General features: G+C 61.6%; 104 protein-coding genes, 1 tRNA gene and 1 pseudogene (2 of these 106 only partly in view). 67 read left to right on the forward strand and 39 right to left on the reverse strand.

The window, feature by feature from the left end:
* Positions 1 to 95, forward strand: the 3' portion of a protein-coding gene (locus BLW25_RS06475) for a hypothetical protein (protein WP_092897453.1). It extends 88 nt beyond the left edge of the window; only the last 95 of its 183 coding nucleotides appear in the window; its start codon lies beyond the left edge, outside the window; its stop codon occupies positions 93 to 95.
* Here the strand turns inward: BLW25_RS06475 and BLW25_RS06480 are convergent.
* On the reverse strand, positions 83 to 541 hold the full coding sequence (locus BLW25_RS06480) for a hypothetical protein (RefSeq protein WP_092897455.1): 459 nt from the start codon (positions 539 to 541) through the stop codon (positions 83 to 85). The two genes, BLW25_RS06475 and BLW25_RS06480, sit on opposite strands and share 13 nt — an antisense overlap.
* 1 nt (position 542) lies before the next feature.
* On the opposite strand from BLW25_RS06480, the gene BLW25_RS06485 reads away from it, so the two are divergent.
* From BLW25_RS06485 to BLW25_RS06560, 17 genes are all read left to right on the forward strand, one after another.
* Entirely contained in the window at positions 543 to 995 is a 453-nt protein-coding gene (locus BLW25_RS06485; protein WP_092897456.1) for a hypothetical protein, read from the forward strand.
* Positions 996 to 997: 2 nt separating this feature from the next.
* Positions 998 to 1387 carry a GTA-gp10 family protein gene (locus BLW25_RS06490; protein WP_092897458.1) on the forward strand — a complete coding sequence of 130 codons (390 nt, stop codon included), beginning with the start codon at positions 998 to 1000 and terminating at the stop codon, positions 1385 to 1387.
* 62 nt (positions 1388 to 1449) lie between these two features.
* On the forward strand, positions 1450 to 1572 hold the full coding sequence (locus BLW25_RS25205; protein ID WP_290438665.1) for a hypothetical protein: 123 nt from the start codon (positions 1450 to 1452) through the stop codon (positions 1570 to 1572).
* The gene (locus BLW25_RS06495; protein WP_092897460.1) at positions 1572 to 4550 is read left to right on the forward strand and encodes a tape measure protein; all 2979 of its coding nucleotides are present in this window, start codon (positions 1572 to 1574) and stop codon (positions 4548 to 4550) included. The genes BLW25_RS25205 and BLW25_RS06495 overlap by 1 nt, the downstream gene beginning before the upstream one ends.
* Complete coding sequence (locus BLW25_RS06500; RefSeq protein ID WP_143040456.1) at positions 4550 to 5350, forward strand: hypothetical protein; 801 nt, start codon at positions 4550 to 4552, stop codon at positions 5348 to 5350. The genes BLW25_RS06495 and BLW25_RS06500 overlap by 1 nt, the downstream gene beginning before the upstream one ends.
* Entirely contained in the window at positions 5347 to 7110 is a 1764-nt protein-coding gene (locus tag BLW25_RS06505; RefSeq protein ID WP_092897464.1) for a hypothetical protein, read from the forward strand. The genes BLW25_RS06500 and BLW25_RS06505 overlap by 4 nt, the downstream gene beginning before the upstream one ends.
* Before the next feature lie 7 nt (positions 7111 to 7117).
* Entirely contained in the window at positions 7118 to 7675 is a 558-nt protein-coding gene (locus BLW25_RS06510; RefSeq protein ID WP_092897466.1) for a hypothetical protein, read from the forward strand.
* A 10-nt stretch (positions 7676 to 7685) separates the two neighbouring features.
* A complete protein-coding gene (locus tag BLW25_RS06515) occupies positions 7686 to 8018 on the forward strand; it encodes a tail fiber assembly protein (RefSeq protein WP_253188252.1) in 333 nt (110 codons plus the stop codon).
* A gap of 63 nt (positions 8019 to 8081) precedes the next feature.
* Positions 8082 to 10196 (forward strand): SGNH/GDSL hydrolase family protein, encoded by a 2115-nt coding sequence (locus BLW25_RS06520; RefSeq protein WP_092897468.1) that lies wholly within the window; start codon positions 8082 to 8084, stop codon positions 10194 to 10196.
* A 62-nt stretch (positions 10197 to 10258) separates the two neighbouring features.
* Positions 10259 to 10525, forward strand: a complete 267-nt coding sequence (locus tag BLW25_RS06525; RefSeq protein WP_092901643.1) for a spike base protein, RCAP_Rcc01079 family — start codon at positions 10259 to 10261, stop codon at positions 10523 to 10525.
* A complete protein-coding gene (locus BLW25_RS06530; protein WP_143040457.1) occupies positions 10525 to 11580 on the forward strand; it encodes a hypothetical protein in 1056 nt (351 codons plus the stop codon). The genes BLW25_RS06525 and BLW25_RS06530 overlap by 1 nt, the downstream gene beginning before the upstream one ends.
* Positions 11573 to 11968, forward strand: a complete 396-nt coding sequence (locus tag BLW25_RS06535; protein WP_092897472.1) for a hypothetical protein — start codon at positions 11573 to 11575, stop codon at positions 11966 to 11968. Before BLW25_RS06530 ends, BLW25_RS06535 begins: the two co-directional genes overlap by 8 nt.
* 18 nt (positions 11969 to 11986) lie before the next feature.
* Positions 11987 to 12295 (forward strand): hypothetical protein, encoded by a 309-nt coding sequence (locus BLW25_RS06540; protein ID WP_092897474.1) that lies wholly within the window; start codon positions 11987 to 11989, stop codon positions 12293 to 12295.
* Between the two features lie 251 nt (positions 12296 to 12546).
* The gene (locus BLW25_RS06545; protein ID WP_092897476.1) at positions 12547 to 13965 is read left to right on the forward strand and encodes an AAA family ATPase; all 1419 of its coding nucleotides are present in this window, start codon (positions 12547 to 12549) and stop codon (positions 13963 to 13965) included.
* A gap of 59 nt (positions 13966 to 14024) precedes the next feature.
* Positions 14025 to 14552, forward strand: a complete 528-nt coding sequence (locus tag BLW25_RS06550) for a hypothetical protein (protein ID WP_143040458.1) — start codon at positions 14025 to 14027, stop codon at positions 14550 to 14552.
* A gap of 277 nt (positions 14553 to 14829) precedes the next feature.
* The gene (locus tag BLW25_RS06555) at positions 14830 to 15369 is read left to right on the forward strand and encodes an N-acetylmuramoyl-L-alanine amidase (RefSeq protein WP_171909495.1); all 540 of its coding nucleotides are present in this window, start codon (positions 14830 to 14832) and stop codon (positions 15367 to 15369) included.
* A 3-nt stretch (positions 15370 to 15372) separates the two neighbouring features.
* A complete protein-coding gene (locus BLW25_RS06560; RefSeq protein WP_092897482.1) occupies positions 15373 to 15573 on the forward strand; it encodes a hypothetical protein in 201 nt (66 codons plus the stop codon).
* A gap of 547 nt (positions 15574 to 16120) precedes the next feature.
* On the opposite strand, the gene BLW25_RS24290 is transcribed toward BLW25_RS06560, so the two are convergent.
* The 5 genes from BLW25_RS24290 to BLW25_RS06575 all read right to left on the reverse strand — a co-directional run bounded on the left by BLW25_RS24290 (position 16121) and on the right by BLW25_RS06575 (position 19613).
* Positions 16121 to 16288, reverse strand: coding sequence for a hypothetical protein (locus tag BLW25_RS24290; RefSeq protein ID WP_171909496.1), 168 nt, complete (start codon positions 16286 to 16288; stop codon positions 16121 to 16123).
* Positions 16289 to 16708: 420 nt separating this feature from the next.
* Positions 16709 to 17788 (reverse strand): XRE family transcriptional regulator, encoded by a 1080-nt coding sequence (locus BLW25_RS06565; RefSeq protein ID WP_171909497.1) that lies wholly within the window; start codon positions 17786 to 17788, stop codon positions 16709 to 16711.
* A gap of 1 nt (position 17789) precedes the next feature.
* Positions 17790 to 18470 carry a hypothetical protein gene (locus BLW25_RS23910; RefSeq protein WP_143040459.1) on the reverse strand — a complete coding sequence of 227 codons (681 nt, stop codon included), beginning with the start codon at positions 18468 to 18470 and terminating at the stop codon, positions 17790 to 17792.
* A gap of 205 nt (positions 18471 to 18675) precedes the next feature.
* Positions 18676 to 19320, reverse strand: coding sequence for an SOS response-associated peptidase (locus BLW25_RS06570; RefSeq protein WP_253188253.1), 645 nt, complete (start codon positions 19318 to 19320; stop codon positions 18676 to 18678).
* Positions 19299 to 19613 (reverse strand): hypothetical protein, encoded by a 315-nt coding sequence (locus tag BLW25_RS06575; RefSeq protein ID WP_143040460.1) that lies wholly within the window; start codon positions 19611 to 19613, stop codon positions 19299 to 19301. Before BLW25_RS06575 ends, BLW25_RS06570 begins: the two co-directional genes overlap by 22 nt.
* A 316-nt stretch (positions 19614 to 19929) precedes the next feature.
* On the opposite strand from BLW25_RS06575, the gene BLW25_RS06580 reads away from it, so the two are divergent.
* Positions 19930 to 20163 (forward strand): glutaredoxin family protein, encoded by a 234-nt coding sequence (locus tag BLW25_RS06580; RefSeq protein WP_092897490.1) that lies wholly within the window; start codon positions 19930 to 19932, stop codon positions 20161 to 20163.
* A 1864-nt stretch (positions 20164 to 22027) separates the two neighbouring features.
* On the opposite strand, the gene BLW25_RS25210 is transcribed toward BLW25_RS06580, so the two are convergent.
* The gene (locus BLW25_RS25210; RefSeq protein WP_290438666.1) at positions 22028 to 22159 is read right to left on the reverse strand and encodes a hypothetical protein; all 132 of its coding nucleotides are present in this window, start codon (positions 22157 to 22159) and stop codon (positions 22028 to 22030) included.
* 502 nt (positions 22160 to 22661) lie between these two features.
* Positions 22662 to 23585, reverse strand: coding sequence for an arginase (gene rocF, locus BLW25_RS06590; RefSeq protein WP_092897494.1), 924 nt, complete (start codon positions 23583 to 23585; stop codon positions 22662 to 22664).
* A 149-nt stretch (positions 23586 to 23734) separates the two neighbouring features.
* On the opposite strand from rocF, the gene BLW25_RS06595 reads away from it, so the two are divergent.
* The 3 genes from BLW25_RS06595 to ndk all read left to right on the forward strand — a co-directional run bounded on the left by BLW25_RS06595 (position 23735) and on the right by ndk (position 27000).
* A complete protein-coding gene (locus BLW25_RS06595; RefSeq protein ID WP_092897496.1) occupies positions 23735 to 25858 on the forward strand; it encodes a heme lyase CcmF/NrfE family subunit in 2124 nt (707 codons plus the stop codon).
* Positions 25855 to 26316: a cytochrome c-type biogenesis protein gene (locus BLW25_RS06600; protein ID WP_092897498.1), complete on the forward strand. Its 462-nt coding sequence runs from the start codon at positions 25855 to 25857 to the stop codon at positions 26314 to 26316. The genes BLW25_RS06595 and BLW25_RS06600 overlap by 4 nt, the downstream gene beginning before the upstream one ends.
* Before the next feature lie 261 nt (positions 26317 to 26577).
* Complete coding sequence (gene ndk, locus BLW25_RS06605; RefSeq protein WP_092897500.1) at positions 26578 to 27000, forward strand: nucleoside-diphosphate kinase; 423 nt, start codon at positions 26578 to 26580, stop codon at positions 26998 to 27000.
* A 101-nt stretch (positions 27001 to 27101) separates the two neighbouring features.
* Here ndk and cueR read toward each other — a convergent pair whose 3' ends face one another.
* On the reverse strand, positions 27102 to 27515 hold the full coding sequence (gene cueR / locus BLW25_RS06610; RefSeq protein WP_092897502.1) for a Cu(I)-responsive transcriptional regulator: 414 nt from the start codon (positions 27513 to 27515) through the stop codon (positions 27102 to 27104).
* Positions 27512 to 29923: a heavy metal translocating P-type ATPase gene (locus BLW25_RS06615; RefSeq protein WP_092897504.1), complete on the reverse strand. Its 2412-nt coding sequence runs from the start codon at positions 29921 to 29923 to the stop codon at positions 27512 to 27514. The genes cueR and BLW25_RS06615 overlap by 4 nt, the downstream gene beginning before the upstream one ends.
* 169 nt (positions 29924 to 30092) lie before the next feature.
* Between BLW25_RS06615 and BLW25_RS06620 the strand changes: the two genes are divergently transcribed.
* The 3 genes from BLW25_RS06620 to BLW25_RS06625 all read left to right on the forward strand — a co-directional run bounded on the left by BLW25_RS06620 (position 30093) and on the right by BLW25_RS06625 (position 31224).
* Positions 30093 to 30284 (forward strand): heavy-metal-associated domain-containing protein, encoded by a 192-nt coding sequence (locus tag BLW25_RS06620; RefSeq protein ID WP_171909498.1) that lies wholly within the window; start codon positions 30093 to 30095, stop codon positions 30282 to 30284.
* Between the two features lie 214 nt (positions 30285 to 30498).
* Positions 30499 to 30630: a hypothetical protein gene (locus tag BLW25_RS25215; RefSeq protein ID WP_283258266.1), complete on the forward strand. Its 132-nt coding sequence runs from the start codon at positions 30499 to 30501 to the stop codon at positions 30628 to 30630.
* 219 nt (positions 30631 to 30849) lie between these two features.
* Entirely contained in the window at positions 30850 to 31224 is a 375-nt protein-coding gene (locus tag BLW25_RS06625; protein WP_092897506.1) for a TfoX/Sxy family DNA transformation protein, read from the forward strand.
* 25 nt (positions 31225 to 31249) lie between these two features.
* Here the strand turns inward: BLW25_RS06625 and BLW25_RS06630 are convergent, their stop codons facing one another.
* Positions 31250 to 31684, reverse strand: a complete 435-nt coding sequence (locus BLW25_RS06630) for an RrF2 family transcriptional regulator (RefSeq protein WP_092897508.1) — start codon at positions 31682 to 31684, stop codon at positions 31250 to 31252.
* 207 nt (positions 31685 to 31891) lie between these two features.
* On the opposite strand from BLW25_RS06630, the gene BLW25_RS06635 reads away from it, so the two are divergent.
* The 7 genes from BLW25_RS06635 to BLW25_RS06665 all read left to right on the forward strand — a co-directional run bounded on the left by BLW25_RS06635 (position 31892) and on the right by BLW25_RS06665 (position 44616).
* Positions 31892 to 34297, forward strand: coding sequence for a glycogen/starch/alpha-glucan phosphorylase (locus BLW25_RS06635; protein ID WP_253188254.1), 2406 nt, complete (start codon positions 31892 to 31894; stop codon positions 34295 to 34297).
* A gap of 24 nt (positions 34298 to 34321) precedes the next feature.
* Positions 34322 to 36505: a 1,4-alpha-glucan branching protein GlgB gene (gene glgB, locus BLW25_RS06640; protein WP_253188255.1), complete on the forward strand. Its 2184-nt coding sequence runs from the start codon at positions 34322 to 34324 to the stop codon at positions 36503 to 36505.
* A gap of 40 nt (positions 36506 to 36545) precedes the next feature.
* The gene (gene glgC / locus BLW25_RS06645) at positions 36546 to 37814 is read left to right on the forward strand and encodes a glucose-1-phosphate adenylyltransferase (RefSeq protein WP_092897510.1); all 1269 of its coding nucleotides are present in this window, start codon (positions 36546 to 36548) and stop codon (positions 37812 to 37814) included.
* A gap of 55 nt (positions 37815 to 37869) precedes the next feature.
* A complete protein-coding gene (gene glgA, locus BLW25_RS06650; RefSeq protein WP_092897511.1) occupies positions 37870 to 39339 on the forward strand; it encodes a glycogen synthase GlgA in 1470 nt (489 codons plus the stop codon).
* Positions 39336 to 41399: a glycogen debranching protein GlgX gene (gene glgX, locus BLW25_RS06655; RefSeq protein ID WP_290438667.1), complete on the forward strand. Its 2064-nt coding sequence runs from the start codon at positions 39336 to 39338 to the stop codon at positions 41397 to 41399. The genes glgA and glgX overlap by 4 nt, the downstream gene beginning before the upstream one ends.
* 30 nt (positions 41400 to 41429) lie before the next feature.
* Entirely contained in the window at positions 41430 to 43055 is a 1626-nt protein-coding gene (locus tag BLW25_RS06660) for an alpha-D-glucose phosphate-specific phosphoglucomutase (protein WP_092897515.1), read from the forward strand.
* 190 nt (positions 43056 to 43245) lie between these two features.
* Positions 43246 to 44616, forward strand: coding sequence for a class II 3-deoxy-7-phosphoheptulonate synthase (locus tag BLW25_RS06665; protein ID WP_092901656.1), 1371 nt, complete (start codon positions 43246 to 43248; stop codon positions 44614 to 44616).
* A gap of 54 nt (positions 44617 to 44670) precedes the next feature.
* Here the strand turns inward: BLW25_RS06665 and BLW25_RS06670 are convergent, their stop codons facing one another.
* The 5 genes from BLW25_RS06670 to bcp all read right to left on the reverse strand — a co-directional run bounded on the left by BLW25_RS06670 (position 44671) and on the right by bcp (position 49402).
* Positions 44671 to 45633 (reverse strand): OmpA family protein, encoded by a 963-nt coding sequence (locus tag BLW25_RS06670; protein WP_171909499.1) that lies wholly within the window; start codon positions 45631 to 45633, stop codon positions 44671 to 44673.
* 184 nt (positions 45634 to 45817) lie between these two features.
* Entirely contained in the window at positions 45818 to 46333 is a 516-nt protein-coding gene (locus BLW25_RS06675; RefSeq protein ID WP_092897519.1) for a bactofilin family protein, read from the reverse strand.
* Positions 46323 to 47663 (reverse strand): M23 family metallopeptidase, encoded by a 1341-nt coding sequence (locus BLW25_RS06680; protein ID WP_092901659.1) that lies wholly within the window; start codon positions 47661 to 47663, stop codon positions 46323 to 46325. The genes BLW25_RS06675 and BLW25_RS06680 overlap by 11 nt, the downstream gene beginning before the upstream one ends.
* 415 nt (positions 47664 to 48078) lie before the next feature.
* Positions 48079 to 48918: a ferritin-like domain-containing protein gene (locus BLW25_RS06685; RefSeq protein WP_092897521.1), complete on the reverse strand. Its 840-nt coding sequence runs from the start codon at positions 48916 to 48918 to the stop codon at positions 48079 to 48081.
* Between the two features lie 7 nt (positions 48919 to 48925).
* Positions 48926 to 49402: a thioredoxin-dependent thiol peroxidase gene (bcp, locus tag BLW25_RS06690; RefSeq protein WP_092897523.1), complete on the reverse strand. Its 477-nt coding sequence runs from the start codon at positions 49400 to 49402 to the stop codon at positions 48926 to 48928.
* A 336-nt stretch (positions 49403 to 49738) separates the two neighbouring features.
* On the opposite strand from bcp, the gene BLW25_RS06695 reads away from it, so the two are divergent.
* The 7 genes from BLW25_RS06695 (at position 49739) to tsf (ending at position 60378) form a co-directional block, all read left to right on the forward strand.
* Positions 49739 to 53491 (forward strand): YhdP family protein, encoded by a 3753-nt coding sequence (locus BLW25_RS06695; RefSeq protein ID WP_143040461.1) that lies wholly within the window; start codon positions 49739 to 49741, stop codon positions 53489 to 53491.
* Between the two features lie 12 nt (positions 53492 to 53503).
* Positions 53504 to 54541 (forward strand): tRNA preQ1(34) S-adenosylmethionine ribosyltransferase-isomerase QueA, encoded by a 1038-nt coding sequence (queA, locus tag BLW25_RS06700; protein WP_092897527.1) that lies wholly within the window; start codon positions 53504 to 53506, stop codon positions 54539 to 54541.
* Positions 54542 to 54606: 65 nt separating this feature from the next.
* Positions 54607 to 55998, forward strand: coding sequence for an MFS transporter (locus BLW25_RS06705; RefSeq protein ID WP_092897529.1), 1392 nt, complete (start codon positions 54607 to 54609; stop codon positions 55996 to 55998).
* A 63-nt stretch (positions 55999 to 56061) separates the two neighbouring features.
* On the forward strand, positions 56062 to 56649 hold the full coding sequence (locus tag BLW25_RS06710; protein WP_092897531.1) for a DUF924 family protein: 588 nt from the start codon (positions 56062 to 56064) through the stop codon (positions 56647 to 56649).
* 105 nt (positions 56650 to 56754) lie between these two features.
* The gene (gene lpdA, locus BLW25_RS06715) at positions 56755 to 58152 is read left to right on the forward strand and encodes a dihydrolipoyl dehydrogenase (RefSeq protein WP_092897533.1); all 1398 of its coding nucleotides are present in this window, start codon (positions 56755 to 56757) and stop codon (positions 58150 to 58152) included.
* A gap of 448 nt (positions 58153 to 58600) precedes the next feature.
* Positions 58601 to 59362, forward strand: coding sequence for a 30S ribosomal protein S2 (gene rpsB / locus BLW25_RS06720; protein WP_171909500.1), 762 nt, complete (start codon positions 58601 to 58603; stop codon positions 59360 to 59362).
* A gap of 104 nt (positions 59363 to 59466) precedes the next feature.
* Positions 59467 to 60378, forward strand: coding sequence for a translation elongation factor Ts (gene tsf, locus BLW25_RS06725; protein ID WP_092897537.1), 912 nt, complete (start codon positions 59467 to 59469; stop codon positions 60376 to 60378).
* 160 nt (positions 60379 to 60538) lie between these two features.
* Here the strand turns inward: tsf and BLW25_RS06730 are convergent, their stop codons facing one another.
* Positions 60539 to 61327, reverse strand: coding sequence for a helix-turn-helix transcriptional regulator (locus BLW25_RS06730; protein WP_092897539.1), 789 nt, complete (start codon positions 61325 to 61327; stop codon positions 60539 to 60541).
* Positions 61328 to 61919: 592 nt separating this feature from the next.
* Between BLW25_RS06730 and BLW25_RS06735 the strand changes: the two genes are divergently transcribed.
* Together BLW25_RS06735 and BLW25_RS06740 are read left to right on the forward strand one after the other, a co-directional pair.
* Complete coding sequence (locus BLW25_RS06735) at positions 61920 to 62135, forward strand: glycoside hydrolase family protein (RefSeq protein ID WP_253188257.1); 216 nt, start codon at positions 61920 to 61922, stop codon at positions 62133 to 62135.
* Positions 62117 to 62389, forward strand: a complete 273-nt coding sequence (locus BLW25_RS06740; protein WP_092897543.1) for a hypothetical protein — start codon at positions 62117 to 62119, stop codon at positions 62387 to 62389. Before BLW25_RS06735 ends, BLW25_RS06740 begins: the two co-directional genes overlap by 19 nt.
* Before the next feature lie 1213 nt (positions 62390 to 63602).
* On the opposite strand, the gene BLW25_RS06745 is transcribed toward BLW25_RS06740, so the two are convergent.
* Positions 63603 to 63676: transfer RNA gene (locus BLW25_RS06745), tRNA-Gly, on the reverse strand.
* A 72-nt stretch (positions 63677 to 63748) separates the two neighbouring features.
* Entirely contained in the window at positions 63749 to 65785 is a 2037-nt protein-coding gene (locus tag BLW25_RS06750) for an ASKHA domain-containing protein (protein WP_092897545.1), read from the reverse strand.
* A 240-nt stretch (positions 65786 to 66025) separates the two neighbouring features.
* On the opposite strand from BLW25_RS06750, the gene BLW25_RS06755 reads away from it, so the two are divergent.
* The 5 genes from BLW25_RS06755 to BLW25_RS06775 all read left to right on the forward strand — a co-directional run bounded on the left by BLW25_RS06755 (position 66026) and on the right by BLW25_RS06775 (position 72936).
* Positions 66026 to 67846 carry an ABC transporter ATP-binding protein gene (locus BLW25_RS06755; RefSeq protein WP_092897547.1) on the forward strand — a complete coding sequence of 607 codons (1821 nt, stop codon included), beginning with the start codon at positions 66026 to 66028 and terminating at the stop codon, positions 67844 to 67846.
* 342 nt (positions 67847 to 68188) lie between these two features.
* The gene (locus BLW25_RS06760; protein ID WP_092897549.1) at positions 68189 to 68797 is read left to right on the forward strand and encodes an outer membrane protein; all 609 of its coding nucleotides are present in this window, start codon (positions 68189 to 68191) and stop codon (positions 68795 to 68797) included.
* Between the two features lie 314 nt (positions 68798 to 69111).
* A complete protein-coding gene (cysS, locus tag BLW25_RS06765; protein WP_092897551.1) occupies positions 69112 to 70473 on the forward strand; it encodes a cysteine--tRNA ligase in 1362 nt (453 codons plus the stop codon).
* 79 nt (positions 70474 to 70552) lie between these two features.
* The gene (gene cimA, locus BLW25_RS06770; protein WP_092897553.1) at positions 70553 to 72172 is read left to right on the forward strand and encodes a citramalate synthase; all 1620 of its coding nucleotides are present in this window, start codon (positions 70553 to 70555) and stop codon (positions 72170 to 72172) included.
* Positions 72169 to 72936, forward strand: coding sequence for a phytoene/squalene synthase family protein (locus tag BLW25_RS06775; protein ID WP_092897554.1), 768 nt, complete (start codon positions 72169 to 72171; stop codon positions 72934 to 72936). Before cimA ends, BLW25_RS06775 begins: the two co-directional genes overlap by 4 nt.
* On the opposite strand, the gene BLW25_RS06780 is transcribed toward BLW25_RS06775, so the two are convergent.
* Positions 72937 to 74154: an MFS transporter gene (locus BLW25_RS06780; RefSeq protein WP_092897555.1), complete on the reverse strand. Its 1218-nt coding sequence runs from the start codon at positions 74152 to 74154 to the stop codon at positions 72937 to 72939. It abuts the gene before it with no gap.
* A gap of 103 nt (positions 74155 to 74257) precedes the next feature.
* Between BLW25_RS06780 and BLW25_RS06785 the strand changes: the two genes are divergently transcribed.
* Positions 74258 to 74893 (forward strand): DNA-3-methyladenine glycosylase family protein, encoded by a 636-nt coding sequence (locus BLW25_RS06785; protein WP_092901662.1) that lies wholly within the window; start codon positions 74258 to 74260, stop codon positions 74891 to 74893.
* Positions 74890 to 75549 (forward strand): alpha/beta hydrolase, encoded by a 660-nt coding sequence (locus BLW25_RS06790; RefSeq protein WP_092897557.1) that lies wholly within the window; start codon positions 74890 to 74892, stop codon positions 75547 to 75549. The genes BLW25_RS06785 and BLW25_RS06790 overlap by 4 nt, the downstream gene beginning before the upstream one ends.
* A 149-nt stretch (positions 75550 to 75698) precedes the next feature.
* Here the strand turns inward: BLW25_RS06790 and BLW25_RS06795 are convergent, their stop codons facing one another.
* Positions 75699 to 76679, reverse strand: a complete 981-nt coding sequence (locus tag BLW25_RS06795) for a glucokinase (protein WP_092897559.1) — start codon at positions 76677 to 76679, stop codon at positions 75699 to 75701.
* 98 nt (positions 76680 to 76777) lie between these two features.
* Positions 76778 to 77740, reverse strand: coding sequence for an agmatinase (gene speB / locus BLW25_RS06800; RefSeq protein ID WP_092897561.1), 963 nt, complete (start codon positions 77738 to 77740; stop codon positions 76778 to 76780).
* 123 nt (positions 77741 to 77863) lie between these two features.
* On the opposite strand from speB, the gene BLW25_RS06805 reads away from it, so the two are divergent.
* A complete protein-coding gene (locus BLW25_RS06805) occupies positions 77864 to 78874 on the forward strand; it encodes a TDT family transporter (RefSeq protein WP_092897563.1) in 1011 nt (336 codons plus the stop codon).
* A 4-nt stretch (positions 78875 to 78878) separates the two neighbouring features.
* Here BLW25_RS06805 and BLW25_RS06810 read toward each other — a convergent pair whose 3' ends face one another.
* Positions 78879 to 79574: a type 1 glutamine amidotransferase gene (locus BLW25_RS06810; RefSeq protein ID WP_092897565.1), complete on the reverse strand. Its 696-nt coding sequence runs from the start codon at positions 79572 to 79574 to the stop codon at positions 78879 to 78881.
* Between the two features lie 187 nt (positions 79575 to 79761).
* Here BLW25_RS06810 and guaB point away from each other — a divergent pair, with 187 nt between their 5' ends.
* From guaB to BLW25_RS06825, 3 genes are all read left to right on the forward strand, one after another.
* Positions 79762 to 81210, forward strand: a complete 1449-nt coding sequence (guaB, locus tag BLW25_RS06815; RefSeq protein WP_092897567.1) for an IMP dehydrogenase — start codon at positions 79762 to 79764, stop codon at positions 81208 to 81210.
* A gap of 288 nt (positions 81211 to 81498) precedes the next feature.
* Positions 81499 to 82680, forward strand: a complete 1182-nt coding sequence (locus BLW25_RS06820; protein WP_092897569.1) for an RsmB/NOP family class I SAM-dependent RNA methyltransferase — start codon at positions 81499 to 81501, stop codon at positions 82678 to 82680.
* A 152-nt stretch (positions 82681 to 82832) separates the two neighbouring features.
* On the forward strand, positions 82833 to 85163 hold the full coding sequence (locus tag BLW25_RS06825) for a hybrid sensor histidine kinase/response regulator (protein ID WP_253188259.1): 2331 nt from the start codon (positions 82833 to 82835) through the stop codon (positions 85161 to 85163).
* Between the two features lie 36 nt (positions 85164 to 85199).
* Here BLW25_RS06825 and BLW25_RS06830 read toward each other — a convergent pair whose 3' ends face one another.
* Positions 85200 to 85805 carry a hypothetical protein gene (locus BLW25_RS06830; protein ID WP_092897571.1) on the reverse strand — a complete coding sequence of 202 codons (606 nt, stop codon included), beginning with the start codon at positions 85803 to 85805 and terminating at the stop codon, positions 85200 to 85202.
* A gap of 247 nt (positions 85806 to 86052) precedes the next feature.
* Between BLW25_RS06830 and recA the strand changes: the two genes are divergently transcribed.
* From recA to BLW25_RS06850, 4 genes are all read left to right on the forward strand, one after another.
* Complete coding sequence (gene recA / locus BLW25_RS06835; RefSeq protein WP_092897573.1) at positions 86053 to 87123, forward strand: recombinase RecA; 1071 nt, start codon at positions 86053 to 86055, stop codon at positions 87121 to 87123.
* Positions 87124 to 88207: 1084 nt separating this feature from the next.
* A complete protein-coding gene (gene alaS, locus BLW25_RS06840) occupies positions 88208 to 90865 on the forward strand; it encodes an alanine--tRNA ligase (RefSeq protein ID WP_092897575.1) in 2658 nt (885 codons plus the stop codon).
* A gap of 3 nt (positions 90866 to 90868) precedes the next feature.
* Positions 90869 to 91159 carry a DUF1330 domain-containing protein gene (locus BLW25_RS06845; protein WP_092897577.1) on the forward strand — a complete coding sequence of 97 codons (291 nt, stop codon included), beginning with the start codon at positions 90869 to 90871 and terminating at the stop codon, positions 91157 to 91159.
* 142 nt (positions 91160 to 91301) lie between these two features.
* Positions 91302 to 92096 (forward strand): class II glutamine amidotransferase, encoded by a 795-nt coding sequence (locus tag BLW25_RS06850; protein WP_092897579.1) that lies wholly within the window; start codon positions 91302 to 91304, stop codon positions 92094 to 92096.
* 96 nt (positions 92097 to 92192) lie between these two features.
* Here the strand turns inward: BLW25_RS06850 and BLW25_RS06855 are convergent, their stop codons facing one another.
* Positions 92193 to 93695, reverse strand: a complete 1503-nt coding sequence (locus BLW25_RS06855) for a CoA-acylating methylmalonate-semialdehyde dehydrogenase (protein WP_092901667.1) — start codon at positions 93693 to 93695, stop codon at positions 92193 to 92195.
* 123 nt (positions 93696 to 93818) lie between these two features.
* Between BLW25_RS06855 and BLW25_RS06860 the strand changes: the two genes are divergently transcribed.
* From BLW25_RS06860 to coaD, 3 genes are all read left to right on the forward strand, one after another.
* Positions 93819 to 94742 (forward strand): LysR family transcriptional regulator, encoded by a 924-nt coding sequence (locus BLW25_RS06860; protein WP_092897581.1) that lies wholly within the window; start codon positions 93819 to 93821, stop codon positions 94740 to 94742.
* A gap of 60 nt (positions 94743 to 94802) precedes the next feature.
* Complete coding sequence (locus BLW25_RS06865) at positions 94803 to 95234, forward strand: CBS domain-containing protein (RefSeq protein ID WP_092897583.1); 432 nt, start codon at positions 94803 to 94805, stop codon at positions 95232 to 95234.
* Between the two features lie 113 nt (positions 95235 to 95347).
* Positions 95348 to 95839, forward strand: coding sequence for a pantetheine-phosphate adenylyltransferase (coaD, locus tag BLW25_RS06870; RefSeq protein WP_092897585.1), 492 nt, complete (start codon positions 95348 to 95350; stop codon positions 95837 to 95839).
* An 86-nt stretch (positions 95840 to 95925) separates the two neighbouring features.
* On the opposite strand, the gene gap (BLW25_RS06875) is transcribed toward coaD, so the two are convergent.
* From gap (BLW25_RS06875) to gap (BLW25_RS06885), 3 genes are all read right to left on the reverse strand, one after another.
* A complete protein-coding gene (gap, locus tag BLW25_RS06875) occupies positions 95926 to 96927 on the reverse strand; it encodes a type I glyceraldehyde-3-phosphate dehydrogenase (protein ID WP_092897587.1) in 1002 nt (333 codons plus the stop codon).
* 132 nt (positions 96928 to 97059) lie between these two features.
* The gene (locus tag BLW25_RS24295) at positions 97060 to 97203 is read right to left on the reverse strand and encodes a hypothetical protein (protein WP_092897589.1); all 144 of its coding nucleotides are present in this window, start codon (positions 97201 to 97203) and stop codon (positions 97060 to 97062) included.
* A gap of 38 nt (positions 97204 to 97241) precedes the next feature.
* Positions 97242 to 98243 (reverse strand): type I glyceraldehyde-3-phosphate dehydrogenase, encoded by a 1002-nt coding sequence (gene gap, locus BLW25_RS06885; RefSeq protein ID WP_092897591.1) that lies wholly within the window; start codon positions 98241 to 98243, stop codon positions 97242 to 97244.
* A gap of 249 nt (positions 98244 to 98492) precedes the next feature.
* Here gap (BLW25_RS06885) and BLW25_RS06890 point away from each other — a divergent pair, with 249 nt between their 5' ends.
* Positions 98493 to 99464 (forward strand): DUF808 domain-containing protein, encoded by a 972-nt coding sequence (locus BLW25_RS06890; RefSeq protein WP_092897593.1) that lies wholly within the window; start codon positions 98493 to 98495, stop codon positions 99462 to 99464.
* Between the two features lie 77 nt (positions 99465 to 99541).
* Here the strand turns inward: BLW25_RS06890 and rarD are convergent, their stop codons facing one another.
* The 4 genes from rarD to BLW25_RS06910 all read right to left on the reverse strand — a co-directional run bounded on the left by rarD (position 99542) and on the right by BLW25_RS06910 (position 102127).
* Complete coding sequence (rarD, locus tag BLW25_RS06895; protein ID WP_092897595.1) at positions 99542 to 100474, reverse strand: EamA family transporter RarD; 933 nt, start codon at positions 100472 to 100474, stop codon at positions 99542 to 99544.
* 91 nt (positions 100475 to 100565) lie between these two features.
* Entirely contained in the window at positions 100566 to 101006 is a 441-nt protein-coding gene (locus BLW25_RS06900; protein WP_092897597.1) for a cupin domain-containing protein, read from the reverse strand.
* Positions 101007 to 101016: 10 nt separating this feature from the next.
* Positions 101017 to 101562 (reverse strand): pseudouridine synthase, encoded by a 546-nt coding sequence (locus BLW25_RS06905; protein ID WP_092901670.1) that lies wholly within the window; start codon positions 101560 to 101562, stop codon positions 101017 to 101019.
* A gap of 202 nt (positions 101563 to 101764) precedes the next feature.
* Positions 101765 to 102127 carry a HesB/IscA family protein gene (locus BLW25_RS06910; RefSeq protein ID WP_092897599.1) on the reverse strand — a complete coding sequence of 121 codons (363 nt, stop codon included), beginning with the start codon at positions 102125 to 102127 and terminating at the stop codon, positions 101765 to 101767.
* A 92-nt stretch (positions 102128 to 102219) separates the two neighbouring features.
* Between BLW25_RS06910 and BLW25_RS06915 the strand changes: the two genes are divergently transcribed.
* On the forward strand, positions 102220 to 103419 hold the full coding sequence (locus BLW25_RS06915; protein ID WP_092897601.1) for a deoxyguanosinetriphosphate triphosphohydrolase: 1200 nt from the start codon (positions 102220 to 102222) through the stop codon (positions 103417 to 103419).
* 67 nt (positions 103420 to 103486) lie between these two features.
* On the opposite strand, the gene BLW25_RS06920 is transcribed toward BLW25_RS06915, so the two are convergent.
* Entirely contained in the window at positions 103487 to 103954 is a 468-nt protein-coding gene (locus BLW25_RS06920; protein ID WP_092897603.1) for a disulfide bond formation protein B, read from the reverse strand.
* Between the two features lie 227 nt (positions 103955 to 104181).
* Here BLW25_RS06920 and BLW25_RS06925 point away from each other — a divergent pair, with 227 nt between their 5' ends.
* The 3 genes from BLW25_RS06925 (at position 104182) to BLW25_RS06935 (ending at position 107469) form a co-directional block, all read left to right on the forward strand.
* On the forward strand, positions 104182 to 105051 hold the full coding sequence (locus BLW25_RS06925) for a KPN_02809 family neutral zinc metallopeptidase (RefSeq protein WP_092897605.1): 870 nt from the start codon (positions 104182 to 104184) through the stop codon (positions 105049 to 105051).
* Positions 105052 to 105635: 584 nt separating this feature from the next.
* On the forward strand, positions 105636 to 105839 hold the full coding sequence (locus BLW25_RS06930) for a DUF1127 domain-containing protein (protein ID WP_092897607.1): 204 nt from the start codon (positions 105636 to 105638) through the stop codon (positions 105837 to 105839).
* Between the two features lie 295 nt (positions 105840 to 106134).
* The gene (locus BLW25_RS06935) at positions 106135 to 107469 is read left to right on the forward strand and encodes an anti-phage deoxyguanosine triphosphatase (RefSeq protein WP_092897609.1); all 1335 of its coding nucleotides are present in this window, start codon (positions 106135 to 106137) and stop codon (positions 107467 to 107469) included.
* A 149-nt stretch (positions 107470 to 107618) separates the two neighbouring features.
* On the opposite strand, the gene BLW25_RS06940 is transcribed toward BLW25_RS06935, so the two are convergent.
* A complete protein-coding gene (locus BLW25_RS06940; protein ID WP_092897611.1) occupies positions 107619 to 108530 on the reverse strand; it encodes a LysR family transcriptional regulator in 912 nt (303 codons plus the stop codon).
* Positions 108531 to 108637: 107 nt separating this feature from the next.
* Between BLW25_RS06940 and BLW25_RS06945 the strand changes: the two genes are divergently transcribed.
* Together BLW25_RS06945 and BLW25_RS06950 are read left to right on the forward strand one after the other, a co-directional pair.
* Positions 108638 to 108988: an antibiotic biosynthesis monooxygenase gene (locus tag BLW25_RS06945; RefSeq protein WP_092897613.1), complete on the forward strand. Its 351-nt coding sequence runs from the start codon at positions 108638 to 108640 to the stop codon at positions 108986 to 108988.
* Between the two features lie 92 nt (positions 108989 to 109080).
* Positions 109081 to 110265, forward strand: a complete 1185-nt coding sequence (locus BLW25_RS06950; RefSeq protein ID WP_092897615.1) for an MFS transporter — start codon at positions 109081 to 109083, stop codon at positions 110263 to 110265.
* 134 nt (positions 110266 to 110399) lie between these two features.
* Here the strand turns inward: BLW25_RS06950 and BLW25_RS06955 are convergent, their stop codons facing one another.
* Complete coding sequence (locus tag BLW25_RS06955) at positions 110400 to 111146, reverse strand: SDR family oxidoreductase (RefSeq protein WP_092897617.1); 747 nt, start codon at positions 111144 to 111146, stop codon at positions 110400 to 110402.
* A 152-nt stretch (positions 111147 to 111298) separates the two neighbouring features.
* Between BLW25_RS06955 and BLW25_RS06960 the strand changes: the two are divergent.
* Positions 111299 to 111491 (forward strand): annotated as a pseudogene (locus BLW25_RS06960) (IS5/IS1182 family transposase); the annotation flags it as partial.
* 111 nt (positions 111492 to 111602) lie between these two features.
* Here BLW25_RS06960 and BLW25_RS06965 read toward each other — a convergent pair.
* The 4 genes in view from BLW25_RS06965 to BLW25_RS06980 are tightly spaced (at most 33 nt apart) and all read right to left on the reverse strand, a layout consistent with a single transcriptional unit that may run on beyond the window.
* Positions 111603 to 112019 carry a Rieske (2Fe-2S) protein gene (locus tag BLW25_RS06965; protein ID WP_092897619.1) on the reverse strand — a complete coding sequence of 139 codons (417 nt, stop codon included), beginning with the start codon at positions 112017 to 112019 and terminating at the stop codon, positions 111603 to 111605.
* Entirely contained in the window at positions 112016 to 113119 is a 1104-nt protein-coding gene (locus BLW25_RS06970) for an amidohydrolase family protein (RefSeq protein ID WP_092897621.1), read from the reverse strand. Before BLW25_RS06970 ends, BLW25_RS06965 begins: the two co-directional genes overlap by 4 nt.
* The gene (locus BLW25_RS06975; RefSeq protein WP_092897623.1) at positions 113116 to 114207 is read right to left on the reverse strand and encodes an amidohydrolase family protein; all 1092 of its coding nucleotides are present in this window, start codon (positions 114205 to 114207) and stop codon (positions 113116 to 113118) included. The genes BLW25_RS06970 and BLW25_RS06975 overlap by 4 nt, the downstream gene beginning before the upstream one ends.
* Before the next feature lie 33 nt (positions 114208 to 114240).
* Positions 114241 to 115052: the 3' portion of an NAD(P)/FAD-dependent oxidoreductase gene (locus tag BLW25_RS06980; protein WP_092897625.1), read on the reverse strand. 445 nt of this gene lie beyond the right edge of the window; 812 of the gene's 1257 nt are visible here — the last part of the coding sequence; the start codon falls outside the window, past its right edge — the gene reads right to left on this strand; the stop codon is at positions 114241 to 114243.

Genomic DNA, 115052 nt, shown 5'->3' on the forward strand with positions numbered 1-115052 from the left:
AGACATTTCCGCGCGAGTTGATCGACGGGGCGGTGGTGGCAGGGGTGGCTAAAGAGGTTCTGCCGAAAAGGTCAGTGGGCGATCAGTTGGAATAGGATTCTGCCAGCTTCGCGGCGGCAACGTCAGTAGCGTGCTTCATTTGATCAAGTGCTGAAATGCAAAAGCCGACATCATCATACGGCTCCCTGTCTATACCTTTTGCGGCCTTAAATACCTCATCGTACCTGATGAGAGCTTTGTCTCGGCTGTTGTACATATCTGTGTAGGTGGCGATGCCAAAGTCACGATGCATTGACCATAGTGTGCGCGCCTCGCCCTCCATTGCTTTCTCACAGTGGGCCTGAAAGGCTACGTATACGACTGCCTCATCATCAAGTGCGCGTATTGCGCTGGTCACAGCATCTAGACGCTCATCGGCCAAGGCCACAGCCGATGAGGCGCACAATGCCAGAAGTGCAACAGTACCAATCGCCTTCAAATCTTTCCCTCCATCCGCCGCCCGATCCGGGCGGCTTTCTTCAATCCAGCCATAGGAGATCAAAATGGCAGCACCTGTCCATGAGGAATATGAAGAGCTCGTTGTAGAGTTCTCCGAAGATGACGGCACCACCTGGGCGCGAAACTGCGTCCTCATGGGGGTCGAAGTTTCGCGCACCACGGCCAGCTCAGAGGTAGAAACTGTCGCTGATTGCGCCGACGAGAGTAAACCGAACAACATGAGCCGCCGGGTTCAGTCTGTTTCGGTCAGCGTCTCCGGCACCGGCAACTGGACGCAGGGCGGCTATGATAAATTCCTGAAGAAGTTTTATGCCGGTGACAGCTCTCCGATGCTCGCCCGGATCGGCAACCTTGCTGCTGCCGTGGGCGATATCGAATACGAGCAGGGGCCGATCATCATCGGCTCGCTTGGTCAGGCGCGGGTCAAAGGTTCGGTGGTCACCGCCTCGGTCGAGATCCAGTTCGCCACCACGCCGACCACCAAGATCAAGGCCTGACCATGGCAGAGCCGAAAATCATCAACTGGGCATGTGGGGAACATCCCTTCATGCTCAGGATCGGCGAGGCTGAGGCTCTGGATGACCTGACCGAAAACGGTGTGGCCGATTTCCGCTTCCGTTGCCGGGATGGTGTGGCGCGCGGCTCGCTTGGCTATTCGCCTGTGCGCACCCGCGAGGTGATCGATTGCCTGCGCCTCGGCCTCATTGGTGGCGGCATGGAGCCGGAGGCTGCCCGTAAGCTCTCCCTTCGTGGCATGGAAGAGGGCGAGTTCTCGGAGCTGGTGATGATCTGCTTTGAGGTCGTCAGCGATTTCCATCGCGGCAAGGCCTATGACCAGCCGGAAAAGCCGGCGGCGGTGGAGGCAACGGAGACGGGCGAGAGCGCATAAAGTTCTCGGCCATCTACGGCAATGGCGCCCTGATGGGCTTCACGCCGCAGCAGGTAAAGCAAATGTCCCTCTGGGAATACACCTGCGCTTTCACCGCCTGGGCCAAATTCCACGGGGCCACCGGCGGCAAATCCGACATGAGCATGAGCATTGAGCGCCTGCGCGAGCTGGGGGTTGAAGAATAATGGCAGCAGAAGATGGCCTCGAACTCCCGGTAGGGCTCACCGAAAAGCAGTTCCTGCAACAGGTGGCCCGGCTCGAAAACCGTCTGGCAAAGATGGAAGGGGAGACGATTACCCGGTTCAAAAAGGTAAATTCGGGGATCTCGAAGACCTTTGACGATCTGGAAAACCGGGTCAGCAAGAATTTCCGTGGCATCGCCGCCGCGCCGTTGGCGGCGATCACTGCCGCCCTGGGCGCGGGGCAGATCATCAAGCTGACCGGCCAGTGGACCGATCTGACCAGCCGCGTGAACCTTGCGGCTGGCAGCATGGAAAAGGGCGCTGACGTCATGCAGCGCGTCAGTGAGATGGCCCGGCGCACCTATTCGGATCTGACCCTGACGGCGGAGGGCTATATGGCATTCTCGACCGTGCTGACTGATCTCGGCGTGGCGACGAACAAGCAGCTCGACTTCGTGGAAAGCCTGAACAATGCGCTGGTCGTCTCCGGTGCAAAGGGCGAGACGGCGGCCCGCGTCATGGACGCGCTGTCTAAGGCCATGGCACTCGGCAAGCTGTCGGGTGACAACCTCAATACGGTGATCGCCTCAGGAGGCCGGGTGGCCCAGGCGCTGGCTCAATCCATGGGTGTCACCACGCTGGAACTGCGCAAGCTGGGCACGGATGGCAAGATCGGGCGCGCAGAGCTTCTGAACATCACAAGCCAGATGGAGAAGCTGCGCACCGAAGCGGCGGAAATGCCAGCGACCATTCAGGATGGCTTCATGCTCCTGAACAATGCGCTGCTGGAATATATCGGGCGCGGCGATGAGGCGGTCGGGATCTCGGCTATGATTGCCGATGCGCTGATCATCATCGCGGACAATTTCGAAGAGGTCGCGGATACGGCGCTGAAAGCTGCCGCCGTGATTGCGGCTGCGTTCATGGGCAGGTCGATTGCCGGTATGATTGTCGGCCTCGGCTCGGCAACCGGCGCAGTGACAAAGCTGCTCGCGGCTCTGCGGGGCGCGTCCACGGTTTCCGGGTTCGCCGGCGCACTGACCAGTCTTGGCGCGGCGGCCGGTCCGCTTGGCATGATCCTGGGCGGTGTTCTGGCCGGAGGGCTGATCTATTTCGGCGGGCGCGCGCGGGAGGCAGAGCGCACCTCCGAGGACTTCCGGAAGGAGCTTGAGCGCCTTGGCCTCTATGCACCGAAGGTGGTTGAAGCCAATGAGGCGGTTGCGAAGTCCATCGATGAAATGACCAGCCAGGAGAAGCTGCGTCAGATCCGTTTGCTTCAGGAGGGTCTCGACGCCCTGCGGGGCGGCGGTATCTTTGACAATAGCGAGCTGGACAAGATCCTTGCAGAGGCCCGCAAAGGGGTCGGCATTGAAGCCGGCTGGATCGGATGGAGCGCGTTTGAAAGCGGAGATAAGGAAGCGCTGAAGCGAATTCGCGAGATTGGCTTCGCTTACCAGGCCTCTGAGGTATCCGCGCAGGAATTCCACGCAGAGGCGGCCAAAATACTCGACATGGATATGAGCAGCCAGGCTCGTAAGCTTGCGGAGGAGCTGGTCGATGTCGCAGCACGGGCAGATGCAGGAGCGACGGCCTTGGGCGCGTTGGGTCGCACCCCAGGCTTGAGGGAGGCGGAAGATCAGCTTCAGGCACTTAAGGAAGAATTGATTCGTATTCGCGATGTAAGTGGTTTTGACGCAGAGATCACAGACGCCATGACGCGCATCATCGGTCAACTTGAGCGCGCAGAAATCACCGCCGAGCAGGCTGAGGCCGCCATGAGGGAGCTTGGTGCTGTTGAGGATATTTCCACGAGCATCGTCGCGGCGACGATTAAAATTATCGAAGAGTTTCAGGCGAGCGAGAGGTCAGCCGAGAGTGCTCGGTCTGCGATTGAGGCAATTGCTGATGCATACCCTGATGTCACTGGTCTCCTTGATACGGTCGCGCCAATTTTCGCGATGCTGGCCAGTCTGAGACTTGAGGCGCTTGCTACGGCGGAAGCTGTTGCAGCTGCGGTGCGCGCAAAGGTTGCCGAGGAAGGCTATGCCTCTATGGGGGGTGGCACGGATCGCGGGGCTGAAGAGCGCCGCAAAGCTTACCTTGCCCGGCAGGAGGAACAGGCAGCACTCAAGGCCTATACCGCAGAACAGGACCGCCAGAACAATCTGACGCGGGATCAAATCGCACTTGAGAAAGAGGCCGCTCAAGTCAGAAAAGAAATGATCGAAGCGGGTATTGCCCGCCCTGATCAGGACACCGTCAACCAGATCGCTGAAGGTCGCCTCGCTGCCGATGAGGCTCGTCGTGATGCTGGAAAAAAAGGCAAGGGCGGCGGCAAGGGCAAGAAAGACAAAGACGACAAGAAGCTCGAAGGCCTGATCGAGGATCTGAAGACCGAACGCGAGATCCTCGATGAATGGTATAAAGAAAATCTCAGGCTCCTCGAGGAGGCCAGCGAGAAAGAGCTTGAGATCCTCGGTGGCCGGGACGCTGCCAAAGAACGCCTCGAGGAAGAGCATCAGGAACGGATGAAGCGGATCAAGGATGCCGCGAACCAGTTCAACCTTCAGCAGGCCCTCGGTGCCGGTGCCGATGTGCTTGGCGCCATGGGGGCGTTTAACAAGAAAGCGCTCAAAATGTCCCAGTCATTCGCTGCGGCGGAGGCTTTGGTCAGCGCTTATCAGGGTGCCGCCGAAGAGCTCAAGAAGGGTGTGCTGGGTATCAAAACCGGTGCCCTGGTTCTCGCGAAAGGCTTTGCCTTCGCAGCTGCGATCCGTGGTGTCAGTGAGGGCGGCGGTGGTGGTGGCCGAGGCGGCGGGGCCAGTTCGGCCCCTGAGGCCCCCGCCCAGTCTGCCAGCAAGGTCGCGAATTACCAGATCAGCGGCGATGTACTGGGCAAGCAAAGCACCGACGCGCTCTTCCGACAGATCAATGAAGGCGTGAAGGATGGCTATACGATCCACAATGTGGAGTGGGTCTGATGATTTACATGACCGAGGAATATGCGGCTGACAGCGTGCTGTTTGGCTGGCCACTGACCCATGCCCGGATCCTGTGGGATAAACTGCCAGGCACCATAAGCGCCAGCAGTTCGGCAGACGGGCGACCTGCTGAGCGTGCAGGGCAAATCGACACGGCCAGCTGGTGGCAGCCTGTCACCGCGCCGGGCTGGTGGCAGATCACCTATCCGTCCCCGAAGCTGGTGGATTCTGTCGGGATCGCCGCACATGACCTCGAGGGCGTTACGGTAACTGTTTCGGGCCGCATTGCGGGTGTCTGGTCCGCTCTGATCACGATGACGCCTGAGGATCGCTCGGCGCTTTTGCTGATGTTCCGGGCGGTCGAGGTCGAAGCTGTCCGGATCACGATCAGCGCGCCCCAGCGTGTCGGGGTGATCTACACTGGCAAGGCACTCACCATGCCGGTGGATGGCTATGTCAACATGGGCGCCCTGGATCTCGGTCGCACCGCGACACTCACAAGCTATGTCAGCGAGGGTGGTCAGCTTCTGAAGCGCTACCTGCAACGCACCGGGCTGTCCGGCTCGGTCGCATGGGAGCAGATCCGGGAGCCATGGTATCGCGAGCATTTCGACCCGTTTGTTTTACGCGCCATGACAGAGCCCTTCTTCCTGGCCTTCCGCCCCCGGCGCGGCCTGAAGGATTGTGTCTATGCCTGGGTGGATGACGTGATTTCGCCCGCGCGCATGGGTGTCCAGAACTTCATGTCGGTGAGCTTCGACATTCAGGCCCATGCACCGATGCCGGGAGGTCAGCAGTGAACGAACCGGTTCAGATCGTAGAAATCTGGCAGCCACGTTGCAGCCTGCGGTGGGGTGTGGGCGCTTGCCCGGCGACGCTGGCAGACGGGCCGCGCTGCTATAACTGCCATGGCACCTGTCCGGTGAAAGCGGCCTATCGCGGTGATGGCTCGATCACATGGCGCTTTGTGAAAGAGGGACAATACCTGCCGCCGCTCTATGAGCGTGACGGCGAGCATATAAAGACCGACCCGTTGCCGCTGCTGGTTGGTGCAAACGCCAGATCATCGCGGGTAAACATCGGCTCGCTGCGGGATGGAGAGAAGCCGCTGGGGATCACCGGCCGGGCCTCGGTCCAGTTTCTGGATGCGCCGTTTGATGACTATGTCGGCGACTGGTATGTGGCCGAACGCGCCGCGCGCCGGGGGAATTTCTGGCCGAAGTTCGTGGCCCGCAATCCGTTCCAGGCGAATATGCGGCTGACGATTTACGAGGGTCTGGCCGGCCAGCCATTGGCCGATATGGAAAAGCGGCTTTATCTGGTCGAGGGTATCGACGGACCTTCCTCGGATGGCAGGGTGTCGGTATCGGCAGTCGACCCGCTGCGGCTGGCGGATGACAAGCGGGCCAAGTTTCCGCGCGAGACCGAGATCGAGGTCTTTCAGGATTTCGACGACAGCACCGCCACGGTGCGCGTGGTTGCGAGCCTCGCCGCCGATATGACTGACCCTTTCGGCAATACCGCGACCCGCTATCTGACCATCGGATCCGAAATTGTCGGCTATACTGGCCAGACCGATGAGGGAGACGGGCGGTACTTGCTGACCGGCGTCACGCGCGGCACCCTCGGCACCGCGGCGGCCGGCCACAGGGCAGGGGATAAGGCGCAGCGCGCCGGGCATTTCGAGCTGATGGACGCTTGGGATATCGCCTTTGATCTGGTGACAAATCACACGCCGATCCCGAATGAGTTTGTCGACAAGGCGCAATGGGATGCCGAGGCTGGGGTCTACCTTCAGGGCTACCAGTTCAGCCGCACGGTTCCCGCGCCCCTGCCGGTCAACAAGCTGCTGGGCGAACTGATGCGGGATGGCACCTTCTATGTCTGGTGGGATGAGCGCGCCCAGACGATCCCGCTCAAGGCCGTGCGCCCCGAGATTGCGACCCGGACCATATCGGATGCCGGGGATTTCGTCGCGGGATCGATCGATATCGAACGCAGGCCTGATGAGCGGATCAGCCGGGCCGTGGTCCACTTCGGGGTGATTGACCCGACCAAAGGCGACAGCGGAGAGAATTACCGTCACAAGCGGGGACGCATTGAGGCCGATGCCGAGAATGAGGATGGCGGCGCCGAGATCATGGAGAAGGTGATTTTCTCGCGCTGGATCATCTCTGACACCCATGCGCGGGAAATGCTCCAGCGCCTGCTGGCGCGCTTTGCCTATACCCCGGTCTATCTCCCGGTGACGATGGTCGATGACAGTCTCCTGATTGGCGATGTCGCGCAGGTCAGAACCCGGCTGATCACCGACACCGAGGGGGCGGAGGAAGTGCTTCGCTGGCAGGTGATCGAGGCGCAGCGCGTGAAGCCGGCGGAAACCACGCGCTACCTGCTCCAGCAGTTCATTTACCAGTCCAGCCGCTATGCGGTCTGGATGGCGGATGACGCCCCCGATTTCCCCGAGGCGGACGAGACGTTGCGCGATATGGGCGGCGCCTGGTGGGCCGACGAAAACGGGAAGATGCCTGACGGCTCTCCCGGCTATCTTTGGCAATGAGGAACTGATGGCTTTCTGGACCAATCTGCTCAACAGCATCTTCGAGACGGGCAAGCCGATCCGGGCGGTCGATGGTCGGGCGCTCCGGGATAACCCCATCGCTATCGCCGAAGGCGCTCCGGACGCCCCTGGCCTGCAACACCGCGCGCTGGCTATTGTCGCGGCGGGGGACATTGCCAAGTTGCAGCGGCTGCCAATTGTGGCCAGCGGCGAGGGCTTTGTTGATGTTGTGTCTGCGGTTCTCCTGAATTCAGGCACATTGCGCGCGCGGGGCACCTTCTGGGTCGGTTCCCAATATGAGGGCGCGCGTGCCCGGTTTTTCCGGAGACGGAACGGGGTTGAAACCATGGTTGCCGATCTTGCGGGCATCACCAATGCGGGCATCGTTCTGACGGCGGATATTCCATTTCAGCCGCTGGATCGCATCACAATGCGCGTGGGTCGCGTCGGTACCGGCGTGGCGGTTCAGGCGTCAAATTCGACATTCAGCACGTCAGGCGGGGATTTGTGGTTGCTGGAAAAGACCGACGCCGCAGATGTCGTCAACAGTTCGCGCGGATCGTGAGGGCGCCACTATGCAGTACAAATGGATGAACCCGGAACAAACGCTCGGCAACATCACCGAGGGCAATCATGTGACCGTGGTCGAGCCCGACCACCCCCGATGGGGTGAATTTGTCGCCTCTGATCCTGCGCCGCATGTGGCGTCAGACGCCTGGGCTGATCTTCGCGCTGAGCGTGACCGGCTGCTGCGGATGTCTGATCTCGATCCTCGCAATCTCGCGGATTTCCCCCAGACGCTGGCCGCGCGCGATGCATGGCTGGCTTACCGCCAGGCGCTCCGCGATCTGCCTGACGTGACGAGTGACCCACTGGCCGCTGTCTGGCCCGAGCCCCCGCAGGGCTGACCTCTCCGCAAAACTTGATCTGACACACCCCGCCGCGTGCGGGCTTTTTTACGTGGATATGCCATGGCTTTGACCACCATCATCACGGGCCGCGTGCCGATCACGACTGACCGCCCTTTCAAGGCGGCAGAGCTGGTATTCACGTTGTCGGACTGGGATAAGGCCGGCGCTGATATCTTCCCGCCGGCTGCTGTGCGATCCGTGTTGCTGACGGCTGACGGGACGATCCCGGTTGGTTTCGCTCTATGGCGAAACTCTGCAGGGGCACGCAGCACCACATATCTCGTCACGGCTCGCTGGACCGAAGATGACAGGCAACGCCAGGCGATACCGCGTGAAGTGCTGCTTGGTAAGATCTACCTGACCGGACCCGGTCCTGTCGCTCTGGCCGACCTTCTGGCAATCCCGGCCCCTGTACCGACCGTGCCGGATGCGCTGGCGCAGGCGCTTGGGGCTGCGGCCTCGGCTGGCGTGGATGCTGGCCGTGCGGAAGAGGCCCGGTCTGGCGTCGAGGTGATCCGGGATGAGGTTGTTGACCTCGCGCAGTTCCCGCTGGCCAAAGGCTACATGACGCGCGCTGCGGCTGTGTCGGCGGCCGATGATCTTGGCCTCTACGGCGCCATGCAGACCACGGGTTACGCAGTTGCGGGGGATGGGGGTGGCGCGTCCTACCTGCGGCACGGCTCCATCACTCCGGGCGGGATCACCACGGGCGGGGGCTTTTGGCGGCTGCTGACTGAGCAGGGCATTGTTCCGGCTCAGGTCGGGGCCAAAGGGGATGGGGTCGCGAATGACAGCGCGGCCTTTGCGACGCTTGAGGCCCTTGTCAGCGGTCAGGTGATCAATCTGATGGGGCGGACGCATGTGGTCACCGCGATCCCCGCCGGCAACAAATATATCAACGGCTTCTTCTCGGTCGGTGGTCTGACCCGCTCAACTCTGGTGCTGGGTGAGCTGGATGACGCCCCTGCGGCAGTCTGGCGCTTCGGCGGGCAGATCGCACAGCTGGCCCGCGCGCTTGGTGACCCCTTCCGCCAGTACCTGAAAATCAGCCAGCTGGGCGACAGCATCACCCATGGACAATCTCTGCCCGAGAACGCGCCTACTGAGCCGCGCGACGGGACAGGCTCGGACCCGAGGAACTATTACAACACGGCCTCCTGGGCCAATGAGCTTAAGCGCTGGATCGGGCAGCAGTATGCGAACGGGGCCGCGCCGGTTCTGTCGAATTGGCCCGCCAGCCCATCGGGCGAAAGCATCGCGACCTTCTCCCGCACGGATGGGGTATTCCCGGCCGGGCCGAAATTCACTGTCACCATCACCGGGGGCAGCTTTACGCAGCAGACCCTTTACAACGCCGCCTATCCCTATGGCGCACAGCATAGGTTTACTGACGGATCTGGCGGCACAAGCTCTGGCAAGTATGCCTTCAAAATGACGGGCAAAGAGTTCACGTTCTTCTTTGATGCACTGGCCTCCGGCTGTCTTGATTATACGGTCTGGGTCAATGGGGTGCAGCTTGGCGGCGTCTATTCGACCACGCTGGGCGAGGATGGTAATACCGCGCGCACCCGCCGCCACCACGCCTTGCCCGCCTATACCGTCGATGCCGAAATTGAAATACGCACGGTGAACAATGCCGGGGCCGGGGCGACACAGTCGCTTTACGTCTATGCCATCGAGTTCCGCCGCCAGATCGTGATTTCCAATCAGGGGATCAACGGCACGTCCTTCATGACCTATCGCAACAATATGCTGACCTCGGGCGGCCATGGCGATGGTCTGGCGGTTGATGCCGAGGACGGGTTTATCTTCATCCAGCTTGGCACCAATGACCGGGGCAAGCGCCCGGACCTGTCCTATACTCTGTCCGAGGCGCGCGGACATGCGCAGGCGCTGATCGACACGGTGAAAACCCTCTCGCCCACTGCCAAACTGATCATGATGTGCGCCAATCGCCCGACGCTGGACGGGCCGCCGGACTTCAAATGCACGATGGGGGATATCCGGCAGATGTTGCTGGAGACGGCGCAGGATAACACGCTGGATCTGATCGACAACTTCGCTCCCTTCGTGCGCGCGGATGCCGGCAAGTTTCTCGCGGATGGCCTGCATCCCAACCGCCCCGGCCATGGGCTGATGGCGCGCAATATCATCAACGCCATCCGGGGCATGTGATCCTTCCGACAATCCGACCTGACGCAAACCCGCCTCGCGCGGGCCTTTTTATGGAGTCCACCATGCCAGACCCCTTCGCCTTCCACGCGCGCGGCCTTGAAAGCCCTGCACGGTTTCACCGCACGATCACACCCAGCGATACTATTGATCTCGCGGTATCTGGCGAGCGCCCGCGCGTGATCGTCTGCATGACCGCCGGCAATGTCGCCGTGGTCGATGATGGCGGTACAGTGGTCACCTATGCGATGACCGCCGGGCAGCCCCTGCTGTTCTCACCGCGCAGGATCAATGCGACCGGCACCACGGCCACTGTCGTGGGGTGGTGGTGATGCTGGGCCTCGGGCTTTCGCTGTGGTCCGTTGCTCTTGGGGCGTCCTGGACCCCCGCCGCACTCTTCGGTGCCGGGCAAGCCGGGCATTGGGCTGAATACAATCCTGCGGTTGGGCGGCTGTTTCAGGACGCCGCCGGCACCATTCCGGCAACCCTTGCCGACCAGCCCGTGGGGCTTGCAAAGCGCCTCGCCGGATCGGTCGATGCCGCACAGGCCACCGCGCTGTCGCGCCCGACGCTGGCGCGCCATCCGAAAGGCGGGCGGCGGAACTTGCAGCTGCGCTCTGATGGCATTCAGGGGTGGAGTATGTCTGGGGCCTCCAATGTGGGTAACCGCAAGATTATGGTCTCAACCGCGAACGTGGCTCACTTTGGGTTTGGGTCTCCGGTTGCTTTTTCTGCCGGCGTTGCAACGCAGAGGCTGAAAGTAAAAAAGGACGGAATTTACTCATACGCATTTGTTGCGCTTTTGCAGGCCGGAGACGGTAGCAGCGCGATGGCCGGAGTGAGCATCAACCTTGATACGGGTGAGCTTAACTCGCCCGGAAGCCTGTTGACGAACTATTACGCGTCCCCAACCCCTGACGCGGATGGCTACTGGTCCGTAACCATCTCCCGATCAGTCGGAGACACGACATCTGCGGCCCGCGTTATCGTCAATAATACCCCGGGGTCTAGCTTTGTGTTCACCGGAGACGGCACTTCGGGCGTTCTTGTCAAGGATGTGCAAATCGAAGCTGGGGCCGTATCGACACCATACCAGAACGTCATAACTCCAAACGACATTACCGAAGCCGGTAAGCCCGATATCTGGCACCTCTGGAATGACGGCGGCGACAGCCTGAACGCGGCACCGCTTCCGGCCGGCACCTATGGCCTCGCTTATGTCGATGTGCTGGGCGGTGTGACCATCACCACCGCAGCTTCAGACGGAACCACGCCGATCAACCTGCTGCGCGCCGAGCGTCAGGCCCAGGTGATCCTGCGCCAGGGGGCGTTTACCGCCGCCGAAGAAGCACAGATCCGCAGCTATTGGGGAGGGCTCTATGTCTGAGATCCGCATCACCATCGCTTGCCCGGTCGCGCATCTCGCCGACGCCGCGCAGTTCAGCCGCGCCACCGGCTATGGGCCTGAGGATGAACATACCTTCACCATCGCACCCGAATACCAGGACATGGCCGGCAACCGCTACCGCGTGGCCTCTGGCCTCGTGGCCGGCGTCTATCTGACGAATGCGGTCTCGCCGCTGATCGCACCCGCCTGGGGCGCCGACGTGGCCGCAGCCGACCGCGCGCAGGCGCTGATCGCGGTCTGGCAGCCGCCGGAAGATCCGGAAGCCCTCCCGGAACCCTTTGCCGCACCTGACCGCATCGCGGCGGTGATTGGGGATGATCCGCAGGCCGCGCTGGCGGTGCTGGGATTGACCGCCGCAATCCTCTGACGCGCAGGAGACGCATAAATGGCCTTGAAATATGATGGCACGATCAATGCGGGGGCAATCCTCCAGGCGGTGGTTGTGTTTGCTGGCGCACTCTCTGCGGTGATCTGGACGCAGGCCGGGATCTGGCGGCTTGAAGCTGATCAACGGCGCATGGAAACGACGCTGGCGGCAGACCTCGCTTCGATCCGCTCGGATGCCAGCGCCCGGGAAGTGCGGATCCGTGCGGCAGAGCTGGCGCTGGCTGGTCAGCAATCCGACCTGCGCAGCATTCAGAGCGGGATCAGCCGGATCGAGGCGCAGCTCGAGAAGCTTCAGCTGCGCCCCTGACCGTACTGGCCCCGTGATCTATGGGATGCTCAGGGGGCCGAGGAAGGGGTAAGGGAGAGAGAATCTTACTCCCAAAACGACCATTTATCTTGCGGGGATCTGACATCGATGTGCTATGCAGGGCACTATCAACTGCGATGGACCATAATACAACTATCTGATTTTGATAGAATGTTTACTGGTGGCGTGCTTTGGACGTAGCTGCTAGGAGTAGGTAGCCGTGCCGTCAGAGCATAGATAAGGAAGTGGCGATGAGGATTGAGATTGAAAAAGTTGGCCGTATTGCCAAAGGACAGATTTCGACCAATGGCCTAACGCTTTTTATCGGTCAAAATGATAGTGGCAAAACTTACACTGCTGCCACCCTGTGGGCTTTCTTAAAGCATGTGGATGATGCTGCAAAGAAAGCGAGTGGTAGTTTGATTGAGAGGCTAAAGGAATTTATTCTGAGGCTTCAATCGGGAAAAGAGCCTAATTTTACATTTAATATATCTCCAGAGGAAAGCGCGCAGATAAAGGCGCAAGTTGATGGGGCTTTCAGTAATGACATTGGCGAAATACTCAAGGGCGCAATCGGGTACGATGGATTTTCCGAAAGCAAGGTGAATGTTTTTGTTGAGCATGAGGCAGTGGAGTTTCATTTCGACGTCAAGAAATATGAAGACGTTAGAGAGATCCCTGTAGATCCTGATGATGAAGATGATGATGGTGCCGTAGAGGCTTACGAAGTCGTTGAGTACTATGATATTAAGTGTACGATCCGGATCGGCGAGTTTGTGGATGATGCGTTCTCAGTTGAAAGCTGGGAAACATCCTACGGTTTTGATGCAATAGAGAATATAATTAGCAGGATTATTTATGGCGTCGCTACTTGTGGCCGGGATTGGCTCGATATGCGTAATGTCATCTACCTTCCTGCTGCTCGGACCGGTATAATGCTGGCGCTCGACTACTTTGTCAGCGGTGTCTTGGATAGATCAAGGCTAAGAGGTAAAGATTTAGATGAAACCGGGTCATTGCCTGCGCCTATTCAGGAGTTTGCTAGGGCTCTTTCTCGCCCCACTTTCGCAATCCGAGCTTCGACATCGGGCGGTGGAATTCTAAAAAACTTAATTCAGGGAAAGTTTAGTCGCAAAAGACGGCTGAACGGGGCTGATCTTTTGTATTCTGTCGATGGCACTGACACGGAAATACCATTGGCCTCCACCTCATCTCTGGTTACTGAGCTTTCGGCACTCTCATTTCTATCCCATAGGGTCTCTAAAAGAAGCTTGCTCATCTTTGAGGAGCCGGAAGCGCACTTGCATCTTGGGGCTCAGAGGGAGATGGCAAGAGCACTCACTAAGCTTGTTAACTCTGGCGTTCGAATACTGGTTACGACACACAGTGATACTTTCGTACAGCAGATTAACAACCTAGTATCGCTACATTTTCTCAAGGATGACGCCGAACTTCTCACTAGAATATCGGCAGATCCAGATTGCGCAATCGATCCGGAGAAGATTTCGGCTTTCGATTTCGAATGCGTAGATGGAAGAACCAAAATCAACCAAGTGAATGTTTCTAATCGTGGGATTGTCGCGCGTTCTTTAAATAAGGTGTTGATTGATCTGGCAACGGAAACGTTAGAGATTGGCGATGCGCTTGATAGCATGGAAGATAATATTTGAGATTGGCATAAATCATGTTTTTGAATTTAGATTTGGTAAATTCTGACTATGTGTACAGTGTGGACAGGAATAAAAAGTTCTATGTTGTCGAGAAGTCAGCTCAAGGCGCAGGAAAATGCTGCTTTGAGTCTGATTTGCCGGTTCTATTTATTAAAGCAATGGACAAGTCAACGGTACTTTGGTCGTTGAAAGACAAAAAATGCGCGGAAGCAGCTTTTTGCACAGTGGATGCTGGAGGGCATTCCTGCTTGCACATCGTTGAAATGAAAAGCGGGCTCACCTTGAGTAAATTCAATCACGTCATCGAGCAGTTCAAGGGCATGCTTTTGGCGGCATTGGCAACCCTTTCGGTTACGAGGAATGTCGAGCCAACTTCTGTAATTGTTTATCTTGCTTATACTGATGACAAGATATCATATCCGCCAGAGGAATACGGCATCCTGAGGAAAACTCTGGTCGGTGGTGAGGAAATTGCTGGAAAAAGGGAGTGGAGAAGGAAAGAGGTTATGTTGCACCACTCGATTAAGGCGAAGCTAATAACTGGTCAACGTGTTAACGGTGATGTGGATTTTGGTAAGATCGCATAACGCAAATATCTAGTTATCAGTGTCAGCAATGATCGTGAGTTTTTCTGTATTTTCGCCGATAGATGGGATGGGGCGATTCGCAGAAAAATTTCTCGAATATTCTCTAAATGTTATATTTGTGGATTTCATCTGACTTGCAATCTGTACACTCGACTATGTTGATGCCCATTTTGAGTAATGTTTGTTGGTTGATTAGATAAGACTAATCCATACGAGTGTTCGTTCACCCCGCCCCGCCATCCAGCGGGGCTTTTTCACATTCATCATGGAGAACATCATGAGCAAGATCGCTCTGGTGATCGGGCATAATGCCCGGTCGCAGGGGGCTGTCCGCGTGACGGACAAGCGCACCGAATATGACATCAACTCTGACCTCGCCGTGGCGATCCGGGATCTGGATCCGGCGCGATATGTGATCGTGCGCCGCACGCATGGCGCCGGCGAGATCGGTCGCGCCTATGCCGAGGTTGACCGGCTTGGCGTCGCGGCCTCGGTCGAGCTGCATTTCAACAGCGCAGAGGCCGCCAGCGCCACCGGGACCGAAACCCTGACCAGCGGCACCACCAACAGCGCCCGCCTCGCGCGCGGCGTGCAGGCGGGCATGGTCCGCGCCCTCGGGCTGCGGGATCGGGGTGTGAAGGTCATCGCCCGCGACGGCCGGGGCGGGGCCTCGCTCTGGACCGGCAAGCCGCCGGCCGTGTTGATCGAGCCGTACTTCGGCAGCAACCCGACCGACTGCGCCGCGGCTGATCGCAACTTCTCGGCGCTCGCCCGCGCCATTCATGAGGCCTGCACGGCCTATCTCAAAGGAGCCTGAACCATGCACAACATCATTGTCCGGATGGTGATCTATATCCTGTCCCCAATCCTCACCGCCGCTGTAGCGCTGATCTCTGGCTGGGGCGTCAGCTATGACGCAACGTCGCATGTCCTGTCATTAGATCTGCCGGCGCTGATCGGCGCGGTCATGGCGGCTGTGGGCCTTTCTGGCGCGGTGTTTGCTCGATGGGGCGTCAGGTAAGAACAGGCAGGAGTGTGCCGGAACCGTGGTTCGGAGCCGGCACGTTCTCGCGAGGACTCAGTTTCGCCATGGTTTCGCCGCGGCTCTGACTCAGGTCACCCCCAGATCAAAGGAATGATCAATCGACGTGTAAACCTGTTCCTTGCCGAAATAGCCTCAATGCAGAGAAGGGCCCGGAGAATGAGAATTCAAGGGATCATCCTGCTTCTGTCAGCTGTCGTTCTTGGCGGCGGCATTATTGCGAGCAGCTGGAACCTCTGACACTTTGCTCGGCTAAGCCGTACTTTTGCTGTCACTCTGGCTGGTCGAGGAAGGCCCATATAAAAGGCCCCACATGGTGACGATCTCACTCTTACGCTGACACTTTCAACCAGCTCCAACCCACCACAAGCAAAGCGGCCACCATGTACAGATCCATCACACACTCCGTGGTTGCATGGCGCCTTTATGCTGTTTGGCAAGTGACGCGTCCATTCGCATGATTGCCTAGGCAGAACTGCCCCTTGGGTGGCGTGCCCAAGCCCGCCTGAGCGGGCCTGCTCTGAGTTTACGCTTTCCGTCTGGCAGCTTCTCGCGCGCGATCCGCTTCCAGCCCGGCCATGAAGTCACGGTGCTTTTTGCGAGCCGTTGCTGCGCGCTGAATATCCGCTGGTGTCGCCGGGCGGCTAAGGTATTCGGCAAGATTGAAGGGGGTCTTCTGCGAGAAGTTCGTCAAGGAAGTCTCCTTGCGGCGCTGTGCCACCTCTGGGGCTTAGCACAACTGGTTCCGGAAGGCCCGAGGAAAGGGCAGGGCGCATGAAGAGGCCCACCGGTGGCGGGAATGCGCCCGCGCCAGAGAATATCGTTCTACATCCATTCAGGCGCGCTATCGTTGTGGTGTCGGCGTCGGAAGTGACAGCCTCCAGGTCGACAGGCCCGAGGGCAACCCAATAGACTCCAGTCCTGCTCTCGGGCCATCTATGAAGAAGCTCGCCGGATGACCGGGCCGTGGTCAGCGGGGCGCGGCTGATCGCGCGCATTTATGCCTGCGCGGGCGATGGTTGGCGCACGTAGCAATTTTCCCTTTGGCCAAGAGCGACAAAGCGAGTGCTCTTTGTGCTGCTCGTAAGTCGCCATCCTCCCTGAGCCTGTACCCCTAGGTAACAACTCGCAGGCTAGCGCGCCTCTCAGCAGGTGTTGCAATCTCATGCTTGGATATCTCAACGACAGCGAGACCCTGAAGCAGCCCGACAACCTCGGACATGGGCAAATGAATTTCACTTGCAACATGTCTCAAGGTTATTCCCCTTTCGCGAAGAGCTTTTAGGACCAGATCCAAGACATATGATTGCTCACATGGTATGGCATTTGGCTCTCGAACGTGGAAATCTCGGCGACGCATTTCGATCACTATCGACTTGTAGTGCCAGTCGGACAGGTATTTTAGCTTGTTTAGTCTGTATGCCAGTGCTGCTGCTGAAACTCCCCAGATCTTTTTTGAATTTATTATTGATTCCAGGGTGATAGACTTGGGTATATTCCTGTGAATACTCTGGATGGTTATCAAAAAGCTGGACGCGAACGAATTAGCGTCCTTCTCTGCTTCTTGGCCTGTGGGAGCTCCGTGCCTATGCATCACTAGGTGGCCTAATTCGTGTGCAATATTGAACCTCATTCTTTCAGAGGATCTGCTCGTGTCGATTAGAATGTACGGCTTGTCATCCATCCAAAACGAGCAAGCGTCAATTTCACGGCAGTTCTCTGGGAGGGCGAAAAGTCTAACACCTTTTGCTTCCAATAGGTTAATCAGATGCTTTATTGGTTGGTGGCCAAGTCCCCATTCTCGCCTCAAAAGATCTGCCGCAAGGTCAGGAGCTTCGTCGGAGAGATCCGGCAGGCTGACCTTGTCACGCCCAAATCTTGGATCCAGCCACGCAGCAAGTTCGATGGACAAATCGCACATGGCAAGCGCAGCATCACGCTGTGCTGCGGTCTTTCTGCTGAGGGATCGGAAGCTTACAGCGCCAGTTTGCACGCTGGCGCTGTCTTTTAGCTTGAAGAAGCTATCAGGAAATCCCAACTCGCGCGCAATTTCACTTTCTCGATCCTTTGGGATAACTATTGACCCCGTCTCCCATCCACCAACTGCCCTCGCTGTGACGCCGAGAATTTCTGCTAGCTCTGGTCTGCTAAGCCCTCTCCGCTGCCTTGCGATTGTGATGCGATTGCCATTCATCTCAGATCCTGATCGTAACATTTGGAAGGATTTCTGGGCCGCTATCGTCGGCAGTATCGTCATCGTGAATTGAATCGGGCAGTGTAGTGTTGAGGATAATTCGCTGAGACCATGTTGTAATCAATCCAGCTTCGGCGACAGACGGCTTCGAGAGTTCCGCCCGAAATATCTCTTCTCCGGCAAATTCTGAGTGATAGTGAAGAAGAAGCCAAACTTTCGAGCTTTCCGACATTACTTTGCGCTTCGCAGGTATTGGGTTTCCGAAGAGATCCAGAGATGCAACGTCACTCACATCGAGAAAAATCTCACCTTTAGGTCTCTTCGTCTTGGGATCACTGCCGATGATCATTCCAGTTTGATGATCTCCGGCGCATACTATTATAGTAGTCCCATCCTCTGGGTTTCGAACTGTCGCGATGTTTGCGATGTTTCGTACTTCCCATCCGCGTTCAAACAATCCAGTCCGCACATGGCGCGTGGTGTAGCGGAACAAGTCGTAGCCGCCTGCTGTCGGTGGATCCGCGAACATAGCGGTTCGCTTTTCGGCGACGCCTCTCTGCAACGATGCTATTAGCAGATCTTCAGGAACGCCCATTTCTTTCAAGATGGCCCTGCGGTCGGCTGGCATGCTTATCACGTTACTCTTGCCGCTGCGCGGCGACATTCTGGTTTGATCGGTCATGTATCGCCTCGCTTCCGATTTTATACCTACAAGTATGTTGAAAATCGGAAGCTACTGCAAGAGCATTGTTTCCAAGCAGGGCATTTTCAGGAGAGTGGTTCTAGCTCTCAGCCTGCGTGATAGAAGTCCATGTTGCGCCCGCTGTAGTAATCCAGCGGGCCGCAGCCCGAGAGGGCGATGAAGAACGCGAGGGCGGTGGTCCGGATCATTCAATGACCTCCAGAGACCCGGCTGGTAGTGGTCCCTGCAAGGATTTGGCGTCCGTCCACGGCTCCATCAGCCATTCTTCCCAGTCGTCCGGCTCCGTCAGGATCACCGGCATGGCCTTGGGATGAATCTCCGCTACTTCTGCGTTTGGATCGCAGGTCAGAAAGGCGAAGAGGTCATCCGTGGTCTCGCCGTCCTTCAGCTTGCGGATGCTGGTCCAGTCCGGCACCCAGATTCCGGCAAAGAACGCCGGGCGATCCTCTTTCAGGGTAAACCACGCATTGCCTGCGCCTTTGCCCTGGCGCGGTTCCGCGAACTTATCGACCGGCACCAGGCATCGAAACGCAGGGCCGAGCCAGCGCCGCCAGTGAGGCGAGTTGGTGTTACGCACGTTGGTGACGCCGCGGTCGATGCCGCTCTTGCTGTGGAACTGAGGCGGGGAGGGCAGGCCCCACCGGGCGCTGCGCAGAACATGCCCTCCATCTCCGGCAGTGATGAGCGGCGCCATGCGATCGGGGTAGATATCGCCGGGCTCGATGTTGCCGGCGGCGTTCGTCAGCCCGGCAAAGATCTGGCGCATCGCCTCGGGTGAGGTCGTCTGGCTGTAAAGGTTGCACATCGTCAGGCCTTCTCGTTGCGCCATAGCCATTTCACAACCTGCCTGACCGGACGGCGGATGGTCAATCCATTCAGGAAGTCGGGTGAAGGAACTCGCCAGGAAACACTGATCGACTCGGTGCTTTTGCACCGCGCGCATGGCCACGGTGCCAGATGCAGCTGGTGATCATTGCCGACCACTTTCACCAGATCGGATGCCCAGAAGTGAACGATCCGCCTGCAGCCATTGCACCGCATGGTGATGATCATGCCGTCCTGCGCGGCGTGGATCATCCGCCGGTTCTGGAAGGGGTTGGCTGAAGGGTGGGCAGATGGCATAGGGCCGGTTCCGGGCTTCTCGAATCGTTAACTGTTCCTTATATGTTCTCACCATGAAGCGGATCTTTCACCTCAAATGTTCTTGCGGGCAATCGCGCCATCTGGCGGCCGACGATATGCCGCCGCAATGGCTTGAACCTGGCGGCCGGGGCATACGTGCCGAGGCCCTCACCATCATGAAGTGCCTGCATTGCGGGAGGCGCGGCGCTCCCGCGCTTGTCGAAATGCTGGTGTCTGAAGCTGCGCCGCCCGCGCCAATCATGACGCCTGCTGGCTACACAGGCCTCTGATCCACCTTCACAGACGGACCATCACCATGATCATCATCTACACCTCGCCGGGCTGTGGCCCGTGCGTTGCGACGAAACGTGCGCTGGATCGGGCGGGGCTCGCATATGAAGAGCGGGCAGGGGCTGACTGGCCGGAAGAGGTCGAGCGATTCCGCGCGGAAGGGCATGCGCAAGCTCCGATAGTGGTGCTTGGCAGCCACATCTGGAGCGGCTTTCAGCCAGGCATGGTGGGGGCAATTCTCGCAAAGAGTTCCGCATAAATTACGCACATACTCAAAATATTACACAAAATCAGTCTGGTTCGCTTCCTTTCATCCGCACCAGATCAGTTTGAAAACCCCCGGTTTCCCGTCGTTTATGGGAAATACGGGGGTTTTTTCTTTCTCGGGTTCCTGAAACTATACCATTTCGCCGCGTTTTTCGGATGCACCCGCGTATTTCAAGTGCCTGCGCTGAAACAGCCTGCTTCAAAAAGCGACCTTCAGGAACCGAGAGGGGCGAAGTGGCCCTGTGGGCAGGCGACCTGTCCACAGTTTTTCCGACTGGGATAGGCTGCGATGCTGCGGGCCGCGCGCAATACATTGTTGAATCGCCAAGAACTCCGGACGCGGCCTGACCATGGCAATCTGTGGGATTCTTGCTGGGTTCTGTCGCGTCGGAAATCCGCCTTGGGCGCGCGGCGAATGCCACAACCCTGAAGGAACCCGGGTATTTAGCTCAACATGTTCTGGAATAGACCGAGGCGCTGAACCACGCGCTCATCTTCACCGCGATGAAGGTCGAGACTGCGGCGGTGGTGCAAACTGCGCCTGACCGCGCCCTTGCCACCGGGGTGCTGCACGCTGCTGAAGACGTTGTCATCCTGTCGTGCAGCCCGCGCGTTCACAAGGCCCGCGAAGGAGGTGAGCATAACGGTTGCGTCCCTCCGCCAGCCTCGATCTGAAAGCAATAACGGCGGAGGGATCATCGGACGGGCATTGACCGGCGGCCTGCTGAACCTTCGCGAGGAGGACCGTGCTTGAGTTGGCGGCAACGCGGATCCGGGAATTCCTGACCGCTGCAGACATGGCCATCGCACCCGTAAGCTATTGGTTCCTTTACCGGTTTGTCGAGTGAGGTCACATTCGGGTTGAGCGTCGTCCCATTTTTTACCGCTATATGTGGTGCCGAAACAATGGTGGAGAAATGGGGCAGCCGAAGGGGCGCCGCGCAGCCGGGCAGGCTCCGACTGATATCCGGAAATCTCACCCCCGCTCTGGGGAGGGCGGGGGTGAGCCTTGCCGCTGTTAGGGCTTTGACAGCGGGCAGTAGGAATCACTGATTCTCTGAGGAATCTGGCTAATTTAAGGAAGTTTCGTCCGGATTATGTGGTGACGCAGATGTGTTGTCTGTCCGGTCTCAACCTGGCCAGCCTGGCTGCGGGGCAATAGTGGAGCGGTGGACCAGCCGGAAGTCGGGAGGTAAAGAGCCGAACCTGTGTGGAAAGTCTGCTTTACGGTAGCTTGCGGTGTGGCTGCGGGGGATCGCCATGTCGGGTTCTATCGAAGGCATTGCGCTTGGGCACGCGGTCCTTGTTCCGGATCGGCCTGAAGACCGTATCGATGAGGACCACCTTGTTTGGATGGTTGACCTCTTTATTGACGACATTAACGAACCTGATCTGGTGGGTCCCGGGTTTGTGCGGTCGGCACCTGCACAGAGGGGCGGCCGGCAACCATACTGCCACACTGCTTTAGCTGATCATCTATGGCAGGCTGAAATGGATTGCGTCCGGCCGCGGGCTTGAGGCGAGGTCAGCCAAAATGTGGATTTGATGTGGTTGACGCGCCGGCTATAAGGGCCTCGCCGACTTTCGCCGCGCCAACGGCCCCGACATCCGCCGCGTCTGCGCCCGTTGCGTGCAGCTGATCTCGACAGCCCTTTTAGGCCTTCGTCGGCCTGCTTGTATTGGGTTTCCAGGCGAGATCGGCATAGGCCCAGGGAAGCGCCTAAGCCGGCATATCCGGCTCTCGTTGACGAGCTGGCCATCGTTGCGCATGTACCGGGTCGTTCGGCGAACCCGGAAAATCGGATCTCCAGGAATTGCCCGCCGATCTGGCGTGTCTGTTTTAGGTTCTGCCCGGTCTAATCCTGGGCGAGGAGCAAAAAGATGCGCGCGCGACGGGTCGCGGATTCGGTCGCAGTCTCCTCGCCATTGACAGCGGCCAGCGCGACTTTCGCCCTGAACTCAGAGGCCTGCTGCCCGCGTTCAGACAACCCTGTTCTCCTTCTTGTCGGAGATCGGCAAACCGCAGATCAGAGCCTGTGTCAGCCTTCGGCTTACGGGGGGGCGTTCAAAAACCGTTCTGACACTTCGCCGACCCGATAGCCGGGTTATCAACGCGACCGCATCATTCCTGAACGCGTCAGTGAAACTGCGTGTGCTCCTCATGGCTACCTTGCCTGAACTCAGAGAAGATGACGTCAAGGAAACAGGTGGCTATTCACATCGCAGCGTAGTGATCCTTGTATCACCCCCGCACGCCCCCTCGTTCGTCTCTGAAGTCATGTCTTTCACCTGACGCATAAAGCTGTCGCACCTTAAGTGGCGTGCCCGGAGAAGATGGTAAGTTTTTCAAGTCATTAGATGCGATCTTCTGCTCTTTCTATCGGGGATATTTACCAACAGAAACCAAGCTGATCCATTATCTGCCCATCGATATCCCGGGCGAGCCCTCGTAATGCGAGAACGGGGGCAGAGCATCCCTTCCGCCTTAAGTCACTTGTTGCGCGTAGGTCTGTCGAACACCTTCCTGCCCATGAGCGATCCGACCAGATCCACCATCAGGCGCGTGGTCATGCCACGGTCATCGAGGAAAGGGTTCAGTTCCACCAGATCGAGCGAGGTCACCAGCGCCGATTCATGCAACAATTCCATCACCAGATGCGCCTCGCGGAAGGTGGTGCCGCCGGGCACGGTCGTGCCGACAGCCGGTGCGATGGCGGGGTCGAGGAAGTCGACATCAAGACTGACATGCAGCATCCCGTTCACCGCGCGCACATGATCGAGAAATTCCCGCAGGGGCGCCACGATGCCACGCTCATCAATCACCCGCATATCATTGATCTGAATGGCGCGTTCCTGCATCGCGGCCTGTTCGGCCTGATCGACCGAGCGGATGCCGAACATGCAGATCCGCTCGGCAGGAACCGGCGCGGGGAAGGGTGGAAAGCCATCAAAGCCATCGCGGCCGTTGATATAAGCCAGCGGTGTGCCATGCAGATTGCCGCTGGTTGTGGTCAGTGGCGTGTGGAAATCCGAATGCGCATCCAGCCAGAGGAGGAAGAGCGGTCGCGCCTGCGCTGCGGCCCAGGCGGCCGCTCCGGCGACCGAGCCAAGCGCCAGGGAATGATCGCCCCCCATGATCACTGGAAGGCCGCCATCCTTCAGCGCGTCTTCCACGGCCACTTTCAGCGCCATGGTCCAGCCGACGGTTTCGGTCATCTGATCCACGGCAGGGTTGGCGCAGGGCACCGCCGCCAGGGGCGTCGCCGTGACATCGCCGCGATCTTCGACCTCATGGCCTTCGGAGGCAATCGCGCGCGCGAGCCCCGCGACGCGGTAAGCCGAAGGGCCCATCAGACAGCCTGGCCGGCGCTGACCCGAATCGACCGGGGCTCCGATAAGAATGATGCGGGTCATGTAGCCTCCGGTGAGATTTGCGCCATCCTGGCACCTCCTGCGGCCTCTTGCCAGCGGGGCGCGACCGATAAGCGCAGTAAGGTGATGCAACCAGGCATTGGAGCCGCGCGCCGGGACAGCTAAGATAGCCGCGATAGGGAGACAGCCAGATGTTGATCGAGCTGGGGCATTTTGCCCTGATCCTGGCGCTGATGGTGGCGCTGATACAGACGATTCTGCCGCTTTGGGGCGCGCATCGGGGCAATCATATGCTTATGGCGCTGGCCGGACCTGCGGCGGTGGTGCAATTCGCGCTGGTCGGCTTTGCCTTTGCGGTGTTGATCCATGCCTTTGTCACCTCGGATTTCTCGGTGGCGCTGGTGGTGTCGAATTCGCATTCTCTGAAGCCGATGCTTTACAAGGTTTCAGGCACCTGGGGGAACCATGAGGGCTCGCTCCTTTTGTGGACGCTGATCCTCGCGCTGTTCGGGGCCTCGGCTGCCTGGTTCGGCGCCGGCCTGCCCGAGCGGCTGCGCGCCCGCGTCATCGGGGTCCAGGGCTCGATCGGGGTGGCGTTTCTTGCCTTCATGATCCTGACCTCGAACCCGTTTATCAGGATGGTCGAGGCGCCGATGGACGGGCGTGATCTGAACCCGTTGCTTCAGGATCCCGGTCTCGCCTTCCATCCGCCGTTTCTGTATCTCGGCTATGTCGGGCTTTCGATGTCTTTCAGCTTTGCCATCGCGGCGCTGATCGGGGGCAGGGTCGATGCGGCCTGGGCGCGGTGGGTGCGGCCCTGGACGCTGGCCGCCTGGGTTTTCCTGACCATTGGCATCGCGCTCGGGTCCTGGTGGGCCTATTACGAGCTTGGCTGGGGCGGGTTCTGGTTCTGGGATCCGGTCGAAAATGCCAGTTTCATGCCCTGGCTCCTCGCCGCCGCACTGTTGCATTCCGCCATCGTGGTGGAAAAGCGCGAAAGCCTGAAAGCCTGGACCATCCTTCTTGCGATCCTCGCCTTCGGGTTTTCGCTGATCGGTACCTTCATCGTGCGTTCGGGGGTGATCACCAGCGTACACAGCTTTGCCTCGGACCCCGAGCGCGGCGTGTTCATCCTGGCCATCCTTGGCTTTTTCACCGGCGGTGGTCTGGTGCTGTTCGCCGCCCGCGCCGGCGCGATGGAGGCGAAGGGCGTCTTCGGCATCGTCTCGCGTGAAAGCGCGCTGGTGGCGAATAATATCCTGCTCGCGGTGGCGGCTTTCGTGGTCTTTGTCGGCACCATGTGGCCACTGTTCGCCGAACTGGTGCTCGGCCGTGTGATGTCGGTGGGCGAGCCATTCTTCAATGCCGCTTTCACGCCGTTCTTTGTGGCGCTGGCGCTGATCCTGCCCTTTGGCGCCATGCTGGCCTGGAAGCGCGGCGATTCCGGCCGGGTTACGACTGATCTCGGGCCGGCAGCGCTGGCGGCAGCCGGGGTTGCAGTTCTGTCGCTTGCGCTGCTGGCGGGCCATGGGATGATCGCGGCTGTGGCGCTGGTGGGGGCGGGCGCAGGGCTTGCCACCGTCTGGAAACAGATCCCCGCGCGGTTCCGGGCGCGACTCCCGCTTCTGATGCTGGCGCTTGCAGTGCTGGGGCTTATCTGGGCGGTGCAGACCGGGCGCTCGGCGCTCGGGCCTTTGGGCGTGATGCTTGGCTCCTGGGTGGTCTTTGGCGCATTGACCGATCTTTGGGGGCGCAGCGGGCGTGGGGGGGACCGGCTTGGGCGTCTGATGCGACTGCCGCGCTCGGAATGGGGCAAGGTCGTGGCCCATGCCGGGATGGGCGTTACGGTTTTCGCCGTCTCGGCCCTCTTGGCCTGGAAGGTTGAGGAGATCAGTGTCGTCCGGGAGGGCGAGAGTTTCCGCCTTGGCCCTTATGATGTGCAGCTGGCCAATGTGCGCGAGGTGCGTGGCCCGAATTACATCTCGACCATGGCCGAAATGGTGGTGACGAGGGGCGGCGCGCGGGTTGTGGTGCTTTACCCGGAAAAACGGACCTATCCGGTGCAGGGGATGCCGACGACCGAGGCCGGGATTGATTACGGCTGGTTGCGCGACATCTACCTGGTGATCGGCGATCCGCAGGAGGGCGGCGGCTGGGCGGTACGTGCCTATATCGAACCCTTTGCCAACTGGCTTTGGGGCGGATGCCTGATGATGGCGCTTGGCGGGCTGATCAGCCTGACCGACCGGCGTTACCGGGTGGCTGCGAGCGGGGCGAAGGCCGCGCCCAAAGGTGCAAAGGTGCCGGCGGAATGAGGCTTAAGGCGTTTTTCATCGCGGCGCTGATGCTGCTTGCGGGCCCCGTTCTGGCGGTACAGCCCGATGAGATCCTGGCGGATCCCGGCCTTGAAACCCGGGCCCGCATGATCAGCCGCGAGATCCGCTGTCCGGTCTGCCAGGGCGAGACCATTGACGATTCCACTGCGCCGATCAGCCGGGATCTGCGGCTGATCATTCGCGAGCGGCTGGTGGCGGGCGACAGCAATGACGAGGTCATCGACTTTGTGGTGGCGCGCTATGGCGAATTCGTGCTGTTCAACCCGCGCGCATCGGGATGGAACTGGATTTTGTGGCTCTCGGGGCCGGTGGCGCTGCTGGCTGCGGGGGGCGGGATATGGCTGGCGCGCCGCAAGCGCCAGGCTGCGGTGCCCGCTCCACCAGTGCCGCTGAGCGCCGAAGAAGAGGCGCGCCTGGCCGAGATTTTGAAGGACTGACGCGGCGTCCCGCCCGCTTTTGCTGAGCCCCGGCTTCAGCTTGTACGCCTCACCGGTGGTAAATGCCGAGAGCGACAAGGCGCAGTCCGGGCCGATCCGGGCTCTGGCCGGGATTTCGGCGAAGATGTCGCGGCGTTTCCTGAAAATCGTCCGGCGCGCCTTGCCACTGCGCAAGCCCCACTTTCCTTTGATACATTCCCATGCTAGCAGCGCGCCCACACACGGGCCGCATCTGTGGCCCCCCAGAATTTGGAGAGCCCCATGGCCCTTGAGCGCACCTTCTCGATCATCAAACCCGATGCCACCAAACGCAACCTGACCGGCAAGATCGTCGCGAAATTCGAAGAGGCCGGCCTGCGCGTCGTCGCATCGAAGCGCGTGCAGCTGACCGCCGCTCAGGCTGGTGAGTTCTACGGCGAGCACCGTGACCGCCCCTTCTATGGCGAACTCGTCTCCTTCATGATCTCGGAGCCGGTGGTTCTGCAGGTGCTGGAAGGTGAAGGCGCGATCGCGAAAAACCGCGAAGTCATGGGCGCGACCGATCCGGCTGCGGCTGCAGAGGGCACCATCCGCAAGGAATTCGCGCTGTCGAAAGGCGAAAACTCGGTTCACGGCTCGGACAGCCCGGAATCGGCTGCCCGCGAGATCGCCTTCTTCTTCTCGGGTCTTGAACTGGTCGGCTGAGCCGCCGGTTGAACAGGAGCCGAAATCTGAATTCAGATTTCGGCACAAATTCCTGCTCAGGAATTTGAGCGCGCCTCTGGTTCAGGGGCGCGCTTTTTTGCTCAGGCGCAGCAGTCTTTGCCGGATGGACTGTCTGAAGCCAGCCCCGCGAGGATCGGGCAATCGGGCCGATGATCACCGGCGCAGGCGCTGACAAGGTCTGTAAGCGTTGCCTGCATCGCCTTCAGCTCTTTGATTTTCGCCGCAATCTGGGTGAGATGGCTTTGCGCCAGCGCTTTGACATCGGCGCTCGCCCGCGACTGATCCTCATAAAGGGCCATCAGCGCCCGGCATTCCCCGATGGTAAAGCCAAGCGAGCGCGCGCGGCCGAGAAAGGCGAGTTTGTGCAGGTCGCTCTCGCGAAATGCGCGGTAGCCATTGGCGGCGCGCAAGGGGCGGATCAGGCCGATCTCCTCGTAATAGCGGATGGTTTTTGCGGGCAGGCCGGCGCGCGCGGCCACGTCTTTGATGTTCATTGCACAGCCCTCACAAAGCGCAATCTCAGCGCATTGGTCAGCACGAAGATCGAGGATAAAGCCATCGCCCCCGCCGCCAGCATCGGCGACAGCTGCGGGCCGCCAAAGGGCACCAGTACGCCCGCGGCCACCGGGATCAGCGCGGTATTATAGCCGAAAGCCCAGATCAGGTTCTCGCGGATATTCTTCATCACCGCGCGGCTGAGCCGCAGCGCCGAAGCCACTGCCAGCGGATCACCCCGCATCAGCACGACATCGCCCGCCTCGATCGCCACATCGCTGCCCGATCCCATCGAGATCCCGACCCCGGCCGCCGCCAGCGCCGGTGCGTCATTGATGCCATCGCCGACAAATGCGCCGCCGATCCGGCTGACGATCTCTTGCTTGCCTTCCGGCAACACGCCGGCATGGACCTCTTCGATGCCAAGCCGGGCGGCGACATGGCGCGCGGCTGCTTCGGTATCGCCCGAGATCATCGCCGGCGTCACGCCCATCTCTTTCAGCGCCGCAATGGCGCGGGCCGAGCCGGGTTTCAGCTGATCCGCCACCCGGATCAACCCGGCCACCTCGCCGTCTTTTGCGACAAAGACCAGGCTTTCGCCACGTGCAGCGGCTGCCTCGGCACTGGCCACCAGTGCCTCGGGGATATGGTCAAACATCCGTGCGGCACCGACGGCGATGCGGCTTTCCCCGACAAGGGCCTCGGCGCCGTAGCCGGGGCGGGTGGAGAAGTCGCGCGCGTCCGGGATGTCACCTCCGGCGGCGGCGAGGATCGCATTGGCCAGCGGATGTTCCGAGCCACGCTCGACCGCCGCCGCAAGGGGCAGGAGGGTCGCGTCCCCCTCGATCCCGACCACATGCGGGCGGCCCTCGGTCAGGGTTCCGGTTTTATCAAAGCTGATACGCCTCTGATCGGAAAGCCGTTGCAGCGCCTCGCCGCGCCGGAACAACACACCCATCTGCGCCGCACGACCCGTGCCGACCAGGATCGAAACCGGGGTGGCGAGACCCATCGCACAGGGGCAGGCGATGATCAGGACAGAGACTCCGGCGACCAGCGCCCGGGCCACATCGCCGGTCAGCGCAAGCCAAAGCCCAACGGTCACTGCCGCCACACCCAGAACCGCCGGCACAAACCACATGGTCACGCGGTCGATCAGCGCCTCGACCGGCAGTTTCGAGCCCTGGGCTTCTTCGACCATGGCGGTGATACGGGCCAGAACCGTATCTGCCCCCACCGCCGAGACCTCGATCACCAATGCCCCATTGCCGTTGACGGTGCCGCCGGTCACGCGGTCGTCAGCCGTTTTGGCCACCGGCAACGGCTCGCCGGTGAGCATGCTTTCATCCACCGCAGACATGCCCGAGATCACCCGCCCGTCGACCGGCACCCGTTCTCCGGCGCGCAGCGCAACCCGCATTCCGGGGGTGAGATCCGCGACCGCGATATCGGTCCCGTCTTCAAGCCGCGCAGTTTTCGGCTGCAGGCCGATCAGGCCGGCAATGGCGGCACCGGCACGACCACGTGCCCGCGCCTCCATCGCACGACCGGCAAGGATCAGCGCCACGATCACGGCGGCGGCCTCGAAATAGACGGCGCGGGCGCTTTCGGGAAACAGCCCGGGCAGGGCCAGAACCAGCGCCGAGTAGGACCAGGCCGCCAGTGTGCCAAGCGCCACGAGACTGTTCATATCGGGGGCGGCCCGCAACAGCGCCGGGATGCCTTTGACGAAGAACCGCCTGCCGGGGAATGCCAGAACCAGGCTCGCCAGCACGAATTGCATCAGCCAGATCTGGGTGGTGCCAAAAGCCATATGCAGCCAATGGTGGAAGGACGGGATCAGATGGCCGCCCATCTCGGTCACAAAGACGGGCAGGGTGAGCACCGCCGCGATCAGCGTATCGCGCCACAGGATCCGTTCATCACGTCCCGGATCCGCAGGGGGCGCGGTCGCCAGCGGCACCGTCTTATAGCCCGCTTTGGTGACCGCATTGGCAAGGGCGGCCGGATCCGATGTTTGCCACAGTTCGACTGTCGCGCGCCGTGTCGCCAGATTGGCTGTGGCCGAGATCACGCCCGGCTGCGCCTTCAGCACCCGCTCCACCCGTCCGGTACAGGAGGCGCAGGTCATGCCCTCGACCGAAAGCTCGACCGTCACGGGCTTGACCGGATAGCCGATTTTCGCGACGCTGGCGGCAAGCGCTTGCGGATCGGCCGGGGCGTGATAGCGCACCTGCGCCTCGCCAGTGGCGAAATTGGCGCTGGCCTCCTCGACGCCAGGCACGGCTTTCAGCGCGCGCTCCACGCGACCGGTGCAGGAGGCGCAGGTCATGCCCTCCAGCTGAAGTCGGGCGAGGCTGGCCTGGTCTGCTGCAGTATGGTGCGGGGGTGTCAGAGTACTGGTCATGGAATGATCCCTTTCGGGTAAGACATATGAGGCTTCCGGTCACAGGAAGGTCAAGACCCCTGGCCGGGAAAATGTCATGCGGCTTTTGCATGGCTGGTTTGTGCCATCGCAGGGCTTGACCTTACCCCTGCGGGAAGGCGCATATCACGGTGAAAGACAGGAGATCACGATGATCAGACTTTCGGTTCCCGATATGAATTGCGGCCATTGCAAAGCCTCGGTGGAGGCGGCGCTGAAGCCGATTGCGCAAAGCGTTGCGGTCGATCTGGCCCAGCGCGAGGTGACGGTTGAGGGCGCGGATGCCGGTGCGGCTGTGGCGGCGCTGGATGAGGCAGGCTTTCCGGCGACGGTGCTTGCCTGAGCCGGTGCTGACCTGGCTGGCGCCGTTTAGGGGGCGTCAGCCGCGCAGTTTCTCGTCATTTTGCCCTTCTGAGCGGCACGGACTGTGGCGAATGCCGCACATGTGAACATTCACGACGGATTGGTGCCGAATCACCCACTTGTATAGTGTTTCGCGAAAGCGCAAATGAGGTTTCAGAGCAGCATCGCTGCTTTTTACCTCGTGGAGCAGTAAAATGGCGACGAAACAACAACCTCAGCAGGGTGGAAGCCAATCCCCCGCACCCCAGCAGCAACAGCAGCAGGGCAGCACCCCGCAGCAGCAGCAGGGCGGAAAAACGATTTTCACGGACTGGGCTTCGATCTGAGCCCATACGGCTGACCGGTGGGATGACCCCTGGTCGGAGCGTCGGAACAAAGAACAGGGTCGGCCCCGGAGGCCGGCCCTTTTGCGTTTCACTGATGCGCTGCCAACGCGTGCATTCCGGGCGTGTATTCCGGGCGCGCGGGTCGGGCAGAGCGGTTTGCCCAGGCCGGGATCAGAGGCGGGGCTTGCAGCCCGCCGTCGGGGCTGCGAAACTTGCACCATGACACAGCCACAGCCTGATCAGTCCGGTCCTCAGGAGGACGCCGTCTCGTCGATTCCAAATCTTGGGCCGGCGACCGAGGCCGCCTTCGCGCGTGCCGGGATCCTCAGCGCCGGCGAGCTGCGGGCACTGGGGGCTGATGAGGGCTATCGCCGGCTGCTGCTTTCAGGCAGCAGACCGCATTTCATCGGCTATTATGTCATCGTGATGGGCCTGCAGGGGCGGCCCTGGAATGATTGTAAGGGCGAAGAGAAAAAGGCCCTGCGCAAACGGTTTGATGCAATCTGCAAAGAGACGCGCAATTCCGACAGCGGCCGCAATCTGGCGCTGGATCAGGCGCTGCGCGATATCGGCGTGGTCGCAAAAGCCAGCTGAGCGACGGCGCCCGCACCGTGATGCCTCAGGCGACACGCAGCTGGCGGGCGAGGGCGTCATTGCCATCCACAAGGTCAGACAGCCGCGTGGCGTCAAGCCTTGCGTAAAACGCATCCAGCGCCCCGTTGAGCACACAGGTCAGCCGGCAGTTTCCGGCCAGCGGGCAGTCGCCCTTTTCCGGGCCGATGCAATCGCTGAAGGCCAGCACGCGTTCGAATTTGCGAAACACCTCGCCGACCGTCACCTCTTCGGGCGGGCGCGCCAGTGTCAGCCCGCCGGAACGTCCGCGAATGGTTTTCAGGAAACCCTGCTGCGCCAGCAGATAAATGACCTGGGCGAGATGGTTCTCCGAGGCATTGCAGGCCTGGGCAATCTCGGTCCGCCGGACGATCCGGCCGGGATTCACGGCACAAAACATCAGGGTCTTCATGGCGAGGCTCGTGCGCGTGGTCAGATGCATTCCCGGGTCTCCTGGATGATGAATACCCATGTTTTCCGGGCCCGGGACCGGGTCGCGCCATGACATAGATCAGATATGCCTTTTTCCGTGGCGCTTTTTCAGGCCAGGGAGGGGCGGATATGGCGCAATATGCAGATGCAGCATTGCGCTTGATCCGCGCCGCCTGTTCATATGGGTCGTAACCGTTAGCGAGACAGGTGTTCCCAGGTGACCGACTCCAGCCATTCCTTCAGCGAACTCCTGCCCGGTGACCTCTCGACCGACATCTTGCGGCATCTGACATTCACCCTGGGCAAAGATGGCGCCAATGCGAGCCTCTATGACTGGCGGATGGCCCTGTCTTACGCCGTCAGGGACCGGATTGTTGAGCCCTGGTTCAAATCGACCAGAAAGACCTGGGCCACAGGGCATAAGCGTGTCTGCTACCTGTCGATGGAGTTTCTGATCGGGCGGCTCCTGGAAGATGCGATCACCAATCTCGGGCTTTATGACAAGGCCGATCAGGCGATGTCGGCGGTGGGGATGGATCTGCGCGCGCTGATCGGGAACGAGCCGGATGCCGCGCTCGGGAATGGCGGGCTCGGGCGGCTTGCGGCATGTTTCATGGAATCGATGGCAACGGTGGGGTGCCCGGCTTACGGCTATGGAATCCGCTATGAGCATGGTCTTTTCCGCCAGATCTTCGAGGGCGGACGCCAGGTCGAGACGCCGGAAGACTGGCTGAGCCAGGCCCACCCCTGGGAATTCCCACGCCCCGAAAGCGCCTATCTGATCGGCTTCAAGGGCGAGGTCGCCAGGAAAGACGGCAGACAGATATGGACCCCGGGCGAGACCGTACTGGCCGAGGCATATGATACGCCGGTGATCGGCTGGCAGGGCAAATGGGCCAATACGCTGCGGCTTTGGGCGGCGAAACCGACAACGCAATTCGATCTCGAACGTTTCAATCGCGGCGATTACGCGGCCGCCGCCGAACCCGAGGCGCTGGCGCGCACGCTGTCCCGCGTCCTTTATCCCGATGACACCACCTATCAGGGCAAAGAACTCAGGCTGAAACAGGAGTTCCTGCTGACCTCTGCCGCGCTTCAGGACATCATCCGCCGTTTTCTCACCGCCAACAGCAATCTGCGAGATCTGCCGAAACATGTGGCGATCCAGATGAATGACACCCATCCTGCGATTGCGGGGCCAGAGCTCATCCGGCTTTTGACCGACGAACACGGGATGGATTTCGCCGATGCGCTGGAAACGGCGCAGGGCTGTCTGGGCTATACGAACCACACGCTGCTTCCCGAAGCGCTGGAGCGTTGGGCGACATTCACCTTTGGGAATGTGCTGCCGCGCCATATGCAGATTGTCGAGCGCATCGATGCCTGGCACCGCGAGACCTATAATCCGCCGCATTATGTTGGCATCGTGAAGCATCACGAGGTCCGGATGGGCGAGCTGGCCTTTATCACGTCGCATAAAGTGAACGGGGTTTCGGCGCTGCATTCGGACCTGGTGAAGAAGAACCTCTTCTCAGAGCTGAACATCTTGCATCCGGGGCGGATCATCAATGAAACCAATGGTGTAACCCCGCGTCGCTGGCTGAAAATGTGCAATCGCCCGCTGGCGGCACTGATCACAGAAACCATTGGCGAGGGCTGGGAGGATGATCTCGACCGGCTGAAGGGGCTTGAGCCGCATGTCGGGGATGCCGGGTTTTGCGAGGCCTTCCACGAGGCCAAGCGTATCAATAAGATCCGCGTCTCGAACCGGATCGGCGAGGCCTACGGGATCAAGGTCTCACCGGATGCGATGTTCGACGTCCAGGTCAAGCGGATCCATGAATATAAGCGCCAGCTTCTGAACATTCTGGAAACCATCGCGCATTGGAACAAGCTCAGGAACGGGCAGATCGCCAATCCCGTGCCGCGGGTCAAGATATTCGGTGGCAAGGCCGCGCCCGGCTACGCGGTGGCGAAAGAGATCATCCGGCTTATCAATGACACCGCAGAAGTCATTAATAATGATCCGAAAACCGGTGATCTCCTGAAAGTGGTTTACCCGGCGAATTACAATGTCTCGATGGCGGAATGGCTGGTTCCGGCTGCCGATCTTTCGGAACAGATTTCGACGGCCGGCAAAGAGGCCTCTGGCACCGGCAATATGAAATTCATGATGAATGGCGCGCCGACCATCGGCACGCTTGACGGCGCGAATGTCGAGATATTGCAGGAGGTGGGCGCGGAGAACTTCTTCCTCTTCGGGCTGACCGCCGAAGAGGTGATCGAACGGCGCAAAGAGGCCGAACATGAGCGCCGCGCCATCGAGGCAAGCCAGGAATTGCAGGACGCGCTGCAGATGATCGCAGAGGGGCGTTTTTCACCCGATCAGCCCGACCGCTATCACGGCATCGTCCATGGCGTCTGGCACCATGACTATTTCCTCGTCTCGTCCGATTTCGCCTCTTACCACGCGGTGCAATCTCAGGTGGATGCCGCTTTCGCAGATCGCGGACGCTGGACCCGGATGGCCGCATTAAACACCGCGCGCAGTGGATTTTTCTCGTCAGACCGGACAATCCGTGGCTACATGAAAGATGTGTGGAATGTGACTTCGGCATTGTAAGCCGGTTGAAGGGAAGGCCCATAAGTGGGAACAGCGGCTGGACTGCCCGATGATGTGGATGTCCGTGCGATAGCCGAGGGCCGTCACGGCGATCCTTTTTCCGTTCTCGGGCTGCATGACTATGCAGGCCGCTGGGTTCTGACCGCATTCATGCCCGATGCCGCGCGTCTGATCGTGGTAACACCGGGCGGCGAGTATCGGGCCAGAGCCTGGCCCGGCATTCCTGGGGTCTTCACCTGCGACTTGCCGGGCTGGTCGGGTTATCGCCTGCGGGCCGAGGGTGCTGGCTGGGCCTGGGAATACGACGACCCCTACGCGTTCGGGCCGGTTCTGGGCGAGATTGACGAATATCTCCTGGGCGAAGGCAGCCATCAGCGGCTCTGGCAGGCGCTTGGCGGTCATCTGATCACCCATGAGAGCGTTGAGGGCGCGCATTTCGCGGTCTGGGCACCCTCGGCCGAGCGCGTCTCGGTTGTGGGAGCCTTCAACACCTGGGATGGACGCCGGCATGTGATGCGCCAGCGTGGTCAGACCGGCATCTGGGAGATTTTCATCCCCGGGCTGAAGGAACGCGAAAGCTATAAATACGAGATCCGGGGCCAGGGCGGCCAGATCCTGCCGCTGAAATCCGATCCGGTCGGTTTTGGCTCGGAACATCCGCCGGCGAATGCCAGCGTCCTGCGCCGTCTGCCGGGCGCGCATGAAGAGGGCGCCTGGCCCGAGATCAGGGCAAGGCGGAATTCCGTCGATGCGCCGATCTCGATCTATGAGGTTCATGCGGCGTCATGGCGACGGGCAGAGGGCGGGCGGATCCTGTCCTGGGCTGAGCTTTCCGAACAGTTGCTTGGTTATGTCGAGTGGATGGGCTATACCCATATCGAGCTTTTGCCGGTTTCCGAATACCCGTTCGACGGATCCTGGGGCTATCAGCCGATCGGGCTTTTCGCCCCAACCGTGCGCCATGGTACGCCCGACGAATTCCGCGCTTTCATCGCCGCCGCGCATCGGCGCGGCATTGGCGTGATCCTGGACTGGGTGCCCGGCCATTTCCCGACCGATCCGCATGGGCTGGGCCATTTCGACGGCACCGCGCTTTATGAACACCAGGACCCGAAGGAAGGCTTCCATCAGGACTGGAACACGCTGATCTATAATTACGGCCGGGCCGAGGTTTCTAACTATCTGATCTCGAACGCGCTTTACTGGCTGGAAGTTTACGGCGCCGACGGGCTGCGGGTGGATGCCGTGGCCTCGATGCTCTATCGCGACTATTCGCGCGCGCCGGGGCAGTGGGTGCCGAACAAGGATGGCGGGCGCGAGAATTACGAGGCCATCGCCATGCTGCGCGCGATGAACACCGCCGTTTATGCCCATTGCCCCTGGGCGATGACATCGGCCGAGGAATCCACCAGCTTTCCCGGCGTGTCGCGTGCTGTGGATCAGGGCGGTCTGGGGTTCGGGTTCAAATGGAACATGGGCTGGATGAATGACAGCCTGGATTACATGAAGCTTGATCCGGTTTACCGGCAATTTGACCACAATAAGATGACCTTTGCGTCATCCTATGCCTTCAGCGAAAACTTCGTGCTGCCGATCAGCCATGACGAGGTGGTGCATGGCAAAGGTTCGATGATTGGCAAGATGCCGGGGGAAGGTGAACAACAATTCGCCAACCTGCGGGCGTTTTACGGGTTCATGTGGGGCCATCCGGGCAAGAAACTGTTGTTCATGGGCCAGGATTTCGCGCAGGGACGCGAATGGAACCATGATCGTGGCCTCGACTGGGATCAGGAGGCGATCCCGGCCCATCGCGGCGTGCAGCTCTGGCTGCGGGATCTGAACTTTCTCTATCGCGACACGCCGGCGCTTTACCGCCATGACACGCGGCCCGAGGGGTTCCGCTGGCTTTTGGCCGATGAGGCGGAGGCATCGGTCTTTGCCTGGGCCCGCTTTGGCGATGCCGGGGACGCGCCGGTCGTGGTTGCCTGCAACATGACCCCGGTCGCGCGCCAGGTCAGGCTTGGCCTGCCAGGAAATGGCTTCTGGCGCGAAAGGCTCAACAGTGATGCGGCCGTCTATGGTGGCCAGGATCGCGGCAATCTCGGCAGTGTGGTCACTGAGGAAATCGCAGCGCAGGGCGAGCCGGTTTCGGCCATGGTGACGCTGCCACCGCTGTCATCTGTATTTTTGGAACGAGTGATCGAGTAGCGGCCCGGTCTGACAAACCGCCATATCCGGGGAGGGGAATATGAAGGCAAGAGTGAACAAGAGACTGTCGGCCCAGGCCATGGCTTTCGTGCTGGCAGGAGGGCGGGGATCGCGGCTGAAAGAGCTGACCGACCGGCGCGCGAAACCGGCGGTTTATTTTGGCGGCAAGCAGCGGATCATCGATTTCGCGCTTTCGAATGCGCTGAATTCCGGCATCCGCAAAATGGCGATCGCGACGCAATACAAGGCCCATAGCCTGATCCGCCATGTCCAGCGCGGCTGGAGCTTTTTCCGCGCCGAGCGCAATGAATATCTCGATGTTCTGCCCGCCAGCCAGCGGATGGATGAGGTGAACTGGTATCGCGGCACCGCCGATGCGGTGGCGCAGAATATCGACATCATCGACAGCTATAATGTCCGGTATGTGGTGATCCTTGCCGGGGATCACATTTACAAAATGGATTACGAGATCATGCTGCAACAGCATGTCGATACCGGGGCCGATGTGACCATAGGCTGTCTGACCGTCCCGCGGGCGGAGGCCTCGGCCTTTGGTGTGATGGCGGTCGATGGCCAGATGCGGATCACCGATTTCCTTGAGAAGCCCGCCGATCCACCGGGGATCCCCGGGGATGAGGCACATGCGCTCGCCTCGATGGGGATCTATGTTTTTGACTGGGCGTTTTTGCGCGATCTGCTGCTTCGCGATGTGGTTGACAGCAATTCCAGCCATGATTTCGGCAATGACCTTATCCCGGCCATTGTCAGGGGCGGCAAAGCTATCGCGCATCGCTTTGCCGACAGCTGCGTGACGACCGGCATCGAAGATGAGCCTTACTGGCGCGACGTGGGCACGCTGGATGCTTATTGGCAGGCCAATATCGACCTGACCGAATTCGTGCCCAAGCTGGATCTTTATGACCGGGACTGGCCGATCTGGACCTATGCCGAGATCGTGCCGCCGGCGAAATTCATCCATGACGAGGATGGGCGGCGCGGTCAGGCGATCTCTTCTCTGGTTTCAGGGGATTGCATCGTCTCGGGGTCTGAGATCAGGAATTCTCTGCTGTTCACCGGCTGCCGGGCGCATAGTTTTTCGGTGCTGGAACATGTGGTTGCGCTTCCACGGGTGGATATTGGCAGGAATGCGGAACTCAGAAATTGCGTGATTGATTCCGGGGTGATGATCCCGGAGGGGTTGATCGTGGGGCATGATCCCGAGGAGGACGCGCGCTGGTTCCGCCGCAGTGAAGGCGGTGTGGTGCTGGTAACGCAGGAGATGCTTGACCGGCGCGCGCGCGGGATGTGAGCGGTGGAGCCGGGGGTTTCACACCCCCGGACCCCCGTGGGATATTTAAGGACAGATGAAAAGGAAAGCACAGATGGGCGGTCGGGTTTTGTCAGTGGCGTCGGAGGCGGTGCCTCTGGTCAAAACCGGCGGGCTTGCCGATGTGGTGGGGGCGCTGCCGGAGGCGCTTGCCCCTGCGGGTTGGGAAATGCGGGTGATGCTGCCCGCCTATCGGGCGTTGCGCGCGCTGCTGGCCAAAGGCGGCGGCTTTCGCGAGGTGATGCGCGAAGAGGCGCTTTTTGGCGGCGAGGCCCGGGTTTTTGCCGGTGAGACTGGCGGGCTTTCACTGTTCTTGCTGGATGCGCCGCATCTCTTTGACCGCGAAGGCGGGCCTTATCATGGTCCGGGCGGTGACTGGGGCGATAATCCGCAGCGCTTTGCGGCTTTGTCCTGGATGGCGGCGCGGGTGGCGCGCGAGGGGGTCCAGCTGACCCGTGGCAAGGCCTGGAAGCCGGATGTTTTGCACGCGCATGACTGGCAGACCGGGCTTGCGCCGGCCTATCTGGCCTATCACGGGTCTGGCGGCTGTGCCTCGGTGATCACGGTGCATAATATTGCCTTTCAGGGCCATGCGCCGGCACGTCTTCTGGGCGAATTGCGGCTGCCTGCGGCGGAATTCCATGCCGATGCGCTGGAATATTATGGCGGCTTATCTTTGCTGAAGGCCGGGCTGATCACGGCGGACAGGATCACCACGGTCTCGCCGAATTACGCGGCAGAACTGATGCGGCCGGAATTCGGGCTGGGGTTGCAGGGCGTGCTGGCGGCCCGGAGCGCCGTGGTCTCGGGGATTGTGAACGGGATCGATACCAGGGTCTGGTCGCCGGAGGCAGAGATTGTGAACGCTTATTCGGCGACATCCATGTCCGGCAAAGCCGAGGCGCGGGCGGCGTTGCAGGCCGAATTCGGGCTCTCGGTGCCGGGGCCGCTTGCGGTGCTGGTCTCGCGGCTGACCGATCAGAAGGGGGTGGATCTGCTGCCGGCCGCCTTGCCGGATTTCATCGAAGGCGGGGGCGGGCTTGCAGTGCTTGGCTCGGGCGATGCCGGAGCGGAGGCACAGATGCTGTCGCTTGCGGCGCGCTGGCCGGGTCGGGTTTCGGTCAGGATCGGCTATGATGAGGGCCTGTCGCACCGGCTGTTTCAGGGCGGCGACGCGGTCCTGGTGCCCTCCCGGTTCGAGCCATGCGGGCTGACGCAGATGTATGGGCTGCGCTATGGCACGATCCCGGTCGTGGCCGCAGTGGGCGGGCTGGCCGATACCGTGATCCCCGCCTCTCCGGCGGCGCTGAATGCGGGCGTGGCGACCGGCATCACCTTCTGGCCGACCGATGTGCTGGCGCTGACCCAGGCCCTCCGGCGGCTGAACGCGCTATATGCGGATCAGAAAACCTGGGCCCGGCTGCGCCGCAACGCGATGGAACAGGAAAACGGCTGGGCCGGATCTGCTCGCGCTTATGCCGCGCTTTATGAAGGGTTGCTGCGGTGACGGACTTCGTCACCGGTGCCGGGCAGCCTTTTCCTATGGGGGCAAGCCTGACCGCAACCGGAGTCAATTTCGCCACCTTTTCCGCCAATGCAACGGCGATCGAGCTTTGTTTGTTCTCACCCGATGGGAGCCGCGAAATCGCGCGTCTGCCCTTTGTCGAACGCAATGGTGATATCTGGCATCTGCATGTCGGGGGCCTAGGCGAGGGCGCGCTTTATGGCTTTCGCGCCCATGGCCCCTGGGCGCCGGAAGAAGGGCATCGCTTTAACCCGAACAAACTGCTGATCGACCCCTGGGCACGGGGCTTGCATGGTCGGTTTCTCTGGGATGATGCGGTTTTCGGCTATGTGACCGGCGATCCGGCGGGGGATCTCAGTTTTGACAGCCGCGACAGCGCGGCGTTCATCCCGAAATCGGTGGTGACCGCGCCGCTGCCGGTGCCGGATCATCCCCGGCCCGGTCACAGCCTTGCCGACAGCGTCATCTGCGAGGCGCATCTGCGAGGCGCGACCATGCTGCATCCGGGAGTGGACGAGGCGCTGCGCGGCACCTGCGCCGGCTTTGCATCGGATATGGTGATCGGCCATCTGACCCGTGCGGGCGTGACAGATGTCGAATTCCTGCCGGTCCATGCCATCGCCGATGAACGGTTCCTCGTCGCGAAAGGGCTGAGAAATTACTGGGGCTATAACACGCTGAACTGGTTCGTGCCCGAGCCGCGTTATACCGGCCCGGGGGGGATGGTGGCCTGGCGCGAGATGGTCACCCATTTGCACCGCGCCGGGATCGGGGTGATCCTGGACGTTGTCTACAACCATTCGGCGGAAAGCGACGAGCATGGCCCGCATCTCTCGCTGCGTGGTCTCGACAATGCGAGTTTTTACCGGCTCGCGGGCGGGCGCCATTATGACAATGACGCGGGCACCGGGAACACGCTCGATCTGACGCATCCGATGGTGTTGCGGCTGGTGATGGATTCCTTGCGCTACTGGGTCGAGACCGGGCTGGTCGACGGCTTCCGCTTTGACCTTGCAACGGTGCTGGCGCGTGAACCGGGCGGCTTTGACCCGGGCGCGGGATTTCTGGATGCGCTGCGCCAGGATCCGGTTTTGGCCAGGGTCAGGCTGATCGCGGAGCCCTGGGATATCGGACCCGGAGGCTACCAGCTGGGGGGCTTTCCGCCGCCCTTCAGCGAATGGAATGACCGTTACCGCGACGGCGTGCGTCGCTTCTGGCGCGGCGAGCCCCGGCGGGCGGCTGACCTGGCCGGGGTGCTGCTGGGATCGGCGGGGTTGTTTGACCATTCAGGAAGGCAGGCAACGGCTTCGGTGAATTTCCTCACAAGCCATGACGGCTTCACGCTGCAAGACCTTGTCAGTTATAGTGAAAAACATAATGAGGCCAATGGCGAGGGCAATCGCGACGGCCATTCCGACAACCATTCCGATAATATGGGCGTCGAGGGGCCGAGTGCAGACCCGGTGATCCAGGCCGCGCGGGATTTGCGCAAACGCAACCTTCTGGCGACGCTGTTCCTGTCGCAAGGCGTGCCCATGTGGCTGATGGGCGACGAGATCGGTCATAGCCAGGGCGGCAATAACAACACCTATGCCCAGGACAATGCCATTACCTGGGCCGACTGGCGCAAGGCGGATCAGGCGCTGACCGCCTTTGTAGGTCGCCTCGCCGCATTGCGCCGCGCGCATCCCGAACTGCGCCAGCATCGCTTCCTTCATGGCAAGATCCGCGCCGATGGGTTTCGCGACGTGATCTGGCGCCGTGCCGATGGGAAGGAGCCGTCGGCGGGGGATTGGCAGGATACCGAATTTCTCTGTCTTTGCCTTGAGTTGCGCATGGCAGCGGAGGGTGGAGAGCCGGGTTCCGGGCCGCTATTTCTGGTCTTCAACCCTGGCGGGGACTTGCCGCTCAGATTGCCCGAAACGCAGCAGGGCTGGCAGCTGGTGCTTGACACCACGCGCCCGGATCTTACAGCTGGTGCGGCACCGGATACGGTGCCGGCGAATGCGGTTCTGGTAATGATTCCAGCCTCTTCCGTCTGAAAGCGCCCGTATTCCCCGAGGAGAGAGCGGATGAAACTGACCGTTGCGACCACGCCCATTGCGGGCCAGAAGCCCGGCACCAGCGGGTTGCGCAAAAAGACCCGTGTTTTCATGGGCCCGCATTACCTGGAGAATTTCATTCAGGCGCTGTTCGACGTGGTTGGTGCCGAGGGCAAGACCTTTGTCCTGGGCGGTGACGGGCGCTACTTCAACGACCGCGCGGCTCAGGTCATCTTGCGGATGGCCGCCGCCAATGGCGCGGCGAAAGTGATCATCGGGCAGGGTGCACTTTTGTCAACTCCGGCTGCCAGTCATTTGATCCGGCTTAGAAAAACCGATGGCGGCATCATCATGTCCGCCAGCCATAATCCTGGCGGCCCCGATGAGGATTTCGGCGTCAAATTCAACATGCCCAATGGTGGCCCCGCGCCGGAATCGGTGACCGAGGCCATGTTCGCGCGCAGTGGTGCCCTCAGCGCCTACCATATTTTCGAAACAACCGATGTCGACCTGTCTTCGCCCGGCCTCCGGCAGCTTGGCGAGATGGTCGTCGAGGTCGTTGATCCGGTCGCCGATTATGCCGATCTGATGGAGACCCTGTTTGATTTCAACGCGATCCGGGCGCTGTTTGGTGCCGGTTTCCGGATGCGGATGGATTCCATGTCTGCGATCACCGGTCCCTATGCCGTTGAGATCATTGAAAAACGGCTCGGAGCTGCTGCCGGAACCGTGGTCAATGCAACGCCTTTGCCGGATTTTGGCGGCATGCATCCTGACCCGAACCCGACCTGGGCCTCGGATCTGATGGATGAAATGATGGGCGAGAATGCGCCCGATTTCGGCGCAGCCTCGGATGGCGATGGCGACCGCAATATGGTGGTCGGTCGCGGGATCTATGTCTCGCCCTCGGACAGTCTGGCGGTGCTGGCGGCAAATGCGCATCTGGCAAAGGGCTATAAGGCGGGTCTGAAGGGCGTTGCGCGCTCGATGCCGACCTCGGGCGCAGTGGACCGGGTGGCGAAACATCTGGGCATAGAAGCCTATGAGACCCCCACAGGCTGGAAATTCTTTGGAAATCTGCTGGATGCGGGCCGTGTTACACTTTGCGGCGAAGAGAGTTTCGGCACCGGATCCGACCATGTACGCGAGAAAGACGGGCTTTGGGCTGTGCTTATGTGGCTGAATATCCTTGCCGTTCGCAAGGAAAGCGTGGCCGGGATCCTGGAGGCGCATTTCGCGCAGTTCGGCCGCAACTACTATTCCCGCCATGATTTCGAAGCGGTGGATTCCTCGCGTGCCGATCAGATGTTCCTGACGCTGCGTGAAAATCTGAAAACCATGCCTGGTCAAGTGGTTGCCGGCCTGTCTGTAACCGCCGCCGATGATTTCGCCTATCATGATCCGGTTGATGGCTCGATGTCGCAAAAGCAGGGCATCCGGGTGCAGTTCGGCGATGGGACCAGGGCGGTCTACCGGCTTTCGGGCACCGGTACTGAGGGGGCAACGCTGCGGCTTTACCTTGAAGCCTTTGCGCCCGGGCCCGAGGGGCTTGACAGGGATCCGCAGGAAGCGCTGGAAAACGTTATTAGCGCCGCACATGAAATTGCCAATATTCAGGGCTTTACCGGGCGAAGCTCGCCTGATGTGATCACCTGAACGCGACACCCGCCCGGCATTTCTGCCCGGGCGGGCCGTTATTGTCGGATGGTGTTGACGACGGCCTGATCCTGGCCGGCTGCGGCGCGGGCTTTGCATCCGGCGCCCGGAGGGCCTATATGCGGTCCTTGTTACCGCTGTCAGCACGGGTTGAGCCGTTCGGAGGAATGTTATGGGCGAGGCGAGGAAGATGCAGGGAAGCTGGACGAAAACCGACTGGCGCGCTTTGCCCAGGATCCAGATGCCCGATTATCCGGATCAGACCGCGCTGAATGCCGCCGAGGCGCAGCTGTCGAAATACCCGCCGCTGGTTTTCGCGGGCGAGGCGCGGCGCCTGAAAAAGCAACTGGCGCTGGCGGCAGAGGGCAAGGCGTTCCTCCTGCAAGGCGGCGACTGCGCCGAAAGCTTTGCAGAATTCAGCGCCGATAACATCCGCGACACTTTCCGCGTCATGCTGCAAATGGCGGTTGTGCTGACCTGGGGCGCGAAAGTACCGGTGATCAAGGTGGGCCGGATGGCCGGGCAATTTGCCAAGCCGCGTTCGGCTCCGACTGAGGTGATCAACGGGGTCGAACTGCCATCTTATAAGGGTGACATCATCAACGGCTTTGACGCGACGGTTGATGCCAGGACGCCCGATCCGAACCGCATGCTGCAGGCCTATACCCAGGCGGCGGCGTCTTTGAACCTGCTTCGGGCGTTTTCGACCGGCGGTTTTGCCGATATCCACCGCGTGCATTCCTGGACGTTGGGCTTTGCCGAACATGACAAGGCCGAGCAGTATCGCGCCATGGCCGCGCGCATTTCCGACGCGCTTGATTTCATGAACGCCGCGGGGGTCAATTCGGAAACTGCACATCAGCTGTCGGCGGTGGATTTCTACACCAGCCACGAGGCGCTGCTGCTGGAATATGAAGAGGCGCTTTGCCGCATCGATTCCATCTCGGGCCAGCCTGTGGCGGGGTCGGGCCATATGATCTGGATCGGCGATCGCACCCGGCAGCCCGATGGCGCGCATGTCGAATTCTGCCGCGGCGTGCTGAATCCGATCGGGCTGAAATGCGGGCCTTCGACCACGGCCGAAGACCTCAGGGTTCTGATGGCAAAGCTGAACCCGGAGAATGAGCCGGGCCGCCTGACTTTGATCGCGCGCTTTGGGGCGGGCAAGGTGGGCGACCACCTGCCGCGCCTGATCAAAGCCGTGCAGGAGGAAGGTGCCAATGTCGTCTGGTCTTGCGACCCGATGCATGGCAATACGATCAAGGCGGCCTCGGGCTATAAAACGCGGCCCTTTGACTCGGTCCTGCGCGAGGTGCGGGAGTTCTTCTCGATCCATAAGGCCGAGGGTACTGTGCCCGCAGGCGTCCATTTCGAGATGACCGGTCAGGATGTCACGGAATGCACCGGCGGTCTGCGCGCAGTCTCGGATGAGAACCTGGCGGATCGCTACCATACCGCCTGCGATCCCCGCCTCAATGCCTCGCAATCGCTGGAACTTGCCTTCCTCGTCGCTGAAGAGCTGACGCGTCAGCGCGAAGAGACCCGGCGTATCGCGCTCTGACAGCTGACGTGAAAAAGGCCCGCTCACTTAGCGGGCCTTTTACTTTGTCAGAGATCAGTTCCGGACCAGTTCGACGATCTCAACCCGGCGGTTTTTCGCGCGCCCCTCATCGCTGCGATTGGTGGCGACAGGGGCGACCATTCCGGCGCCTGCCGGGGTGAGGCGGTCCTTCGCAATGCCTAGCGCAACCAGCGCATCAACCACAGACTGCGCCCGGCGTTGCGACAGCGAGAGGTTATAGTCAAATGCTCCCTGGCCGTCGGTATGGCCGACAATCAGCACCGAGAGCGCAGGTTCCGCCGCGAGCATGGCCGCAAGCTGGTCGATCTGATCTTTCGATTCCGGCAGGATACTGGCCTGATCAAAGTCGAACAGAATGCCATAAATCGCGATCCTGCCATCCCGCGCCATGGTTTCCTGAATTTCAGAGGCCTCTACCACCACCATCTTCTCATCCATCGGGGCGATTTCGGTGATGGCGAGGTAGATATAGGGGCGGTTCTCAGGCTCGAAGCTGGTGATATAGAGCGCGAGATAGGCGTCCCCTTCAGGACGGCTTATTTTGGCGGCGATATAGCGGCGCTCGTCATCGTAGATCAGCCCGTCGAACCGCGCACCGGGATTGATCAGCTGCCGGAACCGCGGGCCACAGTCTTTCTTGCTGCAGGTGTAAAGGGTCTCGAACCCGGCTTTGGCAAGCGCGGCCTCATAGTTGCGAAACACCTCAAGCGCAGAACGTTGTTCGGGGCCACGATACAGGATCTCGGTGAATTTCCCTTCCAGGTCCAGGGTCTTTTCCGGTGCCGGTTCGCCATCCGGGGCAAGACCAACCGGGCCCAGCGGCAAGGCATAGGCGTCATAGGCGCTGGTTTCCCAGAATTTGATCACCGCCCCCTCATAGCGCGGGATCAGCGGGAAATCAGAGGATCCGGGCGCATCTGTGTCCTGCGCCTGGGCAGAGAGGGCAAAGAGGGGCGCGAGGATCAGCCCGGCAATGAGGGATCGGAGAGAATACAAAGCAGTTACTCCCGGCTGTGGCATACCAAATCGGCGTGAAACGGCAATGAATGCGGTTTTCAGGCTAAAACCGGGGTGAGACAGCCGTCAAGATGTGGCTGAGGGACGGGCAAAGCAAAACGGCCACCCAATTGCGGGTGGCCGTTGCGATTCGTTCAGCGCGGTGATCGAGACCGGGCGAGTCTCAGGGCGCTTCGACAGCGGCAGCCGGCGCGGTGACCGGGGCCGCAGGCGCAGCGGCCGCAGCGGCGCGGCCGGTTGCCAGCGGGTCTTCCTGACGCTGAACTGAGCCCTCGAAATGGGCGCCCGATTCGATGGCGATGGTCTTATGGATGATGTCGCCTTCGACCCGCGCGGTCGAGGTCAGGCGGACCTTGAGGCCGCGCACACGACCGATCACACGGCCATTGACGACGATATCATCAGCCACGATTTCGCCGCGGATGGTGGCGCTTTCGCCGACCGTCAGCAGATGGGCGCGGATATCGCCTTCAACGGTACCTTCGACCTGAATGTCGCCCGAAGTGCGCAGATTGCCCACAACGGTAAGGTCGGAGGAAAGGACCGAGGCCACAGCCTTGCCCTTGGGGGCGGAAGGGGTGAAATCCATGGAAGGTTTCGACACGGGGGCCTCCGGCGCCTTGGGTTTATCTGCTTCGGGCTTCGCGCCCGTCTCGTTGATGCGGCTCTTAGAAAACATTTCTCGCTGCCCTTATGAAGGTCATCGGGTTCACGGCTGTGCCCCCAATGCGAACTTCGTAGTGAAGATGAGTGCCGGTCGACCGGCCTGAATTGCCCATATCACCGATCCGGTCGCCGCGCGACACCTTTTGTCCGACCTGCACACGGATCTGTGACAAATGGGCGTAGCGGGTTTCGATGCCAAAGGCATGTCGGATCTTGATCAGACGGCCATAACCGTTCTGCCAGCCGGCATGGATGACGGTGCCTTCGGCGGTGGCAAAGATCGGCGTGCCATAGGGGCCGGCGATATCGGTGCCTTCATGCATCCGCCCGCCGCGCCCGAACGGATCTTCGCGCCGACCAAAGCTTGAGGTCCAGCGCACATTTCCTGCGGTGATCGGGGTGGCAAAGGGGGCTTTCCAGGCTGCAAGACGGTAGAGATCCATCTCTTCCATATCTTTCAGGATCGCATTTGCGCGTTTCTCGCCATCGCTCAGCGGTCCGCCCATGGTTGAGGCGCTGATCGGCGAGAGCGGCCCGCCCTGGCCGGAATAGCCCTTTCTGACCGTGGCGATCATGTCAGCGGGGTTCATGCCGGCGGCCCGGAACATCTTTTCCAGCGGCTCGACCGAGACCGTCACCGCGTCTTCCAGTTTGGTAAAGATCGCGTCATGGCGCAGCTCAAGCGCGCGGCGGTCTTCCAGGGCCAGCGCCAGGTCTTCGCGCGCTGTCTCTGCCTCGGCCAGGCGGGTATCGCGTTCGCGGGCGGTGGCCTCCAGCTTGGTGGTCAGGAAATCAAGCGTCTCGCCGGTATCGCGGATGCGGCCGATTTCGGTGGTGGCGCCACTCTGTTCCCCCAGCATCCCGGTCAGTTTCAAAACCTCGGCCCGCGCCTCGTCACGTTCGCGGATCACGCCGCGCAGGCTGTTCTGCACGACATCAATGCCGGTCTCGAGCTCGCGGCGGCGGTCTTCAGAGGCGAGGAGCATTTCCTGCATCCTGGAAACCTGCTCCAGAGCCGAATTGAACCGCTCCTGCGCCTGGGCGGCATCGGTCACCCGCAGATCGCGGTCTGCCGAGAGGATGGCAAGCCGTTCCTCGAAGATCATCCCCTGGCGCTGGCTTTGTTCGCGTGAAGAACCGGCACCGATCGATTGCATCATGAAAATCGAGGTCGCGACGATGGTCCAGGCAATGGCGAGGGCGCCGAAGACCACCACAAAGGCCTGGGTGGCGGGTCTGAGCCGCAGGTAATGGGTGCCGTGATCAGATTTCAGATAGAGCCGCTGCTCGGGAAACACCGATTCAAGCGCCGTATTGATCCGGATGGCCAGTCTTGCGAGCACGCGGCATTCCATCTTTAAGAGCGCCCGTTCCGCCTTTTGCCCCGACTTTACAAGGCGGGGCCCGGAGGGGCTGGTGTCAGTCTGCCCCGATTTCCGCATTGCTGGCGCGAAAGACGGGCGAGGTGTGGTCATGCGGGCCGGAAGCCTGGCTCCGCCCTGGAACAGGGCCGGAGGGTCCGGAGAAAACAACACCATCCGAAAAAGAACATCCGGGCACGCCTGAGTGTGAGTCGCACCCGCGCCCCTGGGTCAGACGTGATTAGCGGCGCAAGGCCCGGCTCGCAATATTTCCGCAATGTGTCCGCGCCGCAGCGGCTGAGCCTTGCCTGATCCCGGCGGAAACTTGCCGATCTGAGCCGGACAGACAACGGCGTCAGGGCTGTGCAGGGGCTGTTTCAGGGCGGTACAAGCTGCCTCAGCCCCTGTCTGCCACATCATCCTCGGTCAGCGGCCAGTAGAAATCCGGCGGCAGCCCGGCTTCGGCCCGTTTTTCCTCGTTGAAGGGAGGCTTCAGCTGGCCGTGGAAATAGCGCCGGACCAGGGCGTGGAACACGTCTTTCGGATCGGCCCCGTCGCGACCGCAGAGCCAGTTGAACCATTTCGAGCCATAGGCGACATGGCCGACCTCTTCGGCATAGATCACCTCAAGCGCTTCCAGCGCGCCGGTTTTCTCGCCCTGATCCCGGGCGCGCTGAAACACCGCGATCATGCCGGGCGTCACATCCAGACCTCGCGCCTCCAGCACCATCGGCACCACGGCAAGACGCCCGAGGAAATCATCGGCGGTGTCTTCGGCGGCACGCCACATGCCGGCATGTGCGGCCATAGCGCCGTAAAAGCTGCCCATTTCCTCAAGCACATCCGACAAAAGCGTGAAATGTTTCGCTTCCTCATCTGCGGCCTTCACCCAGTCATCATAGAAGCCGGGCGGCATCGGATGGGCAGCAAAGCGGGCGATGATATCCCAGTGCAGATCGACCGCATTCAGCTCGATATGGGCCAGCGCATGAAGCAGCGCGGCGCGGCCTTCGGGGCTGCCCGTGCGGCGGCGCGGCACATCGCGCGGGGCCAGCAGATCGGGCTTTTCCGGCCGGGCCGGTCGCAATGGCGGCTCGGCCCGGCCAATATCCGGCGCCTGGCCCGCCGCGCGCGCGGCAAACCAGGTCGCGGCATGGCGACGGCTGATCGCCGCTTTCGCACGCCCCTCTGCCGTGGTCAGAACCTCGACCGCCATCTCTGACAGTGTCAGCGCCATCGCGGGCTCAGCCCTGCAGGGCGCGGGCGGCGGCCAGCACCTCTTCGGCATGGCCCTTGACCGAGACTTTCGGCCAGACCCTGGCGATCCGGCCGTCGGCGCCGATCAGAAAGGTCGTGCGGGTGATGCCCATATAGGTCTTGCCGTAATTCTTTTTCTCTCCCCAGGTGCCATAATCTTCGCAGGTATGACCCTCTGCATCCGAGGCCAGGATGATCCCCAGCCCGTGTTTGCGGCAGAATTTCTCATGCGCGGCGACGCTGTCTTTCGAGATCCCGATCACCGTGGTGCCAGCGGCTGCGAATTCGGCGGCAAGGCGGGTGAAATCCTGCGCTTCAAGCGTGCAGCCGGGCGTGTCATCCTTCGGGTAGAAATAAAGCACCACTTTGCCCGGTGCGAATTGCGACAGCGTAACCGTGGCGCCGCCATCGCGGGGCAGGGTGAAATCCGGGGCCTTGTCGCCTTCAGTCAGGGTCGTGGTCATTTCGGTCCTTTCCGGCATCTGCCCGGCTCTGAGGTCAGGCCCGGCGCGCGACCAGCCAATATGACCAGGCAACTCCCCGCGCGGGCGGTGGCCGGTGGACTCACAAGGCTTTGTGTTTCCCCGGGCTTCGCGCCAGGATAGGGCTAAGCGGCTGCCGGTTCCAGAGGGGTAACCAGGTTGCAGGCGGTGAGGTGCCGGGGAAGACACGGACCTCTGGAAGAAGCCGCAGGAATGAAGGGCGAAGAGTCGGTGACCGTGGAAAGCAGGACGGAGCGGGACAGCACCGGAGAAAGTGCTGCGAACCGGGCATCCCCGGACCAAAACTCTGAGACTGCTGTGCCTGTCGCTCCCGATGAGACCGGGGATGGGGCTGGCGCCCTTTCGGCGGTTTCTCACACGTCTGAAGCATCTGAGGGCAGCGAGCGCCCGGGCGATACGTCGCCCCATATGGCTGATCCCGGCGCCTGGCCCCCCAATCCGACACTGTGGGCGGAATACGGCCAGACAGCGGTGCCGCCGGCGCAGCCGCTGGTTGCGGGGCGGCTTGCCACAGCCATGAATGGCGGGCGGCCAGAACATCTTTTGCAGCCGGAACCCGAGGCCGGGCCCGCGCCTGAAACCCCTGGCCGAAAGGGCTTTCTGGCCCGCAGGGCCGAGGCAAGGAGGGCAGGCTACAGGAAACCCCGCGCCAGGATCGGATTGCGCCTTGGCATCGTCCTTCTCGGGCTTGTCGCCTTTGTCGGGCTTGCGGGATTTGTTCTGCTCGGGCGCAGCCTGGCGCTGCCGGTCTGGGCGGTGGCCTCGATCGAACAGCGGCTGAACGATCATCTGGGCCAGAGCCATTTGCCAGAAGGCAGCGCGATCTCGCTGGGAGAAGTTACGGTAATGGTCGCCCGCGACCTGTCGCCAAGCTTTTTCCTGCACGATCTGCGGCTGATCGACAGCAAGGGCGCATCCGTGCTGACGCTGCCGGAGCTCAGGATCGAACTGGCACCCGCGCCGCTGCTGACCGGCCAGATCCGGCCCCGCCTTGTGCGGATGACGGGGGCACAGATTGCCGTAGCCCGCGATGCCGATGGCCGGATCGCGCTCAGCTTCGCCGGGCTTTCGGGCAGCCCTGAAATGGGAACGCCCGCCGAGGTGCTGGATGCCCTGGACCGCATGTTCTCGACCGGCACGCTGAGCGATCTGGCGCTGGTCGAGATCGACGGGCTGGCGCTCACGCTGGATGATGCGCGGGCGCGGCGGAAATGGGAGCTGGGTGACGGCAGGCTGGTGATTGCCAATAAGGCGGAAAGCCTTTCGGGGGAATTGTCCCTGACGCTTTTGACCGGCGCGGATCCCGCACGGGCGATGCTGACGGTCGAAACCTCGAAAGCTGACAGCTCGGCGCGGTTTTCCGCGACCGTGGACCATGTGGCCGCGCGCGATCTTGCGGTTCAGGCGGCACCGCTCGCGGCTTTTGCGGTGCTGGATGCGCCGATTTCCGGGCGGCTGAGCGGCACGCTGGATGCCGAAGGCAAGCCCGGATTGCTGGCGGGGCGGCTTGCGCTCGGGCCAGGGGCGCTGGATCCGGGCGTCCTGCGCCCGGCTGGCGCAGAGGGTGCCCGGCCTGTGCAGGCGGCGGGAGATGGCAGCGATCAACCGGCACAGGCGGATGGCACAGAAGGCAATGGCCCACCGGCGCCGCCGCGCCCGTTTGAATTTGAAAGCGCCGTGGTCGAACTGCGCTATGATGCCGGATTGCAGCGGGTGTTTCTGGATGAGGTCAATGTCCAGAGCCCCTCGCTGCGGGTCACGGCCAGCGGAACGTCGGATCTGATGGATGATCAGGGCCAGCCCGTTGCGTCGGGGGCCTTGCCGAAAGCGGTGGTGACGCAGCTGCGCATTGGCGAGATGAAGGTCGATCCCGACGGGCTGTTCGAGGCACCGGCGCGGTTTTCCTCGGGTTCGGCGGTCTGGCGACTGCGGCTTGATCCCTTTGCGGTCGAGATCGGCGAGGTGGTTTTAAGCGAAGGAGAGGACCGGCTGGTTCTCTCAGGCCATGCCCGGGCCAATACGGATGGCACCTGGGCAGGGGCAGTCGATGTGGCGCTGAACCGGATCTCGACCGAGCGGCTGATCCGGCTCTGGCCGCTGATGGCGGTGCCGCGCACGCGATCCTGGCTTTCCGAGAATGTCGGTCAGGGCGAATTGACCGATGTGGCTGCCGCATTGCGGTTTCGCAGCGGCGAGGAGCCGCGTTTCGCGCTGGATTACGAATTTTCCGGCGCCGAAGTGCGGGTGGTGAAATCGCTGCCGCCGATCCGGAATGGCAGTGGCCGCGCGGCGATCCAGGACAACAGCTATACCCTGGTGATTGAAGAGGGCGAGATCACCGCGCCTGAGGCCGGCGCCGATGGCGCACGGATGCATGTCGATGGTTCGATGTTCCGGGTGCCCGATATCCGCAAGAAGCCCGCCGATGCCGAGGTGCGGCTGATTGTCGATGCCGGGCTGACCGCGACGCTCTCGCTTCTGGATCAGGAGCCGTTCCGCTTCATTTCAAAAGCCGGGCGCCAGGTCGATCTGGGCGAGGGCCGGGCGCTTCTGGTGGCCGAGCTGCGCTTTCCGCTGAAGCCAAAGCTTTTGACCGAGGACATTGCCTATGACGTCACCGGCCGCATTCTCGATTTCCGTTCCGACCGGCTGGTCGCGGGCAAGGAGATCCGCAGCCCCGATCTGGCGGTAAAGGTCACTGCGGCAGGGATGGCGGTTTCGGGTGAGGGTACTATTGCCGGCGTCCCGGTCGTTGCGCGCTATACGCAGCCGTTTGGCAAGGATGCGGCGGGCAAGGCGAGTGTATCCGGCACGGCGCGGCTCAGCGATGATGGGCTGCGGCGGCTGGGGGTGCAGCTTCCGAAAGGATGGATTTCGGGCGAGACACGGGCCGCGATTGAACTCGCTCTGCCAAAGGGGGAGCCCGCAAGGCTGGTTCTGAAAAGCGATCTCAAGGGGCTTGGCCTTTCGCTGCCGCCGGTCGGCTGGAGCAAAGCGCGCGACAGCACCGGGCGGCTGCTGGTCGAGGCGGTGCTGGGCCAGGCGCCGGAAGTCACCAGGCTGGAACTGAACGGGCCGGGCCTCAGCGCAAAGGGGCGGCTGACGACAAAGGTGAATGCCGGGCTGGACCGCGCCAGTTTCCAGGAGCTGAAAGTGGGCGGCTGGCTGGATGCTGCGGTCGAACTTACCGGGCGCGGCAAGGGCGCTGATGTGGCGGTCAAACTGACGGGCGGCACCCTGGATCTGCGCGAATTGCCCAAAAGCAAGCCGGGATCGGGTGTGGGGGGCGCGGATGCCGGGTCTGGTGCGATAGAGGTCAATCTCGACAGGCTTGTGGTCACGGGCGGAATATCCCTGACCGGGCTCTCGGGCAGGTTCACCATGCGCCAGGGCGGGCTGGATGGCGGGTTCGTGGCTTCGGTCAACGGCAAAAGCCGGATTTCCGGCGCGACCATGCCCTATAAGGGCGGCACCGCGGTGCGGATCACCTCGGATGACGCGGGCCGGGTGATGGCGGCGGCCGGGCTGTTCGACATGGGGCGTGGTGGCTCGCTCGATATGACCATCCAGCCAAGGGATATGCCGGGCCAATATAGCGGCGTGGCAAGCGTCAGCAGCTTTTCGATCCAGAATGCCCCGGTCCTGGCCGAGCTGCTTTCGGCGGCCTCGGTCGTGGGCCTGCTGGAGCAGCTTCAGGGCGGCGGCATCCAGTTTTCCGAAGGCGATGTGTCGTTTATCATCCTGCCTGAAGGCGTTCAGATCGCCCAGGGCGCGGCGGTCGGCGCCTCGATGGGGATTTCCTTCGCAGGCTTTTATCATTCCGCCAGCAATTCGATCGACATCCAGGGCACCATCTCGCCGATCTATCTGCTCAATGGCATCGGCCAGATCTTCAGCCGTAAGGGTGAGGGGCTGTTCGGCTTCAACTACCGGCTTGCGGGCGCCGCGAAAAATCCGCAGATCAGCGTCAATCCGCTGTCGATTCTGACGCCGGGAATGTTTCGCGACATCTTCCGCCGGCCCGCGCCGGTGCTGAAGGGCGCCGGCTGAGGGGCGAGGCAGATGCAGCTGTCCGATTTCGATTTTCACCTGCCAGAAGAGCTGATTGCGACCCGGCCCGCGCGGCCGCGGTCTTCAGCACGGCTTTTGCTGGCCGAGGGCGGCGGGATCCGCGATCTGCATGTGCGCGATCTGGTCGATATTTTCCGCCCCGGCGACCGGCTGGTGCTGAACAATACCAAAGTCATCCCGGCGCGGCTGACCGGCAGCCGCGCGCGTGGTGATGCGGTGGCGAAGATCGAGATCACGCTGATGGAGCCTTCGGCTGCCGGTGGCTGGCGGGCGCTTGCCAAACCTTTGCGCAAGGTGAACCTGGGCGAGGTGATCCGCTTTTCCGACCAGCTTTCAGCTGTGGTGGCGGAAAAGGGCGAGACCGATCTGCGGCTGGAGTTTTCTCTGACCGGCGCCGATTTCGATGCGGCGCTGCTTGCGGCCGGCACCATGCCGCTGCCCCCCTATATTGCCGCAAAACGCGCGCCCGATGCCGCTGATAATGATGATTACCAGACCGTCTTTGCCCGCCATTCCGGCGCGGTGGCAGCCCCGACCGCGAGCCTGCATTTCGACGAACCGTTGCTGGCGGCGCTGCGCGACAAAGGTGTGACTTTCACCGAAGTAACGCTGCATGTCGGCGCGGGCACCTTCCTGCCGGTCAAGGTCGACGACGTCAGAACCCATAAGATGCATTCCGAATGGGGCGAGGTATCGGCCCGGGCCGCGGCCGAGATCGCCGCCACAAAAGCCGCAAGCGGGCGGGTGATTCCGGTCGGAACCACGGCGCTCAGGCTGATCGAAAGCGCCGCGCGAGAGTGTGGTGAAATCGCGCCCTGGTCGGGCTGGACGGATATCTTCATTTACCCGGGTTTTACCTTCCGCGTGTCGGATGCGCTGATGACCAATTTCCATTTGCCGAAATCGACGCTTCTGATGCTTGTTTCGGCGCTTATGGGACAGGACAGGATGCGCGAAATCTATGATCATGCCATCGTGAACCAATATCGCTTTTTCTCTTACGGCGACTCGTCGCTGCTGGTTCCTTAACACCGCCCGCCAGCCCCTCCGGCCCGACCGGTGGAGCACAAGCCAATGCCTGACCGGAGCATGTGATGCTGAGAGTCCTTTACACCACCTGGCCTTTGCTTCTGGGGGTGCTGCTGCTGATGGTGGGGAATGGTGTTCAGGGCTCGCTTCTGGGCATCCGGGGCACGATGGAGGCCTTTACGACCTTCCAGCTGTCCTTCGTGATGTCGGCTTATTTCCTCGGATTCCTGCTGGGCTCGCGCTATGTGCCCGCGATGTTGCAGCATGTCGGCCATATCCGGGTGTTTGCGGCACTTGGCTCGCTGATCTCGGCGGTGCTGGTGGTCTATCCGATGGTGATCCACTGGCAGGCCTGGGCGCTGATGCGGGTGATCATCGGCTTTGGCTTTGCCGGCGTCTATATCACGGCGGAAAGCTGGCTGAACGATACGGCAACCAATGAGACGCGCGGCCAGGCGCTGTCGGCCTATATGATCGTGCAAATGATCGGCATCATCTCGGCCCAGGGGCTTTTGGCCATTGGCGACCCCTTTGGCTATGATCTCTTCCTGATCCCCTCGGTGCTGGTCTCGCTGGCCTTCCTGCCCTTGTTGCTGGCCACCTATCCCAGCCCGAAATTCGAGACCGGCCAAAGGCTTGGCTTTCGTGAACTTTACCGGATCTCGCCCCTCGGCTGCGTCGGCATTTTCCTGATCGGCGGCGTGTTCTCGGCGATGTTCGGGATGGCAGCGGTCTGGGGCTCGGTGAGCCTGTTATCGGTGGGGCAGATCGCCCTTTTCACCTCGGCGCTCTATATCGGCGGGCTGATTCTGCAATATCCGATCGGTCGGCTTTCAGACCGGATTGACCGCCGCAAGATCATCGTGTGGCTCTCGGTCGTGGCAACGGTGATCATGGCAGTGGCGACAGTGTTCCCGCTGCCCTTCCCGGTCTATCTGGTGGTGGCGGCGCTTCTGGGCGGCATCACCTATCCGATCTACGGGCTGATCATCGCCTATACCAATGACTATCTGTCGAAAGAGCAGATGGCAGCTGCCTCGGCAGGGCTTTTGTTCATCAACGGCGTTGGCTCGATCTTTGGCCCGCTGATCGTCGGCTGGCTGATGGGGCGCGATGTGATGGGGCCGCGCGGCTTCTTCTTCTTCGTCGGCCTGCTTTATGCCGCGCTGGCGGGCTATGCCGCCTGGCGGATGACCAAGCGCGCAACCCCGGTGATGACCGGCGCCTATGCCAATATCGCGCCTATGGCCTCTGCGGTCGCCTCGGTCGCGGCGGTTGAGAATGCAATCGAAATCAATCCCTCGCCCGAAAACCCCGAAGCCGCCGCCGAAGCCGCGCAGGCGCTGGTCATCCAGCGCGATCAGCCTGTTCCGCCGGCATCGGAGGAGAGCGCGCCGCAGCAGCAGGGCGACCAGGCGGCAGAAGATCGGGAAAATCCCGGTCAGCGCGATGCCTGAGGTTGCGCCCCGACGCCCCCGCTGACACTCTGGCCGCAAGACTGGCCGTCAGCGGAGGTGAAGATGTCCGACCCGATCGAAGTGCTGCAATTCTGGATCGAAGAGATCGGCCCGCAGGGCTGGTATGCCGGTGGCGAAGAGATTGACGATGCCTGTGCCAGCCGGTTCGGCGAGCTGTGGCAGGCACTGCAGGATGGCGGGCTGGAACATTGGATCGATGGCGCGGCCGGAACCCTGGCCTATCTGGTGATCGCCGATCAGTTTGCCCGCAACATCAACCGGGGCCGGGCAGAGGCTTTCGCGACCGACCCGCAGGCGCGGGCTGCTGCGCGCCGTGCGCTGGATGAGGGCTGGGATCTCGACGCACCCGAACCCGAGCGCCAGTTCTTCTATATGCCTTTTGAGCATTCCGAGGATCCGGAGGACCAGGCGCTGGCGGTGCAGCTGTTTACAGAGCGTATGCCGGAAAACCCCGAAAGCCTCCTCCATGCCCGCGCGCATCAGGAAATCATCCGCCGTTTTGGCCGTTTTCCCTTCCGCAATGCGGCCCTCGGGCGCGAGACGACGGCAGCAGAGGCCGAATTCCTCGCAGCAGGGGCCTATCCCGCGCTGGTGGCAGAGATCCGTGGCAGCCATGCATCAGACGCATAGGGCTGCGGCGCCAGCTTTGTTGCTCCGTTAAACGAGATTGTTTAAGGGTAAACCAGTTTTCCCGGGGGTGTTTTCCCAGGGCCAGTTCTTCTGAGGGAGGCGGAAATGGCAGACTCGAATTTCGACGTGGTGGTGATCGGCTCCGGCCCCGGCGGCTATGTGGCGGCGATAAGGGCGGCGCAGCTGGGCCAGAAAGTCGCGGTGGTGGAACGCGAGAACCTTGGTGGCATCTGCCTGAACTGGGGCTGTATCCCGACAAAAGCGCTGCTGCGGTCATCCGAGGTCTTCCATCTGATGCACCGCGCGAAGGAATTCGGGCTGAAGGCCGAGGGGATTTCCTATGATCTGCCAGCCGTGGTCGCCCGCTCGCGCGGGGTGGCGAAACAGCTTGCCAGCGGCGTCGGGCACCTTTTGAAAAAGAACAAGGTCACCGTGATCATGGGCACCGCGAAACTTGCCGGCGGCGGCAAGGTGGCGGTCACCACCGATAAGGGCGCCGAGACGCTGGTCGCGAAAAACATCATCCTCGCCACCGGTGCACGCGCAAGAGAGTTGCCTGGGCTCGAGGCTGACGGAGATCTGGTCTGGTCCTACCGCCACGCGCTGGTCGCCAAACGGATGCCGAAGAAGCTGCTCGTCATCGGCTCCGGCGCCATCGGCATCGAATTCGCGAGTTTCTTCAACACGCTCGGCGCCGAGACCACCGTGGTCGAGGTGATGGATCGCATTCTGCCGGTCGAAGACGCCGAAATTGCCGCTTTCGCGAAGAAGCAATTCGTCAAACAAGGCATGAAGATCCTGGAAAAAGCGGCAGTGAAAAAGCTCGACCGCCATCCGGGCAAGGGCGTCACCGCCCATATCGAAATCGCCGGCAAAGTGGAAACCCAGGACTTCGATACGGTGATCTCGGCCGTGGGGATCGTCGGCAATGTTGAAAATCTTGGCCTGGAAGAACTGGGCGTGAAGATCGACCGCACCCATGTCGTGACCGATGAATATTGCCGCACCGGGGTGCCGGGCCTCTATGCCATCGGCGATATCGCCGGCGCGCCCTGGCTTGCACATAAGGCGAGCCATGAAGGCGTCATGGTCGCGGAACTGATCGCGGGTCAGCATCCGCATCCGATCAAACCGGGTTCAATTGCCGGCTGCACCTATTGCCATCCGCAGGTGGCTTCTGTCGGCCTGACCGAGGCGCGTGCGAAAGAGCAGGGCTATGAGATCCGCGTCGGTCGCTTCCCCTTTATCGGCAATGGCAAGGCGATTGCTCTGGGTGAGCCCGAGGGCTTCGTGAAAACCGTGTTCGATGCGAAAACCGGTGAGCTGCTGGGCGCGCATATGGTCGGCGCCGAAGTTACCGAGCTGATCCAGGGCTATGTGATCGGCCGCACCCTTGAGACGACCGAGGCAGAGCTGATGGAAACGGTTTTCCCGCATCCGACGCTTTCAGAAATGATGCATGAATCGGTGCTGGATGCCTATGGGCGCGCCATTCATTTCTGAGCGCTGCTGAGTAGCCGCAAAGGCTTCGCCGAACCGGATCGCAATGCAGGGGCATCCTGCAAGGGCTGAAAGATCCGGAACCGGCGAAACCGGGTGTGGCAGAAACAGACAGAAACCGGGGCGAGCGCCCTGGTTTCCGCAACTACCCCGTTATCACTGCACCGTGCAGACCGGCAGGCCGGGACGCCTCTGCCTGACCTGCGCCTCTGGCGGGCATATCCGGATCAGGACGAATTCCGGTCTTCCTCCTGACTGAAACACCCCGTGCGGCGCGATCCGCGGTAAATCTCGGGGGCAGCTCTTGCGCATTTCTGAACGTGCAGCTATACGCGCGGCACTTCACAGGCGGAGGCGGGCCTATGCGGGGAGACATCCTGCACAGGTCCACCGGTTGGGGCATCTGCTCTGAAATCCTCCGCTCAGGCGCAAACCGGAAAGGTATTTGGACATGGCGCTCCCCGATTTCTCCATGCGTCAGCTCTTGGAAGCTGGCGTTCACTACGGTCACCAGACGCAGCGCTGGAACCCGCGGATGGCTGAGTACATCTATGGCGACCGTAACGGCATCCATATCGTCGACCTGACCCAGACCGTCCCGCTGCTGGACCAGGCTCTGAAAGTCGTGCGCGACACCGTCGCCAAAGGCGGCCGTATCCTCTTCGTCGGCACCAAGCGCCAGGCTCAGAAGCCGATCGCTGAAGCCGCAGAGAAATGCGCTCAGTATTACATGAACCACCGCTGGCTCGGTGGCACGCTGACCAACTGGAAAACCATCTCCCAGTCGATCCAGCGTCTGAAGCAAATCGACGAGACCCTTGCGGCAGGCGCAGAAGGCCTGACCAAGAAAGAGCGTCTGAACATGGAACGCGACCAGGCCAAGCTGCAGGCTTCGCTGGGCGGGATCCGTGAAATGGGCGGCGTGCCGGATCTGCTGTTCATCATCGATGTTGGTAAAGAAGATCTCGCCATCCTCGAAGCACAAAAACTGGGCATCCCGGTTGTCGGCATCGTCGACACCAACAACTCGCCCAAAGGCGTGAACTATGTGATCCCGGGCAACGATGACGCGGCCCGCGCGATTGCGCTCTATTGCGACCTGATTGCCCGCGCTGCTCTGGACGGGATGTCGGCTCAGCTCGGCGCTGCCGGTGTTGACCTCGGCGCGCTGGAAGCGGCGCCGGAAGAAGAAGCCACCGCCGAAGAGGCCTGATCGGGCGTGGGGGCGCTTTCTGTGCCCCCGACCGTCACCGGGTTGTTGCACGGCGGGGATAGCCCCGCCGTGATCCGTTTCTACCTTTCCGAAGGAGCTGAGCTATGAGCATCACCGCAGCAATGGTGAAAGAACTGCGCGAATCGACCGGCGCAGGCATGATGGACGCCAAGAAGGCGCTGACCGAAGTGAATGGCGACATGGAAGCCGCCGTTGACTGGCTGCGCACCAAAGGCCTTGCGAAAGCGGCCAAGAAGGCTGACCGCGTTGCCGCAGAGGGTCTGATCGGCGTGACCGTGGCCACCGGCAAGGGCGTCGCCATCGAGATCAACTCGGAAACCGACTTCGTGGCGAAAAACGCTGACTTCCAGAAGCTCGTGCGCGAGATCACCGAAGTTGCGCTGACCACTGCGAATGATGTCGAAGTTCTGAAAGCCACCCATCTGAACGGCAAGCCCGTCTCGGAAGTGCTGACGGATGCCATCGCCCGTATCGGCGAGAACATGACGCTGCGCCGGATGCATGTGCTGGAAGGCGATACCGTCGTCTCCTATGTCCACAATGCGGCTGCTGACGGCATGGGCAAGATCGGCGTTCTCGTCGCGCTGAAGGGCGATGCCGCCAAGGCGCAAGAGATCGGCAAGCAGTTCGCGATGCATATCGCGGCCACGAACCCGCTCTCGCTGTCGGAAGCGACCCTCGACCCGGTCATCGTCGAGCGCGAGCTGCAGGTGCAGACGGCCAAGGCGCTGGAAGAGAACTCGACCTCGGACAAGCCGAAGCCCGAGCAGGTGATCCATAACAACATCATCCCGGGCCGGATGAAGAAATTCCTCGCCGAGAACACGCTTCTGGGTCAGGCATTCGTCATCAATCCCGACCTGACCGTCGAAGCGGCGGCCAAAGAAGCCGGCGTCGAGATCACCGGCTATGCCCGTGTGGCGGTTGGCGAAGGCATCGAGAAAAAAGAAGAAGATTTCGCCGCTGAAGTCGCCAAGACGCTGGCTGGCAGCTGATCTTCCGGATCCTTTCCGGGATCCATCTGCTCCGGGGCCGTACCGCAAGGTGCGGCCCTTTTCCATTCAATGGCTCTGACATGCTGGCAAGCTGGCTGGCATCTCTTCGCCTTTACTGATTAATCCGGTGACTATCCGGCAAACAGACAGGGCAGGCGGGTCAGCCGGCAGCCTGGGCCAGTGGCTCGGGGAACTGCTGGAAGATCATGTTCAGGAGCGCGCCTTTCGCAACCGCCTGAGCCGTGGTCTCAACCGCCAGCGCATCACGCGCGAGGCGCAGGTGTTTCTCAACCATCGCCGGTGAAACCCCCATCAGCAGCGCCACATCCTGGGTGGTCTTGCCATCTGCCACCCATTCCAGCGCTTCACGCTGGCGCGGGCTGAGCGTGCGCGCCTTTGAAAGCTGCGGCAGCTGGACGATCCGCAAATGCATCATATGTGCAATGGCGGTGATCTCATCGCAACGTTCGGTAAAGATGCGCTCGACATCGACATGGTCGAGATTGGTATCGGCGATCAGCCCAAGCGCGCCCTTGGCACGGCTCGACGCTTCCGGGAAGCTGACCGTAATACCAGCTTTGATGCCGAGTGCATTGTTCTGACGTACAATTTCCGCTTCCTCCGGCGCAAGTTTGCCGGCGGCAAAGGCGTCATGCACCCATTTCCAGGTACGGATTCCGGAATTGCGCTCGGCCCAGCGGAAAACGGGGCTGCGGCTGAAAAGACCGCTTTCAAAGTAGCGGCGGGCATAGTCCTGGTTCATTGTGCTGAGAAACAGCGCATCATCCGGGTCGCCGATCGTCTTCAGGTGACGAAAGCGGGTAAAGCCGTAATTCGCCCGGGCAAAGCCCATAGCGGCGAAATGCCGGGTCGCGACCTCCCAAGTTTCGTCAATGCTCGCCGATTGCGCGATATCGCCAAGAAGCTCGAGGACTGAACTGCGGGTCATTTGGGCCTCCTTCGGCGTAGCGGTATATGAGCCGCCAGGCCAGTTGCTACTGGTAACTTTCTTCTACCTATGCAGACGCCCGCAACCTGTCGAGCCTTGGTGAGCGTTGCAGAAAAATGTGACGGAAGATGTCATATTTCTCGCTGTGTTGTCGCTTACCGAGGCGTGATCAGTCTCATGAATGAGATACATGTTAACATAATCAATGCCTTATTGAGAAAATGTGACGAAAAACATATCATCCTGCGTCGCTGCGCAACTCCTGCACAGTAACCGAATTTGCGTTCATTGCCTGAATGCCCCCAGCTGTTCGATGCGCGGCAGATGGTCGGGCATATTGCCAGGGTTGCGCCTGTATGCCCAATGCTTGACCCAAGGAGAAGCATTGCTGCTGGCTGTGGCCTGAGACTATGCCGCGACCCTTTCTCAGCCTCTGCGGCTTTGGCTTCCTCGACGTCCTCGGTCCCACAAGAACCATGAAATCTACGAACCCGGATTTGGAAATCGTCGTGCCAATAGCGCTTGCCTGTAGGTCGCGAAATACCGGGCGGGCCTGCACCGGTATTTCACCAACGAGACCATCCGGGACAGGTTGCCTGCGCCTCGTGATGCGGCATTCACCTCGCTGGCCTTCAACATCGGGATCGCAGGGGCTGGGAAGTCCACCGCCACCCGGCGACTGAATGCCGACGACATTCCCGGTGCCTGTGATGCCCTGACGTGGTTCAACAAGGCCGGCGGGCGAGCGGTGCGCGGGCTGGTGGTTCAGAGGGCTGAGGAGCGCGCGCTATGTTTGAAAAAGGCCTGATCTATGCCGGTGCAACCAGTATCGTTTTCTCGGCCGGCGTCTGGACCGGCCTTACCTGGGAGCGCCGGTCGGGGGCGGAGAATTTGGCAGCCGCCGCGACGGTCGCCCTGCAATACGCAGCCAGCGCCAGCGAAGTCCAGCAATCTGCAACCTATACTTTCGGGGAGATCGTCCGCGATGCGACTGCAGATCCTGATTCTGATAATTGCGCTCTCGGGCTGCGGGACCCGGAGCACCTCAACCGCCTTCGCTGATTGCGACCGCCCGGTGCTGATCCCTGAGCGGGACATCACCCGGGCGGAGGTTGCCAGTCTGTGGGGGCAGGACCGCGCGCTGCGCTGGTCACTTGTCGCGCCCGGAATGCTGCTGCGTCACGTATCGATCCGGTGAGCCTGCGGTGAGAGCGGGCGGTGGTATGCGACCAACCCAAGCAGGCACAAAGAGAGAACCTCTGAAGAAGCTAGCTACGAAAGGATTTAATCCCCCGGGCGCCGCGGCCGAAATGACCACCGGTTGAAGTTGAGATGGGCTCTTCGCAGAAGTCAGACACGCACAGTGCGTAGATGTGTTCAAGCTCGATCTTCTGGGAGCCAAGTAGGTTAAACATGGCTGATGCGGATTTGCTGTCGTCCGTGGTCTTGCCTTCAGAGTGGCGCTGGAGCCAGTCCAGGATGCTGGAAATCAATAAGAAATGTTCTGCGCTCAAACGAAAAATTCCAAAACCCAAGGTGCCAAAGAGGCGACGGCTACTGAAAACAACACTACAATCTAAGCGCGATTCTGTCTGGTGTGTCAATTGCTATACAACTGTTTAACAGCTGGATCCGGCGGTTGGGGCTATATGTACCTTGCCCGCCCACCGGATGACCGGGCCGTGGTGAGCGGAGCCCGGCTGATGGCGCTGATCGATGCAGGGTGTCAGGCTTGATCCCGCTTTCGTTCTGCCAGATCATGTACAATCTGGCAGCGGTCACTCCATTCCCATTTGTGCTGCCTGAGCGCGACCTCGCACCCAGCGGCCCGGGCAAACTCCTGCAGTGCAGACGGCGCGTCTTAGGTGCCGGCCAGTGCGACATAGCGCGCGCGGCTGTATCTGCCTGATCGGCCGTATCTGTCACAGATGAGGTGGACTGTATCGGGTAGCGGCATGGTTGTACGGGACATGGGCGACTCGGATGGGCCGGGATTTCACGTGTTCATGATTTGTTTCAGATATACAATGGCCGTGCGCACTGTCAGTTCCTGGCTCTGCCCGGGCTGATCACCGCAGGCATCCTGATTGCAAAGTCCTCGGTCTGTGGCCGGGGGCCTTGGCGTGAGACAGGTCGAATCGGGAACATAGTCTGGGGGTCAATTGCCTTTTATTGCGGTTTTGTTCCCATTGAGAGCCGGTGTGGATAGTAAAAGCCTATGCCATCAATGGCTGCCACCGTCTTGAAATCAAACACAAAAAACCGTGTGGAGATCTGGAGCGGGTGAAGGGAATCGAACCCTCGTATTCAGCTTGGGAAGCTGCTGCTCTGCCATTGAGCTACACCCGCATAGCCGTTCAGCTACGCGAGTAGCGATGTAAGGTCAAGCGGGGCTCTGCGGCCGATTGCGATTTTTGGGTATCAGCGCCGGCGCCGGCGGCCTTCTCCTCCGCCGGATCCTCCGGTGTTGAAGGAGACATCGGGCAGGGTGACCACTTTTGCGAGTTCGGGGAAGTGATTGACCGCATTGGGAATTGCGCTTGCATTGACGAAATGCTCCTGAAAGCGCGGCTCAATCGCGGTCTCGACCTTGTGGATCTCGTGTACAGTCGCCTCGATCTGATCGCGCGCCGCACGGTTCAGAAGCGCGATCCGCGCGCCGGTGCCGGCGGCATTGCCGGCCGAGCTGACATGATCCAGCGGCACATCCGGGATCATTCCCAGCACCATTGCGTGTTTTGGCGAGATATGCGCTCCAAAGGCGCCGGCGAGGGTCACGCGGTCGACATGATCGATGCCCATCGCATCCATCAGGAGTTTGGCCCCGGCATAGAGTGCCGATTTTGCCAGTTGAATCGCGCGGATATCGCCCTGTGTTACAGTGATCCGCGGGCCGCCCTCTGCGCTGGCATCATGGATCAGATAAGAGAAGGTACGGCCGTGCGGCTCGGCGCGCGGCGTGCCGGTCTGATCGGGGCCGCCGATCAATCCGCTCGCATCGACGAGGCCCGCCATCCGCATCTCGGCCACGGCTTCGATGATGCCGGAGCCGCAGATGCCGGTGATGCCGGTTGTTGCGGTGGCTTCGGTGAACCCCGGCTCATCCGACCAGAGTTCGGATCCGATCACCCGGAAGCGCGGCTCTTTCGTGATCGGGTCGATGGTGATGCGCTCAATCGCACCTGGGGCCGCGCGCTGGCCGGAGGAAATCTGCGCCCCTTCAAAGGCGGGACCGGTGGGCGAGGAACAGGCCAGAACCCGGCTTTCATTCCCAAGCAGGATTTCGGCATTGGTGCCGACATCAACAATGAGCACCATGTCTTTGGATTTATTGGGTTCCTCGGATAGTGCCACCGCTGCGGCATCGGCACCGACATGGCCGGCAATACAGGGCAGGACATAGACCCGGGCATTGTGGTTCATCGCTGTCAGATCCAGCGCGCGCGCGTCTAGCGTGAGAGAATCCGATGTTGCCAGCGCGAAAGGCGCCTGGCCGAGTTCCACCGGATCAATCCCGAGGAAGAGGTGATGCATCACGGGATTGAAAACAATCACCATTTCATAGATTTGCCCGGGCGAAATACCAGCTTCCTCCGAGATCGACAGTACCAGATTGTTGATCGCCTCGCGCACGGCTCTGGTCATTTCGACATCGCCGCCCGGGTTCATCATCGCATAGGACACCCGGCTCATCAGGTCTTCGCCAAAGCGGATCTGCGGGTTCATCAGCCCCGAAGAGGCCAGAACTTTGCCGGTCGAGAGGTCGCAAAGATGCGCCGCGATCGTGGTGGAGCCGAGATCGACAGCGAGGCCGTAAAGCGGCTCTTCCGCATAGCCGGGGAAGAGATCGAGGATACGATGCGCCTCGTCGTGATTGCCCTGGTTCAGGATCGCTGTGACCTTCCATTCGCCCTTGCGCAAGACTGTCTGGAGCTTGCGCAATATGGTAAGATCAGCTGTTACATCTTTGATTTTCCACTGATCCTGCAGGGCGCGCTTCAGACGTTCGAAATCACCGGTGGGGATATGCATGTCGGGCTCTTCAACCTCGACATAAAAGCTGCGGGTGGCGGGATCCATGGCAATGTCACGCTCGGTGGCGGATTTGCGGATCACCTGTTTATGAACCTGGCTCTCGGGGGGAACGTCGATAACGATATCGCCCATCACTTTGGCCTGGCAGCCAAGGCGGCGGCCTTCCTTCAGCCCACGGATACGGTTGTAGCGATCCTCGACCGCGTTCCATTCCGAAAGCGCGCCCGGCTCGACCGTGACGCCGTGTTTCGGGAATTCACCATATCCCGGGGTGATCTGGCATTTCGAGCAGATGCCGCGCCCTCCGCACACTGAATCGAGATCGACGCCAAGGCTGCGTGCGGCCTGGAGGACCGGAGTGCCATGCGCGAAACGTCCGCGCTTGCCCGATGGGGTGAAAATGACGAGTGCGTCTTCTGACATGGGTTTGGCCTCTGGTCCTCTCGCGCAACCCTGGTTCTAGCGGGAATGGGCGGCGGGGCAAGGGCGGGAAGCGTCAGGTTGCGACCTGTTCGCGGCGTGATCGCGACATGAGCGGGCGCGACATCCGGGCCCTGAGCTGAGGCAACGCGGTCGGGAGCCGGCCGCCGAGGCCCCGGAGTATTTGTCTGAGGAAGAAAAGGGGGAGTTGACGGCATTCAATGCTGCGCATAGCGGAGGCGCATGGCACGCGCACCTCTTCTTCAGCTTTCGGGGATTTCGCTGACTTTCGGCGGCAATCCGGTATTCGATGATCTTTCGCTGACCGTTCAGCCGGGTGACCGGGTGGCGCTGGTCGGGCGCAATGGCACCGGAAAATCCACACTTATGAAGGTGATGGCCGGGATTGTTGAGGCAGACAAGGGCCAGGTCGTGGTGCCGTCTGGCGTCACTGTGGGGTATATGGAGCAGGATCCGGATCTGTCCGGCTTTGCGACACTGGGCGAGTTTGCCGCGTCGAAACTGCCCGAAGATGAGGCCTGGCGGCTGGCCACGGTGGCGGATGGGTTGAAATTCGACCCGGATGTGCCGGTGGCGACGGCGTCGGGCGGCGAGAAACGCCGGGCTGCCCTGGCGAAACTGCTGGCCGAGGCGCCGGAGCTTATGCTCCTCGACGAGCCGACCAACCACCTGGATATTCAGGCCATTGAATGGCTGGAAAACGAGCTGCGCGACACGCGGGCGGCTTTCGTGCTGATCAGCCATGACCGCGCGTTTCTGAAAGCGCTGACGCGCGCCACTTTGTGGATTGATCGCGGCGAAGTGAGGCGGCGCGAAGCAGGTTTCGACGGTTTCGAGGACTGGCGCGAGACTGTCTGGGCCGAGGAAGACGAGGCGCGCCACAAGCTGGATCGCAAGATCAAGGCCGAGGCGAAATGGGCGGTCGAGGGGATCTCGGCCCGCCGCAAGCGCAACCAGGGCCGGGTCCGGGCGCTTGCCGCTTTGCGCGAGGAGCGGTCCTCGCAGATCCGACGCCAGGGAACGGCGGCGATGGCGCTGGAAAGCGGGCCGGTCTCGGGCAAGCGCGTGATCGAGGCGGTCGGACTGACCAAGGGGTTCGGCGACAAGACGATCGTCAGGGATTTTGATCTGCGGGTGCAGCGCGGCGACCGGGTGGCTTTTGTCGGCCCGAACGGGGTCGGGAAGACCACGCTGCTGAAACTGCTGACCGGCGAGATCGCCCCCGATGCCGGAACGGTCACGCTTGGCACCAGCCTTGAGATCGCGGTGTTTGACCAGACGCGCTCGCGCCTTGATCCGGAGGCGAGCCTTTGGGAAAACCTGACCGGTGATCCGCTGATGGCGGTTTCCGGCGCTTCCGACCAGGTCATGGTGCGGGGGCAGCCGAAACATGTGGTCGGCTATCTGAAGGATTTTCTCTTTGATGAGGGGCAGGCGCGGGCGCCGGTGCGCTCATTGTCAGGCGGCGAGAAGGCGCGGCTTTTGCTGGCCAAAATCATGGCCTTACCGTCTAATCTTCTGATCCTGGACGAACCGACCAATGACCTTGATGTCGAAACGCTTGATCTGTTGCAGGATATCCTGGGCGAGTTTGACGGCACGGTGCTGCTGGTCAGCCATGACCGTGATTTCATTGACCGGGTGGCGACTGCGACCGTTGCGATGGAGGGGAATGGCCAGGTGACGGCCTATCCCGGCGGCTGGTCGGATTATGTGCAACAGCGTCCTGAACGGCAGGCACAACTGACCGCAGCACCAAAATCTGCCACGAAGGCCGTCGAGAAGGAAACCGCAACTGTATCAAGCGGTTCCGCCTTATCTTTCACAGAGAAAAAGCGACTCGCGGATCTGCCGTCGCAGCTGGAAAAGCTGGGGGCCGAGATTGCCCGGCTGAGCGATCTTCTTGCCCAGGCCGATCTCTTTGAACGCGAGCCCGTCAAATTCCGCAAGGCCAGTGAGATGCTGGCCGAGCGGGAGGCGGCTCTGGCTGCGGCGGAAGAGGAATGGCTCGGCCTCGCGGAACGGGCCGAAGACCAGGGCTGAACGCGCCCTGATCTGCCCTGACAGGCTTTCCGCCCGGCAAGACGGGCGGGATTAAGCCGTTTGCCGATCTGGCCCAGGCAGTTTTTGGCCAGATTTGAACCGATCCGTTCACAATTGATCGCGCGCTGCTCACGCCATGGTGAGGTCGGGTTGCGCAGAGGCTCAAAGGCTCCGATGTCTGGGGCAGCACATCCCCGGCGGAGGCGGCTTCCGGTCACCGGATGGCGCCTGGCAAGTGACGAGGGAACGGCCTTCCTGGTCCTCACCGATCAGCGAGGCGCCTTTCCTTTAAGGCACTGTCCGTAGCCCGACCGGGGGGATGCGGAACAAAGGAGTTAACGAATGAAACGTATCGCAGCGATCCTCGCTTTCAGTGCAGTGGCAGCCCCTGCTTTCGCCGGTGGCCCGGCCGTCGTGGTCGATGAACCGGTGGTGGTCGCCCCGGCTCCGGTCGTGATCTCGGCCCCGCAAGGCAACTGGGCAGGCTTCTATGGCGGTGCCAGCCTTGGCTATGGCAATTTCGACGGTGAAACATCCGGCGTGAAAGTGCTGGATGGCGACGGCGCAATCGGCGGCGTGCAGCTCGGCTATCGCTGGGACCTCGGCAATACCGTGATCGGTGTCGAAGGGGCTTTCGCGGGCTCGAACATCAAGGATGATGCGGTCGATGCCAAGCTGAAGAACAAAACCGACCTCAAGCTGCAGCTCGGCTATGACCTCGGCCAGTCGCTGATCTATGCGACCGCCGGTGCTTCCTGGGCCAAGGCCAGCATCGCTGGTACCAATTACTCGGATAATGGCTGGGTCGCCGGTCTCGGCTATGACTATGACCTCGGCAATAACTGGGTCGTAGGTGCCGAATACCTCTACAACAAATACGACAATTTCGACAATTCCGGCGTCGATCTTGACGGCAGCACTTTCGCGATCCGGGCGAACTACCGCTTCTGATCCGGAACTGATCCATCTGTAATACGGGCGCCGCCAGCCATTGGCGGCGCCTTTTTTATGCCGGGCCGCAACTCTGTGCGCAGGAAAGGTCTTGGCCTCGCCGCGCAGCCATGGCACAGAGCACCACGAAGACAAGAGTGAAACGGGGGCGCAGGGCCCCGAAGCGAAGGGGCCGGTCGAATGACAAGATTGCGCATGACCTTCATCTGCTGCATTACCCGCTGATCCAGGATCGCGCGGGCGGCTTCGTCTTATCCCAGACAGAACCGGTAAGCCCCGCGCGGGGGAGAAGCATCGCGCGAGGAGCATAACGGGTGACCATCCGGCTGACCAATACGAAGACGCGTCGCAAGGAAGTGTTTGAGCCGATCAACAGCGATCGGGTGCAGATCTATGTCTGTGGCCCGACCGTCTATGACCGCGCCCATATCGGCAATGCCCGCCCGGTGGTTGTTTTTGACACGCTTTTCCGGCTGATGCGGCATGTTTATGGCGCTGATTCAGTGGTTTACGCGCGGAACTTCACGGATGTTGATGACAAGATCAACGCCCGCGCCGCCGAGACCGGCCGCCCTATCCGCGATATCACCGATGAGACGATCCGCTGGTATCACGAGGATATGGATGCGCTTGGCGCGCTGCGCCCGACGCATGAGCCGCGCGCGACCGAATATATCGGCGCGATGATCACGATGATCGAAGGGCTGATCGAAAGCGGCCATGCCTATGCAGCCGCAGGCCATGTGCTGTTCCGGGTGCGCAGCTACCAGGCTTACGGCGCGCTGTCGGGGCGTTCCGTCGATGATATGATCGCCGGCGCCCGGGTTGAGGTCGCACCTTATAAAGAAGACCCGATGGATTTCGTGCTCTGGAAGCCTTCGGACGAGGGTGTTCCGGGCTGGGACAGCCCCTGGGGTTACGGGCGGCCCGGCTGGCATATTGAATGCTCGGCAATGTCCTATGAATTGCTTGGCGAGAGTTTTGACATTCATGGCGGCGGGCTCGACCTGCAATTCCCGCATCATGAGAATGAGATTGCGCAGAGCTGCTGCGCCCATCCGCATGGGTCTTTCGCACGGGTCTGGATGCATAATGAGATGCTCCAGGTCGAAGGCAAGAAAATGTCCAAATCCCTGGGCAATTTCTTCACCGTGCGCGATCTGCTGGACCAGGGCTATCCGGGTGAGGTGATCCGGATGGTCTATCTGGGCACCCATTACGGCAAGCCGATGGACTGGACGCATGAAAAGGCGGTCCAGGCCGAGGGAACCTTGCGCAAATGGCGCCAGCTGGTGGATGGCGTGCCGCCGGGCGAGCCTGCGCCGCGGGTGGTCGAGGCGCTTTCGGATGATCTGAACACCGCGGGCGCGATTGCAGTCTTGCATGATCTGGCCCGCGAGGGCGATGCGGCGGCGCTGAAAGCCTCGGCCGGGATGCTGGGTCTTCTGGAGGATCACATGGGGTCCTGGACAGAGGCTGGCGTTGACCTCGCCCCCTGGGCGGCGCGGCTGGCATCCTTGCGCGAGGCGGCGATGCTGTCGAAAGAATTCGCGCCGGTTGATGCGATGAAAGCAAACCTGCTGGCGGCTGGCGTTGAGGTACGGATGTCGAAAGCGGGGGTCGAGCTGATGCCGGGACCTGGTTTCGATGCGGCAAAGCTGGAGGCGCTGGACTGATGGATGCGGCAGGCAGCGGGGGGCTTTCTGCCCCCCACACCCCCCGGGAATATTTGCGTCAGGAAGAAGGGGCGCCGGAATGAAAGAGCGTCTTTATCTCTTTGATACCACTTTGCGCGACGGGCAGCAGACCCAGGGTGTGCAATTCTCGGCCGCAGAGAAAGTGGCGATTGCGCGGGCCCTGGACCGGCTCGGGGTGGATTACATCGAAGGCGGCTGGCCGGGCGCGAACCCGACCGACAGCGATTTCTTTCGCGAGGCGCCACAGACCCGCGCGGTGATGACCGCTTTTGGCATGACAAAGCGGGTCGGACGGTCAGCCGAGAATGACGATGTGTTGGCGGCGGTGCTTGATGCGGAAACGCCTGCGGTCTGCCTGGTCGGGAAGACGCATGAATTTCATGTGACAACCGCGCTCGGCGTGACGCTGGAGGAAAACCTCGAGGCGATTTCGGCGTCCCTGCGCCATGTCGTGGCGAAGGGGCGTGAGGCCTTGTTCGATGCCGAGCATTTCTTCGATGGCTACCGTGCCAATCCCGGTTATGCGCTCGACTGTCTGCGCGCAGCCGAGGCGGCGGGCGCGCGCTGGATCGTGCTTTGCGACACCAATGGCGGCACGCTGCCGGGCGAGGTTGGTCGCGTGGTGCGCGAGGTGATCGCGGCCGGCATTCCGAGGGCAAGGCTTGGCATCCATTGCCATGATGATACTGGCAATGCGATCGCCAATTCGCTTGCGGCGGTCGAGGCGGGGTGTCGTCAGATCCAGGGCACACTTAATGGGTTGGGCGAGCGCTGCGGCAATGCCAATCTGGTGACGCTGATCCCGACCCTGAAGTTGAAAGCGCCCTTTGCGGACATACTTGAAACCGGGGTTTCCGATCAGGCTATGGCCGCGCTGGTAAAGACCAGCCGGATGCTTGACGACATCCTGAACCGGGTGCCATTGCGCTCGGCGCCCTATGTCGGGGCATCGGCCTTTGCCCATAAGGCGGGGCTGCATGCCAGTGCGATCCTCAAGGATCCCTCGACCTATGAACATATGGATCCCGGCCTTGTCGGCAATACCCGCCAGATCCCGATGTCGAACCAGGCCGGGCAGTCGAACCTGCGGGCGCAGCTGGCGCTTGCGGGGATCATGGTTGACCCGAAAGACCCGCGCCTTGCGCTGATCCTTGAAGAGGTGAAACGCCGCGAAGATCAGGGCTATGCCTATGATGGCGCCCAGGCTTCGTTCGAGATGGTGGCGCGGCGCGAGCTGGGGCTGGCCGCGCATTTCTTCGAAGTGCTGCGCTACCGGGTGACGGTCGAGCGGCGCGATGAACCCGATGGCAGCCGCCGGACCCTCTCAGAAGCGGTGGTGGTTGTGGATGCCGGGGGCGAGCGGATGCTTTCGGTTTCGGAAAGCCAGGACGGGGCAGGGAATGACCGCGGCCCGGTCAATGCCTTGTGGAAAGCGCTGGCGAAAGATCTTGGCCCCTGGCAGGCACTGATCGGGGATATGCGGCTCGTGGATTTCAAGGTTCGGATCACGCAGGGCGGCACAGAGGCCGTCACCCGCGTCATCATCGACAGCGAGGATGGCAAAGGGCGGCGCTGGTCGACGGTCGGCGTCTCGCCCAACATAGTCGACGCGTCATTCGAGGCGCTGCTCGATGCGGTGCGCTGGAAGCTGACCCGCGATACGGAGGCGGCGTCGTGAGCCTTGACGCCTGTGCCGCGCTGGTTGCGCGTGGCGACCCCGACCGCTGGCAGGCGCTGATGGCGGCGCCGGTTCAGGCGCGGGCTGATCTCCTGCCGCTTTACGCGTTCAATCTGGAACTCGCGCGTATCCCCTGGACCACGAAAGAGCCGATGATCGCCGAGATGCGGCTGCAATGGTGGCGCGAGGTGGTCGAGGCCGCGATTGCCGGAGAGCCCGCGCGCGCCCATGAAGTGGCAGGGCCGCTGAACGCGCTGATCCGCGAGAAATCTCTGCCCTTCGAGGCCTTTGACCAGATGATAGAAGCGCGTCGCCATGATGCCTGGGGCGGGGTCTTCACTTCGGAGACCGCCTTTTACGACTATCTGGGCGCGACCGGCGGCGGGCTGATGTGGCTTTCGGCGCTGGCGCTTGGGGCAGGGCCTGCGGCGGAGGAGGCAGTGCGGCTTTATGGCCGGGCCTCGGCGATGGCGGGCTATTTCCGCGCGGTGCCGGAACTGAGCGCGCGGGGCCGTCACCCCTTGCCCGAGGCCGTGCCCGAGGTGCTGGCGCGTGAGGGGCTCGAATGGCTGAAGGCCGCAAGGGCAGGGCGACGCAGCATCCCGCGTGCGGCACGTGCGGCACTTTTGCCGGGCTGGCAGGCCGGGGCAATTCTGGCGCGCGCTTCGGCTGATCCGGAAGCAATAGCCGAGGGCCGGCTGACACTTGCGGAATTCGGCCGGCGCGGCGGGCTGTTATGGCAGGCGCTCAGCGGGCGGTTCTGATCACGCCTCTTTCGGGCGCAGCCAGAGCCAGATCAGCGCCCCGCCGGCCAGCACGAGGAAGGGCAGCATCGCAAGATTGACCATCTGCCAGCCGGTCTGGGGCGATCCCCCCGAGCAGTTCATCAGCCCGCCCGAGGAGAGCGACGCCAGCGTCACGCCCCCGAATACGACCAGATCATTCAGCCCCTGCAGGCGGCCACGCTCTTCCGGGCGCTGTGCGGCGGTCAGCATTGTGGTCGCGCCGATGAAGCCGAAATTCCAGCCAATACCCAGCAGGATCAGCGCGGCATAAAAATGCACAAGCTGGACACCGGTCATCGCGACCGCTCCGGCGCCCGCAAGGATCATCAGCCCGATGGCAATGATTTTCTCGACCCCGAAACGGGCGATCAGATGGCCGGTGAAGAAGCTCGGCAGATACATGGCCAGCACATGGGCCGAGACGATGTTCGAGGCATCGGATTTCTCAAAGCCGCAGCCCACCACGGCCAGTGGGGAAGAGGTCATGACGAGGTTCATCAGCGCGTAAGAGACCGTGGCGCAGATCATCGCGACTGCGATCACGGGGGTGCGGATCAGCTCGCCCCGGCTGCGGCCCTGGCCGGTGTCGACACGTGCAACAGGGCGCGGGATTTTCAGCGCGAAGAACAGGAAAAGGCCGATCAGGTTGATTGCGATAATGGCGAGATAGCTGCCGGTAAAGGTGATGACCAGCGCATCCGAGGTCGCGCGGAAGATCAGCGGTGCCAGCAACGCTGAAAGCAGCCCGCCCCCCATGACCCAGGAAATGGCGCGTGGGCGGAAGCTGTCTGATGCGGTATCCGCTGCGGCGAAGCGGTAGAAGCCCTGCGCGCTCATATAGGTGCCGGAAAAGAAGGCTCCGACGCAAAAGAGGGTGAAACTGCCCACCCACAGGCCCCAGGCGCCAAAGGCCCCGCCAAGCGCGCCGCCAAGCGCACCGAGGATAAACCCCGCCGCCCGCCCATAGCGCTGCATAAAGGCCGATATCGGCGTGGCGCTCAGCATCGAACCCAGCACGGTGAGCGTGACCGGAAGCGTCGCCCAGCAGATATTCGAGGCAAGGCTCTGCCCCGCCAGCCCCGCCACGGTGAAGATCAACGGCATCTGTGCGCCCAGCATCGCCTGAGCGATGATCAGGATCACCACATTGCGCCTGGCCAGCGCGTCGGAAGCGGGAGAGGGATGAGTCGCGGTCATGGCGTGAGGTAAGAGCTTCCCGGGGGGCAGGGTCAAGGGGCCGACAGCGCCGTGGCACTGCGGCGGATTGCCATTGGCAGCGGCGCGTGATCAGGTTGCGCTTATGACCACGCCCCGCATCATTCTGGGCGAGCCCTGTCTCGCCGAAGGGATCGACTGGCTCTCGCGCCTCGATCCGCGCTTTGCCCATGCCGCCGGGCTGACCGGGATGCCGCCCTTGCGGCTGCGCCAGGATGGGTTCGAAGCGCTGCTGGATGCGATCATCTCGCAGCAGGTTTCGGTCGCTTCGGCCACAGCGATTCGTGCGCGGATGGCGGCGGCGGGCTATCTCGATGAGAACCGCATTGACGCGGCCGGCGAAGAGGATCTGCGCGCGGCCGGGCTGTCGCGACAAAAGGCGCGCTATGCCAAAGCGCTGGCGGCGGCGCGGCTGGATTATGCGGGGCTCAGGCAGGCGCCGACCGATGCCGTGATCGCGCAGCTGGTGGCGCTGCCTGGGATCGGACGCTGGACCGCCGAGATCTATGCGATGTTCGCGCTTGGCCATGCCGATGTCTTCGCGCCCGGTGATCTGGCCTTGCAGGAATCCGCACGCCGGCTGTTTGGCCTCGACGAACGCCCCTCCGAAAAGGACCTCCGCGCCATGTCACTTGCCTGGGCGCCCTGGAGATCGGTTGCGGCACGGCTTTTGTGGTCCTACTACCGGGTGGACAGGGGCCGTGAAGGGATTATGGGATGAGAGAGCTGAAATTCGGACGCAAGGGTGCAGCGCAGGGTCGGGCGAAATCGCTGATCGTGTTCCTACATGGGTACGGCGCCGACGGAAATGACCTTCTGGGCCTCGCCGATGCGCTGGCGCCGCATCTGCCGGATACGGCTTTTGCCGCGCCCGACGCGCCGGACCCCTGCGCCGGCACGCCCTTTGGCCGGCAGTGGTTCCCGATCCCATGGCTCGACGGCTCGTCCGAAGACGCGGCGCGCCAGGGGTTGCTTGCAGCGGCAGAAGACCTGAACGGCTTTCTGGATGCGAGGCTGAAGGACGAGGGGCTGGAGCCATCTGCGCTTGCGCTGATCGGGTTTTCACAAGGCGCGATGATGAGCCTGCATGTCGCCCCCCGCCGCAGCCTGCCACTGGCGGGTATTGTCGCTATTTCCGGACGCTTGCTCGCGCCGGAATTGCTCGCAGCCGAGGCGAAGGTGAAGCCCCCGGTGCTGCTGATCCATGGCGATCAGGATCCGGTGGTCCCCTTCGAGGATATGTCCCTTGCAGGAGACGCGCTGGTCAGCGCCGGATTCGAGACCTATGCGCATGTGATGCAGGGAACCGGTCACGGTATCGCGCCCGACGGCCTTGGCGCGGCGCTCGGCTTCCTGAAAGAACGCCTGCCGGGGTGATTTTCACTGGTCGGGCTGGGGGCGCTGCCCCCGTCCCGTTCCGGGACTCCCCCGGGATATTTAGAGACAGATGAAAATCCTCAGCTGATTTCATCTGTCTCTAAATATCCCCGCCGGAGGCTTCCGCAATCAGCCAGACGCGCAGCGTTTCAATGCGGGCGCAGCGCCTCAAGCCAGGCGGCGCAGCCGGTCAGGGCGGCGTAATCATCTTCCACCACCGAGACGCGGAAGGCATGGGTCAGCAGATCGACCCGGCGCGGTTCGCGGAACTGCGCGGCGAGGTGATGCTGTTCGAACCAGGGCGTCATCGCCCGGGCCATGCCGCCGATCAGATAGATGCCGCCCCAGGGCAGATAGCTCAGCGCCAGATCAGAGAGGAAACCGGCCAGGATATGGCTGTAGAGCCGAGCGGCATCTGCGGCGACCGGGTCTCCTGCCGTCAGCAGCCCGAGGATTTCGGCAGAGGATTTCTCGTCCTGGTTGCCGGCCTGATGGCTTGCAAAACTGTAGAGATTGGCCAGGCCACGCCCGGCGAGGACTTCCTCGACGCCGCAATGTGCGACCTCACCGCGACCCTGCAGCAGCGCCTCGATGAACCGCAAAAGCGCGAGGTCTTCCTCGCTGCGGACCGGCATATTCATATGGCCGCTTTCCGAGGGCGGCACCACGCGATCGGCCCCGTGGCCATAGACCGGCGCGGCATTGACCCCGGTCCCCAGCCCCACAACCAGCATGGTCTGGCCCGGAACCGCCGCGCCGTCGATCAGCGGCCTCAGGCAATCCGGCGCGATATGGCCAAGCGCGTGTCCCTGGGCCTGGAGGTCGTTCAGGATCGAGACCCGATGCGCTCCGGTGGCGCTGCGAAGCTTGTCGTCATCCATCACCCAGTCGAGATTGGTCATGGTCGCGACCCCATCCTGCACCGGGCCGGCGGCAGCGACACAGACGCCCTCAACCGTCACGCCGGCATCCGTGAGATAGTCGCGCAGGATCGCGGCAATATCCTGGCCGCGCGCCTTATATTCTGCATTCGGAAAACGCCGGATCGAGCCTTCGACCACCTGTGACCCTTCAGCGAGGGCGACCCGCGTATTGGTGCCGCCGATATCGGCAAGGATCGCCAGGGCCATAGGTCACTCCATCACAAGACGGGGCAGCGGGTATTCCCGCTGCCGTTATCGCTATCATCTGCCGATTGATACCGGGTCAGACCCGGTCACGGCAAGCCTCAGCCGCGTTTCCCGCGCGCATGGAAGATGAAACCGAGGAAATTCAGCAGCACCTGGGCCGCGAGGATCTGTGTCGAGCCGGAGTGATCATAGTCCGGCGCCACCTCGACCAGGTCCATACCAACCACCTCATGGCGGTTGGCGACGGCCTGGAGCACCTCGAGCACTTCATAATAGAGGAAGCCGCCATGCGAGGGCGTGCCGGTCCCCGGGGCGATCGAGGGGCAGAAACCGTCAATGTCGATCGTCACATAGACGCGGGCATCTGCAGGGATGCGGGCCAATACGCCCTCGGTTCCCAGCTTGCGGGCCTGGCGCACCGAGATGATGTCATCACCCATCCTGCGCGCGGCATCATAGCCGTCTTTCGCGGTCGAGGACACATTGCGGATCCCGAGCGCGGTGATCCCGGTGACATAGTCCTTTTCGGCGGCGCGGCGCATCGGGTTGCCATGGCCATGACGCACGCCGTGGCGGATATCGACGAAATCGAGATGCGCGTCGATCTGCAGGATATGGATCGGGCCGCGGCCTTCAAAGGCGCGGATACAGGGGATATTGATCGAATGATCGCCGCCCAGCACCACCGGCAGCGCGCCGGCATCAAGCATGGCGCGCACGCCCGCCTCGATATTGGCGTGGCTGGTTTCGGTATCGGTATGAACGATATCCGCATCTCCGATATCGACGATCCGTACATCCTCGGCCAGATAGGTCGCGTCGTCTTCGTGATCATAGGCGCCGCCCAGTCCGAAGGAAAACAGCGTCGAGGCTTCGCGGATCGCGCGCGGTCCGAAACGGGCGCCGGCGCGGAACTGTGTGCCGAAGTCGAAAGGCGCGCCCATCACGGCCACATCGGCGTCGATCTTATCCCAGTCCGGCTGGTAAGCGTTTTTGCCGAAAGTGGAAATTCCCACGAAGGGCAGGTTCAGCCGGGCGGGCTTTGCGGTGTTCGAAGTCATGGTCTCTCTCCCCGTTTTGGCGCGACATTGGTGCCGAGTTTGCGGAATGGCAAGCCCGGCCGCGACATCGGATCGCCTTGAGGCGACCGCAATTCCCCGCTTTGCTGCGCAGAGGAGGTGACCATGTCCCAGGATCCTGCAGGGCTTCGCCCCAAACGCTTTCCGGCGCCGGAGTTTCCGCCGCGCCAGACCCGGCTTTTTGCCCGGACGCCACCGGTGATTTTTACCGCGCTGGCCGGGCTGATGTCGCTGCCTCTGGTTCTGCGGGAGGTGCTGATTGCCACCGATCTGCCGGTGGCGGCGGCAGATATGGCGGCGGGGCTCTTACTGGCCTTCTGGCTGTTCTGCATCTTCGCTCTGGCTGTGAGAATAGTCCGGCGACCTTCTGTAATCAAAGATGATTTTCGGGTTATCGTTTCCCGAAACGGGCTGTTTGCGGCAACGATTTCGGGGATGATAGCGGGCCAGCTGATCCGGCCCCTCTGGCCGGTGTCATCATTCGGACTGACCCTGGTCGCACTGGTCGCGCATCTGGTTCTGGCGCTGGTCTTTTTCACCCTGGCCTGGCGCAGGCGTCGCGAATCCGGTCCACATTCCTGGGCCTGGCCTGATCCGGGGATGCAGTTGATTTACGCGGGGCCATTGGTGGTGGTGCCTGCGCTGATTGGGCAAAGCTGGACCGGCGCAGCCCTAGTTCTGAGTGTGATTTGTCTGGTGCCGGCAGGTCTTGCTTTGCTGGCCGGGCTGATCGGGCTGTTGCGCGAGCAGACCCCGGCACCTCTGCGGCCAATGTTGGTGCTGCATCTGGCGCCGGTTGCGCTTTGCGCCAGTGTTGCGCTTAATTTTGGTCAGGAAACCCTGGCTGCGGTTCTGGGACTGGCCGCTCTCGTCATGCTGTTCTTGATTGTCGCAGCAGCCGGCTGGCTGGGAAGAGCGGGATTCACGCCGATCTGGGGCTGTGCGATCTGGCCGGTCGTCCTGGTGGCAGACAGTATGGCCCAAGGCGGCGCAACAGCGACATCCGTCGCTGTCTTGCTGGCAGTTTCTGTATTTTCAGCAGTGGTTTGCTGGCGGATCTTCAGGCTTTGGCCAAAGGGAAAGCTCGCCGATATGACCAATACCGGCGAGGCCTGATCACTCAGATCAGGGCGACCCAGGCGCGGGCCAGGGCAAGCCCGGTTTGATCGGCTGCCGCACCCCATTTTTCGGCCTCTGCCGGCATGTCTTCAACCCAGCCCTTGCGGGTGGCTTCGACAACCTCGGGGAATTCGCGGTTCCAGGCGGCGGCGACGTTGCGGTTCACCTCGAAATGGAACTGCATCCCGTAAGTGGCGCGACCGATCCGGAAACACTGGTTTTCCGCCATGGGGGACGAGGCCAGCCGTACCGCGCCTTCGGGCAGGGTAAAGGTGTCGGTATGCATCTGATAAATGCGGAAAGGCGCGGCCGCTGCCCGCATCACCGCATCCTCAGCCGCCTCGGGCAAGGGCGTGACCTCGCACCAGCCGGCCTCGGGCGCCACACCGCGCAGGTTCTGCCCGCCAAAGGCGCGTGCAAGGATCTGCGAGCCGAGGCAGATCCCCAGAACCGGCTTATCGGCCAGGCTATAGGCGCGCATCAGATCGGCCAGCGGGTCGAGATAGGGATGGGTCTCTACGTCATCGGCATATTGTTCGCCGCCAAACACCACCAGCGCATCGGTATCGGGCGCGAGCGGCACTGCCTCGCCATTCCGCGGCTTGATCAGGTTGATCGCGGCGCCCGCCTCATGCAGCGCGATACCGACCTGGCCGTGCTGGGTGCTGGGGGTGTTTTCGACGATGGTGACGCGCATGGGCCGGTCCCTGGGAAAGAATTATTCCTGCCATATCGTCAGGGCGCCCGCGAACAGGCAAGGGGGCAAAGCGGGTGAATGACGTATTTCACGGATCTGTTTCACAAAAGCCGGGCAGACCCCCTTGCGCAACCGGCGGGGAAGTGAAAAGGGGAACCGCCAAACGACGATCCCTGAGGAGATTCCTATGGAGATTCGCGAGGCTCTCACCTTCGACGATGTCCTGCTTGTTCCCGCGGCAAGCTCGGTTCTGCCAAGCACGGCAGATACCTCGACTTTTGTGACGAAATCCATCCGGATGAACATCCCGCTTCTGTCGAGCGCGATGGATACGGTGACCGAAGGGCGGATGGCGATTGCCATGGCCCAGGCCGGTGGCATCGGGGTGATCCACCGCAATCTTGATATCGAGGCCCAGGCCCGCGAGGTTCGCCGGGTCAAGCGGTTCGAATCCGGCGTGGTCTATGCGCCGATCACGCTGCGCGCCGATCAGACCCTGGCAGACGCCAAAGAGCTGATGGAGCGCTACAATATCACCGGCTTCCCGGTGGTCGATGGCGATAACCGCGTCGTTGGCATCGTGACCAACCGTGATATGCGCTTTGCCTCCGACGACAAAACGCCGGTCTCGGTGATGATGACTTCGGACAATCTGGCGCTCCTGCGGGAGCCGGTCGACCGTGAGGCGGCGATCAGCCTGATGAAGGCGCGCCGGATCGAGAAGCTGCTGGTGACGGATGGCGGTGGCAAACTGACCGGCCTTCTGACCCTGAAAGATACCGAGCAATCGGTCCTGAACCCCCAGGCCTGCAAGGATGATCTTGGGCGGCTTCGGGTGGCTGCGGCCTCGACCGTTGGCGAGGAAGGCTTTGCCAGATCGAAAGCGCTGATCGAGGCCGGCGTGGATATGGTGGTGATCGACACCGCGCATGGCCATTCCGAAGGTGTGGCGATCGCGGTTGAGCGGATCAAGAATTTCTCGAACGCGGTGCAGGTGGTCGCGGGCAATGTGGCGACCGGCAAGGCGACCGCGGCGCTGATCAAGGCAGGCGCGGATGCGGTCAAGGTCGGCATCGGCCCGGGCTCGATCTGCACCACGCGGATCGTCGCTGGTGTTGGCGTGCCGCAGCTGACCGCAATCATGGATTCGGCGGCAGCAGCCGGGGATATTCCGGTGATCGCCGATGGCGGCATCAAATTCTCGGGCGATTTCGCAAAGGCCATCGCGGCAGGCGCCAGTTGCGCCATGGTCGGATCGGCCATTGCGGGCACGGATGAGAGCCCGGGCGAGGTGATCCTGTGGAACGGCCGGTCTTACAAAAGCTATCGCGGCATGGGCAGCCTTGGCGCCATGGCGCGTGGCTCGGCGGATCGCTACTTCCAGAAGGATGCGGCCTCGGACAAGCTGGTCCCGGAAGGGATCGAAGGCCAGGTGCCCTATAAGGGACCGGTTGCAACGGTGCTGCATCAGATGGTGGGCGGGCTGCGCGCCGCGATGGGCTATACCGGCAATGGCACGGTGGCCGATATGCGCAATGGCTGCGACTTTGTCCGCATCACCGGGGCAGGGCTTAAGGAAAGCCATGTCCATGACGTGCAGATCACCCGCGAAAGCCCGAATTACCGCGTCGGCTGAGCCGGAGACAGACATGTGGAAAAGGCGGCCCTGCGGGGTCGCCTTTTTTTCTTCCGCAGTTCAGGCCAACCTTCTGACGTCTTGCGCGGGTCTTCATAAGTTACTGATCTTCGAAATCTATTTTACGCGCGGAAAAATGGCCCGCCAGACACGTCTTCAACGCGACCAGATGATCCATTTATAGCGATGGTCTTGCCTTGGGCGCGCTTTCATCCGATCAGGATCAGGCCAGACTTATGACGTGATCCCCCCGTCACAGGGCCGTCCGATCACAGGAAGGAAACCGACATGCGTTCCCCGGGCCGCGCCGCCGCAGCAATCGAGATCCTCGATCAGATCCTGGCCGGAACCCCGGCCGAAAAGGCGCTGATCGCATGGGGCAGGGCCTCACGCTTTGCCGGCTCGAAAGACCGCGCAGCGGTGCGGGATCTTGTATTCGATGCGCTGCGCCAGCGGCGTTCGGCGCTTGCCATGGCCGGAGCGGGGGGGCGCACTGGAACCGATGCGGCAGCGGCCAGCGGTCGGGCGCTGGTTCTGGGCGTTTTGCGGCTCAGGGGCGAGGATATCGGGCTCTGGTTTGACGGTTCTGACCACGCACCGGCGCCTCTGGGCGAGACCGAGACGCCGCGTTCCGCCGAAGGGGCCGAGGCGTTTGACATTCCCGACTGGCTTGAGCTCCCGTTACGTGAAGCGCTCGGCGCCGATTTTGTGCCGGTCATGGCGGCGATGCGGCTGCGCGCGCCGGTTATCCTGCGCGTCAACACCGCCCGGATAAGCCGTGAGGCCGCCATCGCGGCGCTTGCGGCCGAAGGGATCGAGACCCTGCCGCATCCGCTGGCCGCAACCGCATTGGAGGCGCGCTCCGGCCAGCGGCTGATCGCCTCGGGCAGGGTCTTTGCCGATGGGCTGGTCGAGTTGCAGGATGCCGCCTCGCAGGCGGTGGTGCTGGGTCTGCCGCTGAAAGACGGGATGAAGGTTCTGGATCTTTGTGCCGGCGGCGGCGGCAAAACCCTGGCGATGGGGGCGATGGCGCGGCTGTCACTGACCGCCCATGACGCCAGCCCGCGCCGTATGGAAGATCTGAAAACCCGTGCCGCCCGTGCGGGTCTGCAGGTCCGGCTCAGCGCAAGGCCCGAGGAGGCTGCGCCCTATGATCTGGTGCTGACGGACGTGCCCTGTTCCGGCTCGGGCAGCTGGCGGCGTGACCCGGAAGGCAAGTGGCAACTGACGCCGGAGCGCCTGGCCGCGCTGACCAGCCTCCAGGCGGAAATTCTTGACCGCGCGGCGGCGATGACCGCCCCCGGCGGCTGGCTCGCCTATGCGACCTGTTCTTTCCTGCGCGCGGAAAACGAAGACCAGGTTGAGGCCTTTTTGGCCCGCCATGCCGGCTGGACCCGAGTTTCCAGCCGCCGCTACGGCCCGCTTGAGGGGGGCGACGGCTTCTTCTCGGCGCTGTTGTCGCGGGACTGATCCGCCGCTTCGGTCATTTTGCCCGCCTGAAAAGGTGGTGTCAGGGCTGCATCCTGCCCGGAAGGTGGCGCTCACGTTATCGAGGTTAAGACGACGTTAACGAATTCCGGTCTTTGCTCGCCAGGTGCAATCGTGGGGAAGCGGAGGAATGGGTGCAATCTCCGGGGTATGAAGGCGGCGGGATCCTGAACGGCGCACGCAGCCTTGCGGTTCGTGCCGGCTGGCTGGTTGCGGTCGCTGCCGTCTGCCTGGCGCTTGCAATCCTGGTGGGGGAAAGCGGCTTCCGCTTTACGCTCGCGGTGACGGGGCTGGCGCTTTTGCTGCTGACCTGCGCGCTCTGGGCGATGGCGCGGATCGCGCGGCGCGAGGAAGAGCAGATGAATGCCCGGCTGTCCCTGCTGATCGGCGAGGATGTAGCCCCCTGTTTTTCCACTGATATCATGGGGCAGATCCTGTTTCGCAACCGCGCCGCTGTTGCGCGGTTCGGCGAACAGACCCCGGCGACGCTCGCGGCACACCTGCATGAACAGATCGCCTCGCCTTCGGCGGTCATGTACCGGCTGCAGTCGCGGGCGGCTCATCATGGCGGCGTGCATGAGGATATCGTGACCCGGCGCGGGCATTTGCGGCTTTCGGTCCATCGGATTGCCAGCGATAAATTCCTGTGGCGGATCGAGGAATTCGAAGATCGCAGCCCCGCCGGGCGCGGCGCCGAGGGGCTGAGCCTGCCGATGGTGGTCGCAAACCGCGCCGGAGTCGTGCTGTTTTCCAATGAGGCGATGCGCCGGGTGCTGGGCGAGCGCCCCAAACGGCTTGACCGTATCTTCCTGCAACCCAGGGTGACCAGCGGCGAAGAGGTCGAGGTTGCAACGGCCACCGGCTCGATGCGTGCCATCGTGGCCGAGCTGGACGGGCCGGGGGACCGGCGCGAAATATTTTTGCTTCCCGCGCCTGCGCAGCGCGAAGATGACACAGTGCAGGTCGATTTTGAAAACGTGCCGGTCGCGCTGATGAAGTTCGGCCTTGATGGGGGGCTGCGCCTGGCGAACAGGGCAGCGCGCGATCTTCTTGGCGAGCGCTCGGTCGAGACCTTGACCCTGCATGATTTGTTCGAAGATCTTGGCCGTCCCGTAAATGACTGGCTGGCTGATGTGATCGAACAGCGCCTGCCGGCCGGGGCCGAGATGTTGCGGCTGCGCGGCAGCTCAGGCAGCACATCGGGGGGCGGGGACGAAGAAAATTTCGTTCAGGTCCAGCTGAGCCGGTTCGTTGAAAAGGGCAGGGCGCAGGCGCTCGCGATCCTCTCGGATGTGACGGCGCTGAAGAAGATGGAGGCACAGTTCGATCAAAGCCAGAAGATGCAGGCGATCGGCCAGCTCACCGGCGGTATTGCGCATGATTTCAACAATTTGCTGACCGCGATCTCCGGCCATTGCGATCTGCTTTTGCTCCGCCACGGCCATGAGGACACCGATTTCTCGGACCTGGAACAGATCCGCCAGAATGCCAATCGCGCCGCAGCACTCGTCAGCCAGCTGCTGGCATTTTCGCGCAAACAGACGCTGAAGCCAGAGCGGCTCGACCTCTCGGATGTGCTGAGTGAGGTCGCGCATCTCCTGAACCGGCTGGTCGGCGAGCGCATTACGCTGAGCCTGAAAAATGACCCTGAACTGGGTGAGGTGCGGGCCGACAGACGGAGGCTGGAACAGGTGCTGATGAACCTCGTGGTCAATGCGCGCGACGCGATGTCGGGCAAGGGCACGATCCTGATCGAGACCGAAGATATCAGCCTCTCGCAGCCGGTCAGCCGCGACGGCGCGACGGTGCCGGCGGGTCGCTGGGCGGTGATCCGGGTTACGGATAGCGGCTGCGGCATCCCGCCTGACCGGATCGGCAAGATTTTCGAACCCTTCTTCACCACCAAACGCCCGGGCGAGGGCACCGGGCTCGGCCTCTCGACTGTGTACGGCATCGTCAAACAATCCGGCGGCTATGTCTTTGTCGAAAGCGCACCGGATCAGGGCACCACATTCGAGATTCTGTTCCCCGTCCGCGAGGGCCAGACCGCCGGGGAAATCCAGACCGAGGAGCCCGTGCGCCCGCTGATGCTGCGCAATGGCGCCGGTGTTGTGCTGCTGGTCGAGGATGAGGCGGCGGTACGCGCTTTCGCCAGCCGTGCACTGAAGATGCGAGGCTATACCGTGATCGAGGCCGCCAATGCCGAAGAGGCGCTGGATCTGTTGCAGGATCCTTCACTGGTGGTCGATATTTTCGTGACCGATGTGGTGATGCCTGGCCTCGACGGCCCGACCTGGGTAAAACGCGCGCTGGAAGACCGCCCCGATGCGAGGGTGGTCTTCGTTTCGGGCTATACCGAAGATCACCTCGCCGCCGATCAGTCACAGATTCCGAACTCGGTTTTCCTGCCGAAACCGTTCTCGCTCAATGATCTGACTGCGACGGTTCAGGGCCAGTTGCATTGATACTGGCCGGACAGGATCGATGGCCCGGATCAGGTGTCAGGCCTGTTCGGGATGTTTCAGCGTCTCATAAAGCGCGAAATCAGCGCTGGCGACCCTTCGCAGCAGCGCTTCGGTTTCCGGCGTCAGATAGGTTTCCCCGGGAGGAGAGACATTCACATGCGGCAGAATGATTTCACAGCCAAGGCGGTCTTCGAGAAAATCGATAAAGACATCAATCTCATCATAGCGGAACAACCGGTCTACCCCCTGACCCTGACGCGGGCGCAGGAATTTCTCCTGGGCGCCGACATCGGCAAAGGCGGGGCGCGGATCGCAGCACCAGGCCCGCACGAAATCGTCGAAACTCATGCCTTTGGTCGATTTCTCCGGATCGGTCTGATCCTCGCGCGAGCGGAACCGGTACCAGGAATTCAGCCAGTCCCGCGGCTCGCGCATCAGCGCCACAACCGTCCAGCCGGTCTTTGATGTGGCTTCGAGATAGGGGCCGACAAAGCGGCGATAGCGATGGACGGTGGTATGTTTCAGCACCGGCGGACGCTGGACCGAGACCGAGGCAAGCGATTCGAGCGCAGTCGCCAGCGAGGTCGAGCCGGTCTTTGGCGTGGCGAGCAGAACGAGCTTTTGGTCCCAGAATACCAGCACCTGCGGATACCTCTTCGGTTTTTGGCGGCTTTTTCGCTTCTAGCGCGGAATGGGGCGCTGAAAACAGCCTCGCGGGGCAAAATTCCCCCTTCCGTTGTAAACCGGACGTTAAGCTTTCTGCGATCAGGATCGTTTAAAGAATTGTGTTGATATTTTCCCTGTTTGTTCCCATAAGCGACAAGAACAAAATGCAAACATGCCTCGGGATTGCCGCTCCGGCGCGGCTGTGAAATAAAGGAAAAAAGCCATGGCAACAGCCAGCCTGCTGGACTTCGGGAGCAAGAAAGACATGGATAAGCAAAAGGCGCTGGAAAGCGCCCTCCAGCAGATCGAACGGCAATTCGGCAAGGGCTCGATCATGAAGCTCGGCGCCGACAGCCCAGCGATGGAGATTGAGGCGACCTCGACCGGTTCGCTGGGTCTGGATATCGCGCTTGGAATTGGTGGCCTGCCGAAAGGGCGGATCATCGAGATTTACGGGCCGGAAAGCTCGGGCAAGACCACGCTGACGCTGCATGCCGTTGCGGAAGAGCAGAAAAAGGGCGGTGTCTGCGCCTTTGTGGATGCGGAACACGCGCTGGACCCGAGCTATGCCAAAAAGCTCGGCGTCAATCTTGATGAACTCCTGATCTCGCAGCCCGATACCGGCGAGCAGGCGCTTGAGATTGTTGATACCCTGGTGCGCTCGGGTGCGGTCTCGATGATCGTTGTCGACTCGGTCGCCGCGCTGACGCCGAAGGCGGAACTTGAGGGCGATATGGGCGACGCGACGGTCGGCGCCCAGGCCCGTCTGATGAGCCAGGCGATGCGCAAACTCACCGCCTCGATCGGCAAATCGAACTGCATGGTGATCTTCATCAACCAGATCCGCATGAAAATCGGTGTGATGTTCGGCTCGCCCGAAACCACCACCGGTGGCAATGCGCTGAAATTCTACGCCTCTGTCCGGCTCGATATCCGCCGCATCGGCGCGATCAAGGACCGCGAAGAGGTGGTCGGCAACTCGACCCGCGTGAAAGTGGTCAAGAACAAGGTGGCGCCGCCGTTCAAGCAGGTCGAATTCGACATCATGTATGGCGAGGGGATCTCGAAAACCGGTGAGCTGGTGGATATCGGCGTCAAGGCCGGCGTGGTCGAGAAGTCGGGCGCCTGGTATTCTTACGGTGATGAGCGGATCGGCCAGGGGCGTGAAAACGCCAAAACCTTCCTGAAGAACAACCCGGCCACCGCCCATGCGATTGAAGAAAAGATCCGGGCGGCCAATGGGCTTGATTTCCACATGTCCCCCGAGGAAAGCGTTGTCGAGGATGACGCCTGATCCGACACCAGGCTGGATTTGAGGTCTGGGTCTGAGATGGCGGTCTGATATCGGGTCTGGACCTGGTCATAAGAACATGGCCGGAGGCCCCGCATATCAGCTGCTGCCGGTTTCCCGGGCACGAAGATAAGATCGTGGCCGGGAAACCTGAGTGGGCTTATGACGAGCCGGAAGTCAGGCCGTGCGCTCAGAAGCTGTGCATCACACTGGCCTTCTACCGCTGCCACAGCCCGACCTTATGGTCGGTCGATACTCCCCGACGCACCTGTCGCGCCATTGGTTCATCGCCTCAGAACACAAGAATACGCGTAATGTTGTCCTGACCGGACGAACCCACCGTTGCCTTTCTCCGGAGGATCCCGCTCCTCCGTGACCCGCGCAAAATTACATTTGAACCCGCGGATCGCGTCTGCCTGCGCATCGTCCTGTCAGGTCACCTTCGCTGGCCGCGAGAATTGCTTTTATCTGGTGCAAATCGACCTGGTGTTGATGCCAGCGCTCCGGAACCAAGGGCATTCAACAGGAGAGGAGATCGCGCGACAGAACCGACGCAGGGTCTCACGCGGGATGAAAGGCAGCCAGACAGGCCTGAAGACAGGCGGCCTTCCTGGCCTGCACAGGTTTCACCCATAGAACGGTTCCGAGCTGCTTCGTCCTGTCTTCATCTCAACAGCCAAATCCCGGCGGTTGCGATGGCCGGGTCAACCCGCCCAGTTTACGGGCTATGAGCTTCCCGCTGACCCGCAAACCCATGGCTGACACGGCACCAGAAAGCATCTTCGCAACGCAGAAGGCCGAAGGGGCGGCCAGCAGGCTCTGTCAAACCCGCAAGGAAGCAGGTACCAAGAACTGCGACTTCGCTGGGCGCGTCTGCAAATCGCGCCGAAGACACCCGTGCCGGTCGTGCGCGGGGCAATGTAGTTTGAGGCCCGCGACATACCAGCTTCACCTGCTTTCCTCGAAACCGGCATCCTCTCACTTGCGGCCTTTTTTCGGTCCCGATGCATCCCACCGTGGACAGGGGGGGAAGGCGCCGTTACATGGAAGGCCGAAAACTGATCATCCTCCATGAAGAGGCCCGGCCATGGCGTCGCTGAATGACATCCGCACCACCTATCTCGACTTCTTTAAGAAGAACGGGCACCGCGTTGTGGAAAGCTCGCCGCTGGTGCCGCGCAACGACCCGACGCTGATGTTCACCAATTCGGGCATGGTGCAGTTCAAGAACCTGTTCACCGGCACCGAGCACCGCGACTACAAGCGTGCCACCACCGCGCAGAAATGCGTGCGGGCGGGCGGGAAGCACAATGATCTCGACAATGTCGGCTATACCGCGCGCCATCATACCTTCTTTGAAATGCTGGGGAATTTCTCTTTCGGCGATTATTTCAAAGATCAGGCCATCGCTTTCGCCTGGGAGCTGCTGACGAAAGATTTCGGCCTCACGAAAGACAAGCTGCTGGTCACGATCTACCATACCGATGACGAGGCGGCGGATATCTGGAAGAAGGTCTCGGGCCTGTCGGATGACCGTATCATCCGCATTGCCTCGGATGATAATTTCTGGCGCATGGGTCCGACCGGCCCCTGTGGCCCCTGCACCGAGATTTTCTACGACCACGGTCCTTCGATCTGGGGTGGCCCGCCCGGTTCGGCGGATGAGGATGGCGACCGTTTCATCGAGATCTGGAACAACGTTTTCATGCAAAACGAGCAGTTCGAGGATGGCACGATGCGCCCGCTCGACATGCAGTCGATTGATACCGGCATGGGGCTGGAGCGGATCGGCGCACTGTTGCAGGGCAAGCACGACAATTATGACACCGATCTGATGCGGAGCCTGATCGAGGCTTCGGCACATGTGACCTCGTCTGACCCTGATGGGACCGGCAAAGTGCATCACCGGGTGATTGCGGACCATCTGCGCTCAACCTCGTTCCTGATCGCGGATGGGGTGATGCCCTCGAATGAAGGGCGCGGCTATGTGCTGCGCCGCATCCTGCGCCGTGCGGCGCGCCATGCGCATATGCTGGGCGCCAAGGATCCGGTGATGCACCGCCTGGTGCCGGCACTGGTGCGGCAGATGGGGGCGGCCTATCCGGAACTGACCCGCGCCCAGAGCCTGATCGAGGAAACGCTGAAGCTGGAGGAGACCAAATTCGGCCAGACCCTGGATCGCGGGCTGAAACTGCTGGACGAAGAACTTGGTCGTATCCCGGAAGGTGCCGATCTGCCCGGGGGGGCTGCGTTTAAGCTTTACGACACCTATGGCTTCCCGCTGGACCTGACCCAGGACGCACTGCGCGAGATGGGCCGCAATGTCGATGTGGCCGGTTTCGAGGCTGCCATGGCCGAACAGCGCCAGAAAGCCCGCGCCGCCTGGTCCGGCACCGGCGAGGCCAAGGACGCGAAGATCTGGTTCGAACTGGCTGAATCGAAAGGCGTAACCGAGTTTCTCGGCTATGAGACCGAGGCCGCAGAAGGTGTTGTTCAGGCGCTTGTGCGCGATGGGGCCGAGATCGGCGCGGCACAGACCGGCGAGGCCGTGCAGGTCGTCGTCAACCAGACCCCGTTCTATGCCGAAAGCGGCGGTCAGGTCGGCGATACCGGCTTTATCCGCACCGATACCGGCGTGGTTGAGGTGACGGATACCAAAAAGGCGGCCGGCATCTTCATCCATATCGGCAAGGTGGTCGAGGGTGGCATCTCGCGGGGGCAGCCCGCGCGGCTTGAAGTTTCGCATGCCCGCCGTTCGGCGATCCGCGCGAACCATTCGGCCACCCATCTTCTGCATGAAGCGCTGCGCGCGGCCCTTGGGGATCACGTGGCGCAGAAGGGCTCGCTTAATGCGCCCGACCGGCTGCGGTTTGACTTCTCGCATGGTCAGGGGCTGAGTGCTGCCGAACTGGCGCAGGTCGAGGCCGAGGTGAATGACTATATCCGCCAGAACACCGCCGTTGAGACCCGGATCATGACGCCGGATGACGCGCGCGGCATCGGCGCCCAGGCGCTCTTTGGCGAGAAGTATGGCGATGAGGTCCGCGTCGTTTCGATGGGGCAGCTTGCCGCTTCGGGCAAGGGGGCCGATGGGGCGACCTATAGTCTTGAGCTTTGCGGCGGTACGCATGTCAGGCGCACCGGCGATATCGGGGCCTTCGTGCTTTTGGGCGATTCCGCGTCTTCGGCCGGCGTGCGCCGGATCGAGGCGCTGACCGGCGATGCGGCGCTCGCACATCTGCGCGCCCATGAGCAACGCCTTGCAGAGGTCGCCTCGGTTCTGAAAGCACCGGTCGCTGAAGTGGTCGAAAGGGTGCGCGCGCTGGCCGAAGAGCGCAGGACCCTCACGAATGAAGTGGCCACCCTGCGGCGCGAGCTTGCGATGGGTGGTGGCGGCTCTGCTGGCCCGGAAGCCAAAGAGATCAACGGCGTGAAGATGATTGCTCAGGTGTTGAAAGGCGTTTCGGGCAAGGATCTTCCGGCCCTGATCGATGAGATGAAAACCCGCATCGGTTCGGGTGCGGTACTGCTGATTGCCGATACCGGCGCGAAACCGGCGGTGGCAGCAGGCGTGACCCAGGATCTTACCGGCAAAGTCTCGGCCGTGGATCTGGTCAAGGCGGCAGCGGCCGCGCTTGGCGGCAAAGGCGGCGGCGGTCGCCCGGATATGGCTCAGGCCGGCGGCAATGACATTGCCGGCGCTGAGGCTGCGATCACGGCGGCCGAAGCCGTGCTGAGGGGCTGAGCCATGCCCGCAGCCTATTGGATCGCCCATGTCCATGTGACCGATGCCGAAGCCTATGCGCGCTATGCCAAAGGCGCGACAGAGGCGATTGAGGCACATGGCGGCAGCTTCCTCGCAAGAGGTGGCCGCTATGTGCAGCTTGAAGGCAATGACCGCGCGCGCAATGTGCTGGCGCGTTTCCCGGATCTCGAAACCGCGGTCGCCTGCTACAATTCGCCCGTCTATCAGGCTGCGCTGGATCACGCCCGCGGCGCTGCGGTCCGTGATCTCGTCGTGGTCGAAGCGGCAGAGTAGCCGCCGCCTCTCCAGGCAATTCTCTGCCTTTGGTAATCTTTCGTGAACGGCCCGGGGCTTATCATGCCCCGGGCCTTTCGCTATTCTGGCACAAAATGGCAAAGTGGGGCAGTAACCCGCGATCGGGCAGAGGACAGTGATCATGTGTCGTTGGGCGGCCTATACGGGCGAGCCGATTTTTCTTGAAGATATCGTTTCACGCCCCGGTCATTCGCTGATCCATCAAAGCCATGGCGCCACCCAATGCCGCACCGCGATAAATGCCGACGGGTTCGGGATCGCCTGGTATGGGGATCGGCCTGAACCCGGGCTTTACCGCGATGTCATGCCCGCCTGGTCAGATCCGAACCTGAAAAGCCTCACGGCCCAGGTGAAATCAGGTCTTTTCCTCGCCCATGTCCGCGCCTCGACCGGCACTGCCACCAGCCGCAACAATTGCCATCCCTTCACCGCCGGACGGTGGAGTTTCATGCATAACGGCCAGGTCGGCGGCTATGATGCCTTCCGTCGCGATGCCGAAATGCTGATCCCCGAAGGGCTTTACCCGCAACGCAAGGGCGCCACCGACAGCGAAGCGCTCTTCCTTGTCGCCCTCGCCGAAGGCCTCGAAACCGATCCGCGCACAGCACTTGAACGCGCCTGCGCCCGCTTCATCTCGCTTGCCCGCCGCAAAGGCGCAGCGCCCTTTCTCAGGATGACCGCCGCGCTGTCAGATGGTGAAACACTTTACGCGGTGCGCTATGCCAGCGATGAGCTGGCGCCCTCGCTCTGGTATCGCTGGTCCGACAGCCGCAAAGGCATGGCCGTCGTCTCAGAGCCGCTCGAGGCTGAAGAGGGCGACTGGACCGAAGTACCGGCCAATTCCTTCTGCACCTTCAGCGCGGTCGATGTCAGAACCCAACCCTTCCTGCCCTGCAGCCTCAAAGAAGCCGCATAGAAAAAGGGCACCCAAAGCAGGTGCCCTTTTCCTTTTAGTGAAAACACTCCACGGGGAAGTGGGGGTGTGAAACCCCCGGCTCCTCCGTCAGCCTGATCAGTCCAGCGCCTTGAAGTTCAGCGCTGCGCCTTCTTTGATCCCCGAGAACCAGCGCGCCGTCACCGTCTTTGTCTTGGTGTAGAAACGCAGCGCATCCGGGCCATATTGGTTCAGGTCACCGAAGGACGACTTCTTCCAGCCGCCAAAGGTATAGTAGCTCAGCGGCACCGGGATCGGGAAGTTCACACCCACCATCCCGACATTGACCCGGCTTGCAAAGTCACGCGCCGTGTCGCCATCGGCGGTGAAGATCGCCGTGCCATTGCCGTATTCATTGTCGATCACCAGTTGCAGCGCGTCCTCATAGGTCTCGGCGCGCACCTGGGTCAGAACCGGCCCGAAGATCTCCTGCTTGTAGATCTCCATATCGCGGGTCGCATGGTCAAAGAGCGACGGGCCGACGAAGAAGCCGTTCTCATAGCCCTGGAGGCTGAAATTCCGGCCATCGACGACCAGTTTCGCGCCCTGTTCCACACCTGAATCGATCAGGCCACGGATCCGCTGTGCCGAGGCCGAGGTAATGACCGGTCCGAAATCGACATCATCACCGGCGGTATAGGGGCCGACTTTCAGCTTTTCGATGCGTGGCACGAGCTTTTCTATCAGCGCATCAGCGGTTTCCTTACCGACCGGCACCGCGACCGAGATCGCCATGCAGCGTTCGCCGGCTGCGCCGAAACCAGCCCCGATCAGAGCATCTGCCGCCTTGTCGAGATCGGCATCCGGCATGATGACCATATGGTTCTTCGCGCCGCCAAAGCATTGTGCGCGTTTGCCATTGGTCGCAGCCCGGCCATAGATGTACTGCGCAATCGGGGTCGAGCCGACGAAACCGACCGCCTGGATCACCTCGTGATCAAGGATCGCATCGACGATTTCCTTGTCGCCATTCACCACCTGCAAGACGCCGTCGGGCAGGCCTGCTTCTTTCAGGAGTTCCGCAAGATAAAGTGCGGTCGAGGGGCAGCGCTCGGACGGCTTCAGGATCATCGCATTGCCCGCGACCAGAGCCGGAGCCATTTTCCACAGCGGGATCATTGCGGGGAAGTTGAAGGGCGTGATGCCTGCGACAACGCCAAGCGCCTGACGCATCGAATAAATATCGATCCCCGGGCCAGCGCTGTCGGTATATTCGCCCTTCAGAAGCGCAGGCGCGCCCATGCAGACTTCGACGACTTCCAGCCCGCGCTGCACATCGCCTTTCGCATCCGGAATGGTCTTGCCATGCTCGCGCGACACCAGTTCTGCGAGCTTTTCCATGTCGCGGTTGATGAGCGCCGCAAAGGCCATCATCACACGGGCGCGGCGCTGCGGGTTGACCGCCTGCCATTTCAGCTGTGCCGCTGCTGCCGACTGGATGGCAGCGTCAAGCTCTGCCGGCGTGGCCAGCGCAAGGCGCGCCTGGACTTCGCCGGTGGCGGGGTTGAAGACATCAGTGAAGCGGCCCGACGTGCCCTTCACCAGCTTGCCGTCGATCCAGTGACCGATCTCAGCGACCATGGCAGAACCTCCCATATGGAATTGCATATACCGCTTTTACCCTTGCGAATTCGCGGATCAAAGCGCCAATAGACCAAAGGCATTTTGCATTTTTGCAAAAGGGTGCGGAGAGGCGGGGACGGAGTGGATTGGGACGATCTCAGGATATTTCTCGAAGTTGCGCGCCATGAAAGCCTGTCTGGCGCCGGCAAGCGGCTCAAGATCGATGCGGCGACGGTCGGGCGGCGGGTGCAGCGCTTTGAAGAGGCGCTTGGCCAGCGGCTTTTTGCCCGCAGCCCTCAGGGCTATCAGCTGAGCCAGGCCGGAGAGCGGCTTTTGCCGGCTGCCGAACGTGCCGAGGCGGCGATGCTGGCAGCGGGCGAGGCGCTGAGTGGCGACAGGCCGGGGCAGGGGCTGACCGGGCTGATCCGGCTTGGCGCCCCCGATGGCTGCGCCAATTACCTGCTGCCGCCGGTGATCGCGCGGATCTGCGACCAGAATCCGGGGCTCGAGGTTCAGCTGGTGGCGCTGCCGCGCGTCTTTAACCTTTCGAAACGCGAGGCCGATATGGCCATCGGCGTCTCGCGGCCTGAAACCGGGCGGCTCACGGTGCAGAAGCTGACCGATTACCAGCTGGTGCTTGCGGCATCCGAGGCCTGGCTCGCGCGCAACCCCGAGCCGCAGGATCTGGCCGATCTGCGCGATCTGCGATTCGTCGGCTATATCCCGGATCTGATTTTCGACAAGGAACTGGACTATCTGGCCGAGCTTGGTGCGCCCCAGGTGGCGATTTCTTCTAACTCGGTCTCGGTGCAGCTGAATTTTCTGCGCCAGGGGGCGGGCATCGGCATTGTTCACGATTTTGCCCTGCCGGCGGCGCCCGAACTCCGGCAGCTCCTGTCCGATAAGGTAGGGCTGACCCGGTCGTTCTGGCTGATCCGTCACGCCGATGACGGGCGGGTTCAGCGGTTGAACCGCTTTGCCCAAAGCCTTGTGCGCGAGACCAGGATCGAGATGACCAGGCATGAAAAGACCGCAGCAACTGGCACTTACGGCCACGGGGCTTGACAGAATCCTGTGGCTCAAAGACCCTTCCTCTGACAGACGCGGGAAAGTGAGGAACAGCCCATGCTTGTCAGCCAGATCCTGAAGACAAAACCGGCAGGGGTGATCACGATTGCCCCCGAGGCCACTGTTGCCGAAGCTGCCGCATTGCTGTCCGAGAAACGGATCGGGGCGATCATCGTCTCATCCGACGGCAAGACGGCCCTCGGGATTCTTTCCGAGCGCGATATCGTCCGTGAACTGGGGCGCACCGGCGTGACCTGCCTTTCGGCAAGGGTGACCGAGCTGATGACGTCAAAGCTCGTCTCCTGTACCAGCGGCGATCTGAATATGGATATCCTGCAAACCATGACCGATGGCCGGTTCCGCCATATGCCGGTGATCGAAAATGGCGAGATGCTGGCGATCATCACCCTGGGCGATGTGGTGAAGGCGCGGCTGCAGGAGCTGAACGCTGAGAAGGATGCCCTTGAAGGCATGATCATGGGTCATTGACCACAGTGACCACTGCGCCGGCTTTTGCTGCGCTGCGGCGGTTTTGATCTTGCGCAGGCGCAGGCAATATTGTTGCGTGCGCCTGCAGCGGAGGGATCAGGGAGGATTTACCCATGCGCATCGGCCTTTATCCGGGCACCTTTGATCCGGTAACGCTGGGGCATACCGATATCATCCGGCGGGCGATGGTGCTGGTCGACCGGCTGGTGATCGGGGTGGCGATCAACCGGGACAAGGGCCCCTTGTTCAGCCTGGATGACCGGGTTTCGATGCTGCGCGCGGAATGTGCCGCGATCACTGACATTACCGGCGGTGAAATTCTGGTGCATCCGTTCGAGAATCTGCTGATCGACTGCGCCCGCGATGTGGGGGCGAATGTGATCGTACGCGGGCTCAGGGCAGTGGCGGATTTCGAGTATGAATTCCAGATGGTCGGGATGAACCGGGCGCTGGACGATTCTGTCGAGACGGTCTTCCTGATGGCCGATGCGCGCCGCCAGGCGATTGCCTCGAAACTGGTGAAAGAGATCGCCAGACTGGGCGGCGATGTGAGCCGGTTCGTGCCGGCCCCGGTCGCGACGGCCCTGAAGGCGAAATACGGCTGAACAAGAAGCCGATTTCTTTAAAGAAATCGGCGCGGATTTTTTTGAAAAATCCGCGCCCTTTGCAATCCGGGAAGGCCTGACCGGTGTCAGATCAGCTTGCCCATCGCGACGGCGGTATCCGCCATCCGGTTCGAGAAGCCCCATTCATTGTCATACCAGCTCAGGACAGAGACCATGGTTCCGTCCATCACCTTGGTCTGGTCGATATGGAAGATCGACGAATGCGGGTCATGGTTGAAGTCTGACGAGACATTCTTGAACTTCGTATAGCCCAGGATGCCTTTCAATGGGCCGTCAGCCGCCGCGATGATGGCATTGTTGATCTCTTCGACCGTAGTCGCGCGTTTTGCGATGAATTTCAGGTCAACGACCGAGACATTCGGGGTCGGCACACGGATCGCGAAGCCGTCCAGTTTGCCCTTCAGCTCGGGCAGGACCAGACCCACGGCCTTTGCCGCACCCGTCGAGGTCGGGATCATTGAGAGTGCCGCGGCGCGGGCGCGGTAGAGATCCTTATGCATCGTGTCCAGCGTCGGCTGGTCGCCGGTATAGGAGTGGATCGTCGTCATCATGCCTTTTTCGATGCCGATGGCATCATGCAGCACTTTTGCCACCGGCGAGAGGCAGTTGGTGGTGCAGCTGGCATTCGAGACAATCAGGTCTTCTGCGGTCAATGTGTCGTCATTCACGCCGAAGACGATGGTCTTGTCGGCATCCTCTCCCGGTGCCGAGATCAGAACGCGCTTTGATCCGTTTTCCAGATGTGCCTGGCATTTCTCTTTCGAGGTGAAGATGCCGGTGCATTCCAGAACAACATCGACATCCGACCAGGGCAGTTCAGCCGGATTGCGCAGTGCGGTCACCCGGATCGGGCCGCGGCCGACATCGATCCAGTCCGGACCGGTCGTCACTTCGGCCGGGAAACGGCCATGAACCGAGTCAAAGCGCAGCAGATGCGCATTGGTCTCGACGGGGCCGAGATCGTTCAGCGCCACCACTTCGATATCGGTACGTCCCGATTCGATGATCGCGCGCAGGATATTGCGCCCGATGCGGCCGAACCCATTGATTGCAACCTTGACAGCCATGACCTTCCTCCGGTGCTGCGGTGTCTTTTGCGCTTTCAAAGCTGAGAGCGCCCTCATGCCGGCACGATGATGCCGGACTGCTAGCGCTAACAACCGCAGAACGCGCGGAAATGCAATCAAATCCTGCCAGCATCAGCGCCAGAATTGTACCCAGTCGACAAGATGGAGGAATTTTTTCGCCAGAAACATCAGGATCTGCCCCTGAGTGAGGAGCAGATCCAGGCCGATTGCCACAGCCAGCGTCAAAGCGATGTAGAGTGCGACACGATCCGTCACGCGAAATCCCCGGGTTTGGCCGGGGAGTGCGCCCGGTCTCAGCCTGCGAGCCGCCCCATGGCGCCGGCCACATCGGCCATGCGGCAGGAGAAGCCCCATTCATTATCATACCATGCCAGAACGCGGACGGAACGGCCAACCACTCGCGTCTGATCCGGTGCGAAGATCGATGATTGCGGGGTATGGTTGAAGTCGATCGAGACCTTGGGTTCGGGGTCATAGGCCATGACCATGCCCATATAGCCATTGGCGGCCTCGCGCACGATCTGGTTCACCTCGTCAGCGGTGACCGATTTCGCGGCGATAAAGGTCAGATCCACCGCCGAGACATTCGGGGTCGGCACCCGGATCGCCGAGCCGTCGAGCTTGCCTTTCAGTTCGGGCAGGACCTCGCCAAGCGCTTTCGCGGCGCCGGTCGAGGTCGGGATCATCGCCATCGCCGCCGAACGCGCGCGGTAGAGGTCAGAATGGCGGCGGTCCAGCGTCGGCTGATCGCCGGTATAGGAATGGATCGTGGTCATGATGCCGGATTCAATCCCGATCGTGTCATTCAGCACCTTGGCCAGCGGCGCGAGGCAGTTCGTGGTGCAGGACCCGTTCGAGACGACCAGATGCTCAGGCAGCAGCGAGCGGTGATTGACACCATAGACCACGGTCAGATCGGCATTCTTCGCGGGGGCCGAGACGAGCACCCGTTTCGCGCCGCGCCCCAGATGCACGGCGGCTTTTGCGCGGTCATTGAAATTGCCGGTGCATTCCAGAACGACATCCACACCCTCCCAGTCGAGCTCTTCCGGGTTATAGGTCGACATCACCCGGATCGGACCGCGCCCGAGATCCAGCGCGCCTCCCTCGACCTTCACGGTGCCCGGGAAGCGACCATGAACCGAGTCGTATTTCAGCAGATGCGCATTGGTCTCGATGGGGCCGGTCGCATTGATTGCCACGACCTGCACATCATTGCGGTTCGATTCCGCGATATGGGCGAGGGTGCAGCGGCCGATGCGGCCAAATCCGTTGATACCGACTGTGATGGTCATATCCTGTGTCTCCGCTGCACGAAATTATCCCGGGTCTCAGGCTGGTTAGCGCTGCCCTGCAGCTTTTCAAAGCATAAAAGATACGTATTTTCATTGTGTTAGCGCAAACCACGACTGTTTGCGCTAGCGCTTGCGGTAACAGTTGCGGGCCCGGGCAGCCAGAAGGCGCCAGGGCCGGGATAACTCCCCCTTGCTTTGATCGGGTGATTCCCTGCCATTGTGCTAGGAGGCGCTTAAACGGGGTGTGACATGAGTGGTTTGCTGGCTTTGCTGGATGATGTCGCGGCGATTGCCAAAGTGGCAGCCGCATCGGTCGACGATGTTGCGGCGGCGGCCGCCAAGGCAGGGGCCAAAGCCGCAGGCGTGGTGATCGATGATGCCGCAGTGACGCCGAAATATGTGACAGGGTTCAGGCCCGAACGCGAGCTTCCGATCATCTGGCGGATCGCGCTCGGATCGATGCGCAACAAACTGCTGGTCCTGTTGCCGGTCCTGCTGGCGCTGGAGGCGTTCCTCCCGGTGGCGATCACGCCGCTGCTGATGCTGGGGGGCGCCTATCTGTGTTTTGAAGGGGCGGAAAAGCTGTTCCATGCGCTGTTCCCGCATGGGGAGGCGGCGGAAGCGGATCACGCGGCAGGGAATGAGACGCAGCTTGAGGAGGTGAAAGTCGCGGGGGCAATCAAAACCGATTTCATCCTTTCGGCCGAGATCATGACCATCGCGCTTTCGGTGATCGACAGCCCGGATTTCTGGATGAAAGCGGTGGTTCTTGCGGTGGTGGGCGCGCTGATTACGGTGGCGGTTTACGGCGCGGTGGCGCTGATCGTGAAGATGGATGATATCGGGCTGCATATGGCCGCGACAGGGCGGATTGGCGTGACCAGGGCCTTCGGGCGCGGGCTGGTCAAGGGAATGCCGGTGCTGCTTGGGGTGCTGTCCGTGGTCGGAACGGCCGCGATGCTCTGGGTTGGTGGTAATATCGTCGTGCATGGGCTCGAGGTAACGCATCTCTGGGCCTGGCCCTATGAGACCATCCACCATATTGCTACCTCTGTGGCATCAGCTGTTTCCCAGGCGGCAGGGCTGGTGCAATGGCTGGTGACGGCCGCGCTTGATGGCGTGGTCGGCCTGATTGTCGGGACGCTGCTGATCCCGGTGGCGACAAGGGGGATCGCGCCGCTCTGGCGCCTTGTCAGCGGCAAGAAAGGCTCTGCTCATTGAAACTTCGGCACCCGGGCGCCGGCGAAATCTGCACAGATTTCGCGCCGGAGCCTTGGAAAGGCTCCGTACCGGAGTTTTCAAAACTCCGGCTTTGAACCTGCCCGGCGCAGCATTGAGAGGGAATAGATCACCAGTCCCAGCCAGATGAAGCCGAAAGCGATCAGTTTTTGCCGGCTGAACGGCTCGTCAAAGACAAAAACCGCGGTCAGGAAGATCATCGTCGGCGCGATATATTGCATGATCGCGATGGTCGTCAGCCGCAGCTTCTTGGCGCCATTGGCATAGAGGATCAGCGGCCCCGCGGTGACCAGCCCCAGCAGGAACAACATTGCGCTCTGCCAGCCAGGCCCGTGCAGGAATTGCATCTCACCCGATGTGGCGAGCCAGCCGATCACCGCCAGCGCCGGAAGCAACAGAACCATCACCTCCAGGGTGAATCCCTGGTTGGGACCGATTGGCAGGCTCTTCTTGAAATAGGCGTAAAAGCCCCATGTGAGCGTCAGCGCCAGCGCGAGGACCGGAAGGCGCCCGGCTTCGAGGGTCAGGATCGCGACCCCGATGGATGCCGCGAGAATTGCGAGCCATTGTACACCGCGCAAACGCTCGCCCAACAACACGGCGCCCAGAAGGATCGAGAACAGCGGGTTGATGTAATAGCCAAGCGCCGCATCCAGCGCCCGACCGGAGGTGATCGCATAGACATAGAACCCCCAGTTCACCGAGATCAGCCCCGCCGTCACCAGCGTCATCCCGAGCATCGCCGGATTGCGCAAAGCCGCCTTCAGATCTGCGGTCCGGCGCGTCAGGGCCAGGATCAGCAGCGCAACCGGCAGCGCCCAGATCACCCGATGCGCCACCACTTCAATCGGCGAGACATGATCCAGCGCCTTCATATAAAGCGGCAGAAATCCCCAGAGAAGATAGGCGGACAGCGCATAGAGAAACCCGGAAAGGCTGTCTCCTTCCTGCGAACCGGCGGGCTGTGGTTTGGGGGAGGGGCTGTGTTCCATGGGACAGGTTTATCCAGGGGCGCCCCTGGCGGCGAGGGCGCATCTTGTGATGGATACAAGATTTGCCATGACCGGCCAGCGGGGGCAATTTTCAGTTTACGTCCGGGCCGGGCTCAGCAGGCAGGCTCCAGCCCGCCGGGGCCAGCTCATATCCCTCAAACCGAAAGCCCGGGCTGACTGTGCAGGACAGAAGTGTCCAGTCGCCGCGGCTCACGGCTTCCTGCCACCAGCCGGCGGGCACAATCATCTGACAGTGCTGCCCCGCGAGTATATCGGGGCCGAGCGTATAATGACGCGCCGCACGTTCCCCCATTGCGAGGTCGAGGGCCGCGCCCGCATGCCAGTGCCAGATCTCATCGGCATCGACCCGGTGCCAGTGGCTTCTCTCTCCCGCCTGGAGCAGGAAGAGGATCGAGGTGCCGCAGGCGCGCGCTTCACGGGTCGGGCCGCGCCAGGTTTCGCGATACCAGCCGCCCTCGGGATGCGGTCTCAGATCGAGATGGGCGATGATTTCTTGTGCAGCAGTGTTCACAAATTCCTCCTCACAAATCTCTCCATTGTCCCGGCGCGAGGCCTTTCAGTGTCCAGTCGCCCACCCGCCAGCGGATCAGGCGCAGCGTTGGCAGGCCGACCGCCGCTGTCATGCGGCGCACCTGGCGGTTGCGGCCCTCGCGAATGGTCAGTTCAATCCAGGCGTCGGGCACCGATTTGCGGACCCGGATCGGCGGCTCGCGCGACCAGAGCCAGTCGGGCGCCGCCACCAGCCTGGCGCGCGCGGGCAGGGCAGGGCCGTCATTGAGCATGACACCCTGTTCAAGCGCCGCCAGGGCGGCCGCATCAGGTGCACCCTCGACCTGGGCGTAATAGGTCTTTTCGGTCTTGTGCTTTGGGTCCGAGATCCGCGCCTGCAGCCACCCGTCATCGGTCAGCACCACCAGCCCCTCGGAATCGCGATCCAGCCGGCCCGCCGGATAGACACCGGGCTGGTCAAGCACCGCCGAGAGGGTCGGGCGGGGCGATGGGCTCTTCAGATCGGTGAACTGACAGAGCATATCAAAGGGTTTGTTCAGAAGGATAATGCGGGACATGGCGCCATAGTGCCATGCCGCCGTGATCCCGAAAAGCGGCTGTTGCATCGCTCAGCGATGAGATGTCTGTCCGACCCGACTATAAGGCAGTCGCTCTGCCATCTACGTTGTCGCGAACATGTCACCCGGAGCTCCGGATGTCGCCTGACTCCGGCGTCAGCCGCCTGCCGGGATCCGGCCCGTCAGTCCAAGCCCTGAGGCGTCAGATTGAGAATGAGGTGCCGCAGCCGCAGGAGCTCGATGCATTCGGGTTCTCGATCACGAAACGCGCCCCGATCAGCTCTTCGGTGAAGTCGATCACCGCATTTTGCAGGAACGGAAGCGAAACCGGGTCAACCAGCACGCGCTGGCCGTCTTTTTCGAATACCAGATCCTCGGGGCCGGCCTGGCCCAGCACGATCTCATATTGAAAGCCCGAACAGCCGCCGCCCAGCACGCCGACGCGCAAAGGCTGGGGCGCGCCGGTGATCTCGGCAATCTCGGCCAGCCGCGCGAAAGCGCGGTCGGTGACGCGCGGCAGCGCATCGGCAAAGGGGGCGGCATCGGGGGGAAGCACAAGTTCCATGGCTGTTCCGGTATCATTCAGCGCTTTCCCGGAATATAGGGGGCAGGGCCGCGCCGAACAAGCCGCCGCACTGAATTGGGAACCGGATCGTGATGCTTGCCGCTTTTGCCTGTCAGCCAGAAGAGTCGCGTGGGAGGCTGTTTGACGAAGGAATGAGCACATTCCGCTCGCCCTTTCAGCGGGATCGCGACCGGATCATCCATTCCTCGGCCTTTCGCCGACTGAAACATAAGACCCAGGTCTTTGTCGAACATGAGGGCGATTATTACCGCACCCGCCTGACCCATTCGATTGAGGTCGCACAGGTGGCGCGCACGATTTCGGGCGTGCTGGGGCTGAACACCGATCTGGCCGAGGCGATCGCGCTGGCGCATGATCTGGGTCATACGCCCTTTGGCCATACCGGCGAAGATGCACTGGCACGGCTGATGCAACCCTATGGCGGCTTTGACCATAACGCTCAGGCCCTGCGCATCGTGACGCGGCTGGAACGCCATTATGCCGGCTTTGACGGGCTGAACCTGACCTGGGAGACGCTGGAAGGCATCGCGAAACATAATGGCCCGGTGATCGGCCCCAACGCCGATGACAAACACAAGCACGACCCCGACCATCTGCCCTATGCGCTGGATGAGGTGAACCGCGCCTGGGATCTCGAATTGTCGACCCATGCAAGCGCCGAGGCCCAGGTCGCAGCCATCGCAGATGACGTGGCCTATTCGCATCACGACCTGCATGACGGGCTGCGCTCGGGGCTTTTCACCGAGGATGACCTGATGGAGCTGCCGGTTGCCGGTCCTGCCTTCCGTAAGGTCGACGAGCTTTACCCCGGGCTCGACCGGATGCGCCGCCGGCATGAGGCGCTGCGCCGCGTCTTTGGCCGCATGGTCGAAGACGTGATCCATGTGGCGCAAAACCGGCTTGAGGCCGCACAGCCGCAATCGGTGCACGAGATCCGCCATATGGGGACGACAATCATCCGTTTCTCAAAGCCGCTTTATCAGGAGCTGAAGGCGGTGCGCAGCTTCCTTTTCCACAGGATGTATCGCGCGCCCTCGGTGATGGAGGTGCGGGCGCGGGTGACGGGGGTGATGGATGATCTCTTCCCGCTGTTTCTGAACCAGCCGGAGCTTTTGCCCGCTGAATGGCAGGAAGACATCCGGGATGCCGGTCAGGATGAAACCACACTTGCCCGCATTGTTGCGGATTATGTGGCAGGGATGACCGACCGTTTCGCGATCCAGGAACATGCGCGCCTCTTCAATTGCGCGCCGGTCACCGACGGGGCCTGACCTCCCTGTCAGGGTGGGGCCCCGTTTTCCCAGACTGAAACCTTCCCGCCAGAGGCTTTCTGCCGGTTCAGTCCCGACGGGTGGCGCCGAAAACCCAGATCAGCGCCAGGACCAGCGAGACAATCGCGTTCCACCCCGCCATCGAGATCCCGAACAAGGACCACGGAATCGCGTCACAGCGCACCGGGGCAGGGGCCGCCGTGGCCGGGTTCATCAGATCAGATGCTGACAGCCCCGCAATCGACCCTTGCGTGCAGGTCGAAATATATTCCCACCAGCCCAGTTCGACACCTGCATGGAAAAGCCCGATCCCGGCGGTGGTCAGCGCTGCGGCAGCCCCCAGCCAGGGCCAGATCCGCCAGCCTGTCGCCAGCCAGAGCGCCAGAAACAGCACCGCAGCGGCATGCGGCCAGCGTTGCAGCAGGCACAAATGGCAGGGCGCCAGCCCACCAATCAGCTGAAAACCAAAGGCCGCGGCCAGCATTGCGGCCGATCCGAGGCCCGCGATCAGGATTGCCGGTGTTTTCAGGATCATAGGGCGGGCTCCGATTCCCTGGCGATACGGTGACAGGTTTAGGCCCGGTGTGACGAAAGGGAAAGTAACGCCTTCGCGCGCCAACGATCAACCCGCGATCAGTCGCTCTGTGCAGGCCAGCCGCCTGGACCTTTCGTCAGGGCTTTTCTGAAATAGCGGGTCAGGGTAGATTGCCAGCCGTGTGAGGCCTCATCGCCGGGGCGCCGCAGGACAGGGGAGCGCCCGCAATGCAATGGAAAGGCCGCCGCGGCAGCAATAATATCGAAGATCGCCGCGCGCAGGGCGGCGGGATCCGTAGGGGCGGCGCGGCCGGGGTCGGGGGCCTTGGCCTTGTCGCGGTTTTCGTGATTGCGCTGGTGCTGGGTGTCGATCCGAGCCAGTTGCTGAACCAGGTCGGGCTGGATGCAGGCCAGAACAGCGGCCGCGCGGGTGAGCCTCTGACCGCCCAGGACCAGGAGGCCGGGGAATTTGTCTCGGTCGTTTTGGCCGATACCGAGGTGATCTGGGCCGATCTGTTCCGCAGCCAGCTGAACAAAACCTATCAACCCGCGACGCTGGTGCTGTTTAAGGGAGGCACCCAGTCGCCCTGTGGCGGTGCTTCCGAGGCTACCGGGCCGTTTTACTGCCCGGCCGATCGCAAGGTTTACCTTGATACCAGTTTCTTCGTGACGCTCGAAAAACAGCTCGGCGCGAAGGGCGATTTCGCCGCGGCCTATGTGGTGGCGCATGAGGTCGGTCATCACGTCCAGAACGAACTCGGCATTCTGGGCCGCGCCAATACGCTGCGCAGCCAGCTGAGCGCGACCGACTCGAACCAGGTCTCGGTGCTGATCGAGCTTCAGGCCGATTGTCTCTCCGGCGTCTGGGCGCATGAGGCCGCGACGACGCTTGGCACCGTCGAGCGCGGCGATTTCGACGAGGCGCTGAACGCGGCGCGCCAGATCGGGGATGATACGCTGCAAAAGAATGCCGGCCAGCGCCCGATGCCACATACCTTTACCCATGGCAGTTCGGCCCAGCGCGCTCAGTGGTTCAACACCGGGCTGCGCAGCGGCAGGATCGCCGAGTGCCTGAAACTGACAGATCAGGTTCTGTGAGCCTGGGGAGGACAGGCTGAATTTTTAAAGGGCTGTTTAAGCGGAGCTTTCTCCTGATGCGACCTGAGGCGGTTCAAGCGAGAAAGTGCTGTTGCCCTGATTAACAGGCAACCGTGTCCGCAACAGGACCGTGTAAGCCCCGATGAACAGATCACAGCTTTGCTTCGCCTGGCCGAGAGCAGCGTGGCCCAGGCGGTTGAGTCACTTGCAGCGCCTTATAAATCAGCCGGTCGCTCGAGACGAATGGATAAAGACAAAAGTACCGCCTGGATTCATATTTATTACATAATACTGATTATGCGGTAAAATACTTGCTCAATTGATACAACCGGCCCCCTCATGCTGAGAGGTTCGCAAAACCATGCCAACAATAGCACGGGAACGCGCGCATCGCATCGGCCTACGGAGCCCGCCGAGAACTTGGGCCCACCGCCTCCCATCTGTGCAGCTGCACGAGACGCTATGCGCGTAGCGCAAGACGGCAATGCTGCACTGCGGCTAGCAGCTTCGCGAGTAGCCTACTATTTGATCGTCAACCGAAGCGAATGCCGCTTCGATCTGCTTTCAGAGAAGAGAAAACCGCCATGACCGCCATCAGTCAGACCCGTGTCTCCGCCTCGAGCGCTGCTTCGCAGCCCTCTTTCTTTGCTCGCCTGATTGCTGGCGTCCGGGAGTGGAACGAGTTGCGGCTGACCCGCAAGGCGCTGAGCGTCCTGAGCGTCCTGAGCGACCGTGAGCTGGCAGACATCGGTCTGCATCGTGGCGAGATCGGTCAGATCGGGCGCTGAGCCATCTACATCTGTATATTGTTGAAGCCGTGAGCCCTCTCACGGCTTTTGCTTTTGGGCCAACCCAGATACCTGATCCGCAGAACGACGGGCGTTGGGGAGGAACTGGCACTGAAGGCAGATTGCGCGCCCCCCGTTTGGGGGCTCAGATCGGTCCGACCACGCGATCTCTGGACGGATATATGTTCGAGTTTCGACGCCTCCAGGATACGCCGCAAGCATGATCTGGTCACTGCGCCTTGCGCAGCACCGGCCCGTCCGGCATTTGTTATTCTGAACAACAGGATCCCCGGATATGAGCTGGTTAGACAGGCGCAGCAATTTCATTCCCCGCGACAATGATGCCCGCACGCCGGGCGACATCGATTACGGCCGGATCATCCATTCTGCCTCCTTCCGCAGACTTCAGGGCAAAACGCAGATCCTGAGCATCGGGGACAGCGACTTCTACCGAACCCGGCTGACCCATTCGCTTGAGGTGGCCCAGATCGCGACAGGGCTGGTGCGCCAGCTGGCACAGAAGCACCCTGGTCATCCGGCGGTGCCTCATCTCCCCTGTCAAAGCATGATCCTGGCGATCAGCAGCGCCCATGATCTTGGCCATCCGCCCTTCGGTCATGGCGGCGAGGTGGCGCTGAATTACTGCATGCGCGACGCTGGCGGGTTCGAAGGAAACGGCCAGACCCTTCGGATCCTGACCAGACTGGAAACCTTCTCGGAAAAAGACGGGGCGGATCTTACCCGGCGGTCGCTGCTGGGCGTCCTCAAATATCCGGCCGCCCTGCCCTCGCTTGCCAACTCAGCAATCAGCCCGGCGCTCAAGGGAGGAACATCCGTTTTCCAGACCCTCGATGTCGATGCCTGCAAGCCGCCCAAGGGATATCTGACAAGCGAGCAAGGTGCTGTCGACTGGATCCTGCGCGACCTTTCAGATGCGGACCTTTGCGAATTCACCCGCATAAAGACCGGCAAGAAGCACGCAAAGACGATCCATAAATCCCTCGACTGCAGTCTTATGGATATTGCGGACGACATCTCTTACGGCATCCATGACTTTGAGGACGCCCTGGCCATGGGGCTGGTGAGCGCCGAAAGACTGCGTGCGGCCATTCCGGAAGCGCTCTGGGATCCCTTCCTGGATGAGCGCCGATCCTCCGGCCCGGCATCCCGGAATGACCGCTATTCAGAACTGGTTGGCCGGTTGTTTGGCCCGGCGGGTGGCAGAAAGAAGGTCGTCAATGCACTCGTTGGCTTTTTCATCAACGCCATCGGCTTCAGCGAGTTGGACTGCTTCTCGGAGCCGCTCCTGCGCTGGCGTGTCAGCCTTCCGCCCGCCCAGGCGAGCCTGCTCTCCGCGCTGAAAGACTTTGTGATGGCCGACGTCATCCGCAGCCCTTCCGTGCAGCATCTTGAATTCAAGGGCCAGCAGATGGTGGTGGCCGTATTCGAGGCTTTGCAGTCGGATCCGGCGCGACTTCTTCCTCTGGATGTGCAGGCGAGATATGGAGCGGAGGGGAATGACCTGCGTGTCATCTGTGACCATGTCGCAGCAATGACTGACGGCCATCTGATGAAAACCTACGAGCGTCTGTTCTCACCGCGGATGGGGTCGGTGTTCGACAGGATCTGATTGCCGGGGAGCACTTCGCGATCCTGCGTCGCATGATTGGGCCAGACTGGTTCTGAACATAAACCCCTGTGTTGCGGATGCGTGGGCTAACTTGGCCATTTGCCAGAGGGTGGCGACGCGCGCGCAGTCCGGTTTGCCGTGGTGACCCGTCAATCCGTCTGTTGCGCCGCCACATCCCCAGGCCGGAGGTGCTCGGCCATGAAATCGATAAATGCTCTCAGCTTGGGGGTGACTTTGCGGCTGGCAGGCCAAAGCACGTGGAACTGATCCATGCCCTCGATCCAGGGGGTAAGGATCGGCACGAGCAACCCCTCAGCCAGTTCGCGCCGAATGGCGAAAGGCGGCAGGCAGGCGATCCCGAACCCGCGCACTGCAAGTTCGATCAGCGGATCAACGGCGCTGGCACTCATCCTTTCGGGCAGAACCAGCTTGCGGGCACCATCGGTCGGGGCAAGCGGCCAGGATCGGATCTTGCCGGTATTCGGCGATCGCTGGTGCAGACAGTGATGCACCTCCAGATCCTCGGGGCGTTGTGGCGTGCCGTGCTGCGCCAGATAATCCGGCGCGGCGACGATATGCATTCGGAAACGCCCGAGATTGCGCGCCATCAGGCGGCTGTCTGACGGTGTGCCGGTGCGGATCACTGCGTCAAAACCCTCTTCAATGATATCGACCAGCCTGTCATTGAAATCCAGCTCCAGCTGCACCTCGGGCCAGGCCCGCATGAACTCGGCCATGACCGGCGTCAGCAACATGCCGACCAGTGGCATGCTGACCCGCAGCCGCCCCTTCGGCGTGCGGCTCAATTGCGCAAGCTCGGCCTCGGCCGCCTCGACCTCCTCGAAAATCCGGCGGCAGCGTTCCAGAAACCGCCGCCCCTCTTCGGTCAGGGTCATATTGCGGGTGTTGCGATGGAAAAGCCGCACATCCAGCCGCTGCTCCAGACGCGCCACCGCCTTGCCAACCGCCGAGGCCGAAATGCCGAGATTGCGCCCGGCAACAACGAAGCTGCCGGTTTCGGCGGATTGGGTGAAGGCCTCATATGCGCTGAGCTTGTCCATCACGGGGATATAGCGGAATATTATTCCGCAGTCATTGGAAATGCCGCCTGTTTTTCAGGAAGATGCGCAGCGCTATCTCTCGGGCCGCATCAGCCACGGAGATTGTGATGACCCCCGCCTTCAGCCTGACCCCTGCCCCAACGACCTTCATCGTCAATGTGATCCATGCCCATCCAGGCAAGCAGGACGAGGCCTTTCGGCTGATCCAGGATGTTGTGCATTACGTGGCCGAGCGGAAACCGGGCTTCCTGTGGAGCAACCTGTCAAAAAGCACCGATGGGCTGACGGTTGTAAACATCGAGGCGATCTCTGACCCGCGCGATGTGGCGATCTTCTTTTCCGATCCGGTGTTTCTCGAGAAATTTGCAAAGCTGGACAGCGTCTCATCCAGCGCGTTTCACACCTACACGGTCGGCGATCTGGTGTTGCCGAAACCGCATGTCGATGCGGCGGGCTGATCCGCCTTCCCAGCTTTTCCGGCACCCCGTTCTGGCAGAACGCCTGCCCCCGCAAAGGGGCGGGCCTCCGCCGACACTTTCAAGGATCGACTATGACCATCCTCTCTGACGGGTCGCGCAAGGCCAGCGACCGGTTGCCCCTGCCCCCCCTGCTCGCGCTCGCAATGGCGGGCTTCATCACCATTCTGACCGAGGCGCTTCCTGCTGGCGTGCTGACCCTGATGAGCGCCGACCTCGGTGTATCCGAGGCGCTGATCGGCCAGAGCATCACCATCTATGCGGTAGGCTCGCTGCTGGCTGCAATCCCGCTTACCGCCGCGACCCAAAGCTGGCGTCGCCGCCCACTTCTGATACTGGCGATCACCGGCTTCGCCATCGCCAATACCATCACAGCATTGACCGACAATTATCCGATCCTGCTCGCGGCAAGGTTTCTTGCCGGTGTTGCGGCAGGCCTGGTCTGGTCTTTGCTGGCAGGCTATGCCGCACGGATGGTGGGGACGGAACTGCAGGGCCGTGCCATCGCGGTGGCTATGGTCGGGACGCCTTTGGCTCTGGCCCTGGGGGTGCCGCTCGGGACGGCGCTTGGCGGTATGCTCGGCTGGCGCATCACCTTTGGCATCATGAGCCTGCTGGCGCTGGTGCTGATCTTCTGGGTCCTGGCAGAGGTGCCTGACTATCCCGGATCAGAGCGTCAGATACGCGTGCCTCTAAGGCATGTGCTTACCACGCGCGGAATGCGAGCGGTTCTGTTCATGACCCTGACCTTCGTCCTGGGCCACAACATCCTTTACACCTATATCGCGCCATTCCTGCGTGAAGGTGGCCTCGGGGACCGTGTCGACGCCGTGCTGCTGGCCTTTGGTATTGCATCGCTCATCGGGATCTGGGTCATCGGGGCGCTTGTCGATCGGAGGCTCTCTGCACTGATCCGCTTCAGCTTTGCGACTTTTGCCGTTGCAAGCCTTGGCCTTGGCATCTGGAGTGATGCCCCGCTGATGATCGTGGTTTGCATCGTGATCTGGGGGCTCTCCTTCGGCGGCTCGGCCACCTTGTTTCAGACGGCCTCGGCCAGGGTGGCGGGAGAGAATGCCGATCTGGCGCAGTCCATGATCGTCACGATCTGGAACATCGCCATCGCAGGGGGCGGCATGATCGGAGGGCTGCTGCTTGATCGCTGGGGGGGCGATCTGTTGCCCTGGGCTTTGATACCCATTTTGCTGGCGGGGCTAGGCGTTTCGATCATGAAGGGCGGCAGTTCCCGCCCTTCGCAGTGACGCGCTTCGGAACGGCAAATTCAGGAGAACTGGCAATGAGCCAACTCCTGCATTGGTCAGACCAATTCGCGCGCAATCATGCTGCACGTGCTTCGGCCAAACCCGCCATGCCCCTTCGGCCTTGTGATCCGGCATCAGGAAAACAGGCCGCCCTCATCGGCATCGACATCAATCGTCAGCGAGACATGGCGGGGGCGGGTCAGTGCAAAAACCGCTGCCTCGACCACATCCCGGCCGGTGCCGCGCTGGCCTTTGTCACGAAGGGCCGCCTCTGCCCAGTCCGGCTGATCCGGTATCGCGTCATCCAGATAGGGCGGATTGATCAGGATCGAGCGGAACTTGCTGCCGATGAAATCCTGCCGTAAGCCTTCGGCCAGTGCCACCTGCCCGCGTTTTGCCGCATAGAAAGGCACCGAAACCGATTGCAATGCCGCATTCGGCAGGCCGCTGATCGAACCGATTGTAACAATATCCGGCGCATCGGATGCCTGCATCAGCGGCCTGATGCCTTGTACGAGCAGAAATGTGCCGGTGATCGCCGCGTTTACTACGCCCAGAACCTCCGCATCTGAATAAGGCATGTCGCGGCTTTCCAGCCACATCGCCCCATTGTTGATGAGGATGTCGACCTTCGGTGCCAGAGCCGCAATCCTGGCCGCCGCCTGCTCAACGCTTACCGCATCAGCAAGATCAAGTTCCACGACTTTCGGCGCCATCCCGCCTTGTGCAGTCACGCGTGCCGAGATGGCAAGAAGGTCCGCCTCACGTCTTCCGCAAAGGATAAGGGCACAGCCCATCGATGCCAATGACAGGGCGAAAGCCGCGCCAAGTCCGCGACCCGCGCCGGTGATGACCGCAGTTTTTCCGTTGAAATTCAGCATTTCATCGTTCCAGATCCACGCTCCGCATTCTGGCCGCCCTGGCCTCGATTGGCAACCGCTCCGTGATCGTGCAATCGAGCAGTTCCCGGATCGATGGGTCGTTCTTATCGAGCACAATCTGCAGCACCATGATCCTGCGCACACCAAAGCTTGAGGCGCGAACCATCTGGCGACGATGGAGCGGACACCACCGCCGAAGCCGGGCAGAGACCAAAATGTCCTGCGTCAGGCTCTTGGGCCAGCGCGGTGCGGCACCTTGATCGTCAGGTCGCGGAGTTCAAGGTTCGTGTTGCCGTGCTCCAAGGTCTCACCGCGATAGCCCCCCTCACAGAAGCCGTGGCATAGGTCTGTCCGGGAAGAGGGAAGCTCCGACCATCAGTCGATTTGTGCAATGGAGCCCCGCAAAATGGCGCGTGCGATATTCTGTGCGACAGGCGGCAGACTGTGTATGCAGGCTCACATGATCACGTATAGCACGCCCTGCTCGGCTACGGTCTGATAAGTGGTCGCGTCGGGCACCTCATTCTCATTGCAGTCCGGACCGTTCTCCACCGCCGTTTCATAGGAGCGCACTTTCAGCCGGGTGGGGTCGATCCGTGAGCGGCCGGTCTCGATATCGAATTCCCAGTGATGCCAGGGGCAGCGCACCGTCATATTGCGCCGGCAATACTGATGCTCCCCTACCCGCTCTGCCCGCAGCTCGCCGATCTGATCGCCGGCGGACAGCGGCCCGCCCTGATGCGGGCAACGGTCCGAGAGGGCATAGAAGCGCCCTTCAACATTGAAGATCACCACCGGCCTGCCGTTGATGTCAATCTTCAGACGGCCGCCTTCGGCAATGCAGTCGGTTGTGCCAACCCGGAACCGTGTCATCCGCGTGCTCCGTAAAGGGATTTTGCATTTTCGTAGAGAATGGCACGTTTCAGCTCCGGGCTCAGATGCGGCGGCAATGAGAAGCGCGGATCATCGAAATCCCAATGCGGATAATCCGATGAGAAAACAACCCGGTCATGACCGATCCAGTCGAGCACATCGACGAGCTGGCGCCGGTTTTCCGGCTCTTCCATCGGCTGTGTTGCCACCCAGACATGCTGGCGCAAGTATTCAGAAGGGGGCCGTTTCACATGCGGCACCTCGCTGCGCATCCGCTCCCAAAGCCGGTCCAGCCGCCAGCCGAGGGCCGGAAGCCAGGCGAAACCGGCCTCAAGCAACACGATCTTTGTTCCGGGACAGGCCTCGAACAGACCCTCAAAAATCATGCTCGACAGCATGGCCTGGGCCGAGGGCGCATGTTCAGTCATCTCTTCCATATAATAGGATGGCCAGCCGGTCGGGGTGATCGCATGGCCGGAATAGCCAAAAACATGGATGCCGACCGGCAGGTTCGCGGCCTCGGCTGCGGCAAAGATCGGCCAGTAACGACGCTGGCCCAGCAGTTCCGCCGTGCGGCTGAGCAGAAGAACCTGAGCGAAACGCTGATCCCCGGCATAATGCTCGATCTCCTGGCGGGCCAGATCAGCATTCTCATAGGGCACGCAGATCGAACATTTCAGCCGCGGCTCAGGACGGTTGTAAAGCTCAAGCTGCCACAGATTGGTGGCACGGCAGAGCGCGGCGGAAAAAGCATCGCCCAGCACACCCTGCCCCGTCGGCCAGAGCGGGTTCATGATGCCGAACTCCATATTGTAAAGATCAAGCAGCTGGCTTTGCAGCAGCCCGACATCGGAACCGGGCAGCCCCTGTTCGGGCCAGGTGTCGCGGCGCGATGAGGCGGGCGCCGCCTTGGGAAACGGATTGCCGTCCTGATAACCCATACGGTAACGCAGCCCGTAGGTGGAGAGATGCGCCCCCCATTCGGCACTGAGAAACGGCTTCAGATCATCCGCCGACGACAGTTTCGGATGCACATCGCAGTCGATCACCTTCTGCACAACGGCCTGATCTTTTGTCATATTTCCAGCCGGCACGGTCATGAACTTTTCTCCGAAAGGCGGGGATAGGTGGCAAGGGGGTTTTCCAGCGCGATCTTGCGGATCAGCGCCGCATCGAAGGACTTCGGCAGCGGGTTATTGCCGTCGAACTGCCAGTGCGGATAATCCGAGGCATAGAGCAGAACCTGATCAGAGCCGATCTGATCGATCAGCCGGGCGAGGATGTCCGGATCGTCAGGTGCATCAAAAGGCTGAGTGGTAAAGCGGATATGGTCGCGGATGATTTCAGCGGGCAGCCGGTCCACCCAGGGCGTCTCAAAGCGCAGCCCCTTCCAGAATTTCCCAAAGCGCCACATGAAGGCCGGAAGCCAGCTCACGCCGGATTCCAGAAACACCACTTTGAGCTCGGGGAATTCAGCGAAAACGCCTTCTGAGACCAGGCTTGCGAGCTGCGATTGCAGGATCTGCGCCTGGGCGGCGTAATCCTCGATCACCGTATTCGGCCAGCCGACCGAGGTCACCGGGTGGTGATAGGCGCTGCCGGCATGGATGCCCACCGGCAGCCGGTGACGGATGGCGGCGCGATAAAGCGGCCGGAACGAGCGGTTGCCATAGGGCATATGCGCGGCCGCAGGCAGCAGGATCTGCACAAAGCGCGGATCTGCGGCACAACGCTCGATTTCGGCCACTGCGGCCTCCATATCCTGCAGCGGGATCACCATCGAGGCGCGCAGCCCCGGATGGCGGTCCAGCCATTCGGCACGGGTCCAGTCGTTGATCGCGCGGGTCAGGGCAATCGCCATATCGGTGTCATAGATCATATGCACACCGCAGAGGTTGTTCAGGATAGCGGTTCCTGCCCCGAAACCTTCCAAGACTGTCGCGCCAAGTCGCGCGGCATGGTTGCGCAATCCGCCCGCACTGTCGCGCCAGTCCGGACGGCAGGTCAGTGGAGCGTTATTCGGATAGGCGATGCTGTCGAATTGCAGAATACCACGCGCCGTTATCAGATCCTGCCAGACTTCGGGCAAATAGGGCAGCAGATCAGCGGTGGTCGGATTGGGATGATGAACATCACAATCCACGCTTTCAGGGGGGAGCGGGTTTCCCGGGGGCTGAACCTCAGTCATGAGCGTCGAACTCTCTTTGGATTTCCGAAATTTCTACTGATCTGCCGGTATGGCCGGCATGCTCTGCCAGGCGGCAAAAGCTTCGGCGAGGCGGTTGGCGGCAACATCTTCGGGGCGTGGAGAGAAGCCAGCGTTCAGCATTTTGCGCGCCAGAAGATGATCGGCAGGCCGGTTGACCGAGTCGACCGCCAGCAGCCGGGATCCCGCGAAATGACAGACGGAAAACGCGCCATCCTGCCCGGCGGGAAGAAGGACCTGCTGATCGGCGCCGGTTGAAATGCCCGCCATCTGCAGTTTCTGATCGCCGATATCGGACCAGAACCATGGCAGGGCCGCATAGGGGATTATGCGCCCGCAGAGGGTTGCGGCGGCGGTTCTGGCCTGATCGGTTGCCGCCTGAACCGATTCCAGCCGCAGCAGCCGGCCGCTGGCCTGGTGTGGAAATCGGGCGCAGTCACCGATCGCGAGGATGTCGGGATCAGAGGTCTGCATCAGCCCGTCCACCAGGATGCCATTATCACAGTTCAGACCCGCCGCGCGGGCCAGCCCCGTATCAGGCTCCACCCCGATGCTGCTCACCAGCAGATCAGCCTCAATCCTTTCGCCCCCCGTCAGACGCATCTCATGGCGGTGTTCGCGGCCCGGGCCTATCATGCTCAGGCCTGAATTCAGATGAATGGTCACCCCTGCCGTCCGCAAGGTCGCCAGGATATGGGATGAAACCGCCGGTGCCACGACCCGGCCCAGCACCCGGTCTGACATCTCGGTCACGGTGACGGTCTTGCCCAGAGCGGCCAGGGTGGCTGCCAGTTCCAGCCCGATGAATCCGGCCCCCACAATCACGA

Source organism: Rhodobacter sp. 24-YEA-8, from assembly GCF_900105075.1.
In the GTDB taxonomy this organism is placed as follows: Bacteria; Pseudomonadota; Alphaproteobacteria; order Rhodobacterales; family Rhodobacteraceae; genus Pseudogemmobacter.

Excerpts from the sequence above, each read along its gene's own strand:
- BLW25_RS06485 (WP_092897456.1), top strand. The coding sequence starts at position 543 with ATGGCAGCACCTGTCCATGAGGAATATGAAGAGCTCGTTGTAGAGTTC.
- BLW25_RS06490 (WP_092897458.1), top strand. The coding sequence starts at position 998 with ATGGCAGAGCCGAAAATCATCAACTGGGCATGTGGGGAACATCCCTTC.
- BLW25_RS25205 (WP_290438665.1), top strand. The coding sequence starts at position 1,450 with ATGTCCCTCTGGGAATACACCTGCGCTTTCACCGCCTGGGCCAAATTC.
- BLW25_RS06495 (WP_092897460.1), top strand. The coding sequence starts at position 1,572 with ATGGCAGCAGAAGATGGCCTCGAACTCCCGGTAGGGCTCACCGAAAAG.
- BLW25_RS06500 (WP_143040456.1), top strand. The coding sequence starts at position 4,550 with ATGATTTACATGACCGAGGAATATGCGGCTGACAGCGTGCTGTTTGGC.
- BLW25_RS06510 (WP_092897466.1), top strand. The coding sequence starts at position 7,118 with ATGGCTTTCTGGACCAATCTGCTCAACAGCATCTTCGAGACGGGCAAG.
- BLW25_RS06515 (WP_253188252.1), top strand. The coding sequence starts at position 7,686 with ATGCAGTACAAATGGATGAACCCGGAACAAACGCTCGGCAACATCACC.
- BLW25_RS06520 (WP_092897468.1), top strand. The coding sequence starts at position 8,082 with ATGGCTTTGACCACCATCATCACGGGCCGCGTGCCGATCACGACTGAC.
- BLW25_RS06525 (WP_092901643.1), top strand. The coding sequence starts at position 10,259 with ATGCCAGACCCCTTCGCCTTCCACGCGCGCGGCCTTGAAAGCCCTGCA.
- BLW25_RS06530 (WP_143040457.1), top strand. The coding sequence starts at position 10,525 with ATGCTGGGCCTCGGGCTTTCGCTGTGGTCCGTTGCTCTTGGGGCGTCC.
- BLW25_RS06535 (WP_092897472.1), top strand. The coding sequence starts at position 11,573 with ATGTCTGAGATCCGCATCACCATCGCTTGCCCGGTCGCGCATCTCGCC.
- BLW25_RS06540 (WP_092897474.1), top strand. The coding sequence starts at position 11,987 with ATGGCCTTGAAATATGATGGCACGATCAATGCGGGGGCAATCCTCCAG.
- BLW25_RS06545 (WP_092897476.1), top strand. The coding sequence starts at position 12,547 with ATGAGGATTGAGATTGAAAAAGTTGGCCGTATTGCCAAAGGACAGATT.
- BLW25_RS06555 (WP_171909495.1), top strand. The coding sequence starts at position 14,830 with ATGAGCAAGATCGCTCTGGTGATCGGGCATAATGCCCGGTCGCAGGGG.
- BLW25_RS06560 (WP_092897482.1), top strand. The coding sequence starts at position 15,373 with ATGCACAACATCATTGTCCGGATGGTGATCTATATCCTGTCCCCAATC.
- BLW25_RS06565 (WP_171909497.1), bottom strand. The coding sequence starts at position 17,788 with ATGAATGGCAATCGCATCACAATCGCAAGGCAGCGGAGAGGGCTTAGC.
- BLW25_RS23910 (WP_143040459.1), bottom strand. The coding sequence starts at position 18,470 with ATGACCGATCAAACCAGAATGTCGCCGCGCAGCGGCAAGAGTAACGTG.
- BLW25_RS06570 (WP_253188253.1), bottom strand. The coding sequence starts at position 19,320 with ATGGCGCAACGAGAAGGCCTGACGATGTGCAACCTTTACAGCCAGACG.
- BLW25_RS06575 (WP_143040460.1), bottom strand. The coding sequence starts at position 19,613 with ATGCCATCTGCCCACCCTTCAGCCAACCCCTTCCAGAACCGGCGGATG.
- BLW25_RS06580 (WP_092897490.1), top strand. The coding sequence starts at position 19,930 with ATGATCATCATCTACACCTCGCCGGGCTGTGGCCCGTGCGTTGCGACG.
- rocF (WP_092897494.1), bottom strand. The coding sequence starts at position 23,585 with ATGACCCGCATCATTCTTATCGGAGCCCCGGTCGATTCGGGTCAGCGC.
- BLW25_RS06595 (WP_092897496.1), top strand. The coding sequence starts at position 23,735 with ATGTTGATCGAGCTGGGGCATTTTGCCCTGATCCTGGCGCTGATGGTG.
- BLW25_RS06600 (WP_092897498.1), top strand. The coding sequence starts at position 25,855 with ATGAGGCTTAAGGCGTTTTTCATCGCGGCGCTGATGCTGCTTGCGGGC.
- ndk (WP_092897500.1), top strand. The coding sequence starts at position 26,578 with ATGGCCCTTGAGCGCACCTTCTCGATCATCAAACCCGATGCCACCAAA.
- cueR (WP_092897502.1), bottom strand. The coding sequence starts at position 27,515 with ATGAACATCAAAGACGTGGCCGCGCGCGCCGGCCTGCCCGCAAAAACC.
- BLW25_RS06615 (WP_092897504.1), bottom strand. The coding sequence starts at position 29,923 with ATGACCAGTACTCTGACACCCCCGCACCATACTGCAGCAGACCAGGCC.
- BLW25_RS06620 (WP_171909498.1), top strand. The coding sequence starts at position 30,093 with ATGATCAGACTTTCGGTTCCCGATATGAATTGCGGCCATTGCAAAGCC.
- BLW25_RS25215 (WP_283258266.1), top strand. The coding sequence starts at position 30,499 with ATGGCGACGAAACAACAACCTCAGCAGGGTGGAAGCCAATCCCCCGCA.
- BLW25_RS06625 (WP_092897506.1), top strand. The coding sequence starts at position 30,850 with ATGACACAGCCACAGCCTGATCAGTCCGGTCCTCAGGAGGACGCCGTC.
- BLW25_RS06630 (WP_092897508.1), bottom strand. The coding sequence starts at position 31,684 with ATGCATCTGACCACGCGCACGAGCCTCGCCATGAAGACCCTGATGTTT.
- glgC (WP_092897510.1), top strand. The coding sequence starts at position 36,546 with ATGAAGGCAAGAGTGAACAAGAGACTGTCGGCCCAGGCCATGGCTTTC.
- glgA (WP_092897511.1), top strand. The coding sequence starts at position 37,870 with ATGAAAAGGAAAGCACAGATGGGCGGTCGGGTTTTGTCAGTGGCGTCG.
- BLW25_RS06660 (WP_092897515.1), top strand. The coding sequence starts at position 41,430 with ATGAAACTGACCGTTGCGACCACGCCCATTGCGGGCCAGAAGCCCGGC.
- BLW25_RS06665 (WP_092901656.1), top strand. The coding sequence starts at position 43,246 with ATGCAGGGAAGCTGGACGAAAACCGACTGGCGCGCTTTGCCCAGGATC.
- BLW25_RS06675 (WP_092897519.1), bottom strand. The coding sequence starts at position 46,333 with ATGTTTTCTAAGAGCCGCATCAACGAGACGGGCGCGAAGCCCGAAGCA.
- BLW25_RS06685 (WP_092897521.1), bottom strand. The coding sequence starts at position 48,918 with ATGGCGCTGACACTGTCAGAGATGGCGGTCGAGGTTCTGACCACGGCA.
- bcp (WP_092897523.1), bottom strand. The coding sequence starts at position 49,402 with ATGACCACGACCCTGACTGAAGGCGACAAGGCCCCGGATTTCACCCTG.
- queA (WP_092897527.1), top strand. The coding sequence starts at position 53,504 with ATGCAGCTGTCCGATTTCGATTTTCACCTGCCAGAAGAGCTGATTGCG.
- BLW25_RS06705 (WP_092897529.1), top strand. The coding sequence starts at position 54,607 with ATGCTGAGAGTCCTTTACACCACCTGGCCTTTGCTTCTGGGGGTGCTG.
- BLW25_RS06710 (WP_092897531.1), top strand. The coding sequence starts at position 56,062 with ATGTCCGACCCGATCGAAGTGCTGCAATTCTGGATCGAAGAGATCGGC.
- lpdA (WP_092897533.1), top strand. The coding sequence starts at position 56,755 with ATGGCAGACTCGAATTTCGACGTGGTGGTGATCGGCTCCGGCCCCGGC.
- rpsB (WP_171909500.1), top strand. The coding sequence starts at position 58,601 with ATGGCGCTCCCCGATTTCTCCATGCGTCAGCTCTTGGAAGCTGGCGTT.
- tsf (WP_092897537.1), top strand. The coding sequence starts at position 59,467 with ATGAGCATCACCGCAGCAATGGTGAAAGAACTGCGCGAATCGACCGGC.
- BLW25_RS06730 (WP_092897539.1), bottom strand. The coding sequence starts at position 61,327 with ATGACCCGCAGTTCAGTCCTCGAGCTTCTTGGCGATATCGCGCAATCG.
- BLW25_RS06740 (WP_092897543.1), top strand. The coding sequence starts at position 62,117 with ATGTTTGAAAAAGGCCTGATCTATGCCGGTGCAACCAGTATCGTTTTC.
- BLW25_RS06750 (WP_092897545.1), bottom strand. The coding sequence starts at position 65,785 with ATGTCAGAAGACGCACTCGTCATTTTCACCCCATCGGGCAAGCGCGGA.
- BLW25_RS06755 (WP_092897547.1), top strand. The coding sequence starts at position 66,026 with ATGGCACGCGCACCTCTTCTTCAGCTTTCGGGGATTTCGCTGACTTTC.
- BLW25_RS06760 (WP_092897549.1), top strand. The coding sequence starts at position 68,189 with ATGAAACGTATCGCAGCGATCCTCGCTTTCAGTGCAGTGGCAGCCCCT.
- cimA (WP_092897553.1), top strand. The coding sequence starts at position 70,553 with ATGAAAGAGCGTCTTTATCTCTTTGATACCACTTTGCGCGACGGGCAG.
- BLW25_RS06780 (WP_092897555.1), bottom strand. The coding sequence starts at position 74,154 with ATGACCGCGACTCATCCCTCTCCCGCTTCCGACGCGCTGGCCAGGCGC.
- BLW25_RS06785 (WP_092901662.1), top strand. The coding sequence starts at position 74,258 with ATGACCACGCCCCGCATCATTCTGGGCGAGCCCTGTCTCGCCGAAGGG.
- BLW25_RS06790 (WP_092897557.1), top strand. The coding sequence starts at position 74,890 with ATGAGAGAGCTGAAATTCGGACGCAAGGGTGCAGCGCAGGGTCGGGCG.
- BLW25_RS06795 (WP_092897559.1), bottom strand. The coding sequence starts at position 76,679 with ATGGCCCTGGCGATCCTTGCCGATATCGGCGGCACCAATACGCGGGTC.
- speB (WP_092897561.1), bottom strand. The coding sequence starts at position 77,740 with ATGACTTCGAACACCGCAAAGCCCGCCCGGCTGAACCTGCCCTTCGTG.
- BLW25_RS06805 (WP_092897563.1), top strand. The coding sequence starts at position 77,864 with ATGTCCCAGGATCCTGCAGGGCTTCGCCCCAAACGCTTTCCGGCGCCG.
- BLW25_RS06810 (WP_092897565.1), bottom strand. The coding sequence starts at position 79,574 with ATGCGCGTCACCATCGTCGAAAACACCCCCAGCACCCAGCACGGCCAG.
- guaB (WP_092897567.1), top strand. The coding sequence starts at position 79,762 with ATGGAGATTCGCGAGGCTCTCACCTTCGACGATGTCCTGCTTGTTCCC.
- BLW25_RS06820 (WP_092897569.1), top strand. The coding sequence starts at position 81,499 with ATGCGTTCCCCGGGCCGCGCCGCCGCAGCAATCGAGATCCTCGATCAG.
- recA (WP_092897573.1), top strand. The coding sequence starts at position 86,053 with ATGGCAACAGCCAGCCTGCTGGACTTCGGGAGCAAGAAAGACATGGAT.
- alaS (WP_092897575.1), top strand. The coding sequence starts at position 88,208 with ATGGCGTCGCTGAATGACATCCGCACCACCTATCTCGACTTCTTTAAG.
- BLW25_RS06845 (WP_092897577.1), top strand. The coding sequence starts at position 90,869 with ATGCCCGCAGCCTATTGGATCGCCCATGTCCATGTGACCGATGCCGAA.
- BLW25_RS06850 (WP_092897579.1), top strand. The coding sequence starts at position 91,302 with ATGTGTCGTTGGGCGGCCTATACGGGCGAGCCGATTTTTCTTGAAGAT.
- BLW25_RS06855 (WP_092901667.1), bottom strand. The coding sequence starts at position 93,695 with ATGGTCGCTGAGATCGGTCACTGGATCGACGGCAAGCTGGTGAAGGGC.
- BLW25_RS06865 (WP_092897583.1), top strand. The coding sequence starts at position 94,803 with ATGCTTGTCAGCCAGATCCTGAAGACAAAACCGGCAGGGGTGATCACG.
- coaD (WP_092897585.1), top strand. The coding sequence starts at position 95,348 with ATGCGCATCGGCCTTTATCCGGGCACCTTTGATCCGGTAACGCTGGGG.
- gap (WP_092897587.1), bottom strand. The coding sequence starts at position 96,927 with ATGGCTGTCAAGGTTGCAATCAATGGGTTCGGCCGCATCGGGCGCAAT.
- gap (WP_092897591.1), bottom strand. The coding sequence starts at position 98,243 with ATGACCATCACAGTCGGTATCAACGGATTTGGCCGCATCGGCCGCTGC.
- BLW25_RS06890 (WP_092897593.1), top strand. The coding sequence starts at position 98,493 with ATGAGTGGTTTGCTGGCTTTGCTGGATGATGTCGCGGCGATTGCCAAA.
- rarD (WP_092897595.1), bottom strand. The coding sequence starts at position 100,474 with ATGGAACACAGCCCCTCCCCCAAACCACAGCCCGCCGGTTCGCAGGAA.
- BLW25_RS06905 (WP_092901670.1), bottom strand. The coding sequence starts at position 101,562 with ATGTCCCGCATTATCCTTCTGAACAAACCCTTTGATATGCTCTGTCAG.
- BLW25_RS06910 (WP_092897599.1), bottom strand. The coding sequence starts at position 102,127 with ATGGAACTTGTGCTTCCCCCCGATGCCGCCCCCTTTGCCGATGCGCTG.
- BLW25_RS06915 (WP_092897601.1), top strand. The coding sequence starts at position 102,220 with ATGCTTGCCGCTTTTGCCTGTCAGCCAGAAGAGTCGCGTGGGAGGCTG.
- BLW25_RS06920 (WP_092897603.1), bottom strand. The coding sequence starts at position 103,954 with ATGATCCTGAAAACACCGGCAATCCTGATCGCGGGCCTCGGATCGGCC.
- BLW25_RS06925 (WP_092897605.1), top strand. The coding sequence starts at position 104,182 with ATGCAATGGAAAGGCCGCCGCGGCAGCAATAATATCGAAGATCGCCGC.
- BLW25_RS06930 (WP_092897607.1), top strand. The coding sequence starts at position 105,636 with ATGACCGCCATCAGTCAGACCCGTGTCTCCGCCTCGAGCGCTGCTTCG.
- BLW25_RS06935 (WP_092897609.1), top strand. The coding sequence starts at position 106,135 with ATGAGCTGGTTAGACAGGCGCAGCAATTTCATTCCCCGCGACAATGAT.
- BLW25_RS06940 (WP_092897611.1), bottom strand. The coding sequence starts at position 108,530 with ATGGACAAGCTCAGCGCATATGAGGCCTTCACCCAATCCGCCGAAACC.
- BLW25_RS06945 (WP_092897613.1), top strand. The coding sequence starts at position 108,638 with ATGACCCCCGCCTTCAGCCTGACCCCTGCCCCAACGACCTTCATCGTC.
- BLW25_RS06950 (WP_092897615.1), top strand. The coding sequence starts at position 109,081 with ATGACCATCCTCTCTGACGGGTCGCGCAAGGCCAGCGACCGGTTGCCC.
- BLW25_RS06955 (WP_092897617.1), bottom strand. The coding sequence starts at position 111,146 with ATGCTGAATTTCAACGGAAAAACTGCGGTCATCACCGGCGCGGGTCGC.
- BLW25_RS06965 (WP_092897619.1), bottom strand. The coding sequence starts at position 112,019 with ATGACACGGTTCCGGGTTGGCACAACCGACTGCATTGCCGAAGGCGGC.
- BLW25_RS06970 (WP_092897621.1), bottom strand. The coding sequence starts at position 113,119 with ATGACCGTGCCGGCTGGAAATATGACAAAAGATCAGGCCGTTGTGCAG.
- BLW25_RS06975 (WP_092897623.1), bottom strand. The coding sequence starts at position 114,207 with ATGACTGAGGTTCAGCCCCCGGGAAACCCGCTCCCCCCTGAAAGCGTG.